A 102,780-nucleotide genomic window follows, 5' to 3' on the forward strand; every position below is an offset into this window, starting at 1 on the left:
GCTTAGGTTGGAAGAAGTCTTCACAGCGATGTACTAGCTGCATTGGCTCTAACATACGACCCATACCGACATCACCACACGCTTGCTCGCCAGCCGCAGGCCCCCAGATTTCACAACCACGACGTTTTAGTGTCGCGATGTTCTCTTGAGTCGCAGGATGGCTGTACATTTGCTGGTTCATGGCCGGAGAGACCGCAACTGGTGCATCGGTTGCTAAAACCAAAGTGGTCAGCAAGTCGTTACCCATGCCAGCTGTCATGCGCGCAATAAGGTCGGCGGTTGCTGGTGCTAGTAATACCAAGTCAGCCCACTTTGCGAGCTCGATGTGCCCCATGGAAGCTTCCGCCGCAGGATCAAGCAAACTATCAGACACTGGCCTTCCAGAGACGGCTTGCATGGTGAGGGGAGTAATGAACTCCTTGGCCGCATTTGTCATCACGACTTGTACCTGTGCTCCACGTTCAATTAAGCGACGAGTCAGTTCGGCACATTTATAAGCAGCGATACCACCACTAATACCAAGTAGGATTTTTTTACCTGCTAGGCCTTGTTGGTCTGCGTTACTCAGTTGATTAACCAATGTTTGCATGATTCTGTTCCTTAATTTTTCTGCGACTTACGATATCAGAACAAAGGATGAGTGCCTAGAAGCAGAGTTCGAACAGAGTTGACGCGCATCAAGTTGGTGTTATCAAACTTATCAATTACATGGTTTTACAAGCGACTCGACCCCCTTCTACTGCATTGAAGGATCTCATTGAGCAAGGCCGTTAATCTGATGGACTGTATTTATGACCAACGAAATAGCCTTTATATGCCTATCAGTAATATTCCTGCCGAATCGATGCCGAGAGAAAAACTACTAAATAGAGGGCCGGATTCTTTGAGTGATGCCGAATTGCTCGCGATATTTCTTCGTACAGGTACACAGGGAATGAACGTACTAGAGTTAGCCGATAAGTTGATCAAAGACTTTGGCTCGCTACGGCAACTGTTTTCTGCAACGGAAACGGAATTCTGTGCCCATAAAGGGCTGGGGCAAGCGAAATATGTTCAATTGCAGGCTGTGTTAGAGATGACGCAACGTTATTTAGCAGAGACGTTATCTCGTGGAGATGCACTCACTAGCCCTAGTCATACTAAGCTTTATCTTTCGAGCATGCTGCGCGATCGCCAGCGAGAAGCCTTCTATATATTGTTCCTCGATAACCAAAATAGGGTAATAAAGGACGAGGTGATGTTTGAAGGAACCATCGATGCTGCATCGGTTTACCCTCGGGAAGTGGTTAAACGGTCTCTTCACCATAATGCAGCGGCATTAATCCTAGCGCACAACCATCCTTCTGGTGTCGCGGAGCCAAGCCAAGCAGATAGGCGAATTACACGCAGATTAACCGACGCATTGGCGCTGGTGGACATCCGAGTTCTCGACCATTTTGTCGTTGGAGATGGCGAAGTTGTCTCTTTTGCAGAGCGTGGATGGATTTGAATCACATTTTAGGTTGTTAGTTGCGTTAAATCTGCTATTATTCCGCCCACATTTTTAGACCTAAAATCAGCTCTGATTACTCAAGCAAGCTGCGCTGCACAAAAAAAGATCACGAAATCCGTAAAAAGGATCTGTTCGGGTCTTGAGCAATGCGTGTCAAGTTAGTATAATGCGCGACCTTTGATAGCCTTGTATGGATTTTCCATAACGGTTTTTACCTTCTATTTTAATTGATAGAGAGGTTCGGCCACCAAGGTTGATATCGAGCTGAAACGATTGGAGAAGACATTCATGTCCCGAGTATGCCAAGTAACTGGTAAGCGTCCAGTAACGGGTAACAACCGTTCACACGCACGCAATGCTACTAAGCGCCGTTTTCTGCCGAACCTACAAACTCATCGTTTCTGGGTAGAGAGCGAAAAACGTTTTGTTAAACTACGTCTAACTGCTAAAGGCATGCGTATTATTGATAAGAAAGGCATCGATGCTGTTCTTGTTGATATCCGTGCACGTGGCGAAAACGTTTAAGAGGAATTAAGCAATGGCTAAAGGCATTCGTGAGAAAATTCGTCTAGTATCTTCTGCAGGTACTGGTCACTTCTACACAACTGATAAGAACAAACGTAACATGCCAGGCAAATTTGAGATCAAAAAGTTTGATCCAGTAGTTCGCCAACACGTTATGTACAAAGAAGCGAAAATCAAGTAATTGATGCTTTTTTTGCTCTTCTCCAGTAGAAGAAAAAGTTAAAAAACCCAGCTTAATCGCTGGGTTTTTTTATATCTGAAATTAGGCATTATCAATTCTCCCCCTTTAATCGATAAGCAAACAACGCACAGAAAGTCGTGTGCATAGAAAGTGTTGCTCGTTTCACGATATACTGATTGCTCAATAGATTAGATGAGCAGAATCAGATGAGATATCGTGGACGCCGGTGGAACAACATACTCATGTTAAGCGTGATCGCTTTTATTGGGGTGTTAAACCTTCCAACACTGATCAAAGCGTACCTTATCGAGCCTGAGCCTCAGGTTGAGAGCCCTTACCCTTATCTCCTAAATCCAGCAGCAGAGCTTCAAGCGTTACACTTTGCTAAGTGGTCTGTCGTTCAACAAGACAATCAATGGGTTTACCAGTTCAAAGATGCAGACTTCCCTCAAACTATCAATGCACAAGAGTTGTCACAGCGTTGGAAAGAGCTTGTGGGTACGGAAGTCGACTCACAGACTTATACAGACCTTACGCCTCGGTTAAATACACCACATACCATCGAAGTATGGTATCAAGACCAAGAAGAGCCCCAGCGTATTACCTATTATCAATTGCCAGAGTTCTGGTTGTTAAAAAACTGGAATGATCAGTGGCTGGCGGTGTCTATTGAAGAGAGCTACCTGTTTCCAAGCCTTAGCTCAGAACATTCATTGAAATCAGACAAGCTATCTATATCAGACAAACCACCTAAATCGGACGACTAAATTATGCCTGAATTACCCGAAGTTGAAGTGAGCCGTATGGGGATCTCGCCTCATTTAGTTGGTGAGACAATAAAAACGATGACTTTTCGGACACCTAAATTACGTTGGGATATCCCACTTGATTTAAAACAGTTGGAAGGTGAAAAAATACTCGCCATCTCTCGTCGAGCTAAGTATCTGATCATTGAAACTAAGGTTGGTAGTGCCATTGTTCATTTGGGGATGTCTGGCTCACTGCGCGTATTAGATGCCGATTTCCCGGCAGCCAAACACGATCACGTGGATCTTAAGCTCACTAACGGCAAGGTACTGCGTTATAACGACCCACGCCGCTTTGGTGCTTGGCTATGGTCGGCGCCTGATGAAGTCCATCCTGTGTTACTGGGGTCTGGCCCCGAGCCGTTAACAGACGACTTCAATGCCGAATACATAGCTGAGAAGGCTGAGAAACGTAAAGTCGCCGTGAAGCAATTCATCATGGACAATAAAGTGGTGGTGGGGGTCGGTAATATTTACGCCAACGAAGCACTATTTTCTTCACGAATTCACCCTTTGCGACCGGCGAATAAAGTGACAAAAGAAGAGTGGGTATTGCTAACGAAAGAGATCAAACAAGTGCTCGCCACCGCTATCAAACAAGGCGGGACCACTTTAAAGGATTTTGCACAAGCTGATGGCAAGCCTGGATACTTTGCTCAAGAGCTACAGGTTTATGGTAAAGCGAAAGAGGAATGCCCTAATTGTGAGGCTCTGATTCAAGAGTTAAAAATAGGGCAGAGAAACACGTTCTTCTGTGAACAGTGCCAAGTATAAAAAAACTGAACTTATGTTCACTTTTTTACGCTAGTAGATAGGCAGGCTAGTAGCTACAATTACACTAATGATATGAATTGAGAATAGTAGAATGAAATATTTAGTAACTGGCGTTGCCGGTTTTATCGGCTCTGCAGTGTCAGAGCGACTATGCGCAGCAGGCCATGAAGTTGTCGGTATTGATAACTTGAATGACTACTACGAAGTCTCACTGAAGCATGACCGTCTGAAACGTATCGAGCATGAAAACCTGACCTTTATCGAGCTGGATCTTGCTGATAGAGAGGGCATGGCGAAGCTGTTTGCTGAGCAAAAATTTGACCGTGTGATTCATTTAGCAGCGCAAGCGGGTGTTCGTTACTCAATTGATAACCCAATGGCGTATGCCGATAGCAACCTTGTCGGTCACTTAGCTATTCTTGAAGGCTGTCGCCATAATAAGGTTGAACACCTCGTTTATGCTTCATCGAGCTCCGTTTATGGCTTGAATCAAAAAATGCCATTCCATACAGCAGACAGTGTTGATCACCCGATCTCACTATACGCCGCGACCAAGAAATCGAATGAGTTGATGGCACATACCTATTCTCATTTATACGACGTACCGACGACCGGTCTACGTTTCTTCACTGTTTACGGCCCTTGGAGTCGCCCTGATATGGCGATGTTCAAGTTTGCGAACTTAATTGTAGCGGGCAAAGAGATCGACATTTACAACAATGGCGACATGATGCGTGATTTCACTTATATCGATGATATTGTTGAAGGTATTATTCGTGTGCAAGACCGTATTCCAGCCAAGCAACCAGATTGGACGGTTGAGCAAGGCTCACCAGCAACCAGTTCTGCTCCGTATCGTGTATTTAATATCGGTCATGGCAGCCCGGTTAAATTAATGGACTACATCGAAGCATTAGAAAGCGCTCTAGGTATTGAAGCGAAAAAGAACTTCATGCCAATGCAGCCTGGTGATGTGTATGCGACTTATGCAGATACTGAAGATTTGTTTGAAGCGGTTAGTTACAAACCTCAAGTTAAGATCCAAGAAGGCGCAAAAGCGTTCGCGGATTGGTATAAAGCCTATTACTCATTGTAATAATCGATGGTTTCGAACTAAAAATAGCGCTCAATGAGCGCTATTTTCGGTTTTGAACACAGGGTTATTTCACTGTTTTTCGTTTGATTTCGTCTGCGACTTTTTGTGGTACAAACTGGCTAATATCACCGCCATGAATCGCGACTTCACGGACAATCGTTGAAGAGAGGAAGGCATATTCTTCAGAAGGGGTAAGGAACACGCTTTCAAGCCCTGGCAGTAACTTGCGGTACATACTGGTGAGACCAAATTCGTATTCAAAATCCATGGTTGTTCTGAGGCCACGTACCAACACGTTCGCTTGCTGTTGTTTAGCAAAATCGACCAGTAACCCCGAAAACCCTTCAACAGAGACATTCGGGATATGAGCCACGGCATCACGCAGTAGCTCTACTCGTTCATCTAACTCAAACATGGTCTTTTTACTTGGGCTCTCAGCTACCCCAACGGTGATATGGTCAAACATGCTAGCGGCACGAACGATAATATCAAGGTGACCATTGGTGACGGGATCAAACGTTCCAGGGTAGATGACGTGTGTGCTCATATTAGCGTTCCTTGCTTAATGTTCTGTTTGGAATTCAGAACGTTGTCTGAATATCGTGTCGGGCGAGAAGTGAGTGCTTTATCGAGTCGCTGCTTGACCATATCGACGGAGATGTCTTTCATCAGGTCATCGCCCTTGGCACGAGTTCCCCATGGAAGTTCTTGCACGGGTTTGCCTTGTTGTTCTTCTACATGCTGTTGATACACACTTGCCACGATATCGAGATCGTTGTAAGGGCCAGTTCTACGAGGATCACTGTGTGCGTACAAGCCAATTACCGGTGTTGACTGTGTGGTTGCCAAGTGGGCAGGCCCAGTATCAGGTGCCAACACAACCGTTGCATGTTTCAGTACAGCAGTCAGTTGCTTTAAGTTCGTCTTGCCAATCAAGTTAGTGACAGGCGACGGGCATAATTTTTCGATGTCTTTACCTAGGTTAACTTCTCTTGGCGCCGGAGAACCACATAACACCACTTGCATGCCTTGTTCGACAGCATAATCAGCAATAGCAGCGTATCGCTCTGTTAGCCAGTTGCGCGAGTCTTTGCTGGCAGCAGGCGAGATAACCAGTGTAGGTTGGTTGGCTATGGTGCTGATTGCTAGCTCTTCATCTTTTGGCGTTAATGGAATAGTCCATTGAGGTTTATCGAAAGGCACACCAATGTAGCGCGCAAATTCGGCAAAGTTATCTAACACATGAAATTTTTCTGAGATAGGAAGTTGGCGATTGGTGAACAGTGATTGACCTTCACGAGTACGGTTTTTACCAAAGCCCACTTTATACCTTGCTTTGATCCCCCAAGATAGCACGCTGGCTCTCAGTGCCGCTTGCATGTGCAGCAGTGCGTCAAATTTACGATCAGAGAGCTGTCGCCATAATTCACGCATTCCTTTGAAGCCTTGTTTTTTATCGAAAACAATCACCTCAATACCCGGAAGATCGCCGATTAGCATGGCTTCGATTTTCCCCGTGATCCAGGTGATTTTAGTTTCAGGCCACTGCTTCTGAATGGCTTGAACCACAGAAATAGCATGACAAACATCGCCAATAGCGGAAAGACGAAGTATGCAAAGAGATTGAGGTGCAGTTGAGAACAGTGACATAAAGTGCCCGAAAAAGTGAATAACATCAGAATTATGCAGATACTCGCATTAGTTGTAAAATAGCAATGACGAAAAGCGACCCAAAGGCCTCATAGATGGAAACAATTAGCACCAACAACCAAACAATTTGGTATGACCCTGAACTTTTGGCTCAGGTACCAGAGGGCGATATCGATCAGATCTTTGAGGCTGAATATTGGCAGCAACAAGACGCCATTTCAGGCAGTGCTCAAGGACGAGGTACCACATGGTTCATTCAGCTTGATGGTATACAGGCCGCATTGCGCCATTATCGCCGTGGCGGATTGTTTGGGAAGCTAGTCGAAGATCAATATCGTTTCTCTGATTGGGAAAGCACGCGCTGTGCAATGGAGCTCAACGTTCTCAATGTCTTGGCCAATGCAGGTGTTAATGTACCGAAGCCCATTGCTGCTAGAGCCATTAAAAGCGGGCTGCTTTATCGAGCGGACTTAATGTCTGAACGAATTCCCAATGCCAAAGATCTGGTTGATATCTTGGTTGCTCATCCGATAGATGCGAATATTTACCGTAAAATTGGCCAAGAGATAAGAAAAATGCACGATACAGGGGTCAATCATACCGATCTCAACATTCATAATATCCTGCTTGATGATTCGCAAACGGTGTGGATTATTGATTTTGATAAGTGTCGCCAGCAAGCAGGTGATGACTGGAAAGAAAGTAACCTGAATCGCTTGAAGCGCTCGTTCCTAAAAGAAGTGAACAAGCGCCAGATTCAATGGCAAGAGTCCGATTGGATGCATTTGCTTAAGGGTTATCGAAGCGAATAATAAAAAGCGAATTGACCAAATGTAATTAGCTTAAGATGTGCTTCAAGGTTTTTTCCAACGCCCCTCGGTTTTGCTCTATCACTTGATAAGCCGCTAAACCTTTGTCTTTACGTAACTCAGGTTGCGTGAACAGCTCTCTGAGCTGGCCTGCAATTTCATTGCTATTTTGACAAATAGTGACCGCTTGAGCTTCGAGTAGCTTGTCGGTGATCTCACTGAAATTAAAATAACTAGGGCCATTGAGTAAGGGTAACTGAAGAGCTGCGGGCTCTAGCAGGTTATGACCCCCAACTTTATCGCCAATCAGGCTTCCCCCCATAAAGCACACATCAGCACCACCGAGTAGTACCAACATTTCTCCCATCGTATCGGCTATGTACACTTCCACATCAGAGGCGATGGGATGTTGGCTCGTTCGAGTGATGGTATTGAACTGGTAATGTTTGGCCAATTCAGTAACTTGATTAAATCGCTCAGGATGACGAGGCACAATCATCAGTAAGGTATTCGGATTGTCTTTAAGGAGCTGTTTATGAGCGTCTAAGACAATGTCATCTTCGCCTTGATGAGTGCTGGCTGCTATCCATACACAGCGCTCAGAGCCAATTGTTTCACGTAGCGCTTTGCCTTTTTCAACCTGCTCAGAAGAGACCTCAATATCAAACTTGATGGAGCCAGTCACATGCACACATTTACCGTCTAACCCTAATCGTACAAAGCGTTCAGCATCGCTTGGGTATTGGCAAAGTACTTGAGAGAGGTTTTCGGCTAACAGATCGAAAACTGATTGGAATTTAGCATAACGCTGGCACGAGCGTTCAGATAGGCGAGCGTTGAGTACCGAAATCGGTATTCCGGCTTTCGCAACGCAATGCAGTGTGTTTGGCCACAACTCTGTTTCCATTATCAACATTTGCTTTGGTTGGACGACTTTAAGAAAGGCTCGAATACACCAAGAAAAATCAATCGGCATGTAACGATGCTCAACCAAATCACCAAGTTTGGCTATTTGCTCTGCACCTGTACTCGTTGTCGTGGTGACAATGATGGCTTGATCTGGTGCTTGTTGTTTCAATTGCTTGATGATTGGCGTTGCGGCAATCGACTCGCCTACGGATACGGCATGAATCCAAATAGGATTTTTACCATTGATTTGCGGTGTGATGCCGAAATGTTCTTTCCAACGTTGGCCGAAACTCGGTTTTCCAGGTTTGTTCTTATAGAGCCCATACAGCAGTAGCGGAGAGGCTAGTGACAATATCAGAGTATAGAGAAGTCGTATAAGCATAAGAACAGTGACACCAGAGGGTAAAATCAGTATTCAGAAGAGTATTTTCTTCAATCTCGAAAGTAAAGAGCGTTATAATTAAATGCTTAGTTGCACTTTCAAACGGACATGGTGAATTTTATCTCCTCGCTTATGCAAACCGATCAAACCTATCGTTTCTTGCTCTACGTCGAGCAAAATTATTCATTTGCTATCCTTCGCCCATTCTATGACTATGCGAAGCGACTTGGTCATGATGTAAAATGGCTGCTGGTGGGTGACGATGCGTCCGAGCACTTGTTATCAGAGCAAGAGCAAAGAGTCTCTTTAGCCGAAGCGGTGACCTTTAATCCCCATGCCGTCTTAGTTCCCGGCGATCGTGTCCCTGCATTTATTTCAGGGATGAAGGTACAAGTATTCCATGGCTTGAACGAGAGCAAACGTGGGAACTTATACCCTGAGCGTGGTCTATTTGATTTGTATTGCACAGAAGGCCATGAAAGAACCAATTCACTTGAGCCATTAGCCAAACAGCGTGGCTATTTTCAAGTAAAAGAAACCGGGTGGCTGAAGCTGGATAGCTTGTTTAATTATCAAGCAAGTGAACACAATTACGAGAGACCCCAAATTCTATTTGCTTCGACGTTTTCGCCAAGCTTATCGTGTGCTGAGTTGGTTTATGAAGAACTTAAGCGCCTCAGCCAGCTGAGTCAGTGGCAATGGTTAGTGACTCTTCATCCGAAAATGAACCAAGAGACCCGAGCAAAGTATCAGGCGTTGGAAGGCGATAATCTTCTGTTTTTCGATAATGACCGAGTGATTGAAATGCAACATCGTGCTGATGTGATGGTGTGTGATAACTCATCGATATTTCAGGAATTCTTGTTGCTCAATAAGCCGGTAGTCACGGTAAATAATCGAGACCCTCAAGCAAGCTTTATTAATATTACTCAAGCCGAGCTGTTAGAGTCAGCAATTAAGCAAGCGATGCTACCTGATGAAACAAGAGACAAAGCTATCGCCAGTTATGGTCCATCAATCACCCCTTACTTAGATGGGCAATCCTCAGCGAGAGTTCTGAGTGCTATTACTGATGTGCTAGAAAGCGGCTGGCAAGATAACAAGCCAAAAAATTGGATTCGTAACTTTAAAATCCGTAAATCATTAAACTATTGGAAATTCTAGGGCTGAATAATGAAAATATTAGTTTGTGCATCGTATTTACATGCTTGGAATAGTATTCGCCCAGAAGCGGAAATATTTATAGAGCTTGCAAATCAAGGTCATACAGTCACAGTTATGACTCAAGGTGAGTCTGAGTATGTAGATAGGCTTCGAAAAAATGGCATCAAAGTTATTGACTGCTATCCGAAAAGAAAAATTTGCTTTGATACGATTAAGAGAATTAGAAGTGAACTAAAGAGTGGTGCATATGAAATATGTTACGCCTTTAATTCAAAGACTATACCTAATGCCGCATTTGCATGCGTTGGTCTCAAGGTAAAGCTGATTGCGTATCGAGGAACAACCGGTGGTTTGTATCGACATGATCCAAGTGCTTATTTGACTCAACTGCATCCGCGTGTAGATGGCGTAGTTTGTGTGTCTGAGGCAGTTCGACAGGATGTCCTCAAGCGAGTTTGGAAAAACAAAGATAATGTTGTGACTATTTATAAAGGACATCAATTGGAGTGGTATCAAGTCGAACCAACGCCTAGAGAGTCGCTTGGATTGAGTCAGACAGATGTTGTTGCCTTTTGTGCTGCGCACGTTCGCCCTAGTAAGGGTATTTCTACTCTCCTCGAGGCGACGAACTATATTACAGCTCCCAATTTTCACCTGGTGCTTGCAGGCAGTGGCTATGAGCCTCACTTTGATGAGATGAAAAATAGCCCGATCTCAGATAGAATTCATTATATTGGCCATCGTAAAGACATCCCATCATTGATGGCAATGTCAGATATTCAAGTACAACCATCAGTGAGTGGTGAAGGCTTACCGCGTACTATAATTGAAGCGATGGCAAATGGCACAGCGTCAGTCGTGACTACAACTGGAGGAGCTCCAGAACTTGTAGAAAATGGTCAGACAGGTTTTGTTGTACCTACCGCTGACGCTCAGGCATTAGGCGAAGCTATTAACAATATCGCACAAGATAAGCAGCAATGCATTGAAATGGGTATTGCCGCTAAAGAGAGGTTAGCGCTTCATTTTAGTTCTAAAGTGACAGTTGCTGAACACTTAAAGTATTTTGAACATCTACTAGGACATTCAAACTAGCTCAATGAAAAAGGTATATTGATTCAATGAGAACATTATCAGCGTTAATTATCTGCAAGAACGAAGAAGACCGTATTAGACCTTGTTTCGAATCGCTAAAAGGTTTTGCTGATGAAATAATTGTTTATGATTCTGGTAGTACGGACAAAACAGTTGAAATAGCACGAGAATACACGGATAAAATCTGGGTTACAGAAGATTGGCCGGGAGATGGTTACCAAAAAGCTAGGGCTTTTGAGCAGGCCACATGTGATTGGGCCTTAATCATCGATGCTGATGAGTACTTAGATGAAGATATGAAATCTGAAATAACTCGTCAGTTAAGTGATCCGAATTTAGAAGAAGTAGCCTTTAAGTTGCCTTGGGGCAATCTTATCTTAGGTAAGCAGATGCGCTTTGGACGCTCATCTAGAGCTCCTAAACGTCTTTTTAAATGTGATGGGGCTTCGATCACTAAAGTGGTTGTGCATGCCAATGTAGAAACTAAAGGAAAAGTTTCTACTTTAAAGAAAGGTTTTTTGATGCATAACTCATTACGCGGCTTTGATCATTTAATGGAGAAGAGTCGAGCTTATGGTTGGGAGACAACCAAGAAGTACTACAGTAAAGGTAAGCCAAGCTTGGGGATTCCTTTTGCCATCCTTCGTTCAGTTTGGACATTTTTCTTAATTTATATTATCCGTTTGGGGTTTCTAGACGGCAGTCGTGGTCTATTGATGGCGATGAACTTTGCTCAATCCTCATTTAATAAATATGCAGGCCTGTGGTATTTGGAACAAGAAGCTAAGCTGAAAAGTAATAAGCATTAAAACAAAAAAATTAATAGAGATTTTAATATGTTAAATAACAAAACAGTATTAATTACCGGTGGTACAGGCTCATTTGGCAAACAGTTCATCAAAACGATTTTAGAGCGTTACCAGGACGTAAAGAAAATTATTATTTTCTCTCGTGATGAATTGAAGCAGTTTGAGATCAAGCAGCAATATCCACATAAGGATTTTCCACAATTACGTTTCTTCATCGGTGATGTTCGTGACCGTAATCGTATGATTCAAGCGTGTGAAGACGTTGATGTCATTATCCACGCCGCTGCGATCAAACAAGTAGACACAGCTGAGTACAACCCGACTGAATGTATTCGTACCAATATTGATGGCGCAGAGAATGTGATTAGTGCAGCTCTTGCGTGTGGTGTGAAAGATGTCGTTGCTCTCTCGACCGATAAGGCATGTGCACCAATTAACTTATATGGTGCTACGAAACTTGCATCGGATAAGTTATTTGCAGCTGCAAACAATATTAAAGGCTCAAAAGACATTCGTTTTAGTGTTGTTCGTTATGGCAACGTAATGGGCTCGCGCGGTTCGGTTATTCCATTCTTTATGCAGAAAAAAGAAGAAGGTGTACTGCCAATTACACATGAAGAGATGACGCGTTTTAATATTTCTCTTCAAGATGGCGTGAATATGGTGATGTATGCACTTGAAAACCATTTGGGTGGTGAGATCTTTATTCCTAAGATCCCTTCATACAAAATCCTAGATATCGCTGAAGCTGTTGCGCCGGGCATGGCAACGAAGGTTGTTGGCATTCGCCCAGGAGAAAAACTTCATGAAGAAATGATCACTGATACTGATTCTCTCAATACAATTGATTTAGGTCGTTATTACGCGATCCTTCCTTCTGTCTCTTTTACATACACAGAAGATGAGTACATGAATCACCATAAGGCTGAGAAAGTGCCTTTTGGTTTTAAATACAACTCAGGCACCAATACTGAGTGGGAAACGATTGAAGGTCTACGTGACCTAATCAAAGAACATGTTGATCCTAAATTTACAGTGTGAGTAGAACAGTGATTCCATACGGCAAGCAAGATATCAGTCAGCAAGACATTGATAGTGTAGTTGATGTCCTTAAATCTGATTTTCTAACTCAGGGACCACAAGTGCCTGCGTTTGAAAAAGCGTTAACAGAACATACTGGTGCTCAGTATGCGTTAGCAGTGAATAGTGCAACCTCCGCCCTACATATTGCTTGTCTCGCTTTAGATTTGGGTGAAGGTGACTGGTTGTGGACAACACCGGTTACTTTTGTTGCGTCTGCAAACTGTGGTCTTTATTGCGGAGCTAAAGTGGACTTTGTTGATATTGATTCAGCAACTTATAACATGTGCCCTAAAAAGCTAGAGCAAAAGCTAATTACTGCTAAAGCCACCGGAACTTTACCTAAAGTCGTGGTTCCTGTTCACTTATGTGGTCAGCCTTGTGATATGGAATCCATTGCTAAGCTAGCCAAAGAATATGGCTTTAAAGTCATTGAAGATGCTTCTCATGCTATTGGTGGTCAATATCATGAACAACCAATCGGTAATTGTAAGTATTCTGATATTACCGTATTCAGTTTTCACCCTGTAAAAATTGTCACAACGGCTGAAGGTGGTGCTGCATTAACGAACCAGAAAGAGCTAGCGGATAAAATGGCTCTCTTGCGCAGTCATGGTATTACACGAGATCCTGAAATGATGACGGAAGCTTCTCATGGAGGCTGGTATTACCAACAGGTTGATTTAGGTTTCAACTACCGCATGACAGAACTTCAAGCAGCGTTGGGTGTCACGCAAATGCAGCGTCTTGATGAATTTGTTGCGGCGCGCCATGTGTTGTCTAAGCGCTATAATCAAATGTTATCTGAATTACCTTTAGTACTTCCTTATCAACTGGAAAACACGTACTCAGGTCTGCATTTATTCGTAATTCGTTTGAAGTTAGATGAGATATCACTAACTCATAAACAAGTGTTTGATGCCCTGCGTGAAAATGGTATTGGCGTTAATTTACATTACATACCGGTTCATACTCAGCCATATTACCAGGTTATGGGCTTTACTGAAGGGGATTTCCCTGAATCAGAACGTTACTATCAAGAAGCGATCTCACTGCCAATGTTCCACGGTATGACGGAAGCACAGCAAAATACCGTTGTTCGTGTAGTAACCGAAATTTTGACAGGTAAATAATGAACGTTGCTATTATTCCTGCACGTGGTGGCAGTAAGCGTATTCCTCGTAAAAATATTAAGCACTTCCATGGCAAGCCTATGATCGCTTACTCAATCGAAGCTGCACTTGCTTCGGATTGTTTTGATAAGGTGATTGTCTCTACTGATGATGCTGAGATAGCCGAGGTAGCGAAAAAATATGGTGCTGAAGTGCCATTTTTACGGCCTTCAAATATCTCCGATGATTATGCTACCACCATGGATGTGATGCACCATGCAATAACTTGGTGCGCTAACAATGGCTGGGATATTGGTGATGTTTGTTGTTTGTACGCCACCGCTCCGTTTGTTTTACCTGAAGATCTTCAGAAAGGCTATGAGCTACTTAGGGGAACGAGTGTGCAATTTACATTTAGTGCCACATCGTTTCCGTTTCCGATTCAGCGTGCAATTAAGCTTGATGAGCAAGGTTCTGTTTCGATGTTTTCGCCTGAAAACGAACAGGTAAGATCACAAGACTTGGAAGAAGCGTATCACGATGCTGGCCAGTTTTATTGGGGTCGCAAAGATGCTTTCTTGAATAAATTATCGGTGTTTTCCAGCCACTCTAAGGCCGTGCTCTTACCGAGAAAACGCGTTCAAGATATTGATAACCAAGAAGACTGGGAACTGGCTGAATCTCTTTTCTCAGCATTAAGGTTAGGATAAACCATGAAGGTTACCTTCCGAGTGGATGCGTCACTATTTATCGGTAGTGGCCACGTCATGCGCTGTTTGGTGCTTGCAGATATATTAAAGAGTAGAGGTTTCTCCGTATACTTTGCTTGTCTGCCTCAACCTGGGGACATGATCGCATATATCCGTGATAGAGGCTTTGACGTATTAGAGTTGACTCCCTCTTGCCTACCTATGACTCCCTCTCATAGCGCTGATTATAAAGCTTGGCTTCAACGTAGCGTTGAAGAAGATGCAAATGACTTTTTATCCAAAGTTGATTATTCCGAATGGGTGATTGTGGATCACTATGCGCTGGACCGTGAATGGGAAAGTATTATTATTGGTAAGCTGTCATGCGCTACTTTATCGATAGATGACCTTAACCGTGAACACTGTAGTGATATTATTCTTGACCAAAACCTATGGCCGAACCTTGAAGAAAGATATTCAAATTGTTCTGCTATCAAGCTCCTTGGTCCTGAATATGCTCTTTTAAGAGAGAGTTTTTCAATATTGCGAGGTTCCCCCCGAGATTCAATATCCAATCAACTTTTAGTCTTTTTTGGTGGAACAGATCCTACAAATGAGTGCGAGAAGTTTATTCTTGCAGCAAATGAGTTTAAGAGGCTCCCGTTTAATACTATTTTGATCACGGGGAGAATTAACCCTCGTTTTGATACTTTGTCAAAGCTTAATCAAAATCGAAGTGTAGCAATATATAAGAACTTAGAGAGCTTCGACTTATCTTTAAGCAACAGTAAATATGCGATTGGTGCTTCGGGAGTCAGTAATTGGGAGCGGTTCTGCCTGAAAGTTCCTGCTTCAATAGTTTCCGTCGCGGAGAATCAAGTAGTACTTTCTAATTACTTGTCTGATTTAGGATTTGTTGAATATTTAGGTGAAGGCACAACGACTACTACCAATACTTATAGGGATGAGTTAACACGTCTATACGAAAGGTGGGAGCACATCAAACCTTTTAGTGATTTTGAAGTTGATGGCTTCGGTGCGAATAAGGTCGTTCAAACAATGGAGAGCTTTTGTCGTGAAAAAAAGAGTGATTAAATTTAGGCTACTTGAAGAAAGCGATTTAGAAGAAATTCTCGCTTGGAGAAACTCTCCAGATGTTAGAAAAAACATGTACACCTCTCATGAAATCACTATGGATGAGCATAAGTCATGGTTTTCTAGCATGTGCAAGGATAGTTCAAAAGAGTATTTTTTAGCTGAGTTAAATGGAGAGCCAGCTGGGGTTGTTGGATTTACAGATATAAATCGAATTCCTGGAATCGCTTCTTGGGCATTTTATGCGTCGCCCAATGCGGTAAGAGGTACCGGATCTTTGATGGAATATCGGGCCCTAGAGCACGCATTTACTGAATTAGATTTGCACAAATTACGCTGTGAGGTTTTAGGCTTTAATCAACCGGTGGTGAAATTACACTCCAAATTTGGTTTTAAAGTTGAAGGTACTCATCGAGATGCTTTCTTCAATGGGACTGAATATCACGATGTAGTACATTTGGGTATCTTTTCACATGAGTGGAAAGATATTAGAAACCTTATGAAAGATAAATTGAGAGTATACGAAGAAAATGAATAAAAACATATACATCGATAATCGAGAAATTGGTCCTAATTGCCCTCCCTATATTATTGCTGAGCTTTCTGCTAACCATAATGGCGATATAAACCGAGCTTTTCAGATTATGGAAGAAGCAAAAAAAGCAGGTGCTGATGCGATTAAACTTCAAACCTATACCCATGAAACTATCACTATGGATAGTGACTCGGAAGAGTTTCAAATTCATGGCGGTTTATGGGATGGCCAAACTCTGTATGAGTTGTATAAAGAAGCGCATATGCCTTGGGAATGGCACAAGCCTTTGTTTGAAAAAGCAAAAGAGTTAGGTATTACGATATTTAGTTCACCATTTGATTTTACCGCTGTAGATTTATTAGAGGAGCTAGACGCTCCCGCATACAAAATAGCATCTTTCGAAGTGGTTGATTTACCTCTGATTAAGCGTGTTGCTCAAACGGGTAAGCCGATGATTATCTCAACGGGAATGGCCAATGAGGAAGAGATTGCAGAAGCAGTAAAAACTGCGAGAGATAACGGGTGTAAGGAATTGGTTGTATTACATTGTGTTAGTGGCTATCCAGCCCCTGCAGAACAATATAACTTAAAGACGATTGCCGATATCGCAGAGCGGTTTGACGTTTTATCTGGCCTTTCTGATCACACTATCGACAATGCTACCGCCGTTGCTTCGGTTACTCTAGGTGCATGTTTGATAGAAAAGCATGTCACGATGGATCGAAATGGTGGCGGTGCCGATGATAGCTTTTCTCTTGAGCCTCATGAATTAGCAGCATTATGTAAAGACACGAAAACGGCTTGGCAAGCGATGGGGCAAGTGAACTACGAAAGAACAGAAGCTGAAAAGGGGAATGTTAAGTTCCGTCGTTCTTTATATGTAGTAAAGGATATTGCTAAGGGTGAATTTTTGACGCCTGAAAATGTTCGTAGCATCCGACCTGGGTTTGGTTTAGCCCCAAGATACTACGAAGAGATTATAGGAAAAAAGGCTTCATCTAATATAGAGGCAGGGACTCCTTTATCGTTGGGTTTATTTGAATAAAAAATCATGTCATTTTAGATAGCTGGATAGAGATTCTCTTTTGAAGGCTATCTTCGTTTTTTTCTAGTTCACTTATAATATCGACAAAGTTAGAAACTTCATCATCTGGAATTATTTTATATATATCACAGTATTCTTCCATTCCGATACCTGCTGAAGAGTTAATGGATATGATATTAACTGTATCTATACTCGATAGTAAATATATCTCCAAAGGCAGCTTACTCGACAAGAAAGTCACACCTTTTTCTTTGAATGATGAATAATCTGATTCATTTTCCTTTGGATGCAGCTTTAAAACCGGGTCAAAACCTTCCCTTTTACTTTCCGATATTATCAAGTCATAAATTTTATAAAAGAAGTCATCATTAACAAGTTTGCCCTTCAGTTTTTTGAAGGTCGGCTGTGTGGCGATGATTAATGTTTTTCTATTTAGATCATGAGAACCATCAAACCTGAAGCAGCGTTGAATATTTGAAATATTCGTTTTGTTTTTGGATAAAACTAGTTTTTCCCCTTTATGTCGTACTGATTCCGGTAGTTTTTCTGGGTGTATTACATGGATATTATTACATTGTTTTCGTTCGCCAAATACATGGTGCTTGGGTGTTTTATTTGACAGGAAACGAAAGAGTTGTTTTAATTTTGAATCTATTTTGTGTTCAACATAATTCCCCATACCATCTTCAATCATTGAGTATGATGGAGATAGCAGTCGAAACAGTCTGGACATTTTGTTGTTATCATTGTAAAGATATAACATTGTAATTATAGAATTAAAGTTCAATTTATCATCGTACTTCTGTAATAACTTTACTAGAATTAACTTTAAGTGTTTAGAAATTGGCCAGCCACGAAGAGAACATAATAAAATGTATCTTCCAACATATCCACTTTCCTTTATATGCTTAACTAGTAATTTCCTGCTTACTAGTATTAATTCTATATTTTCCGGTAGTGTTTTAGTGTTTATATCATCTGGTTCAACCTCTTGATAATCATAAAAGAAAATTATTTTCGATAATGTATCACTGTCTGAATTCTGTGACCTATACAGGCTAAATAACAGGTGTCGAACTGTTGAACAAATATATAAATCCATTATTTCTCCTTCTCCTTTTCATTTTTTATTTTATTTATCAGTATTATCGATGTGAATAGATAAAGGAAGTATGTTCCTGGATGAGATAGAGGTATATAACTTAATCCTGCTGAGAATATAAAAATTGGCATTATTATAAGAAGTGCAGAGTAACTTGATTTAAAATTCCTTATGCCATATACAAATGGTAAAAGTAAGACTAAAAAATATAACAAGGCTCCAATGAAGCCATATTTTACAGTCCGATCTATTATGCTATTGTGAAAGTTTTTATTATCAAACCAGTTTAAAGAACGATGAACTTTTTTCTTTTTTAACAAGTCATCAATTATCTTGAGGTGTGCCGTTTGACCTAACCCTAACCAAGATTTATTATCTTCTATTATATTATACCCAATTATCCATAATTGAAGCCGTATACCCCATGATGAGTGTAAATTACCTTCTTGAAGTTGCTTTACTTCTGTTATAGAGCGGTCAATTCTATTTTCTACTACTGGGTAGCTTAATATAGACATTGTCGTAAATAAAGAAAGACTAATTAAAGTGATTTTCCAACTTTTTTTCTTTATGAATATAAGAGCAGTAATGGCTATATAAGCTATAATTAAAGCGAGCCACGTGCCTCGAGTATCAACAAGAACGACATTTATACTTAACAATATGAAGTTAATAACTGATAGGGCAGAGAGTATTCTACTCTTACTAATGTAACAGAAATAAAGTGCAATTAAAGAAAGTAAACCTAAAAAATTCGAGTATGGTATTGCATTTAGAGGCAGTTCAAATCGGCTTAGATTTTTAACTTCAATAATATCTATGGTTTGATAGGATATATATATAGAGCTTATTGTAGTTATTAATATTAATGTTTTATAACGAATTTTCTTAGGGAAAGATATTGAAGAGTATAAAAGTGTGCTAATGAGAACTCTTATTTCTGATGAACTATAGCCATTTTGATAATATTTAAATGTAGCATAAGCTGTACATACTAGAATCAATATTATAATGTTGTTGTGTTCTATTTTTATATGATCAAGTTTTACTATGCTACATAATATCTTTGTTACCAAAGATATTATGATCAGAGCGACTAGAATCTTATCCCCATTATGGACGATAAACAGACCACTAACAGCCCAATAAATGGGTAGCAAGTGTATAAATTGCATTATATTTCGAAACATATTATTTGTATGGATTGAGATTACTTTCAGGACGAGTCTTAAGCAGCCTTAAGATCCACATATATTGCTCTGGTTTTTTACTCACATAATCTTCAATACATTGATTCATCATACGTGCATCTTGTTCTTCACTTCCTGTTGGAAATGGAAGCGCAGGGTAAAAGTCCAGGGTGTATTGGCCCGTATTACTATCGTATTGAGCAAACAAGGGAACAATTTTAGCTTTGCTCAGTTTAGATAGACGGCCAAGGCCTGAGATGGTTGCTTTTTGTGTCGCGAAAAAGTCAACGAAGACACTGTGATCCCGGCCAAGATCTTCATCGGGTAGGTAGTAGCCAAGGTAGCCGTCACGTACTGACTTGATGAAAGGTTTGATACCGCCGCTACGATCGTAAACTCGTCCACCATATTGAACACGTTGCCTGTGCATTAACCAGTCACTGAGCTTATTTTTCTGTGCTTTTGCCATGGCTGATACCGGAAGGTTACGCGATGCCAGCAATACCGCTGGGATATCGATAGCCCATGTGTGCGGAACCAACAAGATAACGTTCTCTCCGCTGTCCGTCATATCGGTTAGGTTACTCAGGCCGTTTATCGAGGTGTTGTTTTCTAGCCAGCCTTTACTCTTTAAGGTCAGTGAGGCAAACCCCATCAAAAATGAGATGGAAGTAACGTATGAGTGATAGAGAGTTTCTTCGCGCTGTTCTACCGATTGCTCGGGAAAGCACATCTCAAGGTTTACGCGAGCTCGGCGGTTAGCCTTATTCTTGATTTTTACAGCTTGCTTAGCCATAAACTTAGCTAATATCAAGCGAATGCTATTAGGCAAGAAGCAGACTAAAGACGATAACAAAACAGCAATCCAAGTTCCCCAGTACTTAGGCGCTAGAAAACCCCATTCAAACTCAGGGTTGTAAGCTTTTGGATCAAAATCATTGCGTTGTGTGGTCATTCATTCACTACATTATTTAAATCAGAGAGTTAACTTTATATTGGTCACTCTGGGAATGATTATATTCGTTAGGCATTACCAATAATACACACTAAAAATAGGATGTATTATTGGTCTTAATCTTAAATATACCGTTAAGCGTTTACGATCTTCATGTACTCAGCAATGCCATCGGCTACTGCTTTAAACTTGATATCGCAACCTGTATTGCGAAGCTTAGTTAAGTCGGCTTGAGTGAATTCTTGGTAAGCACCTTTTAAATGCTCAGGGAAAGGAATCGTTTCGATTTCGCCTTTACCATGGTGCTTGATGACTGCCTTGGCGACTTCTTCAAACGATTCAGCATTGCCTGTACCTAGATTAAAGAGGCCAGATACACCATTTTCTAAGAACCACAAGTTGACCGCCGCGACATCACCGACATACACAAAATCACGTTTGAAAGTTTCGCTACCTGCAAACAACTTCGGGTTTTCACCGGCGTTCATTTGATTGTTGAGGTGGAATGCGACTGAAGCCATGCTGCCTTTGTGTTGTTCACGAGGACCGTATACATTGAAATATCGGAAACCAACGATTTGTGGAAGCGTTTCGTTGTGTGCTGCTGCATCCGCGGTTAAGCGACGAACATAGTTATCAAACTGCTGTTTTGAATAGCCGTAGACATTCAATGCACCTTCGTACTCTCGCTCCTCGATGAAAGTATCGGTTTCACCGTAAGTCGCAGCTGAAGAGGCGTACAAGAAAGGGATTTCACGCTCAACACAGTAATGAAGTAGCTCTTTTGAGTATTCATAGTTGTTGAGCATCATGTATTTGCCATCCCACTCGGTAGTGGCAGAGCATGCACCTTCATGGAAAATCGCTTCAATGTGACCGAAATCATCACCAGCCATGACTTGAGTTAGGAAATCATCACGATCCATGTAATCTGTGATATCTAGGTCAACAAGGTTCTTAAACTTCTTGCCATCTTTTAAGTTGTCGACAACTAGAATATCGTTGTGGCCTGCTTCATTGAGCGCCTTAACAATATTGCTGCCAATCATGCCAGCACCACCCGTTACGATAATCATAACTTTCTAACTCTTTTGAATACAAAACTGCCACCAGTATAGCAAGAATTGGATAAAGCGGGCTAGTGGAATAATTCCCCAACCGGAGTATGATACGGCAAGCTAAGTTATAATTTTTATTGAGTTAATAGCTCAAAACATAGGTATTATCATGAAGATTGCAGTAGCCGGTACCGGATATGTAGGTCTATCAAATGCAATGTTGTTAGCGCAGCATCATGAAGTAATCGCGGTAGATATCATTGAAGACAAAGTGACAATGCTAAACAACAAGCAGTCGCCGATTGTTGATAATGAGATTGAGCACTTTCTGTCAAATAAGACTTTGAATTTCAGGGCAACAACAGACAAAGCAGCATACAAAGATGCCGAGTTCGTTATCATTGCCACACCAACTGATTATGATCCGAAAAATAATTATTTCGATACCAGTTCTGTGGAGTCGGTTATTAAAGACGTCATGGATATCAATCCAAATGCCGTAATGGTGATCAAATCAACGGTCCCTGTTGGCTATACTGAGCGCGTTAAGCAAGAGCTGAACTGTGAAAACATTATGTTCTCACCTGAGTTTTTACGTGAAGGCAAAGCCCTGTACGATAACCTACACCCATCACGAATTATCGTGGGTGAGTGCTCTGAACGCGCTAAAGTATTTGCTAATCTTCTGGTGGAAGGTGCTGAAAAAGAGAACATCGATGTGCTCTTTACCAATTCAACAGAAGCTGAAGCGGTAAAACTATTCTCTAATACTTATCTCGCGATGCGAGTTTCTTACTTCAATGAGCTTGATTCTTACGCGGAAGCGCATGGCTTGGATTCTCGTCAGATCATCGAAGGTGTTGGCTTAGATCCTCGTATTGGTAATCACTACAATAACCCTTCATTTGGTTACGGTGGTTACTGCTTACCGAAAGATACCAAACAGTTGTTAGCGAATTACCAAGATGTACCAAACAACATTGTTGGTGCCATCGTTGATGCTAACCGAACCAGAAAAGATTTTATTGCGGATTCCATTATCAAGCGATCTCCTAAGATTGTTGGCATCTATCGATTGATAATGAAAGCCGGTTCGGACAACTTCCGTGCTTCTTCGATTCAAGGCATCATGAAGCGTTTGAAAGCTAAAGGTATTGAAGTGGTCGTATTCGAACCTGTGTTAGAGGAAGAGCATTTCTTTAACTCGAAGGTTTATTCTGACCTAGAAGCGTTCAAAGCTGTATCGGATGTGATTGTATCTAACAGAATGGTTGATGAACTCTCCGATGTTGCAGACAAGGTATACACACGAGACCTTTTTGGCAGTGATTGATTACAGCAGCTATTGATTATTGATTATTGATTACAGCAGCGATTCATTGCAGTGAATTTTAGCGATTGCTAATTCGACCAGATGTTAACAGCTCGATCTATCCGTTTAGTGGCGATATACTGAACCATTGAACGGATAGGGATACTAATGACTAATGAAAACACGTGACAAGATTGTTTACGCGGCGCTAGAACTTTTTAATGAGCACGGCGAGCGTAGTATTACGACCAATCATATTGCTGAGTATATCGAGATCAGCCCTGGTAACCTTTACTACCACTTTCGCAACAAACAAGAAATTGTCCGTGATATCTTTACTCTCTATTCGACAGAGCTGCTTGAAAGGTTCACCCCTATTCAAGGGCAACAAGAAAGCCTGACGCTACTAAAGCGCTACTTAGATTCTATCTTCACGCTGATGTGGAAGTACCGATTCTTCTATGCCAATCTACCGGAAATATTGTCGCGTGATGAAAAGCTCCATCTTGATTACATGGCCGTACAAGAAAAGCTGCAAACCAATCTTGTGGGTATCATGAGAGCCTTCGTTGAGTTGAACTTGCTCAAAGCAACAGATGCAGAAATGAAGTCGATGGTGACGTCTCTTCACTTGATTGCATCGGGTTGGTTGGCGTATCAGTCTGTCATGTCGCCAAAAGCTCAAATTACCGAGCAAGTGGTCCATCAAGGAATGCTGCAGATGATCGCGACGGTTAAACCCATTGCAACAGCCCAAGGCTTTGAGCAACTAACGCTATTAGAAGATGGTGTCAGGGCGTTGAACTCAAAGTAGAAAGAGACGAGTAAGCGAGATACGGGTAACGAAGAGCTTTACTCGCATCCCGTATCTGCTCTTACCTAACCAACCAACTCTTCGGGTTTTGAGCTTTACTATTTCTACGGATTTCAAAGTAAAGCGATGGACGGGTTTGGCCGCCAGTGTTACCGACAAGTGCAATAGCTTCACCTGCTTTCACCTTATCACCTTCTTTTTTCAATAGCGCTTGGTTAAAGCCGTAGAGCGTCATATCGCCTTTACCGTGGTCGAGCAATACAACCAGTCCATAACCCCTTAAATATTCGGCAAAAACGACCGTTCCGGAGTAAACCGACTTTACTTGCTGACCGTAATTCGCGTTGATCACCATGCCTTTCCAGTTTACTTGGCCAGTTTGACGAGAGCCGTAGTTATGTAGGACATTCCCTTTTATTGGCCAAGGCAGCTTTCCTTTGCGCTTGGCTAAACCATCCATAGGGACAGAGTTCTGTCTCTCGCGAGCGGCTTTCTCTGCTTTGGCAATCTCGGCTTTGAGGCGAGTTTCATTGCGCTGGAGTTCCGCTAAATAACTCTTGTCACCGGAGATATTATTTCTAATATTACCAACCGTTTTCTTACGTTGAACTTGTGTCTGTGACAGCTTATCGCGCTTTGTCGTTTGTTGTTTTAAAAGCGTTGTTATTTGTTCTTGCTCAAGTTGGCGTTGTTTCTGGCTTTCTGCTAATTCCCGTTGAGTGTGTTCAATCGTATTTATCGTTGCAGAGCGAGCTTTAGCAAGATGTTGGTAGTAGTGGCTAATGCGGTCTTCTTCAACACCGGTATTGAGGATATGAGAAGAGGCTTTCGCTCGACTTGTCATATAGTAAGTTTGAATCAGTTGTTCTAACTTGTCTGTCTGCACTTTTTTTTGAGCGGTGAGTTCTGTGATCTTTGTGTTCAAGTTGGCAATGTTAGCATTGGCCGTCTTGAGTTGCTTTTTGCTATCTAAAATCGCTTTTTCAAGTGAAGCAATGGCAAGCTCTTGCTTCTTTAGATTGGCTTGCAACGTATCCAGTTTTTTTTGCTGTGAAGATAGGGCTTTTTGTTGACGAGATATTTCGCTCGACACACCTTTTAGCTCACCTTGCGATGCGGCAAATGACGATGAAGATAAAACAGCAACACAAAGGCTGGTCGATATCAAAAGAGTCGTATTAATGGCGAGAATTTTTTTCTTCATTATTGTCATTCAGTGTCTTTTTTAGTTATCAGGTCGCACGCGTTTTTTGAGTCTTTCCCAGAGCAAGCCTTTTTCATCCCGACACTCGCATCTCGTTACTGCGCTTAAATCCCATCACCATAGATAAAATGCTGTGAGCGACCGTTAAACCCTTGGTCCATATCCAAAGACGGTTTATCCGTTTGTGGTTTGCCGACAATCTTGGCTGGAACACCAGCAACGGTAGTATGGGGAGGCACGGCTTGAAGTACCACAGAGCAAGAACCTATCTTAGCTCCTTCGCCCACTTCAATGTTGCCCAAAATCTTCGCACCGGCCCCAATCATGACACCTTCGCGAATCTTAGGGTGACGATCACCACCTTCTTTACCGGTACCACCCAATGTAACGTCTTGAAGAATCGACACATCATTTGCAACTACAGCCGTTTCACCAATCACAATACCTGTAGCGTGGTCGAGCATGATTGCTTTACCAATACGAGCCGCTGGGTGAATGTCCACTTGGCAGGCGACTGAAATTTGGTTTTGTAAGTAAGTAGCAAGCGCGATGCGCCCTTGTTTCCATAACCAATTCGCCACGCGGTAGCCTTGTAGAGCATGATACCCTTTTAAATAAAGCAGAGGCATTGAATACATTTCAACGGCGGGGTCGCGGGTGACCGTCGCGCAAATATCACAAGCGGCGGCGTCAATGATGTCTGCATCTTCCGCGAAGGCTTGTTCAACCACTTCGCGCACAGCCATTGCTGGCATTGAAGCGGTTTTGAGTTTATTGGCAAGAATATAACTAAGCGAAGCACTCAAACTGTCGTGATTGATAATTGTGGCGTGGTAAAAACTCGCTAGCATAGGCTCTTGTTCTGATTGCTCGCGAGCTTCCTTCACGATGCATTGCCAAACTTTTTGCTGTTCACAGTGTTTCATTCTTCCATCCATCTTATCTATTTTATTCCACGACTGAATACGCGATGTTATCGCTCTGACTTTTTGTCTCGAGCAAGTAGGTCTTGCGCCGCTAAGTGAGCATCTTTCCCTTGATACAGCACTTGATAAATTTGTTCAACAATTGGCATCTCAACGCCCATACGCTCTGATAGTAACCAAACTTCTTTGGTGTTGCGATAACCTTCGACCACTTGGCCGATTTCTTCTTGCGCCGTGTCGACGTCTTTACCTGAACCTAAAGCTAAACCAAAACGACGGTTACGAGATTGGTTATCGGTACATGTCAGCACTAAGTCGCCCAGTCCAGCCATGCCCATAAAGGTTTCTGGTTGCGCACCAAGTGCGGCGCCTAGTCGGCTCATTTCAGCCAAACCACGGGTTATCAAAGCCGTACGTGCATTGGCACCAAAGCCAATACCATCTGACATGCCTGCGCCGATAGCGATGACATTTTTAACTGCGCCGCCAAGTTGCATGCCGATGAAATCTGAGTTTGCGTATACGCGGAATGTTTTGCCGCAGTGGATCTTCTCTTGCAGCTCTTCTAGGAACTTTTCATCTGGCGAAGCCACTGAAATGGCGGTGGGCATACCCATCGCCAGTTCTTTAGCAAAAGTAGGGCCAGACAAAACAGCCAGCGAGTAGCCATCACCCAGAACATCATGTGCGACATCTTTCAGTAGGCGCCCTGTCTCTGGCTCCAAACCTTTGGTGGCCCAGCAGATGCGAGAGTTCGTCGTTAAGTACGGCTTCAGGTTGTTGAGCACGATACCAAACACATGGCTAGGAACGACAATGAGAAGGTCACGGCTTGCAGTGACTGCTTTTTCTAAATCCGACTCAATGATTAAACTTTCCGGAAAATCGATATTGGGTAGAAACGCATTGTTAGCTCGCTCTAATTCGAGACGTGCCATATGCACAGGATCATGTCCCCAGAGAACAACATTGGCACCGTTACGAGCTAGAGATATCGCTAAAGATGTCCCGTAAGAACCTGCGCCAATCACTGTCATAGCAATCTCTTTGCCATAAGCATTGGTCGTATTAGTCGGGTGAGTTGTTTCTGTCATGCTTCCACCTAAAAATAATGAGGGAAATCGAAAAGTTCTGTGAGTGCTCTTTATCTAATAAAGGTGCTCCCCCTAAAAGGAAGCGCTCTCTACCAAGAGAATATACAAAAAATGCACATCGCAGAAGCTGCGATGTGCATTTAAAAGCTCATTCTCTAATAAAAGCCAAGCTTCTAATCAAAACTAAGCTCCCAATAAAAAACCAAGCTTCAAATAAAAGTGGCTATATAAGCGTTAAGTTCTGGTTTGAGACTTAAGCTTGTTCGCCTTCAGCTTGTTGAGCTTGGTTTTGTAGGTAGTTCATGAACAATGCATCGAAGTTGACTGGTGCTAGGTTCAGTTGTGGGAATGTACCTTTAACCACTAGGCTAGAAATCGTTTCACGAGCGTATGGGAACAAGATGTTCGGGCAGAAAGCGCCTAGGCAATGTGCAAGCTGGCCAGCTTCCATTTCGCTTGCAGAGAAGATACCACCTTGCTGAACTTCACAAAGGAATGCTGTGTCTTCTGCGTTCTTAACGGTAACTGTTAGACGTAGGATGACTTCGTAAACGCCTTCGCCAAGTTCACGGCTTTGAGTGTCTAGGTCCAGTTTTACATCTGGGTTCCACTCTTTTTGAAACATGTCTGGAGAGTTTGGCGCTTCGAAAGAGACGTCTTTTAGGAAAATACGTTGGATTGCAAAGTTCTGTTGTGCGTCTTGTTGTGCTGCTTCAGCCATTTTCTTGTCCTTAAAAATTTATAATTAGGTTTTGCTCGTCATATCAGCCGAACAAAACCTTAAAGTCATATTCGTGTAATTAGGTCAGCTTACTTCTTGTAGTTAACGGTTTTTGCCTTGAACTACTTCTTACCTTTAACTAAAGGCAAGTTAGCTTCGCTCCAAGCCACTAAGCCACTTTTCAGTACGCTAACATTTTCAAAGCCAGCTTTAACCAGTAAGTTAGCGCTTTCTTGAGCAGTTTGACCTGTCTTGCATACTACGATGATTGGGTCAGCTTTATGACTTTCAAGGTTACCAAAGCTATTTGCTTTAATATCTGACGGCAAAATGTGAAGTGCGTCAGTAATATGTCCCTTTTTGAATTCATCCTTTGTACGAATATCAACCACAACGCCGTTTTCACGGTTAATTAGCTGTGTGGTTTGCGCTGCAGTAACCTCTTTGTAGGCCGCGTTTGATGTTTTGATAACGCTCGCAATGATGGCAACAACCAAGCCGATCCATACGATGGCTAAAATCATATTCTCTTGAAAAAATGGAACTAACTCTTGCATATCTTGAACTCTTATTCGTTATTGGGCGAAAAACTATAGGTCAGGAGTATAGCGAGAAAGGGTAGGAGAATACAGAGGAAGGGTGTTGTGGTGATAAGTCCGAGGTTGTGGGCTTGAGAAACCTAGTAATGATAAGCTTAATAGGATCGCACAATTTTAACTTGTCTTTTGTATCATAACGCCCAGGCCATACTGGTGTGTTCTAAAGTAATAATAAATTTAAATGATTCAGAATCTTACTGTTATGGCAAACATATTCGGAATGCCATACCTTTTTCTAACTCTTTAGCTTAGTGGTATTGATTTTAGCGTACGGCGTAAAGATATGAGCTTGGACTGATTTTTTATAGTACAGATAATGATATCTACTGAGTAAGAGTTGGATTAGATGTACGCCATTTGCTACAATTCCGATATTTTGAAGTGGACTTCACCTCTCGTTTTGTGAGCACTACATTCTACGTTAATATTTGCCTTTAGGAGCCAAACCTAAGTGCGGTAGCTATCTTTAAATGATGGCTGATTCCTAATTGTGGGAATCTTTTCTTCACTGATTCGCAAAGGGGAAAGACAATTTAGGTTAAATAGTTTTTAACTAATTATTACGTATTTGGTGAACGATTAGAACCGGTCTGGTTTTATAATCTAAAGCAAGCTCTTGAGTGTGATAGGCATAATGTTGCTTCAAAGATGTGTCTACGTTTCTTAGCTAGGATGGGTAGTACGCGGCGAAAATTAACGTATTGAAAGTTGGACATACAATATTATGGCTAAGAATAGGATTCTTACGGTTTTTGGAACTCGTCCAGAAGCCATCAAAATGGCCCCTTTGGTTCATGCTTTAGCAGCTGATGAGCGCTTTGAGGCAAAATGCTGTGTGACTGCACAACATCGTGAAATGCTAGATCAAGTGTTAGAGTTATTTCAAATTACGCCTGACTATGACTTGAATTTAATGAAGTCTGGTCAAACGTTGAACGATGTGACGGCACGTATTTTGTTGGAACTTAAGCCAGTATTACAGGAGTTTAAACCTGATGTGGTTTTAGTTCATGGTGATACAGCAACAACTTTTGCTGCAAGTCTAGCCGCTTATTACGAACAAATCGCTGTGGGTCATGTTGAAGCGGGTCTTCGAACGGGTAATATTTACTCTCCTTGGCCGGAAGAAGGTAACCGGCGTCTTACTGGTGCCTTAACTAAGTATCATTTCGCTCCAACACAAAACTCAAAAGAAAACCTTTTAAAAGAAAATTTCAATCCAGACTGCATTGAGGTTACGGGAAATACCGTAATTGATGCTTTGTTGTTGGTTAAAGACAAAATAGACGCAAATCAAAACTTAAGCATAGAGTTGTCAGCACAATTCCCATTCCTTCGTGAAGATAAAAAATTAGTACTAGTTACCGGTCATCGCCGTGAAAGTTTCGGTGGCGGCTTTGAGCGTATTTGTGAAGCCTTAGCTTTTACGGCACAAAAGCACCCAGAAGTTCAAATTGTTTATCCTATGCATTTAAATCCTAATGTCCGTGAGCCTGTTAACCGTATTCTTGCGAGCATTGACAATATCCACCTCATTGAACCTCAACAGTATTTGCCATTCATTTATTTAATGAATCGCTCTCACATTATTTTAACTGACTCAGGTGGAATTCAAGAAGAAGCTCCCTCGTTGGGTAAACCCGTATTAGTGATGCGTGATACTACAGAAAGGCCAGAAGCTGTTGAAGCAGGAACTGTTAAGTTGGTGGGTACTGATGTACATGAAATAACAAGTAATCTGAGTGAGTTGTTATTAGATGAAAAAGCTTATCAAGCGATGAGCTTTGCCCATAACCCTTATGGTGATGGTAAAGCGTGCCAACGAATTCTAGATGTTCTAGCAAAATAATTTAATGAGAAGTATATGTCTTTCGAAACAGTATCCGTTGTAGGTTTGGGCTACATTGGTCTGCCAACGGCAGCAATGTTTGCATCACGTAAAAAACAAGTCGTTGGTGTTGATGTAAATCAACATGCTGTCGACACTATCAATCAAGGAAAAATTCATATCGTTGAGCCTGAGCTTGATATGATCGTAAACGCGGCGGTAACCGAGGGCTACTTAAAAGCGGTAATTACCCCTGAACCGGCCGATGCCTTCCTAATTGCTGTTCCAACTCCTTTCTTACCTTGTAAAGAAGGTGAAGTTCCTGCTCCTGATCTTTCTTATATTGAAGCTGCGAGTAAAGCTATTGCTCCTGTCTTAAAGAAAGGTGACCTAGTTATATTGGAGTCGACGTCGCCAGTTGGCGCAACGGAACAAATGGCTGATTGGTTAGCTCAAGCTCGCTCTGATCTTACTTTCCCGCAGACTCACGGTGAAGACGCAGATATTAATGTTGCACATTGCCCTGAGCGTGTATTACCGGGTCATGTGGTTCGTGAGTTGGTTGAAAACGATCGTGTTATTGGCGGTCTTACACCTAAATGCTCACGACGCTCCGTAGAGTTATATCAAACATTTGTCCAAGGTGAATGTGTCATCACTAATGCTCGAACGGCAGAAATGGCGAAACTTACGGAGAACAGCTCTCGTGATGTTCAAATTGCGTTTGCAAACGAGCTTTCAGTTATCTGTGATAAATTAGATATAAATGTTTGGGAATTGATTGCATTGGCAAATCGTCACCCTCGTGTGAATATTCTCCAGCCAGGTCCTGGTGTTGGTGGTCACTGTATTGCCGTTGATCCTTGGTTTATCGTTTCAAAGACGCCAGTTGAAGCTCAGATGATTCATACGGCACGCAAAGTTAATGACAGCAAACCTGGTTGGGTTGTCGGTAAAACTAAAATGGCAATTGCAGATTGTCTACAAGAAAACTCTGAAAAGACAGCAAAAGATATTACGATTGCGTGCTATGGCTTAGCTTTTAAACCTGATATCGATGATTTACGTGAGAGCCCTGCGATGCAAATAGTGAAAGAAATATCTTCTTTGCATACCGGTCGTGTTATTGCTGTTGAACCGAACATTCATGAATTACCTAGCACACTAGAGCAAGTTGAGCTTCAGGGGTTTGAAGAGGCAAAGATAAATGCGGATATTCACGTAATGCTAGTAGACCACAAAGAATTTAAAGTTGAGTCATTGAATTCACCGTATTTAGTTGACACCAAGGGGATTTGGTAATGAACTCAATTTTACCCTTAATCGGTCGTACCGATGCATTATTTACACAAGACATCGAAAATCAAGAAGTCGAATTATCGCGTATTGTTTCGGAATCGCGATTCTTAGTTTTAGGCGGTGCTGGCTCGATTGGTCAAGCCGTAACCAAAGAAATCTTTAAACGTAACCCTAAGAAGTTGCATGTTGTGGATATCAGTGAAAACAACATGGTTGAATTAGTTAGAGATATTCGCAGTTCATTTGGGTACATCGATGGGGATTTTCAAACATTTGCTTTAGACATAGGCTCTTTGGAGTACGATGCGTTCATTAAGGCTGACGGCAAATTCGATTATGTGTTGAACTTATCCGCACTTAAGCATGTTAGAAGTGAGAAAGATCCTTATACATTGATGCGAATGATCGATGTAAACGTCTTTAATACCGATAAAACCATTCAACAATCTATAGATGCTGGCGCTAAGAAATACTTCTGTGTATCGACAGATAAAGCGGCAAACCCGGTCAATATGATGGGCGCTTCTAAACGTATTATGGAAATGTTCCTAATGCGAAAAAGTGAACAAATGGCTATATCTACAGCCCGCTTTGCGAATGTTGCATTTTCTGATGGTTCATTGTTACACGGGTTCAACCAACGCATTCAAAAACGCCAACCTATTGTGGCTCCAAACGATATCAAGCGTTACTTCGTGACACCTCAAGAGTCAGGTGAGCTTTGTCTAATGTCATGTATTTTTGGTGAGAATCGTGACATTTTTTTTCCTAAGTTAAGCGAAGCTCTTCACCTTATTTCGTTTGCTGATATTGCCGTGAAGTACTTAGAGCAACTTGGCTATGAGCCTCATCTGTGTGACACAGAAGAAGAAGCTCGCCAATTGGTTCATACACTGCCTGAACAAGGAAAATGGCCATGCTTGTTCACTGCGAGTGATACTACGGGTGAGAAAGACTTTGAAGAGTTCTTCACGGACAAAGAAGAGTTGGACATGTCTCGATTTGCAAATCTTGGCATCATTAAAAATGCTCCTCTTTATGAGCAAAAGCTACTGACTTTGTTTGAAAATAGCATTTCAGAAATGAAAGGCGAGCAAGCTTGGACTAAAGATCAAATTGTAAAACTGTTTTTTACAATGATTCCTGATTTTGGGCATAAAGAAACAGGTAAATACCTCGATAGTAAGATGTAAGCGGAGTAAGTTATGAAAGCGACATCTATTGTTGAATTTGTTAGAGATACCTACAAAACGGACGAATTCATTCCGCTGCACGCACCAACGTTTAATGGCAACGAAAAAGCCTACGTAACGGAAACGATTGACAGTACCTTTGTTTCTAGCGTTGGCAAGTTTGTTGATGATTTTGAGCGCAAGATCGAAGCGTATACAGGCACCGCTAAAGCAGTAGCGACAGTGAATGGTACTGCGGCATTGCATGCGGCTTTGTATATGGCTGATGTTCAACGAGGGGATCTTGTGATTACACAAGCTCTGACTTTCGTTGCAACTTGTAACGCCCTTTATCATATGGGAGCTGAGCCGGTTTTTGTGGATGTTTCTCCTGTGAGTTTAGGCCTATGTCCTAAAGCCGTGGATGCATTCTTAAATGAGCACGCTGAAGTGACTGAGGCGGGGTGTATTCACAAGAATACAGGTAAACGAATTAAAGCCGTTGTCCCTATGCATACGTTTGGTCATCCTGTAGAGCTCGATGAACTAGTTACAGTTTGCCTCAAATGGAACCTTGTTTTAGTTGAAGATGCTGCAGAAAGCCTAGGTTCTTTTTATAAGGGTAAGCACACTGGTACGATAGGTGACGTGAGTGCGGTTAGCTTCAACGGCAATAAAATCATCACCACTGGTGGTGGTGGTATGGTCTTATGTAAAACCGAAAAGCTAGGAGCACGAACCAAGCATGTTACTACGACAGCGAAAGTGCCTCACCCTTACGAGTTTTTCCATGATGAACCTGGCTTTAACTATCGTATGCCTAATCTAAACGCGGCATTGGGTTGCGCACAGATGGAAGTTATTGAGCAATACCTTATTCAAAAACGCAGTCTTGCTAATCAATATATAAGTCTGTTTGAAGGGACTGACATTAAGTTTGTTGTCGAACCCAAGTACGCTAAATCCAACTATTGGTTGAATGCCATTATTTGTCCTGATGTTGAACTTCGTGAACATATACTGCAGGAGACGAATGCTGCTGGTGTCATGACTCGCCCAATCTGGAAGTTAATGCATCGTTTACCAATGTTTGAAAATGCCATGTGTGGCGATCTAACTCAATCTGAGTTTATTGAAGCGCATTTGGTTAATTTACCTAGTACTCCAATTCTTAGAGCTGAATAATGACGAATATTACCATTACAGATTTGCAGTCAGACATATACTACCAGCGAGAATACTCTGCGCTATATGAAGGCGATGGTGAACATTTTGAATTTCAGTATGATGAGGGTAGCTCTTATGTTCGGTTTAGTGCTTTAAAACGTCCAATCCGAAGTGTTGCTGGGCGAGATATCGCTGAAGAGTTGTATGACTTAGAAACACCTTACGGTTACGGAGGTCCAATTTCTAACTCTTCAGATATGTTATTTTTGCAGCGTGCATTTAGTGCCTACAGAGAGCATTGTAAAGCTCAGAACATTGTGTGCGAGTTCATCCGTTTTCACCCTTTTAATACTATCGGTGAAATGCCGTCGTTATTTGACATGCATTTCCCTGAGCGCCAAGTCGTTATTGTTGACCTAGAAAAGAATACAGAAGAGCGCCGAAAATCATATTCAAAAACAACAAGAAACATCGTTAAGAGAGCTGAGAAAAACTTATCTGTCGATGCAACATCAGTACAACTCTCTGATTTTATGGAGATGTACTACGAAACAATGAAGAAAAACTCAGCCAGTGACTTTTTTTACTTCCAAGAAAATTACTTCAATGATTTGAATGCTTTAGATGGTGTGTCTTTACTCGCCACAAAGAAAGAAAGTACATACGCTTCAGTTGGCTTTTTCATGTGTGGTAAAGAACTCGCGCACTACCACTTATCTGCTAATAATCAGGATATCGCTAAGGAAAATGGCAATTATTTGCTACTTGATGCCGCTTTTGAGCATGCTAAAAGCCAAGGTTGTCGTTACATGATGTTAGGAGGAGGTCGAACATCTTCTCCTGACGACAGTTTGTTCAAATTTAAGTCGAAATTCTCTCCTTTAACGATACCATTTTATATTGCAGGGCTGGATTTTTTGCCCGAAAAGCGCCAAATGTTGAATCAAATATGGATTGACCAAAGTAAAGATTCTACTACTCCGAAACTATTCCAGTTATACCGAGCTTAGAGGTAACTATGACAAACAAAACTTTTATTATCGCAGAAGCAGGTGTCAACCATAATGGCGACATTGGTCTAGCTAAGAAATTGATTGATGCGGCGGTAGAGGCTGGGGTTGATGCTGTAAAATTCCAAACTTGGAAAACGGAGTTACTCGTCACTGAAGATGCTCAAATGGCTGAGTATCAGGTGGAGAACACTCAGCGAGAAGAAACTCAGTTTGAAATGCTGAAACGTCTTGAATTGACCTACGATGATTTTGCTGACTTAAAAGCATACTGTGACGCGAAAGCGATCACTTTTATGTCGACACCTGATGAAGAACAGAGTGCAACGTTCCTTGACGAACTACAAGGCGTCTTCAAAATTGGCTCTGGGGAGTTAACTAATACGCCGTTCCTACGTCATATTGCTGGTTTTAAAAAGCCCGTTATTATCTCTACAGGGATGGGTTACTTATTCGAAGTTGAACATGCCATAACTACGCTTGTTGATGCGGGCTTGTCACTTGAAGAAATTACTGTTCTGCACGCCACTACAGACTACCCGACATCACCAGAAGACGTAAACCTAACAGCAATGTTAACGATTCAAAAAGCATTCCCTGGCGTTACCGTTGGGTACTCAGATCATACGTTAGGTATTGAAATCCCAATTGCTGCAGTGGCCATTGGGGCAAAAGTTATCGAGAAGCATTTTACTCTAGATAACAAAATGGAAGGTCCAGACCACAAAGCAAGTTTAGAACCTCATGAGCTGTCGGATATGGTAACCGCTATTCGCAACATAGAAAAAGCGATGGGATCAGGTTGGAAAGTGCCAACCAAAACGGAAAAAGCGAACCGCGATATTGTAAGAAAGAGCATTATTGCAAGCAAGGCGATTTCAGCTGGACAAGTAATCTCTGCAGAAATGCTTGAAATCAAGCGCCCAGGTAACGGTATTTCTCCAACTCGATGGGATGAAATCGTTGATTCAATAGCGAAGAAAGATTACGAAGTTGGAGATCTGATCTAATGCGCAAGATATGTGTGGTCACGGCGACAAGAGCTGAATACGGCTTGTTAAAGTGCTTACTGGAAGATATTCAAAATGATTCAGCACTTGAGCTTCAAGTTATATCTACAGGCAGTCATTTATCTCCAGAGTTTGGTTTAACGAATCAGCAAATTCTCGATGATGGATTTGTCGTAAATAAGAGAGTAGAAATTCTTCTTTCCTCAGATACTCCGGTTGGAGTAAGTAAGAGTATGGGCCTTGCGCAAATCAGCTTTTCAGAGGCATTTGATGAGTTAAAGCCTGATATTGTTGTCGTATTAGGGGACCGTTATGAACTGCTCCCTATCGTTTCCGCAGCAAATATTGCTCGTATTCCAGTAGCGCACTTGAGTGGTGGAGAGCTTACAGAAGGTGCAATCGATGAATTAATTCGTCATGCCATTACTAAGTTATCCCAACTACACTTTACTGCTATGGATGAGTATTCCAAGCGAGTGATTCAGATGGGTGAGCTGCCAGAACGTGTATTCACAGTTGGGGAAGTCGGCCTTGATAACTTACTTCGCATGCAGTTGATGTCGAAAGATGAGTTTGAAAACTCCATATCTTGTAAATTAAAAGAGCGGAATGTACTTTTTACTTATCACCCTGAAACTACACAAGATATCGCAGAAGTCGAAAGAGACTTTCGAGAGATCCTTAGTGCATTAGACACTTTGGAACATACGCTAGTCATCTTCACTAAGGCGAATGCTGACGTAGGTGGTCGATTGATAAATAAGATGATAGATGAATATGTCGCAGAAAATACTGAGAAAGCGATTGCATTTACCTCTCTAGGACAACTTCGTTATTTGTCAGCGTTGCAGTATATGGATGCTGTAGTAGGAAACTCTTCGAGTGGTATTGTGGAAGCGCCGTCGTTCAAACTTGCGACTATTAATATTGGTAACCGTCAAAAAGGGCGTGTGAGGGCGAATAGCACGATCGATGTGAGTGTAAACAAGGCTGATCTCACTTCGGCATTAGCTGAGGTTTATACTCCTGAATTTATGGCATCTTTAAAGCATATCGTGAATCCTTACGGGCGTGGTAACAGCTCTGAGAAAGTTGTGCAAACTCTTAAAACCGTTGAACTAAGCAGTTTAAAAACAAAGCAATTCTATGATGTTAAGTACTGAAACTAAAATGGTCGGCGGAGAGCAAGAACTTGAGAATGAAGGTCTTTTCTATGGTGTAACTAATAGTGGACGCTCATCATTAAGGTGGGTTATTCGCTCTATGTCTCTTCAGTGCAAGAAGGTTCTTGTTCCGGACTTCGTGTGTCAGATAGTTATTGATGTCTTACTTGAGTTTGATATTGAGGTACAGTTTTATCAGGTTCGAGAAGACTTTGAATTTGAACTCCCCAACGAACTAGGAAGCATCAGTGCTATATATCTCGTGAAATATTTTGGCCACGAGAGTCACTCCTTCGACAAGCTAATTAAAAACACGGATACACCGCTCATTATTGATGACGTGTTTGGTATTGAAGCGCCTAAAATTCCTGCTGAAGTGCCATGGTGCTACTTCAATAGTTTAAGAAAAATTACAGCGGTAGCGGACTTTAGCCAGTTAGTGTCAAGTATACCGTTAACTGAGCCACGCAAAGAGCGACTACCTAATTTTTCCACTCTTAAGTACAAAGCGAAATCTGCTAAATATCAATACCTTAATGCTTCGGTGGGGAAAGAGAGTGATTACCTATCACTCTTTTCCCATGCAGAGAGCTTGCTTGATGAATGCTCTGGAGTGTATGAGCCAGAAGACAGAAGTGTATTCTTAGCTTGTCAGTTTTCGCTAAATTACCGAAATGAGCAGAAAGTCCGAGTTGAGAACTTGAAAGTTGCTAAAGCAACGCTCGATTCAGAGCAGTTCATAGATATTAATTCAAACTTTCCGTCTTTCTTACCTTTATCATTAGTGAATCGCGATAGAGTTCGAAAGGCATTAATGGGGCATTCTATCTTTTTGGCTGTTCATTGGCCTAAAATCAGGCAAGCATCGAGTTCTCTGTGTGACACTATTCTGTCATTACCGTTAGATAATCGTTATACGACGGAAGACATCAAGCGGATATGTGATTTGATAAAGGAGTTAGATAAGTGAAGAAATCAAGTTTAAAGTTGAAACTTGCCGACTACGATCATTTCGATGACTTTTTACAATTGAAAAGTGAACCTGGAAACATCTATTGGTCTGGTTTTGTTCAAGCACCGAAACGAGAAAATTTAGAGAAACACTTTCATGCTGCAATTGAAAGTCCTACGAGAAAGTTCTACCTGTTACTTGAGGGTGATATTGCAGTCGGTTATTTGTACATCGACCATAAAGAATCTTCTAACGAAGTTGAAATATCATATGGCATATCCGAAAAAAAGAGCGGTCATGGGCTAGCCAAGATTATGATCCAAAAATGGTTGTCAAAAATGGAAGGTGAGAGCATTAAAGTATTCGCTTGGATTGCTATTTCTAACGTTCCTTCAATCAAATCAGTTGAGGCTTTGGGGTTTGTGAAAACGCAATCTGAAGAAACTCGAGTATTTGCACAAGAAACAAAACCAGTGAAATTCTGTAGATATGATAAGTATAATGGTGATTGTCTATGAGCCATGAGTGGAAAAATGTCTTATTAGAGCCTTCTTCAACAATTTTAGAAGCTTTAGATATTATAAATAAAGAGGCTTTACGAGTTGCGTTAGTCGTAGACAAAAGCAAGCATTTAGTTGGACTAGTTACTGATGGTGATATCCGGAGAGGGCTATTAAATAAGCTATCTCTAACTGACCCTATTGCAATGGTTATGAATACAAATCCAACGGTTGCAAATGTAGGAGCAAGAAGAGACGAACTAATTGATTTAATGGAATCAAAGGGAATTCTCTCTATCCCATTGATAAAAGAAGGTCAAGTTGTAGGGCTCGAGACATTACAAGGAGTTCTCAGCAAACCCAAATATCAAAACCCAGTATTTATTATGGCTGGAGGTTTTGGCACTCGTTTGAAGCCTCTTACAGACAATTGCCCTAAGCCGATGTTAAAAATCGGTGATAAGCCTATTCTAGAAACGGTGATACGAAGCTTTACTAAGTCGGGCTTCGTTAACTTTTATATCTCTACGCATTATATGCCCGAGAAAATTGAAAATCACTTTGGCGATGGGAGCGATTTAGGAATTAACATCACCTACGTCCATGAAAATGAACCGCTAGGAACAGGTGGCGCATTAGGTTTATTACCTGATGATCTCCCTAAAGATTTACCTCTCATTATGATTAATGGCGATGTTTTAACTAAGGTAGACTTTCAACGTTTGTTAGAGTTTCATATAGACAATAATGCTGACGCGACGATGTGTGTCCGTGAATACGACTATCAAATCCCTTACGGGGTGATTAATGGAGAAGGGAACAAAATAACGAGTATGGTCGAAAAGCCAATACAACGTTTTTTCGTGAATGCTGGAATTTATGTAGTATCTCCTAGAGTTATAAATTCCGTTCCCAAAAATCACAATATTGATATGCCGACTTTGTTGGAGCAGCACATGAAAGAGAGAGGAAAAATTCTAATGTTCCCTATTCATGAGTACTGGCTAGATATAGGCCGTATGGATGACTTTAATCGTGCGCAGATGGATATACTGTCTTTAGGGTTAGAATAATGATTAACGGAAAGAAAGTTCTCGCGATAATTCCCGCAAGAGGTGGAAGCAAAAGGCTTCCAAGAAAAAACATACTTCCTTTAGGGTCAAAGCCGCTTATTGGGTGGACTATAGAAGCGGCGCAAAATAGTTGTTATATTGATGATATTTTCATCAGCACTGATGATCAAGAAATAGCAGATGTTGCTGGGCAGTGGGGTGTGACTGTACCTGAACTAAGACCGGAGGAATTATCGACGGATATAGCTACGACTAAAAGTGTGTTGCTTTATACGCTTGAGAAGTATGGTAAAGGTTCAGACATTGTTATTTTACTTCAACCTACATCCCCATTTCGCACTGCTCTTCATATCGATGAGGCGATAGAATTACTAAACGAAAGATCTGCATTTTCAATTATCTCAGTGACACCTTGTGAACATCCACCCCAATGGATGAACAAATTGCCTGAAAATAATTCAATGAAGAACTTTATCCGCTCAACAGAAGGAAGTCGCTCTCAAGATCTTGGTGAATCCTTTCGTTTGAATGGTGCTATTTACGTTTTTGACGCTCATGCTGTGTTAGCCTCCGGTGATATTGGATATCGAGAAGACACATATGCTTATAAGATGCCTAATGAATATTCGATCGATATTGATAATCAAATCGACTTTGATATGGCAGAGTTTTTTTTCTATAAATATTGGCGTAAGTGATAAGCTATTCAACGATAGTAAAATTTTTTTCACTTTAGTATTTATAATAACCTAAGTAAAAATAAATTATAGAGAAATTATGAGTTTTGCAAAGAATGCATATGTTTACTTGTTTTCAAATGTTTTAAATGCCGCAATTCCATTTATTCTTCTTCCTATTTTGACTAGGCACCTTTCTCCTGATGAATATGGTCAAATTGCAATGTTTCAGACTATGCTGACAGGTGTAGGTGCTTTCATTGGTTTAAATGCAGTAGGTGCTGCGAGTCGAAAATTTTATGATGATGGTTTAAGCTTAGTAGGTATTAGTGACTTTAATGGTTCTTGTTTTCAGATACTAATATTTACTTTTTTTATAGCAATGATTGTTATTTTATTTAGCGGCGTATATTTATCGGACTTTTTAGCCATTCCACAGGAATGGCTATATGTAGCAATTTTGGTTAGTGCCTGTACATTCTTAATTAATTTTAGATTGGGTCAATGGCAAGTAAGAAAGCTTGCTAAAAAGTATGGGGTGTTTCAGGTTTCCAATGGCTTTTTAAACATGCTTATTACTTTGGTGCTTATTGTTTTTTACAGTAATGGTCCTCAAGGTCGTATAGATGCAATTTTATATACTAGTCTAGTATTCGCTATTTTTGCTATATATTTATTATATCGAGATAAATTAGTTAGCTTGAAACATTACAATAAAGCTAATATTAAAGAAGCGTTGAATTTTGGGGTACCATTAGTTCCTCATGTTCTTGGAGCATTTCTACTGACGACTGCTGACCGTTTTGTCATAAATGATCAATTAGGTTTAGCAGACGCTGGTATTTATATGGTAGGCGTACAAGTTAGTATGGCTCTAACTATAGTCTTTGATTCTATTAATAAAGCTTACGTCCCATGGTTATTTGAAAAGCTAAAGAGTAATGATGAAAAAAATAAAGTATTGATAGTTAAAAGTACATATATCTACTTCTTATGTGTTATTTTTTTAGCTGGGTTATCATTTTTAGTAGGGCCTGTTATTATAAGCTTAGTTGTTGGGGATGAATATCGAGAGGCGGGGAATGTTATTGGTTGGCTTTGTTTAGGGCAAGTTTTTGGTGGAATGTATTTAATGGTTACCAATTATGTGTTTTATTCAAAGAAAACCGGAATGTTATCTTTAATTACAATAAGCTCTGGATTATTAAACCTTTTAACTATGATTATCCTAGTTAATTATTTGGGTATAGAAGGGGCAGGTATCGCATTTGCGTCGTCTAAATTGGTTATGTTTTTGTTGACATGGAGGTTGGCAAGTCGTGTTGTGCCAATGCCTTGGCGGATTTTTAGGTGCTAAGTAACTGTTTAATTATTCCATAGAGTTATCACTAAGAGGTAGCGTTTAATATGCTTTTTTCTTCTCGAGGTTATCTAAACTTATTGATAATGACCTTGGTTTTGTTTTTTATATCTAGGCAAACAGTGCTGGACTTAGGTTTTTTGTCTTCGTTTAACCATTTATATATAGCTATATGTACATTCGCATTTATTCTGGTTGTGTTACTTAAGCCAGTTAATACAAAATTTGTTGTTATATATATTATTCTATTGATATATTCGTTTTTCTTGATATTTAAGAATAATATCCCGTATGTAAATTTGCTGCAAACATTTATAACTCTCAAGTATGTTTTTGTTTTTTTTATAATGGCATATTCATTTGAATATGATAGGAGAGAGTTGCTAAAAGACTATACAAACTTCTTAACGGTTGTTTTATTAGTGTCAGTATTTTTTACCTTAACAGATTACATGTTGCCTAATTTTATTTTTCCGTTGGCTAAAGATGGTAGAGGTATCCTTGGGATTACACCTGGTTCAATCTTCGCTTCTCGAGTTTTATATTCGGGTTTCCTTCTTCTTTACAGCACTCTTCTTTTGTCGTTTAAATTTAATGAAGTCAGTGGTAAGTATTTTATCTATCACCCTAGAGTTTATTGGGCACTGTTGTTTTTGTCTTTAATCTTGATTTTTGCCACATTCTCAAGGAAAGAGTTACTGTTGTTGTTTGTTGTCTATGGGATTACAACGCTTTATAAAAACAAAGGTGTAATACGGCTTTTGTTGACAGTGTTCCTTATTGCAATCACTCCGGCTATTTTGGCGGGTTTATGGTTGGTTATTGGTGATTCTGTCCTAGAAAACTTCAATGAAAACTATGTTCGTTATAAAATATTTTATTATGCAATGGAGATTTTTGATTACAACTTTCCATTTGGCTCTGGTCCCGGTACGTATGGAACTGTAATGTCAAAAATGTACACTGACGTCTATACTTTTTTTGATGTTGACAAGGCTATTATTGGTTACGGTAACCAGATAGAAGGACCTATTTTTGATTTGTTCTTTGTCTCATTGATCGCTGAATATGGCTTAGGCATAATATTTGTTATGTGGTTTATATTTCAGCCATTTTTTTCTGAAAAAGATAGTTTTGTCGATGAAGTTGTCCATGTAAGATTATTGCGAGTTAATGCATTCTTAATGCTTGTAGGGATAGGCTCAATGGTTCCCATAATGGGAAATATGGTAGGATTGATGCTTTTCTTTTTACTAGGAATAGTGACATCGAATAACTCATTTTTTGTTCAGAACCGGAAGCCAATAAATGCATAAAGTTGTAGAAACGTACATTCTCAAAAATAACCTCAGTAATGAGGCTGAATTTTGGCCGTTACTTAAATGCCAGATGAATCGTCATGTCAATATTTCGAGTGGAATGGAAGACATGGAGTTTAAATCTAAGTCATACGTCTCTTTGTTTTTCTTTCTTATACTTAGCTTGGTCAATTTATTAAGAGCTCGATTTAACAAGAAAGATACGGCTTATTTTGGCGCATTTTCTCGAGTATCTGTTAATGAAGGTGTCGTTCACGATGAGTTTGTCTCTGAAGAACAACAGACCGGCATGATCCCACTCTATCATTGTTCAAATTTTGAAGGGGTGAAAGTACTAACGTGCCTCAAACATGGCGTGATTTTTGAAAGTTTGATCGTAAAGCTGTTATGCCTATTTATAAAACGTTTAAGTAGTGATGCTAGAGTACCAGTGCTATCTGATGGTTTCATTGAATTACTAAACCAAGAGTACGGTGTATCAAAGCAAAAAATACAAGCAATCTTAGTTGATCACGAATGTAAGAAAGTAGCCTATAAACTCTTACTTAAATGGCTAGATGTACAGAATGTTGAAATCATCTCTGCGTACACCAAGCCTGCGATTGTGAGTGCTGCTAATGATCTTGGTATTACGACATTAGAGTATCAGCACGGCTTGCTAGCTCCTTACCACTCCTCATACTGTTATTCGGGAGTGAAATTGTGGCGTAGTAGTTTACTACCTAAACGTTTAAAGCTTTATTCCAACTTTTGGCAAATGAAGATGCGTAAAGCTAACTTTGTAGACAAAGAGGCGATAGAAGTTGAAGGTGCTTTGCCGGAAACGTGTGATGAAATAAAGAAACAAGCTTTTTCTTTAGTTGGTAACGACAAATACTTTATTTTTACAGGTCAAGGTATCTGCTACTCAGAGGTCGCTATTTTCATTCAGGAGCTAATTAGTAAATACCCAGATTACACGGTCGTTTATCGACCACATCCTCGGGAACACCAAAACCATACCAGACTCTCTGAGAAAGTGGCCAATTCAAGGTTCAAAGTTATTGATCGCGATAGTTGGCAAGATACATTGAGTTTAGTGGGTGCATCAAAAGCTCACTTTTCAATATTCTCTTCTTGTCACTTTGAGGCTCTTGAGCTTCTAGGCAAAACCTATGTACTTGATGTGGTTGAAAACAATGTGATGAAACAAGATGAGGAAGATGGGAACATTATCTTTATTACTAAAGCATCTCAAATTATGGATATATAACTCGGTAATTAATTATGAAAAAGATCAAACTAGTTATTTACTACCTATTCTTCTACAACTTACCGAATTCAAGATATTTACCGCTGTTTAGTAAGCTTCGGTGTTGGTACTTGAGCCGAGTACTTAAAGTCGTTAGTGGGCACCCTAAAAACCGATTAGAAAATCGAATCTATATTTCTGATGCATCTACATTAAAGATTGGTAAAAACGTTCGAATAAATGAGAATGTTTTTATTCAGAGCGCAACAATCGGGAGTAACGTTATGATAGCACCCAACGTTTCTATTCTTTCGAGTACACATAGTTATGATCGATTAGATATCCCAATGGTTGATCAGGAAGACACTTTCGGGTTACCGCCAGTGATTAAAGATGATGTTTGGATAGGACGGAATGTTGTTATAAAACATGGTGTTACTATCGGGAAGGGTGCTATTGTTGGAGCTTGCTCATTGGTGACAAAAGACGTCCCTGAGTTCGCGATTGTGGGTGGAGTTCCAGCCAAAATAATTAAATACAGAAATGCCCAAGAAACAGATAAGAAGTATGACAATGATCAAAACATGTAAAATTGGCGGGCTGGATATCTCTGCATACGACAGCATGGAACATGCCGTCAACTCTATTCTACATCAAGGAGATGTTGTTAGTGGGTTTGCTGTTGCGGTTAACGCTGAGAAGATCGTCTCTAGTTACGAGCTCGTAGAGGTAAAGAATATTTTAGAGTCAGCGACAATTCGTTATCCTGATGGTGCCGGTGTCTCTTTAGTTATGTCTAAACGAAATTGCCCTAGTGCAAGGATACCTGGCTGTGATTTGTGGTTGGAGCTAATGAAAGGTTCTGCACTATTGAACATACCTGTTTTTATCATCGGTGCTAAGCCAGAAGTAAACCAACAAACGGTCGAAAAGTTACAGAATGAATTGAACGTGAGTGTAGTTGATTCTTGCGATGGTTACTTCAAGGATGATATGGAACTCATCGAAACAATCAAACAGAGCCAAGCAAAAATTGTGACTGTAGCTTTAGGGTCACCTAGGCAGGAAAATTTTATTAATAAGTGCCGTGAAGTTTACCCTGACGCTTTTTACATGGGAGTTGGCGGTACTTATGATGTGTTTACTGATAGAGTAAAGCGAGCACCAGAATGGGCTCAAAAATATAACTTAGAATGGTTTTATCGACTAGTTTGTCAACCAACAAGGATCAAACGTCAGATAAAGCTTGTTAAGTATTTATCTTTAGTCATAACAAATAAAATCTAATTTGTTGTACTTACTATGTGGGCTTAAGCCTATCTCTCTGTTAAGTGGCAGGCTAACTCTTAGAGGTCAGCCTGCAATTTAAAACGGTCTTAAATTCTTGCTCAGCCTTTGGGCCAGTATGGTTGGTTATTAAGTGAAAGTTAACCCCAAAGTAGTGGTGGGTGACTTCGGACTGTCAATTGGTTTCAATGCGCTTCTATCGCCTAAATCCTGTAAGGACTTCTTGCGCTGCAAAACTATGTCTTATGCAATGTATATGTGGTGAACCGTTTAGATATCAGAATAGGCCTAATTTTTTTTCACTTTATCTTTTAAAAAAGACGTAATTTTCCACACATAGCTCAAAAGCATAAGGTAAATGCAAAAGCATACTAAGAAGCTATAAAGCATAATGTACTCTGGAACGCCTACCATTTCCGCATAAATTCCAACACCAGCATATAAACTGGCTATTGTACAAATGGTGACTAGTGTTTGTGTAGAGCTAAGTCCAAGGCGTTGAAAAATATGATGTAAGTGTTCGCGGTCAGGTTTAAATGGTGAATCACCTCGTCGAATACGGCGTATCATGATCGAAGCCATATCCATTAAGGGTACAGCAATAAGCCATAATGCAGTCACAGGGCGTAGAGGTGGTTTTGTGCCATTTTGACTGGAAAGTAACAGCAACCAAATAACGGTAAACCCTATCAACATGCTGCCAGCGTCCCCCATAAACACCTTTCGTTTACGCCCAAAGGCCCCTAAGTTGAGTAGAATGTAAGGGATAATAACGACTACGAGCATCAGGCAGATATATGCTAAATTATACTGCCCGTCATAATTTAGCATAATGCCTAACCCACCAAATGTAACTACAGATAGTCCCCCTAAAAGTCCATCAATACCATCAACCATATTAAAAGCATTTATAGCTCCCACAACCGCAAGTACTGTGATTAAATAGCCAAACCAACCTAGAGTGACAACTTCTCCAGAACCGAATATATCCCCGATGGTATTAAGCTCAATACCGCCGATGACCATCATAGCAACAGAGAGTGCGGCTTGAATGACAAAGCGTAACTTGAAACTTAAGTCAAATTTGTCATCTAATGCCCCTACGCCAACAAGAAGTAAGATGCATACAGCATAAAGTTCCGTGTTTTGTAAAACGTTTGGGTTGTTGAGTAAGAAGTAAAGTATAGAGATACAAATTGAAATACCACCAATTAGTGGTATAGAACCATGGTGGTGCTTACGAGCATTAGGTTTATCAACTAGACCAATCTTCTTCGCAAATTTACGCATAATAAAAAGAGTCGCGAGAGAAAAGAAAAATAAGAAAGAGAGATCAAGGAACGGTATGAGCACGATAGAGCCTAATAATTTATATTTACATTAATTTTAATGTATTTGCATTCGATATAAAAGGCCAAGACAACATCTCCGTGATCTGCCGATTAAAATCTTCCCTTGTAACTCTGTTTCGTTGATATTCATTAATATAAGCCGTTTTTTTGCTGATAAAATCAAGCTATGTGACTAAACCACTAAACCTACTAACAATTCTCAGTATCGCAGAGGTACGTCGTAGCTGTGCTGAGGCTTTTGGGTTTATGCTTGTTGAGCGTTTATTGGCCATTTGAAAGAGTTTTTGGGACTAGATATAGCTAGTGGTCAACTCTCGAAAGATCACTTTCATAAAGTTTATAAATCGTACATTACTAACACCAGACGGTGTGATAGCATTCTGATACTATCAACTTTGATGTTTTGAGAGATTTACAGTGAAACAGCAGATCCAATCACGACCTTATTCCCCACAAAATCCACCGACGTATATACCAAACAATGAGTTTTATCTTAAAGATCTGCTTAAGTTATTGTGGGAAGGTAAGCTAATAGTAATAGTAGTTACTGCTTTATTTACAGCAAGCAGTATTGGCTTTGCGTTGTTGGCTCAAGAGTGGTGGTCTTCTACTGCAAAAGTCGCAGAAGCTCAACCTCAAGACATGGCGGCTTACCAACAAGAAGTTCGTCAGTTTCAGCCAGTTTTTAATGTTTATCAAGATGATGGTACCGTTTTAGTCAGTAAAGAGTTAAATGAACTTGTTGATTCAGAGGTTTTATTCAAACGTTTTATAAACACATTTAACTCCAGTAACAACAAGCGCTTTTTTTTAGATAACAACCCGGAATTTCAAGCGTTTAAAAGCACTTTGCTTGTCAATGGTTCTGAGATGGAGAAAGATGCTGAAGGTGCGTTATATGCAAAGTGGTTTAAAAGAATCACAGTATCAATTGAAGACTTCAAAGATCGTAACTCACCTTACTTTATTAGCTTTCAAACCACGACAAAAGAAAGTAGCTTTGATTTACTTACTGCCTATGTCCTGTTCACCGAATCTAAAGTTCATCAAGATGCCTTTAACAACTTACAAGCAATGGTTAGCAGTAAACGAAACGAGCTGATCCAACAAAAGAGGATTCTGGAAACTCAAGCTGCAAACCAGTTATTAGTTGAAACTGAACGAGCCAAATATGCAATGGGTATAGCAATAGCGGCAGGTGTTGATAAGCCAATTCAATCGGGCAATGATAATGAACTATTTGCTATAGAGTTAGGCTCAAAAGGTTTAGAGGCTAAAGTTAAAGCATTAGAGTCAGTAAAGAACTTAAGTGTTATAGAGCCTCGTTTACAACAAATAGCAGCAAAGTTGGACATGCTCAATAATCTAGAAATTAACCGTGATGCGGACTTTCAAACCTTCCGCTTCTTAGAGAATATTGAACAACCTATTACTCGTGACAAACCTAAACGCGTCTTGATAGTGTTAATTGGTGCGTTCTTAGGTGTAGTGCTTGGTGTCGTCATGGTGCTCGTCAGGTTTGCTTTTAGAAAAGAAAGTTAATGGTATTAATGGCTAGTCGTTATTCACTAGCCATTTTTTTTACCTATGTAGGGATCTTCACTTATAGCGGGTTACTCTATGCTTGTTAGCTCAAGCTAAAGAAAATAACCTATCCCTACAGCTGCGGGCAAAGGCTCTGGCGATCGGGTGTTGCCTTATATATCGTTCTAGAGTTGAATATAAATCGATAGAGTTGAACGAGGCCCTTATTCGGCTCATAACGTTAGCTTTATGAAGTTTTTGAACCGTTGTGGTGCGTTTATTAATTATACATTTACTTGATAGTTGTTATTATCTATCATGTGTTCAATCAGTTGTTTAAGCTGAGTTATTCCTTTTTGCAAAACCTATCAGCAAGTCAGTCGGTAGGTAAGGAAGGCCTAAGCAGGTGGTTTGGCTATCGCAGTCAAAGAGGCTTTCTTCTTACGTCTGTGATCTAAGAGTTCCACTCTCGGAGTTGAGAGCAAAAAGGAGTACTTGTGATTGGCTTATGGTGTACTAAGCAAGTGACTCTTAAGTTCTTTAAGCTCAATTAAACATAGACAAACCTAGCGCTAATGAAGAGTGCAACATTGAGTGGTGATATCACCGATGTTGCTTAAATACGTCAGTTGTTTGGGGTCGGAAAGTACGTATGACTGCCTGATTTTTTGGGTCGTGGTACAAGAACTGATTAGACTACCACGCAGATTTGCTAGGAAAATCGGCATCAATTCAGTTTGAAATATGGAAGATATAATTATATGAAAATGCAGTGGTTAGTTAAAGTTTCACCTTTGTTGTTGCTATCAGCAACAGCAATGGGAGCTGAGAATTTATACGTAGGCGCCAAAGTTGGTAGTGTCTCTGCCGATAAGTTTGCCCCTTTAGTAGAAAGCAGAACGGCTATTGATGATTCAGACACCTCTTACGGTTTGTTTGTCGGTTATCAGATTGTCGATTCATTAGCCATAGAAGGTGGTTACAGCTACCTTGGTGAATATGATCTTAAAGACATTGTCGGTGGCAGCTATGACGCGAGCAGTTTTGATGTCGTACTAAAAGCCTCAGGCAATGTAAACGATAGTTTGGCTGTGTATGCCAAAGGCGGCTTTGCTGTTTATGATTGGAATGCAAATGGTAAGGGTGTTGAGTCTGATGATTCAGGCGTTGCTCCAACTATTGCTTTTGGTACTGAATACTCCATGACATCAGCAATGAAAATTGGCCTAGAATACCAAGTATACCAGGATGTTGGTGGTGTAAATATCGATTCATTTAATGTTGCTTTGTCTCATTACTTTTAATTATTTGTAGGGATCAATTGTGAAATATAAAATTTTAGCGTTATCAGTCGTTGGTGCAATTTTAGGGGGCTGTGGTAGCGATAATGACAATAGCACTCCTCCTGTTGAACCATATCGTAATATTATGGCATTCGACCCTGCAGTTATGGGTATGAAAGGAACATTCAGTTGTGACGATGGCACAACGGGCATTTTAGAAGCAACTAACTTTTATGGTGTTTCTGAAGTTACTGAGCTTACCGTTTTTAATAAGCCTGAAACTTGTTCGTTTTCCTATAACGCAACGCCAGGTGCCAAAGATGTATCTAACGGCAAAGACATGAGTAAGGTGAGCTACAAGTTCCCTAAAGGCTTAGCTAATCTCGATGACCTTGTGACATCTTCTCCAATCTCAACACTGATTGAGAAAGAGCTAGATGGCCAACCTTACAATGACACTGTAGGTGAACAGATTCTTAACGATCTTGGCTTGGGCTACTTAATAAACAATGGCCGTGCTAAGAATGTTGCTGACTTCCTGCGTCGTACTGAAGAAATTATTAATGGTCTTCCAACTGCTGAAAAGAGCCAAGTTTTAGCGACTAACGCGGTATTGTCAGATGTGCTAGTGGTTAGCCCGAATGCATCAGCAACTGATTTGTCAGCGGCAGCAGAGGCTATTGCGACAAAAGTTTTTAATGACTACCCAGACTACCCTAAAGCACCGAGTGGTAAGACAATTTTCTTGGATCTAACTGAAAACCCAACGTTAGTTGAAAAAGTAGTTGCTGATCCAACTGAAACTGTAGTTCTTCCACCGGAAAAAGAAGCTGAGCCTGTTCCAAATCCAGATGAAGGTACTAACCCACCTACTGGCGGTACTGGTGGTACTGGCGGCACTGGCGGTACTGGCGGTGGCGGTAACGGCGGTGGTACTGGCGGCTAATTTAAGCACCAATGATAAAAGGCACCACTCGGTGCCTTTTTTACACGCTGTCATTATTAAACATAGTTACTATCCAATATAGTCACTGTCAAATACGGTTATAACCTATTGCATCCTAATGAAAATACTCAGTCATTCTAAAAACGTATCTCTCGTGGCATCTATTAGCGCATTAGCCATCTCTTCTAATGTTTATGCTGTCGATAACCTGATGTCGTCTCAAAGTTATACCGGTGCGATTATCGTTCCCAATGCTCAGGTAATGGACACTGGAGATATCTCTTACCTCTATGGCCAAGGTGTACCATACCGAGGAAAAACCAGCGACTTAGACAACATATTGTTTAGCGTTGGCTTATTCGATGGGTTGGAGGCAGCGGGTAGAATTGTCACCAAAACTTATGATTGTCACCTTTACCCGAATGTACCGAACTACGATCCTAACTGTGGTAACGGCATTCGTGATTTATCGGCTTCCTTTAAATACCAACTCCCTTTTATTAAAGATTGGACGGGGTTCGATGTTGCCTTCGGTGCTCAAGATTTAGGTGGGGCGGCAAATAATTTTAAAACTTATTATGCGGTCGCTGACTATGTGCCTGACTTTGTGCCGGCTCGGTTTAGTGCGGGTTTCGGTAAATCGGATATTAGCCATGGCGTGTTGAATGGGCCTTTCGCCAGTTTAGAGTACCAGCCATTGGATTTTGTGCAGTTGATTGCTGAGCACGATTCTGCTCAATTTAACGCTGGTTTAAAGGTGTTTACACCAGAAAACTACTTGCCGCTCGATACGCAACTCTCTTTTCAATACCAGTTTTACACCAGTGGCACTGCCGATATCGATATTTGGTCTGTGGCGGCATCTGCTCCCTTAATGGGCTTCTCTGAATCTCGCAGAGTCAATGAGTTAACTCTGGAAGACAAGATCTCAATAGAACAAGCGCACCATGAGTTTTCTGGTGTTGTGCAACTTAAGAAAGCCCTAGTTGATGAAGGCTTTCTTAATGTGAGAATTTCTGCGGATGATCTTGGTTTAAATGTCGCTCTGGAAAACAGACGTTACAATCGTAACCAAGTTGATGGCGTTGGTGTCGCTTTGGGGATCATCTCTTCCTACGTGGGAGAAGGCATGCTTCAAGACCTTGGGGTTAAAAATTATCAGCAGCAGAATATTCGCCTGTTTAATTTGGTTAATGACATTCCAATGATGGAAGTGATCACCAGTGCCCCATGTTATCGAGAATTTGTGAAAACGGGTGAGCCTTGCAGAAACCTGATTGTTCGTACTTCCGATGTGAAAAAGAGATATGCCAAGGCGAAGTTTGATAAAGAGGCTGCTCGTTCCGGTTTTGGACGTACACAAGTTATCGTTTCTCCTGCTTTGTATCACAATACTGCGACAGAATACGGTGTATTTGATTACTCATTAGCACTGTCCACCAACCTTTATACTTCTCTGTGGAAGGGCGCCGCGTTGGATGTTAGACACTTAATGCCATTGGCGGATAGTGATGACTTTGAAGAAGGTAGAATCTGGGCAGATGATGCCTTTGAAAATGAAGTTGATAGGGTTCTTTTCCATCAAGCATTTCAATTGCCTTATAACCTCACCACTCAATTCTCATTCGGCCAAGTGTACGGCAACTTCTTGGGCTTCTTGAACGAAACTCAGTATGCCAGCAATAGCGGGCGACATATTCTTGGTTCTGAATACGCCAACTTCTCTGCTCAAGATAAATTTGATGCGAAAGGAGACGCTATCGTAGATGCGACACCAATCATTGGCCACTACACCTACGCAAGGCCCGATTGGAATTGGCAAGGTAAAGTGCAAGCTGGCCAATTTTGGAAAGGTGACGAAGGGGTTCGAGTGACCAGCAGTCATTGGTTGGGAGATGTAAGGGTTGACGCTTCATACCAGACCACAAAAGCGGTAGGGAATAGTGAAGCCGAAGACTTTGTCACTCTTTCTATCGCGATCCCTTTAACACCATGGCGTGATATGAGCCCTAACTACGTTCAGTTGCGTGGTATCGACCAGTTTGTTTATGCGCTTCAAACTCGAGTGGGTGAGAGTAGTAACAACTTAGGTGAAGGCTTAGGTGTCGATACTGGGTTACAGCACAATATTGAAAGACAGTATTTCAACCGTAACCGAATCGGTGCAAGCTATTACCAAGAAAACCGACAACGCTTGCGTAATGCTTATCTAAAATATTTAGAAGCCGTTAAATAAGTTTGAGTAAGAGAAGAAGCGAAGGGCGGGCACAAAAAGTGTTCGCTCTTTGGCTTTTTTTCACTTACTCGTCTCTCGTTTACTGGTATTTATCATCTGCTCTTCCTAGTGCTAAACCATTCAACTAGGTTGATATTAAGCACAGATTGTGGATAATGCTTACGAATTAAACTGAGCGTTTGTACCTGCTCTTTTTTTTATGTTTAAATTGGCAATTCCATACCATTTTAAATGCCTTGGTGGGCAGGTTTGAATGCTTTGGTAACAAATTGAAATCCCTTGGTGGCAAATTGAAATACCTTGGGAAAATACATGACGCAGTGTGATGTCGCGAAATATCAAAGGGCGGTAGCGTTCTCATTTTCTGACTATAAATGGGAGGAAGATCGTGTTAATTCTTCGCATCTCTCCGATTCACCGCTGTGTAACTGATAAAATCATTTGCCTTCTATTCTTTGGATGTCCTTAGGGGCGTCAAAACACATTCCGTTTCTATGACTTGGTTAACATGAAGATTAATAAAAATCGTCTCCTTTTAGCGCTCCTTCCTGCATTATTGGCAGGGTGTACGACTCCAGGAACTCACCTTTCTACTGGCAACAAGAATGTGATTCAGCCTTCAGAGGAACAGCAAGAATCTGATATCTCTGATGTGGTTAACCTTTACCCATTGACGGCTCAGTCAGTATCGAGTTACCGAAATGAACCGTTATCGGTTTCCCAGGCTAACCCGACATTAGATGTTGATATTGCAAAGTATGAATATCAAGTAGGGGTCGGTGATATCTTAAACATCACTATTTGGGATCACCCTGAACTGACCATTCCTGCTGGTTCTTACCGTAGCAGTACGGAAGCGGGCAACTGGGTTCATGCTGATGGCACCATCTTCTACCCGTACATTGGGACGGTTGACGTTGTCGGCAAAACCGTGCGCGAAGTTCGTGCTGACATTGCGGCTCGTTTAGCAAAGTATATCGAGAGCCCTCAAGTCGATGTCAACGTGGCGGCGTTTCGCTCTAAAAAAGCATATGTCACAGGCGAGATAGAAAAGCCTGGCCAACAAGCCATCACCAATATCCCTTTGACCTTACTAGATGCAGTGAACCGTTCTGGCGGTTTATCTGAAAATGCCGACTGGCGTAATGTGTCATTAACGCGTAATGGCGTAGAAGAAAGCCTCTCACTTTATGGCTTAATGCAACGTGGTGATTTAACACAAAACCGTTTACTGCAAGCGGGTGATATTGTTCACGTGCCGCGTAATGACAATCAGAAAGTATTCGTGATGGGCGAAGTGAATGATCCTCAACTGTTGAAGATTGACCGTGTCGGCATGAGCCTAACGGAAGCCCTTAGCACCGTCGGTGGGATCAACCAACTGACCGCCGATGCCACTGGTGTATTTGTGATTCGAACCTCGGATGACAAATCAGAACGCATGGCGGATATCTACCAACTTAATATGGAAGATGCATCGGCACTGGTCATAGGCACCGAGTTTGACTTAAAACCTTACGATATTGTTTATGTTACCGCTGCGCCAATCAGCCGTTGGAACCGTGTGATTGGTCAGCTTGTACCAACCATTTCGGGCTTCAACGACCTAACCGAAGGTATGTTGCGCGTTCGTAATTGGTAGTATGCCCTGGTTGATAAAAAGCCCTGTTTAATCATCAGGTTACATTTGGTGTGTAACCTGATTTTTTATGTTTAAACGTCAATGATGCTGAAAAGTACAAGTGCCTTTGGTTTGTAAATGCCTTTAGTTTGTAAGCGCATTCGGTTTGTAAACACATTCGGTTTGCAAGAGTATTCAGTTTAATAAGCACATTATAGTTAGAAGTCAGTTATGTTTGATAAAATTTTAGTGGTGTGCGTAGGCAATATTTGTCGTTCACCAACTGGAGAACGCGTTCTTCAACAATTGCTTCCCAACAAAAACATCGCCTCTGCTGGTATAGCAGCCGAAAAAAGTCGTTTAATCGGTAAGCCAGCAGACGACACCGCAATTTTAATTGCCGCTGAACATGGTATCGATGTTGAAAATCATCAGTCTCAACAAGTCACGCCGCAGCTTTGTGCTCAGTATGATTTGATCTTGGTGATGGAGAAGGGCCATTTGGAGGCGCTTACCCAAATTTCACCAGAGGCAAGAGGCAAAACCATGCTGTTTGGTCAGTGGATTGGTCAGCAAGACATTCCCGATCCGTACCGTCAAAGCCGTGAAGCATTTGAACATGCTTATAAGCTTATTGACGAAGCGGCACACGCTTGGGCGAAAAAGCTGTAATTAAAGCTAAAAGAAATCGAGTTAGCTTACACATCGCCATTAATAGAATCACATAAGAGAAAAGGGTACGTAAATCGTATTTACATTCTCTTAAAGTACTAGTTTAGGAAGTAGCAATCTGATGACAACACAACCATCTCAGCAAGCACATACTAATAATTCTGATGAGATAGATTTAGGGAAACTGCTTGGCATTCTGTTGGATGCTAAATGGTTAATCATGGTTACCACATTTGCTTTTGCTGTGTTTGGTATCGCATTTGCCCTACTTTCAACCCCGATCTACAAAGCGGATGCTCTTATTCAAATTGAAGAGAAGAGCTCTGGCGGTATCTCATCGATGGTCGGTGACATGGGCGAATTGTTCTCTCAGGAATCCTCTGCCACGACGGAAGTTGAGATCATTAAATCGCGTATGATCTTGGGCGAAACGGTCGATAAATTTAATTTAACCACCGTGACTTCACCTATTTATGCCCCCATTGTCGGCAAAGGCTTCGCACGTTTAACTGGCGACATTAACCACATTGCGGTGAGCCGTTTTACCTTGCCAAGTTATGCAAGTGCTTATGCTCACACGATTCAGGTTGTTGATGCCGAACAAGGCACTTATCAACTGGTGCGTGATGATGAGCGCGTTATCTTAACCGGTAAAATCGGTGAGCCAGCAACGGCTGACGGCTACAGCTTGTTTGTGGCAGATTTTGAATCAAGTAACGGCTTTGAGTTTGCTATTGGTAAACGTAGCCGATTAGAAGCTATCGAATGGTTGAAATCTTCGCTGTCTCTATCTGAGCAAGGTAAGCAAACCGGTATTTTGAAGCTGAGCTTTGAAGGTGAAGACAAGCAGAAGATCTCTGAAATACTCAACCATATTAGCCAGATCTATTTCTTACAAAACGTAAAGCGTAATTCCGCAGAAGCAGAGAAAAGCCTCGCTTTCTTAGAAAGCCACCTTCCGGGTATTAAATCTGAATTGACCGGCTATGAAGACGTACTAAACAATTACCGCCAAGCCAATGACTCGATTGATTTGGGCTTAGAAGCACAGTCAACCTTGAAAGTAATGGTCGAGCTTGAAGCGCAATTGAATGAGTTGACGTTTAAAGAGAGTGAAATCAGCCAACGCTTCACTAAAGATCACCCGGCTTATAAATCTCTGCTTGATAAGCGTAAAACGTTATTGAGTGAAAAAGAACGCCTAAACAAGCAAGTACAAAAACTACCCAAAACACAACGTGAAGTACTGCGTATGACACGTGATGTTGAAGTGAACCAACAGATCTACATCCAGCTACTTAATAAAGTTCAAGAGCTGAGCATTATTAAAGCCGGCACTGTGGGTAACGTTCGTATCTTAGATGATGCCCAAGCGTATTCTCGTGCTGTAAAACCAAAGAAACCACTGATTGTGGTACTAGCGACACTCCTTGGTGGCATGTTAAGTGTGGCGTTTGTGTTAGTAAAAGCGGCCTTTCACCGTGGTGTTGAAAGCCCAGACCAAATTGAAGAAATTGGTTTACCTGTGTACGCGGCCGTACCTAAATCTGATTTACAAGTTGAGCTAACCAACCGTTTTAAATCGAAGAAACAGCAAACGAAAGGGACACAAGCGCTGCTTGCTGAATCGAACCCTGCGGATCTTTCCGTTGAAGCACTGCGTGGCCTAAGAACCAGTTTGCACTTTGCGATGCTTGAGGCGAAAAATAATATTCTGATGATTTCTGGCCCAGCGCCAGGCATTGGTAAGTCGTTTATCTCAACCAACTTTGCCGCAGTTGCTGCGAAAACGGGTCAAAAGGTGCTGCTGATTGATGCCGATATGCGTAAAGGTTACTTACAACAAAGCTTTGGTGTGAAGTGGGATAATGGTCTTTCGGATGTATTAAGCAGCAAGCAAGACTTTGCTCAATCAATCAAAGCGACACCGGTAGAGAATCTCGATATTCTTACGCGCGGCCAAGTGCCACCCAACCCATCTGAACTGTTAATGCACCCACGCTTTGCAGAGTTGATTGAATGGGCATCCAAGGAGTATGACTTGGTGATTGTGGATACTCCACCTGTACTCGCGGTTACCGACCCAAGTATTGTTGGTGCCTTTGCTGGTACCACATTAATGGTGGCGCGTTATGCTCAAAACACCGTTAAAGAGATTGAGGTCGCTCGTAACCGCTTCGAACAATCGGGTATTGAAGTGAAAGGCGTTATCTTTAACGCCATCGAGAAGAAAGCATCAAGCTCATACGGCTACGGTTACTATAACTACGCTTATTCGAGCGATAAAAAATAACATCAAAGACGGGGTGTGTCACCACACCCCGTCATTCCGCTATTCCGCTATTCCGCTATTCCGCTATTCCGCTATTCCGCTATTCCGCTATTCTGCCATTCTGTTATTGAGAAGTGAGAAACGAAGTCTCTGGAATGAGCGCTTTACCTCTGCTTTTCCCACTCTTCGTATCTCGTTCTCACTCTTAGTTTTTCGTTCTTACTCTTTTTCTGCTTGCTTGATTTCTTGCTGTTTGCTGTTTGCTTTCTTAACGGCTTAACGGCTTAACGATTAAGAAAATTGACCGCTTTGTCTGGAAAATCGGTAAACAATCCATCGACTTTAACTTGATTGTAAAAAACATCCAGCATGCCATCAAAGTTGTCCGCATAAGCCGGAATTCTTCCCGGATCGGCGCGGAAAGTATAAGGGTGCACGTCTAATCCGGCGTCTTTAGCCGACTTCATCAACGGCTTAATCATAATGTTGCTTTTGGTGGATGCATCATCAACCAGCATTGGTTTCCAAGGACCAATCCCGTCTGCGTAGCTTGCAACCTTCTCCATACCTTCGTCTTCGAACATCCAGTCATAATTGTACGGCGTCGCTTTGTCGCCTTGATAAGTCATGGTTTCATTCCAGTCTGTGTAGGCCATCAACTGTACGAGTTTCAGATCCATCTGCATGGCTGGCATGAGTTCATTGTTAATGCGTTGCAGTTCATTGGTATCAAAACTCTGTAGATACACCTTGTCGTCTTTTGATAGGTAACCATATTGCTTCAAAGTCACCAGTACCGCTTGTGAAATATCTTTCCCTTCATGGCGGTGGAACCAAGGTGCTTTAATCTCAGGGTAGATCCCCACGTCATAACCTAATGTTTTATTTAGGCCTTGGATTAGCTCAATCTCTTCGGCAAAAGTCGCGACGCGAAAATCAGACTGCCACATTGGGAAACGTTCAGGAAAACCGGCGACTTTATTCCCTTGCTTATCAATATTGAAGCCTTCGGTCACGGTGAGTGATTTGATCTCGGCCAGCGTAAAATCAATCGCATAGTAGCGGCCATCAGCACGTGCTCGTGTTGGAAAACGCTCTGCGACATTGGTGACTCTATCTAAGTAGTGATCATGCAATACCACCAATTGGTCGTCTTTGGTCATCACGACATCTTGTTCGATATAGTCGGGTTTCATGGCATAGGCGAGCGATTTAGCGGGCAGTGTGTGCTCGGGCAAATAACCGGATGCACCGCGATGCGCAATCACTAAAGGATCGGCGAATGCATTAGCCGATAAGCTGAGTGCTAAAAAAGTCAGAGACAGTGACGTTGTTTTCATTATGTTTTCCCTTGATAGCACAAAGGCAGGGTTCGCCTGCCTCTGTGGTGTATTGATTTTTATTCCGTTAACGTTCGCTTAAGCCAACGCTTCTTTCTCTCGTTCGAGATCTTTTTGTTTGTGGTGTGCGCGCTCGCCTAAGAAGGCGTAAAGCAGACAAATGATTGAAGCAACACAAGCGCCGACCAAAATAATGAAACCACCATCCCAGCCGTAGTGATCCACCATAAAGCCAAGTACCGCATTGGCAGCAACCGCACCGCCTAAGTAACCAAATAGCCCGGTGAGGCCTGCTGCCGTCCCCGCGGCTTTTTTCGGTGCCAGTTCGAGCGCATACAAACCGATTAGCATCACTGGGCCGTAAATAAGGAAGCCAATCGCAATCAGTGCCAGCATATCAACCGTTGGGTTACCGGCTGGGTTTAGCCAGTACACCAATACGGCGACGGTGACCAAAACCATAAAGAGAATCCCTGCCGGAGCACGGCGGCCCTTAAACAACTTATCTGAAATCCAACCACATAATAAGGTGCCAGGAATACCGGCCCACTCATACAAGAAGTAAGCCCAAGACGATTTATCCACAGAGAAGTCTTTTGCTTCTTTTAAGTAAACCGGCGCCCAATCGAGTACACCATAACGAATAAGGTAAACAAACGCATTTGCGATCGCGATAGACCACAACAACTTATTAGAGAAGACATACTTAAAGAAGATTTCCTTCGCCGTCATCTCTGTCTCATGAGATTTATTGTAATCGTCTGGGTAATCGTTCTTGTGTTCTTCAATCGGTGGCAGGCCACAAGATTGAGGGGTATCTCTTACCGTAAACCAAACAAAAATAGCGACGAGAGTGGCAAAAAATGCAGGAACATAAAAAGCGGTGCGCCAGTCATCGTTGAAAGCCCAAAGCCCCAATAAAAACATTGGACCAATCAATCCGCCGCCAACATTATGCGCGACATTCCATACCGACACTATCTCGCCACGTTCTTTGCGTGACCACCAGTGAACCATCGTTCGTCCACAAGCTGGCCAGCCCATACCTTGAAACCAACCATTCAAAAACAGCAGGATAAACATCGCGGTAATGCTGCCGGTTGCCCATGGCATAAAGCCAAAGCAGAACATCACCAGAGCCGACATTAACAAGCCGCCACTGAGGAAATAACGAGGGTTGGAGCGATCAGACACGCTGCCCATTAAAAATTTTGATAGACCGTAAGCGATAGAGACGGCCGCTAACGCTACCCCTAGCTCTCCTCGGCTGAACCCTTGCTCAATAAGATAGGGCATCGCCAAACTAAAGTTTTTGCGGACTAAATAGTAACCCGCGTAACCAACGAAGATGCCGAGAAAAAGCTGCCAGCGTAATCGCGCGTAGGTGCCATCAACCTTATCTGCTGATAAGCGATCGATATGCGCCATAGGTTTGAATATTCCAAACATAGAAACCTCATAAAAATTGGGCTTAAAACGTACAATAAATGCTCGAACGAACAAGGTTGATCATCATTCGAAAGTGCACGCATTGTATGTGCTTCAAAATTAATTTCTGTGATAGAGATTGTTATTAACAAAAAAGATCATTTAATACAGCATATTAGTTTCATTTAATTAGAACGGACTTCATGTTTTCGCTTGCGTGTTTTTAACCAATATGAGCATGAATGTGAGAAGTGATGAGTAAACGAGCGACAAAAAATAAAGAGCAGTAACGAGATGCGAGATGCGAGTGGCGAGATACGAAAAGCACCGCTCTTCGTATCCCGTTTACCCGTTACTCGTATCTGCTCTTCTATTTTTTCACCACGCCCCCTGTTAAATACAAACCAATCGCCGCTAATACCGGATAGCCAAAGGCTTCATTGGTCATTTCCCCTAACGGTTTCCAATCGTAGCCGTGCATACAACCCAAAATCACCATCACATGCAGTGCTACATAAGGAATGGTGAACAACAACACGATGTAGCGCTGCACTAACTTAAAAGGCTCATAGGCTTTAAGCAGTGCCAGTTTGTGCTTCGCTTTTTCTTCATCAGTAAAAAACATCGCATCTCCTGTGTTGGTGAGTGCATCTAACCCTTTGTTAATGGAAGACTGGCTCCCAAATATTCGCCCGAACAATGTCATGCTGCTCCTTGGTTCGTTGATGGTTATATACCGCCTTTCTAGTTCTTCCGTCATTACGCCATTTTGTTACTCAATCATTTCGTCATTTAGTCATTCCAGAACTGAGGGACGAGGTATCTGGAATCGGCTCTTACTCTCTTAGCCTCACCACCGGACACGCCTTATTCACCCCCCAATCTTTATGCCCCTTAACATTCTCATCAGAAATCAAAAACTGCTCTTGTAAGGCGGTCACTAAACCAAACAGTGCCTTACGCTGTGCAAGCGTGAAGTTATCTTCTGGTTGCTGTTCGGAATTACAACCACCTACCATGCAAACGCCAATATTGCCCTTGTTGTGTCCTTTCACATGCGCGCCGGTTTGCGACAGCGGCCTACCCAGTTCGACATCCCCATTGCGACGAATCACAAAGTGATACCCCACATCGCGCCAGCCTCTCTTTTTATGCCATCGGCGAATATCGGCGACGTGAACATCTTGCTCCGACGGTGTGGCGCTGCAATGCACAGTAATAAAAGAGTAGGGCGGGCAATGAGGTAAGCGGAGTAACACCGAAACCAGGCTGAAAGAATAGGAGGCTGAAGGCAAACAAGGCTCTAACGAAGGGATGAACTCCACCTCGCCCGCTTGTTTTTCGGAATGAGCCTGCTTTTGCGAATCATCTCGCTCTTGCAAAACAGACGCGGCTAACGGCTGGTGTGGAACTCGATCAGTTGCTGGTGGAGTGTTTGACAAAATAAATCCTCTTGTTGTTGTAACCAGGTGACTAAAAACGTTGATAACGAACCTTTTAAATCAGGGTGTAATGCGATGTGTTGTCGCAAACTCGCGGCTACGGTTTTTGCATAACCGGCGTGGTGACGGACATAACGTAGATACATCACGCAATAACCCAGAGGCTGGCTTCGCCGCGCTCGGCTGATCATCCAACACATGTCCTCATAGCTGGGATCTTCAAAACGCTCCTCTTCAAAACAAACCGATTCATCACTTATCGAACCATCAGACATTAATCCATTGCTATCACGGCACCCGTCGCTACGGCCAAGAAATAGCGGCAGGTAAGACCGATTAAGAGAATAAGGACGGCACTCGATGCTCGCCATGCCCGGCTGGTACGCTGAAATAAAAAGAGAAACTATCGCCTTCATTAAGCACCTTATTGCTGTATGGGAAGGGCAATGTACTTCAAGGCTTTTGATTGGGGTTGACGGCAATAACGCGAAAAAGAAAGAACGCAGAAAAGTGAGAGGTGCTTCGAAGGTGATCATCTTAAGTAATGTTCTTGTTGCATATCAATGAGAGCACAAAGGAAAAACACGTTTTGTTACTTTTTATCTCGCCCCACCTTAGCCCCCAAAGCACCAAAAAGTGTTGTTAATGCACCTTTTATCAATGGTTATGCATATCTATCCGCTTTTATAGCGAGAACGATTTAAGTAGATAGACCCATTAACAAGGAGCGTTATTCATGTGTGTTTCCCTCATTCTCTCTTTCATCCCATTAAAAACCGGATCACCGATAAGCAAGTTGGTGTTATTAAAGTTGGCCGACAATGCCGACGCGCGTGGTGTGTGTTTTCCATCCTTAAATTACTTAGCACAATATTGTGAAGTATCGGTAAGAACCGTGAAACGACACCTCAACGAGCTAGAAAAACAAGGGTTTGTGAAGCGGATAAAACGGTTTGATAAAAAAGGCCGTCAGCGCAGCAATTTGTATCAATTACGCTTACCTAACGGCTGTCATCTTGAACAGAGTGATTTAGACCGATCGGACGTCGATAAAGCCGAGAACGAGCAACCGGAACTCAACCCAAGCCTTTCACAAAGTGACCATTCAGACACCCACCAGGGGGACTCAAGATCCAACACGGAGAGTGATCGCCCGGCACACATAATCTTTCATAAAGAACATAAAACAGATATCAGCTTGAAAAGCGGCATAGTAGACAACGCCGATATTCTTGATACCCCCAACGGCTCTGAAGAACATGAGACTTCCATACCTACAACCCAAAAAGAAGCCGTGATTGACCTGCTCACCAAAGAGGGTTGCGCACCGATTTATCATGAGTTCTACGAAATATTAAAACGCACCTACCCGAAGTTAGATGTGCTGCAAGAACTGCATGCCATGCAAGCTTGGTTGTACATCAACCCCGACAAGCGCAAACCCTTTGAACACATCGGCCACTTTGTGAATGGTTGGCTAAGAAGAAGTGCCCAAGCGAAGACTAAACGAGGTTTAACGCCTGTGCTTCAGCAAACAAAAGGCGCCAAGCAAACCCAAACGGTTAAACAAAAAAGAGTGGCTAAACCAACAGACACCAATAAACCGACAGCTGATCTCCACCACGCGCATTCGCTCCAAAGCGACCAAGTTGAAAATAAGCAGCAACAACCAACACCGGTCTCTCAGGCCCTAGCGGACTACAAAGCCAAAAGCACCACCAACCCGTTTGAAGCGCGTATCAAGGCCCTCATTCAATCCAAATTGGCGAGTACCGACCCCGAGCAGTGAGAACCTGTATTTCACATTACTTAAAGGCTTAAATTAGCCAAAGCGAACACAGACATAAAAACGTCAAGAGACAAAGGTAAAATTAGGAGAAGGCACATGGACGATACCAGCCTAAAAAAGCTGACAACGGAAGAGAAAGTAAAGGTGTTAGAGCGCGAGATAGAACGAGTGGAAGGGCGCATCGGCGAGTTCTTAACCTTGCTGGTTAACCACTACCCACAAGGGCTAACACGCACAGAAATTAAGGCATTGTTGGTGGTGAACAATAATGAAAGTTTTGTCTCACTTTATAGAAACGGTAAAATTTTCATTGATATAGAGAAGCGCTACTGCGACGCAGCACAAGAAAACCGGTACCACATAGGGACTAAGTTTCTGCAAGACGTACAATGTTTTCGCTGGGTGAATGCTTGGTAAGATGTTCGACCACTTCGCTTATAAATCAAGCTGGTTAATATGCACTTACTTTGCTAGAATCCCCTGCGCAAAACAGCCACGGATAGCTGGGGGGATGCATTCACCCCGTAAATACCTTGCCTTTAGGAGCCAAACCTAAGGGCGGTAGCGTGCCTGAATCTTAATGACTAGCCGAGTCTAGAACGCTAACTATCTCTTCTTAAACTAAATTAAATATGTCTGAGTACCTAAAAGTGTACTGAGGCATTTTTTGATGTTTACCCATCACTAAGTTCATCGGAACCAAGTGAAAGGGTGGTCTCAATAAAATAATTATTAACAATCAGGTTTTATTACTTATGAATTTGTCAGTAGAAAATGCAAAAATTGCAATAATTGGCTTAGGTTACGTTGGTTTACCTTTGGCTGTAGAGTTTGGTAAAAAGTCACCAACGATTGGCTTTGATATTAACCAAGTACGTATTGATGAACTGGCGCTTGGTCGTGATAGTACGCTAGAGTGCAGTGACAATGAACTTGCTGAAGCCTCTCACCTTTCTTACACCACCTCTCTTCAAGACTTAAAAGAGTGCAATGTCTACATTGTTACCGTTCCAACCCCCATTGATGAGCATAAACAACCCGATCTAACACCACTGATCAAAGCGTCAGAAGCGTTAGGCACAGTGATATCAGAAGGCGATATCATTGTTTATGAATCAACAGTATACCCAGGCGCGACGGAAGAAGACTGTATCCCAGTTGTAGAGCGTGTTTCTGGCCTTAAGTTTAACCAAGACTTTTTTGCCGGTTACTCGCCTGAGCGTATTAATCCAGGTGATAAAGAACACCGCGTGACTAATATCTTAAAAGTAACCAGTGGTTCGACACCAGAAGTGGCTGAATACGTAGATCAACTTTACAAGCGCATTATCACAGCTGGTACACACAAAGCATCTTCTATCAAAGTGGCAGAAGCGGCAAAAGTGATTGAAAACACGCAACGTGATGTAAACATTGCCTTGATTAACGAACTTTCAATCATTTTTAATAAGCTTGGTATTGATACGTTAGAAGTACTTGAAGCTGCGGGCACAAAATGGAACTTCCTTCCATTCCGCCCGGGGTTGGTGGGTGGCCACTGTATTGGTGTGGATCCTTATTACCTAACGCACAAAGCGCAAACAGTGGGTTACCATCCAGAGATGATCTTAGCGGGGCGCCGACTAAATGATGGTATGGGGCAGTATGTTGTTTCTCAATTAGTTAAAAAAATGCTGACAAAACGCATTCACGTAGAGGGTGCAAACGTACTGTTGATGGGGCTAACTTTTAAAGAGAACTGTCCAGACCTACGCAATACTAAAGTGGTTGATATTGTCTCTGAATTGAAAGAGTACAACATTAATGTAGACATTATGGACCCATGGTGTTCAAGCGAAGAAGCGCAACACGAATACGGCCTAACTTTGTGTGAGAAAGAACAACAAAATCATTACGATGCAATCATCATGGCTGTATCTCACAACGAATTCAAAGAGATGGGCGTAGAAAAAATCCGCTCGTTTGGTAAATCAGAGCATGTTCTGTATGACTTGAAGTACGTTCTAGACAAAGAAAGTGTGGATATGCGTCTTTAATTTATAGCCAAAACTAAAACTCAGGAGAAAACGCTTTAGCTCCTGAGTTTTATTATAAGGAAGGAACGAGAACCTCAACACTGTAAGCTGAACTTATTCATACTGAGTTTCGAGAAACGAATGTGGTTCAGAGTTTATAAACACAGCTTATCCTGTCGCAAAAAATAATATTTACCTCTCCACGGAAAACACAATGACCAAATACGAACAAATCCAACAAGAGCTCGCTGAGTTACCAAAAACATGGTTAGTAACGGGTGTTGCAGGCTTTATTGGCTCAAACCTACTTGAAAAATTACTAAAGCTTGATCAAACCGTGGTGGGGTTAGATAACTTCGCAACGGGGCATCAGCACAACTTAGATGAAGTTAAAGGCTTAGTAAGCGACGCTCAGTGGGAGCGTTTTAACTTTATTAAAGGCGACATCCGAGAGCCTCAAACATGCCAACAAGCCGTAAAAGGTGTTGATTACGTACTGCACCAAGCAGCACTAGGCTCTGTACCTCGTTCTATCGCTGATCCACTTACCACGAATGCTGCGAACATCACCGGTTTTCTAAACATGCTAGATGCTGCAAAAGAAGAAGGGGTAAGCAGCTTTACTTATGCAGCGAGCAGTTCGACATACGGCGACCACCCAGCGTTACCAAAAGTGGAAGAAAATATTGGCAATCCACTGTCCCCTTACGCAGTAACTAAATACGTAAATGAGCTTTATGCAGGGGTATATGCTCGCACTTATGGATTCAAGACCATTGGTCTACGCTACTTTAACGTGTTCGGTCGCAGACAAGATCCAAACGGCGCTTACGCTGCTGTCATTCCAAAATGGACTGCGGCGATGATCAATGGCGAAGATGTTTATATCAACGGTGACGGCGAAACGAGCCGAGATTTTTGCTACATCGATAACGTTGTACAAATGAACTTATTGGCTGCAACAGCACAAGATGAAGCAAAAGACGAAGTCTATAATGTAGCGGTAGGTGATAGAACTACATTAAATGATCTGTATTACTCAATTAAAAATGCACTAAACGAAAATGGCGTCGAAGCTGATACTGATCCTATTTACCGAGAATTTCGTGCTGGCGATGTAAGACATTCACAAGCGAATGTGTCTAAAGCGAAAAGCTATTTGTCTTATGTTCCAGAATATCGAATTATAGAAGGTATTTCTAATGCGATGCGTTGGTATAAGTCGTTTTTAAATTAATAATATTATTATAAATGCCATGTTTAATTAATTATGCATGGCATATGAATTTTAGAGCCTTTAATGTCCATAAAAAATAACTTAAAAAAAGTGATGACAGGCACTGCAATATCACAAATTATAGCATTGCTATCTATACCTGTTATTACGAGAATATATAGTCCAGAAGAGTTAGGCTTCTATGCTGTAGGACTATCTTTAGTTAGTATTATAGGTATGGTCTCTTCACTAAGGCTTGAAAGGCCTCTATTTCAATTATATGGAACAAATCAGTATGATCAAAGAATAGGAAGCATTGTTTTAGTATCATTTTTCGTTTCATTGATTATGACAGGAGTTATACACACCTTCATACGACTAGGAGTGATAAAGTTCAATGTTGACTATATTCCTCTTATATTTGCCTGGGGTTTTTTTTGTTCTTTAATTCAAGTTTTTACAGTGGCTTGTTCATCAAGTGGATTTTTTTCTGAAGTGTCAAAATCTGCAATAATTAGAAGTGTGCTATTTTTTGGTTGCCAGGTTAGTTTTGTTTATTTTTTTGAGAATAATCTTTCTCTAATATTATCTGCATTGCTCTCTTCTGTTTTTTGTTTTGTTACCTTAAAATGTAATGTGCAGTTCGATATATCAATGGCAAGATTTTTTATTTTTATAAAAAATAAAAGGAATAGGCTAGATGCTGTTAATGGGTTATTTCAGTCACTATTTTCATCAGTAAATAATAATATCAGTTTATTGGTGATATCTCAGTTGTGGGGAATACAAGTAGCTGGACTTTTTATGCTGAGTGAAAAGCTTATTCGTGTGCCAATTAACCTAATTTCTAATAACCTAAGACCTGTAAGTGCTAAACATTTTCAAGAAGAAGAAAATAGAAACTTAAAGAGTGTTATTAACATATCAATATATACGTTATCTGTGTCTATTATTATCGTTATATTAGTGTTTCTTCTCTCTGATTATATTATAGCTAATTTTCTTAGCTCGGAATGGCGCGACACTAGTAATATGATTAAAATTATGAGCTTTTGGATTATTGCCAATTTTATAGCACTTCCATTTCAATCGTTCAACCTTCATTATTTGAATATGAAGTATACGACTTGGAGTGAGCTCTTAGCTCTGTTTTTTAAAATCTTTCTATTATATCTAGGCTTTGTTTTCGATGTTGGGTATGAGGCTATATGCGTAATAGTTGTATTAAGTTCATTTTTCTATGCTCTAACTTCAATCACGATTACCACTCTTCATTTCAGGAGGGGTTTTTTTAGTGATTAACTTATTTATAAGATTCAATTCATGTCTATTTTTTATTTTTATGTGATATTGTCAGCTATAACTTCGATGGTTGTCTTTAGACCAAGGAGACGTATAGACTTCATAAGTGTTGGATTCTTGTCTCAGCAGTTGTATTTTATACCTCTAACTCTTCAGGCGTTTGGTGTAGAGATGTTATGGGGAGATTATCATTATTATACTGCAATTGTTGGATGTTATTTTTTATTATGCTTGATGTTTTTTGCTTTGCTCAAGATTCATGACAACAAAGGGGAGGTGAAAATAAAACCATTTATAGACTTGAATATATTTTCAAAATTTATGTGTATAATGGTTTTATTGGGTTTTTCTTTATCCTTTATTGCTTCTGGTGGTGGTATCTTCTTTTTGACCAAGCAAGAGATGATGAAAAGTTTAGGATATGGTTATATTTTATGGTCCATTTCAACAATAATACTCTTGCCTTTTTCAATTCATTTGAAGAATAAGTTTCTAATGGCCGTTAGTGCTATTTCTATACTGATTATTGTTTTCATAGGTTTTCGTAGTCCAGCTGCTATTGCGATTATAGCAGCGATAGTCTCACTTTGTTATACGAATAAAATTTCAATTCATAAATTAGGAATGAAGAATATTTGTATAATTTTAATTGTTGGCTTGCTTTTCTTTTTTTATAAGGGTGTTTATTCGGGTATAAAACTAGGTAATTATGAATTGGTGCTACTTCGGTTAACCGATGCTAATTACTATCTAAATTCTTTAGTTAATTCTGAGCCGAGTATGACAACCATGATTCTTTCAAAAACACTAGAGCATGATCTTAGAATAGACTTTTATCACTTTCAGAATATTATTGTATCTATGGGGTTCTTTGGCCCTTTTCAGCCCGATATTCAGAGCTTTAATAGCATCATGCAACCTGAATTTTTCCCAGGCTTATCTTGGGGGGTTGGCAGTAATGTTTGGGCTAATGTTTATGCAATTCTTGGATGGGGAGGGTTATTATTATTTATAACTTTTTACTGCTTATCATTATATTTAATTTCTTTTGTTCTTTCTAGAATAACAGGGTTTTACTTCTTGGCTTTATGTCCATTGGCCTCTTATTGGGCATTCTATATTCACAGAAATGATCTTGCTTATCAGATATCCTTAGAAAAGAGAGTTGGGATAATAATATTATTGGTAGCAATTTTAACATTCCTAGTTCAGAAGTGGTGCGTAAATGAAAAGTAATAATAAGGTACTAATAATTTTACCGACAGATGTTATTGGTGGTGCAGAAAGAGTTGCTCAAAATTTAGCGTACTATCATGCAAGTTTAGAAAGTGAGGTAAATGTTAATATTTATTTTCTTACAAGTAGTAAATCAGATAGTTGGATGAATAGCCGAGCTTATACTAACATAACTCTTTTTTATGGAGAATCCAAGAAGGAACGAGGTTCTTTACTAGGATTGTATAAATTCTTCAGGGTGCATAACGACTTTGACCTAGTATATACAACACATTCACATACAAATGCTTTGGTTAGCCTTTTAAGAAAGCTAACTATATTGAGAACTAAAAATTTGGTAACAAGAGAGTCAACTGTCTTTGCTGATCGTTTTTTTGGTGTAAAAGGTTTCCTGATTAGATCTTTATATAAGCTTTATGGAAATCAAAACTTGATTATTTGTCAAACAAGCTATATGAAGCAAAGGTTATTAGAAAGTGTTTTGTTGCCTAATGGTTTGAATGTTCAGGTAGTCCAAAATCCTATTAATATACATGCTATTTCAAGATTAACTATGGATGAAGTCGAGCTACCTAATAGCTTTAATATTGTTATTGTAGGCCGCTTGATTGATATAAAAAATCATAAGTTGCTAATTTCCTCTATTTTAAAAGTTAAAAATGAAGGTCTGTTGGACTTTCATCTACATATACTTGGAGATGGGCCTGATCATGACTGCTTAAATTATATAGTTAATAGTGAAGGGCTGCAAGATAATGTGACTTTTTGGGGAAGGGTAGATAATCCATATAAATTCATGCATAAAGCTGATTTAGGTGTACTCACGTCATTAAAGGAAGGGTTTCCCAATGTAATTATTGAAATGATGGCGGCAGGGACTAAAAATATTATTTCGACAAATTGTGCTGGAGATTTAGATAAACTACCTAATGTTACTTTGATGGATGGTTTTTCCAGTGATGAATTGGCTTCCTTATTAAAAATGTCTATTAAGAATAGATATGATTACAGAAAATTGTATTGTCAATACGCTAAATCAAGGGATGTGCAATCGTATTGGAATACTATAGAGCAATTCTTGAGTGAGTAGAGAAAATATGAATATTGTAACCTTAGGTGCATTACCATCATCACTTTATAACTTTCGAGGTGAATTAATTAAATCTTTATCCAATAACTGTCAAGTTGTTGCAATGGCGAGTGTGGCGGACGAGAAAGAAATAGAGCTTATTGAAGGGCTAGGTTGCCGGTATGTAGATTATCCAATATCTAGGAATGGATTAAATCCAGTTAAAGATGTGAGGACATTCTTTTTTCTGTCATCTTTCTTTAGAAATGAATCGAATGATTTAATTTTAGCTTACACTATCAAACCAATTATTTGGGGCGGTCTAGCAGCTAGATTTGCTAACGTTCCTTCATTTTATGCAATGGTAACTGGTCTTGGTTATGCCTTTCAAAAAGGTGGTTTTGCGAAGAATTCACTCAATTCTCTTGTTAAGTTTTTATATCGAGCAGCCTTAAAAAAATCAAAAGGTGTTATCTTTCAAAATAGAGACAATATGCAAGTATTTATTGATGAAGGAATTGTCCCAAAAGATAAATGTTTTCTAGTCAATGGCTCTGGCGTCGATCTCAGCCATTACAAAGTTTCCCCTTTACCTCCAAAGCCTCACTTTTTACTTATTGCTCGTCTACTCGGCGACAAAGGTATTCGTGAATACGCAAAGGCAGCTGAGATAGTTAAACAACAGTATCCTGAAACTGTCTTTGAGCTAGTTGGGCCGAAAGACCCTTCTCCTGATGGAATTAAACTAGATGAAGTCAACAAATGGGTTTCTTCTGGTGCTATCGAATATAGCGGCGCAACAACAGATGTGCGCCCATTTATTGAAAATTGCTCGATCTACGTTTTGCCTTCTTATCACGAAGGAATGCCGCGTACCGTGCTTGAAGCAATGGCGATGGGTAGGCCAATTTTAACTACCGATGTCCCTGGTTGTCGTGAAACTGTCGTTGATGGTGAAAATGGTTGGTTAGTACCAAAAGCTGATGCGAAAGCTTTGGCTGATAAGATGATCTGGTTTATAGAAAACCAAGAACAATGGTCAGTGATGGGCGAGAAAAGTCACACTATGGCAAATGAGAAGTTCGATGTTCATAAAGTGAATGCTGAAATCCTAAAAATTATGGGGCTTTCTGATGAAAAGACTGTTTGATTTTCTAACGTCTCTTATTGCACTTATCTTGCTATCTCCCATTATTGCGTTGGTAGCATGGAAGATCCGAAAAAATCTTGGCTCTCCAGTCTTGTTTCGTCAAACTCGCCCTGGGTTGAATGGAAAGCCATTTGAAATGGTCAAGTTTCGTAGCATGAAAGATGCGGTTGATGCCAAGGGGAACCAATTACCTGACGATGAACGTATGACGCCGTTTGGTGATAAGTTACGTTCAAGCAGCCTAGATGAGTTACCAGGCCTTTGGAACGTTTTGAAGGGTGACATGAGTTTAGTCGGCCCTCGTCCTTTATTGGTGCAATATCTCCCTCTTTATAACAAAGAACAAGCTCGTCGCCATGATGTTCGCCCTGGTATAACGGGGTGGGCTCAAATTAACGGGCGCAATGCAATCAGCTGGGAAGATAAGTTCGAATTAGACGTTTGGTATGTCGATAACAGAACGTTTTGGCTAGATATTAAAATTCTTTTCTTAACGGTAAAGAAAGTATTCGTTAAAGAAGGGATATCAGCAGATGGGCACGTTACCATAGAACCTTTTGCTGGTTCACAGAATCAAGGTAACAACTGATCATGAAAAGCTGTGCCATTTTAGGTGCGAGTGGGCATGGAAAAGTGATTGCCGAGATTGCTGAGCTTAATGGTTATCAGAATATCGTGTTTTTTGATGATCGTTGGCCAAGCTTAAACTCCGTCGAACATTGGGCGGTGTCGGGTGATACAAGCGCGCTGCTCTCTAACGTGAAAGAGTATGACCTTGTTGTTGTCGCGATTGGTCATAATACCACTCGTTGTGTTAAACAACGTGAATTGAGTTCTGCGGGAGCAAACTTTGATGTGCTTGCTCACCCAAGTGCAGTTTTAAGTAAGCATGCCAGTATTGGTGTCGGCTCGGTTATTATGGCAAATGCTGTCGTGAACCCTTTTAGTCATCTTGGCATAAGCTGCATTATTAATACGGGGTCTACTGTCGATCATGACTGCAAGCTCGCTGAAGGTGTCCACATTAGCCCTGGTGTTAACTTAGCTGGCGGCGTTGAAGTTGGTAAAAACACTTGGATAGGAATCGGCAGCCAAGTTAAACAACTTGTTGTTATTGGATGTGATGCTGTCATTGGCGCAGGTTCAACGGTTATCCATAATATTCCAAACTCTCAAACCGTCGTGGGTTCTCCAGCCCGTAAATTTATCAAATCATAAAAATTAAAACTGATTAGGTGACATCGTGCTTAATACATCATTTTCTCCATGGCCTTCGTTTACTCAAGAAGAAGCGGACGCCGTAAGTCAGGTTGTACTTTCAAATAAAGTAAACTATTGGACAGGCCAAGAAGGGCGTGAATTCGAAAAAGAGTTTGCGGCCTGGGTTGGCTGTGAATATGCAGTGGCGCTAGGTAACGGAACGCTAGCGTTAGATATTGCACTTAAAGCTCTAGGGGTAAGTCAAGGTGATGAAGTGATTACTACATCGCGGACTTTTTTGGCGTCAGCTTCCTCGATAGTGACGGCGGGAGCAATCCCTGTTTTCGCTGATGTGGATTTGAATAGTCAAAACATTACCGCTGAATCAATACAAGCGGTACTTACACCAAAAACAAAAGCGGTGATCGTGGTCCACCTTGCTGGTATGCCTGCCGAGATGGATGCAATTATGGCGCTTTCTGAAAAGCATGGCTTTAAGGTTATTGAAGATTGTGCTCAGGCGCATGGTGCTAAATACAAAGGTCGCAGCGTCGGTACGATTGGTGATATTGGTGCTTGGTCTTTCTGCCAAGACAAGATCATGACGACAGGTGGCGAAGGTGGCATGGTAACCACTAACGACAAAGAGCTATGGTCGTTTATGTGGTCTTATAAGGATCATGGTAAAAGCTTTGATGCTATTTACAACCGCGAGCACCCACCGGGCTTCCGTTGGCTTCATGAACGCTTTGGTACCAACTGGCGTATGACAGAAATGCAAGCGGTTATTGGTCGTATCCAAATCCAACGCATGGCTGAATGGACCCAACAGCGTCAGTCTAATGCTGCTATTATTGAAGCGGCGATTGCTGAACTTTCAATTGTTCGAAGTGTGGAAGTTCCAGATTACATCGAACATGCAGAATATAAACATTACGTGTTTATTCGCCCTGAACATCTAAAACCAGGTTGGACTCGTGATAAAATTGTTGAAGCGATTGTTGAACGCGGTGTACCTGCCTATCAAGGCAGTTGTTCTGAGGTTTACCGAGAAAAAGCATTTGATGGCACAAGTTACAGGCCAGAAGCGCCGTTAAAGAACGCCGTTGAGTTAGGTGAAACCAGCTTAATGTTTTTAGTGCACCCAACTTTATTACAAGGTGAGATTGAGAAAGCGGCTGAAGTTATTCGTGCTGTTCTCATTGAAGCACAAGCTTAATCAACCCTATAAGTAAAAAGGACTTTTCTTTCAGTATCTTTGGTCTCAGCATTATTGGCTTATTTGCTTGAGTTTCCAATATATGAGATGCCAGTTAGTTTAAGATCCTTTCTTTGATAGGTCATAAATTCCCCAATAGGTGAAAGTTGTCGAATTGTCGGGGTGTTTATATCCATCAAAATTGAAGCTTGAATTAAATATTCAGGCTGTCGTTTACACGTTCTTCTTGTGAACTTCAAACATGTTCAATACATCCCACTCATGCAGTCTTTGTGGTTTATTAAATACTAATAAATAAGAATACTTCTATGCAACGTCTACATTTCATATGGCACCTTTCTCGTTTTAAAAAGCGAGTTATCAGTGTTTCTATTGATACTTTACTTATTATCTTTGCTCTGCATATTGCGTTGTGGACAAGGTTAGGTGAATTTCATTTCTTGAATAATGGTGACAACTTATTACTGACAGGCTTAACAGTAATAACGACGGTCATTGCTTTTACTAAAATAGGACTTTATCGCGCCGTTCTTCGCTACCTTACCTTTCAAGCGCTGTTTGTAGTGATGGCTGGTGCAATATTTTCGGCAGTATCTTTGGCGATATTTGCTTATTACTTGCAAGAGCCGATCCCTCGCACAGTACCTATTATTTATGGTGCTTATTTAGCTTTGTTATGTGGTGGTTCTCGTTTAGTGGTTCGTAACCTTATTGCGACGACTTCACCGTCTAAAGATTCACCCGAAGAAGTATTAATTTACGGTGCGGGATCTGGTGGCCGACAATTGGCCTTAGCGTTAAGGGCGTCTGGGAGCTATCGAGTACGCGCGTTTATTGATGAAGATAGAACATTAACTCATACCGTTATTTTAGGTTTACCGGTTATCGATTTAGATAAAACGGAACGTTTGATCGAGAAGTACGACATTTCTAAGATATTGCTAGCAATACCCAGTGCCTCTCGTGCACGCCGTAAGCAAGTGTTGAATTTGTTAGCGCCACTGCCTGTTGAGATTCAAACCGTTCCAGAAATGGCTGATATTGTGTCAGGTAAAGCGAAAATTGATGAGCTTACTGATGTTCCCATTGAAGATTTGTTAGGTCGTGATGCGGTTGAGCCTCAGCAGGCTTTAATGGAAGCCAATATCAAGAATAAAGTGGTGATGGTGACCGGTGCCGGTGGCTCAATCGGTTCTGAACTTTGTCGTCAAATCCTAAAGCAACAACCTAAAACGCTAGTTTTATTTGAAGTCTCTGAGTTTGGCTTGTATCAAATCGACCGTGAGCTTTGTTTAGCAAAAGAAACCCAAGGTTATGATGTTGAAATTGTGCCGTTATTGGGCTCAGTTCAGCGTTCACACCGCCTGTTAACTTCCATGCAGTCTTTTGGCGTTCAAACGGTTTATCATGCAGCTGCTTATAAACATGTCCCTCTTGTCGAGTATAATGTAGTAGAAGGTGTGCGTAACAATGTTTATGGCACTTACTACACAGCTAAAGCGGCTATCGAAGCCGGCGTTGAATCTTTTGTGCTTATCTCGACAGATAAAGCGGTGCGCCCAACCAATGTGATGGGCACAACCAAGCGTATGGCTGAACTAGGTTTGCAGGCGTTGGCCGAGCAAGAGAACCAAAAAGAGAATGGCACACGTTTTTGTATGGTTCGCTTTGGTAATGTACTTGGGTCTTCTGGCTCGGTAATTCCTTTGTTTAAAAAGCAGATTAAGGCCGGTGGTCCACTCACCGTTACCCACCGTGATATTACCCGTTTCTTTATGACCATTCCTGAAGCAGCGCAGCTAGTTATCCAAGCTGGCGCAATGGGCAAAGGTGGCGATGTATTCGTTCTTGATATGGGCGAATCGGTCAAAATCACAGATCTTGCAGAAAACTTGATCAACCTTTCAGGGCTTTCTGTGAAGAATGAAGAGAACCCTCATGGCGATATTGAGATTCAATTTTCTGGTCTTCGACCTGGCGAGAAACTTTATGAAGAATTGTTGATTGGAGACAACGTAGAGCCAACGGCTCATGCTCGGATCATGACCGCTCAAGAAGTCTTCTTGCCGATAGAAGAATACGACACTTTACTAGAATCTTTAGATTTTGCTTGTCATAACCTACAGCATGAAACGATACGTCAACTTCTCGTCGACGCGCCGGCTGGGTTTAAACCGACTGATGGGGTTGGTGATTTGGTTTGGAATGCCACTCAAGTACGAAAAGAGGTTGTAGGAGTCTAGAGCGCGCTGATCTTACTCTCGGTTAGGTGTATGTATCGGTCAAAATATGGCATTCTCATTGTTACTGTTTAAAAAGGACACATGGATAGTAGGATATGGATACCAACTCGCATCAACTCTCTTTACGCACCATTGAACCATCGGATTACACCGAGCTCGCGGCATTAATGGATCTCGTCTTTCCTGATGTTGGAGGGGCGTGGCCACGTTTGACCATCCTGGATCTGATTCATCAGTTTCCTGATGGGCAAATTTGTATTGAAGATAACGGTAAGATCATCGGCGCCGCTTTGACGATTAAGGTGAATTACAATCGCTTTTCTCTCCCTCACCTTTATACGGACATCATCACGGAAAACAACGTGATTCAGAACCAAGTGACAGGCGATGCCATGTATGGTTTGGATGTCTTTGTGCACCCCGATTACCGAGGGCTCCGTTTGGGCCGCCGTTTGTATAATGCTCGTAAAGAACTGTGCCGGAGCAAAAACTTTAAAGCCATATTAGCGGGCGGTCGCATTCCTCATTACCACGAACATGCGAATGAACTGAGCGTGGCGGAATACATCGATAAAGTAAAACGTCGTGAACTTCATGATCCCATTTTGTCGTTTCAGTTAGCGAATGATTTCGATGTGAAACGAATTATGCGCGGCTATCTACCCGAAGACGACGCATCCAAAGGGTATGCCACGCTGCTGGAGTGGGATAACTTTTTCTATGAAGAAGACATTCAATCGGTTCACGATGTAGAGAAAAACCTGATCCGCATTGGCGTGGTGCAATGGCAAATGCGCGCCATGAACGATTTAGAAGATTTGCTCGATCAAGCGGAGTTCTTCATTTCTTCTCTGGCCAATTACCAAGCTGACTTCGCGCTGTTCCCTGAATTTTTTAACGCGCCACTGATGGGGCTGAAAAAGGAACAAAATTCGGTCGAGGCCATCCGTTTTCTCGCTGGCTTCACAGAAGAGATCAAATCGCGCTTTTCCCAATTAGCGGTGACCTACAACATCAATATCATCGCCGGTAGTATGCCGATTATTGAAGAAGACGGTAAGTTGTATAACGTCGCTTACCTACTGCAGCGTGACGGCAGCATTAATGCTCAGTACAAAATCCACATTACGCCTCATGAACAAAGAGATTGGGTGATTGATGGTGGCGACAAGGTACAGGTGTTTGATACGGATGCAGGTAAAGTGGGCATACTCATTTGTTACGACAGCGAGTTCCCGGAGCTGGGTCGAATGATGGCGGAGCAGGGCGCACAAATTGTGTTTGTGCCGTTTTGGACGGATACCAAAAATGGTTACCAGCGCGTTCGTATTTGTTCACAAGCGCGAGCGATCGAGAATGAATGTTATGTGGCGATTGGTGGCAGTGTTGGCAACCTACCTCGTGTTGATAATGTCGATATTCAATACGCACAGTCAGCCGTGTTCTCACCCTCAGACATTTATTTCCCGCACGATGCAACATTGACAGAAGCCAGTGCCAATACCGAAATGATCATTTTTGCAGATGTCGATTTAACGAAGCTTAAGCAGCTTAATATGGAAGGATCGGTCACTAACTTACGCCACCGTCGACTTGATTTATACGGGGGCTTTACCAAAGCAAACATGAGATCATCAAATACAAAATGATGCTTTTTTTCATGTTCAGTTGCCCGACCTGCGCCCTTTCTTGATCTTCCGCTACAGTTTTGACTGTAAACTGTAGTAAAATTACGCTAATTTGTTTCTATACCGATTTATTTTGAATTGAACGAGGTCAGTCCTATGTCAGCTAAGAAGCCAATGGCTCTAGTGATCCTTGACGGTTACGGTTACCGTGAAGACAACCAAGACAACGCGATCGCGAACGCGAATACACCAGTAATCGACGGTCTTATCGCTAACCAACCTAACACGCTAATCTCGGCTTCTGGCTTAGATGTAGGCCTACCTGATGGCCAAATGGGTAACTCTGAAGTGGGTCACACCAACATTGGTGCGGGCCGCGTGGTATACCAAGATTTAACGCGTATTACGAAATCAATCGCAGACGGCGAATTTGGTCAAACTGAAACGCTAGTGAACGCTATCGATAAAGCGGTAAAAGCTGAGAAAGCCGTGCACATCATGGGCCTTATGTCGCCAGGTGGCGTTCACTCTCATGAAGACCACATCTACGCAGCGGTTGAAATGGCCGCTGAACGTGGCGCAGAGAAAATCTACCTACACGCATTCCTAGACGGCCGTGATACGCCGCCACGTAGCGCAGAAAACACATTAGCGCGCTTCCAAGCGTTATTCGCGAAACTAGGCAAAGGCCGCGTGGCTTCGCTTATTGGTCGTTACTACGCAATGGACCGTGATAACAACTGGGATCGCGTTCAAGAATCTTACGACCTGCTGACTCAAGCAAAAGCGGAATTCACATTCGACACGGCCGTAGCTGGCCTAGAAGCGGCTTACGCTCGTGAAGAAAACGATGAGTTTGTTAAAGCAACGGAAATCAAAGCGGAAGGCGAAGAGTCTGCGGCTATCGTTGATGGCGATGCGGTTATCTTCATGAACTACCGTGCCGACCGTGCGCGTGAAATCACACGTGCATTCGTGCCTAATTTCGACGGCTTTGAGCGTAGCGTATTCCCAGCAATCGACTTTGTGATGCTGACTCAATACGCAGCAGACATCCCACTGCTTTGTGCATTCCCACCGGCTTCTCTAGAGAACACGTACGGTGAGTGGCTATCGAAAGCAGGCAAAACGCAGCTACGTATCTCTGAAACCGAGAAATACGCGCACGTGACGTTCTTCTTCAACGGCGGTAAAGAAGACGAGTTTGAAGGCGAAGAGCGTCAGCTTGTGGCTTCTCCAAAAGTCGCAACTTACGACCTGCAGCCAGAAATGAGCGCGCCAGAGCTAACTGACAAGTTGGTTGCCGCAATCAAAGGCGGCAAATACGACGCTATCGTGTGTAACTTCCCTAATTGTGACATGGTTGGCCACACAGGCGTTTACGATGCAGCGGTTAAAGCGGTAGAGTCGCTAGACGAATGTCTTGGCAAAGTGGTTGAAGCCATCAAAGAAGCCGATGGCCAACTGCTTATCACAGCGGACCATGGTAACGCGGAAATGATGGTAAACCCAGAAACGGGCGGCATCCACACAGCGCACACTAACCTACCAGTGCCACTTATCTACGTGGGCAGCAAAGACGTTGAGTTCAAAGAAGGCGGTAAGCTGTCTGACTTAGCACCAACGATGCTTTCTCTGTCTGGTATTGATATCCCAGCTGAAATGTCAGGTGACGTGCTCGTTAAGTAGTCAGTAGTTAAGTAATGGTTTGGCTCAGCGGTTCACGTTGAGCTTTAACGATTTTGAAAGCCCGCACTTCAAAGTGCGGGCTTTTTTATAGATGCGAGATACGAGTAAACGGGATGCGAAGAACTTACCCGCATCTCGAATCTTTCTCTACTCGAAGCGCAAAGCAGTATCCGGTAATACCGCCGACAATATTCCCCAAGGCTAAGCCAATAAACAACCCTTCGACGCCATCGATTTGGCTGCCTATCCACGCAAAGGGTAGGGTAAACACAAACAGGCGCATGAAGCTCCATTGGAAGGCTTTTAGTGGTTGATGCATCGCGTTCATGCCGCTGATCAGCATCATCACAATGCCTTGGAACCCATAGCTAAAGGGTACAACTAGCAGGTAATGCCATAATATGCCTCGCACCGACTCTTCTTGAGAGAACAGAGCGGCCAAAGGAATGCTCAGCGGTACCATCATTAAGAAAACCAAACCTTGAAACAATACGGCAAAACGCATGCTCAAAAAGAGCCCGTCAAAGCTGCGTTTAGGGTTGTTTGCGCCAAAGTTCTGCGCCATGAAAGGGGTCAGGGCCGAGGTGAGAGACATTAATACGATGATAAGAATCGATTCAATACGTTGCGCTGCGCCATAAGCGGCCACGGCTTCAGTGCCTTGTTTGGCTAACATCATCATGATGATAGCGCCAGCAAGTGGGTTTAGGGCATTAGAGAGTGCGGCTGGGGTGCCTATTTTTAAGGTCTGTCGCCAGTCATTGATGATATTGGCCAGTTTAGGGGGAGCCAACAGTTTCTCTCGTATGGTTAACACATACAGTGAGCCACACAAGGCTCCAAACCAACTAAAACCGCTGGCAATGGCTGCGCCTTGAATCCCCAGCTCAGGAAAAGGCCCATAACCAAAGATGAGTAGCGGATCTAAGACGCCATTGATCAGCCCTGCGATCATCATAATTTTGGCTGGCGTTTTGGTGTCGCCGCTGGCTCGTATGGCGCTGTTGCCTGCCATTGGGATAACCAGTAATGGGATGGCCAGATACCACACCCACATGTATTCCGATATCAGCGGCAATAACGCTTGCTTTGCCCCTAACTGAATAAACATAGGCTCTAAGAAAATAATACCCATCGTTGAAGCGCAGCCGACAAGCAGTAAGGCAAGCAGTAAGCCATGACAGGTAAAACGTGCCGCATTTTGTGCGCTGCCTTGGCCAAGTAATCGGCCAATACACGTCGATAAACCAATACCAATGCCCATGGTGATGCAGTTGATGGCAAAGGTAACCGGAAAAGTAAAACTGACCGCCGCTAAGGCTTGGGTGCCAAGCAACGAGATAAAGAAGGTGTCGACTAGGTTAAACATCAAGATCGCCACCATACCGAAGATGGTCGGTATGGTCATAGTGCGCAGAGTGTTTGCTATCGGGGCGGTTAAAAGCCCGTGCTTATCTTGCATGTAAAACGCCGATTGAAACGAAAAACGTAGGATAAATCAGAATGAATCAAATGTAGAGAGCGGATAAACAGATGCGGGATAGGGAGGCTTCTTTTTTCTTTTTTCGCTACTCGTTCATTTGCATCTCGAATCTGCTCTTTCGATCACAATTTTTATCTTTTCCCCCCTTGGGATCTTCCACATTGCCCCCAACATATTGAGTAACCTCATGCCAATCGTGGCAACTATCATATTAAATGGAAATTATCAGGAGATACGACCGATGAATATCCGTCCTCTACACGACCGAGTTATCGTTGAGCGCCAAGAAGTTGAATCTAAGTCTGCTGGTGGCATCGTTCTAACTGGTTCTGCCGCTGAAAAATCAACGCGCGGTATTATTCTAGCTGTTGGCAAAGGCCGCATTCTAGAAAACGGTTCAGTACAACCGTTGGACGTTAAAGTTGGCGACACCGTTATCTTTGCAGAAGGCTACGGCACTAAAACTGAAAAGATCGATGGCAAAGAAGTTCTGATCATGTCTGAAAACGACATCATGGCGATCGTTGAGTAATCCGACCCATAAAACTGAACTTACTGAATAAAGAATTGAAAGGAAATTAAGATGGCTGCAAAAGACGTTAAATTTGGTAACGACGCACGTATTAAAATGCTAGAAGGTGTAAACGTTCTGGCTGACGCAGTAAAAGTAACGTTGGGCCCTAAAGGCCGTAACGTTGTTCTAGACAAATCATTTGGCGCACCGACTATCACTAAAGATGGTGTGTCAGTGGCTCGTGAAATTGAACTTGAAGACAAGTTCCAAAACATGGGTGCACAAATGGTGAAAGAAGTGGCTTCGCAAGCGAATGACGCGGCGGGCGACGGCACAACAACAGCAACCGTATTGGCTCAGTCTATTATCGCTGAAGGCCTAAAAGCGGTTGCTGCTGGCATGAACCCAATGGATCTTAAGCGTGGTATCGACAAAGCGGTTATCGCAGCGGTTGAAGAGCTGAAGAACCTTTCTGTGCCATGTTCAGACACTAAAGCGATTGCTCAAGTCGGTACTATCTCTGCGAACTCTGACGCAACAGTCGGTAACATCATTGCTGAAGCGATGGAAAAAGTAGGTCGTGATGGCGTAATCACGGTTGAAGAAGGTCAGGCTCTGCAAGATGAGCTAGACGTAGTAGAAGGTATGCAGTTCGACCGCGGTTATCTGTCACCTTACTTCATCAACAACCAAGAAGCGGGTTCTGTTGATCTAGAAAGCCCATTCATTCTTCTTATTGATAAGAAAGTGTCGAACATCCGTGAACTGCTTCCGACTCTAGAAGCAGTAGCAAAAGCATCTCGTCCACTTCTAATCATCGCTGAAGATGTAGAAGGCGAAGCGCTAGCAACGCTTGTTGTGAACAACATGCGTGGCATCGTGAAAGTGGCAGCGGTTAAAGCACCTGGTTTCGGTGATCGTCGTAAGTCTATGCTGCAAGATATCGCTATCCTAACAGGTGGTACGGTTATCTCTGAAGAGATCGGCCTAGACCTTGAGAAAGTAACGCTAGAAGACCTAGGTCAAGCTAAGCGCATTACTATCACTAAAGAGAACTCAACCATCATTGATGGCGCGGGCGAAGAAACAATGATTCAAGGTCGTGTTGCTCAAATCCGTCAACAAATCGAAGATGCAACGTCAGACTACGACAAAGAGAAGCTTCAAGAACGTGTCGCTAAGCTAGCTGGCGGTGTTGCAGTGATCAAAGTAGGCGCAGCAACTGAAGTTGAGATGAAAGAGAAGAAAGACCGCGTTGAAGATGCCCTTCACGCAACTCGTGCTGCCGTTGAAGAAGGTGTGGTTGCTGGTGGTGGTGTTGCACTTATCCGTGCTGCATCTAAAGTTGCTGGCCTTGAAGGTGACAACGAAGAGCAAAACGTCGGTATCCGTGTTGCACTGCGTGCAATGGAATCGCCGATTCGTCAAATCACTAAGAACGCTGGCGATGAAGAATCAGTGGTTGCTAACAACGTTCGTGCTGGCGAAGGTAACTACGGTTACAACGCGGCGACTGGCGAATACGGCGACATGATTGCAATGGGTATCCTAGATCCAACTAAGGTAACTCGCTCTGCACTTCAGTTCGCAGCATCGGTTGCGGGTCTGATGATCACAACAGAAGCGATGATCACAGATAAGCCTCAAGACGCAGCGCCTGCAATGCCTGATATGGGTGGCATGGGCGGTATGGGTGGCATGGGCGGTATGATGTAATCATCCCCCTGACTTAATCCTATAAAGTCTGAAAAGCCCCGTAAATGTCGCGTTTACGGGGCTTTTGTTTGTTTTGAGTTTCTACAATCAAAAATGCTAACGCCGTTATTGAGCTCATCAAATACAATTTCTGAATTAAAGGGCTAACCAACGGCGGCTCTGTACATAGAGCAATATAGATCTTCTACTTTGATTGGTTTGGGAAGGGCGTCTTCAAACCCTTTACTGAGGTAGTCTTTGATTTCACTCTCTTTTACGTTCGCGGTGACCGCTATAATCGGTATCTCTGGTCGTATTTGCTTAATCTTTTGGCAAGCGGTCACTCCATCCATTATCGGCATCTGAATATCCATTAAGATAAGCTGAATATCATCAGACAACATATCCAGAGCCTCTTGCCCATCACTAGCGGTAATGGGGGAAATGCCAATATTATTAAGAAATTTAGTGATGATAATTTTATTAACTCTATTATCCTCCGCCACAAGAACACCTAAACCTTTTAGGGCGGAATAATCCTCAGGGTCTTTTGTTACATCAACCTTTTGTTCTCCGTCATTCGAGAATGGAAAATTGAGGTGTAGAATAACGGTTGTCCCAGAGCCTAGCTCACTGGATACTTCTATTGTTCCGCCCATTAAGTCCATGAGTGATTTGACAATAGACATTCCTAACCCAGTCCCGCCATAAGTACGTGAGATAGAACTATCACCCTGTTCAAATTCATCGAATAGTTTAGCTAGGGACGAAGGACTCATCCCAATTCCAGTGTCAGTAATTTCGACCCGAATATCTCCTGATGCACCTAGCTCTTGGACGGTTAAAGTTACAGACCCGTTTTCGGTAAACTTTGTCGCGTTATTGAGTACATTAAACATGACTTGTTTAAAGCGTAAGCCATCGCAAAGCCGAATTGGAAAGTGGAGATTATTAGAAAAATGAAACGTTATACCTTTATTTTCACATACTGTTGCGTAAATCGTCTCAATCGAAGTTAACAAATCAGCTACATTATACTCTTCTATATTGAGGCTGTATCTGTTTGAGTTAAGGCTGGTGAAATCGAGAATATCATCAACTAACGTCACTAACATGTCGCTACATAAAATCGCATTTTTCACCGATACCCGAGTGTCTTTGTCTACTTCTTGAGAATCAATGAGTTGTAAACTGCCATGAATACCATTAATCGGTGTTTTAAGCTCGTGAGATATTTTCGCTAGTAAGTTAGATTTGGCATGGTTTGCATCTTCTAACTCTGATGTTAATGCTTCGAGGTCTTGCACTTTGCTTTCCAGCTCTTCAACGTTAGAACTGATAATACTCTCTGCCTTTTTGTTATAACGATAGAAGTAGATTAACAATGAAAAAAACAAAAAAGATAATAGAAAGACTGAACTGAGGAGCCAGTTTTTTGTTTCGGTCATTTCTTGTCGTAACACGACTTCGCCATGATGTACCGATGTTCGCAATGCTTGAAGTACATGTTTTTCGTACTCTTCTTTTAGGGAAAAGTATTTATCATTTAACAGTAAAGATTGGGCGTCAGAGTAGTGCTGCCTTTTGGCTAGCTCAATTGCCCTCATTTCTATTGCTATGAGCTGATCATTCGTGTGGGAAGTCGTTTCAATGGCCTCTTTTACTCTAGGCTCTAAATACTCAGCCATCTTTAACGCGTTATCTAACTTATCTGCTGTCTCTAAGTAACGTTCTTCCCAATGAGGATTTTGAGTAAAAGCATACATTCGTGCCGACATGGTTAATACTTCATCAAAATATATAATGTCTTGAGTCGCTTGTTTAATCGCTGATAGGTGTTTGTCTATGGTGTTTCTTTCTTGAAGATTACTGAACAAAAAAGGAGTGAGCGATAATACACCTACCCCAAATACACAAACCAAGATGATGATATTGACTTTGAGAGTCTTCACTTTGTTTAGATCTTGTGGCATAACTCACTCTATAATATATTCATTTAATTGCACTTATTATAGGTCATCTAGATAAGCACTGCCCCTCGTTTAAAGGTACAAGATTTTTACGCCATTTTTGCCATCTTTTTTGATGTGATACATCGCCAGATCGGACTGGTGGTACACCTCATCGAAGTGATACTCCCCTTGATTAAACAGACACACACCAATACTCATTCCGATGGTGACACCCGTCAACATCTGGTTGCTTTCAGGCACAACGGTTTTTAACAGTTCGTCACAAAAAAACATCACCTCTTTTTGTTCTGTATTGGGGTATAAAACGACAAATTCATCCCCGCCAATCCGTCCAATTTGTGCTTGTTCTGAGGCGAATGAAACAAAGCGCTCTGCGATAAAACTCAGTATTCGATCACCGGTCTGATGCCCTAAAGTGTCATTCACTGCTTTAAAGTTATCGATATCAATAAAGATCATCGCGGCTTTTTGTAACGTATTCGAACGCTTCATTTCATTAAAATGCTTCTCGATAGATTGTCTATTGAGTAACCCCGTCAGCTTATCGGTTGAGGCCAATATTGCGAGCTGTTGCTCAAAGCGTTTTTCTTTCGTGATATCGATGTGCGTGCCCATTACCCGAATCGGGGTTCCATTCGTATCAAACTCTACAGTCCGGCCTCTATCGTACACATAACTATCGCTCCCATCTTTATGAGTCATGCGATAAACAACCTCATACAAATCAGTATTCCCCGTGAAGTGATCCTCAAAAGCTTTGAGGGCTTGGTGATAATCATCGGGGTGTAAGTTATTTTTCCAAGTTTCAAACGTCGCGTTCAGCTCATGAGGTTGGTAGCCAAGCATTTTCCCCCAATCCATATTAAAGATGGTGAGCTTTCCTGAAGGAATATGGTGCTCCCATAGACATAGTCCATTACTGTCGAGTGCGGCATTCAATTTTTCTTGTAGACGAGTATTGTGTCGTTTGAGCTCTGCATTTTCTTTTTTGAGTTGCGCAATTATGTCTAAAGAGGCTTGCATTATTTTTTATCTACACTGTGGGGGTAGTATCAAAAATATAAATAAAAATAATGAACTTTTCTACTGTTGTCATAGCAAACTTATCTTCGCCCCCTTCGGTCTGGAACTGAGTTTTAGAGAGGGCTGCACGTTACCAACGTAATTTCAGAGACAGGTTATAGCGCCTAAGCGGTCGCTGTTTTTAGATGCAGGATGGGTCTTGCTTCGAAGTGGGGTCGTGAGCGACAGGAAGTACTGGTGTTCTTAAAATGCTCAAGTGGATTCATTTGAGCATTTTCTTTCGCTACAGGCGGTATTCGCCAGCCCTTTCTGGTTGGTATGTAATATCTAGGATCGTGACATCAACTTGAGACCCATCTGGCTTCGTCCATTGAATGGAATGGCCGGTGGATAGGCCAATCAAAGCACTCCCTATCGGCGCTAAAATTGAGATTTTTGTGCCGCTACTGTCCACGTCTTTTGGGTAAACCAAAGTCAAAGAAAACTCTTTCTTTGTCGCATCGATTGAAAATGTCACTGTTGAATTCATCGTGACTATGTTGTCAGGCAGTTGATCGGGCTCAAGAATGGTCCCACGCTCCAATTCTTGTTCGAGTTGCTCTGTAGACGGGCTGTTGCGTGGTAAAGACTCAATCAGGTCATAGATTCTATCGACATCTAAGGATGAGAGTGTGATATCCGGTTTCGTATTCATATTTTCCTCATAAATAATAGCGCTGACGTGTTAGACAGCGCTAAGCATTAAACTAAGTATTTGATCTAACGTCTTATTACTCAGTCAACATTAAAGTAAATAGGAGGTTAGACAGATAAAACCACAACTTGGATGACCGTGTTTTGGATGACAGTGTTGTTTGATAACAGTGTTGTTGCTCTAATCCATCCGTGTTGTTGTCTAGTAAGTGAGTGTTAATCCAATGTTTGAGTAACGATAGATTGAGTCGGTGTGTTGTGAAATAAACACCTTCGCAAGGTAGCCTAAAGTTGGTCGTGTTTTTAGACACAACTCTCTATCTGAAACGTATTTGGGTGGTGAGCTTATCGGTGTTTGTATGGTTTTGTATTAAGTGAGAATTATCACTGACCATTCGGCTCGAAGTAGAAGTGCCGTCACGATAAGCTTTTTGGTCAACACTTTCCCCATGGAGATGACTCTACTCTAGATACCCCTGAAATCAAGCTCGAAGTGCGATACTTCATGGGTCAGATAATCAATTGTTGAGAATAAGAGATATCAATCAAAAACATGGTGTTTGGTTCTCATCGGATTCTCAATTTATAGGGTATTAAGCGTCCACAGTGGCAAAGAATGATGACCTGTTTAACCAGAACCTTCCGGTTGTATGGTTGTCCGGGGATAGGGGGCTTCATTGCGCTTTATGAGTTTAAAGCTATATTCAACAGTATAGTCATGACATTGTTTTAACATGGGTGACTGTATAATAAAGGACAATAGACGCTTGATTTAGAATGTATAAATCAGGTTAATAATAAATCAAAGCAACAATAAATCTAGGCAATAATAAGTCAGTGGAGACTCCCCAATGAAAAAACTACTTTCGATACTTGCTGTTTCTGCAGCAGTGATGGCACCAGCAGCATTTGCTTCTTCGCCTGTTATGTTCTCAACGATCAACGGTTTTAACGCACCAGACGCCGATGCGGTTGGCGGTGTACGTGTTGCGCTGCTGCATGGTCAAGTGAGCGATCTAAAAGGCCTTGATCTTGCCGTTGTTGGCATGTCTGAAACGCAAACCACAACCGGTGTCAACCTAGGTATTTTCGGCGCATCAAAAGTGAACCAAGAGATGACAGGTGCTTCACTTGGCTTCTTCAACTGGAATACGGGTAACACAACCGGTGTAAACCTAGGTGCCGTGAACATTACTAACGATGTTAAAGGTGCCAACGTAAGTTTCGTCAACTACTCTGAAGGTAACACTTTGGTTGATGTAGGTGCCGCGAACTTATCTGAAGTATCAACCGTTCAGGTGGGTATTTTCAATAAAACAAACAAGATTGAAGGCGTACAAGTTGGTTTGATCAACTGTGCTGACAACGGTTTCTTCCCATGTTTCCCAATTATTAACTTCGCTAAATAATTGAGTTTTCGTTTGTTATTGAAAAATCGAACTAATGACTAACGCCTAAACCTATGGTTTAGGCGTTGTTTTAATAACGGTTTATAGCTCATGTCACCAAGGTTTAGTTTTCGCTACCTTCTGGTTCATTGAGTCGAAAGGCTCGAATAGGGGCGGTGACTCTGAGTCGATACGATCTGAATAGGTACGAAGACTCTATTCAATGTGTAGGTCGAGTGGGGTTTTACTGCTGCGACCGCCGATCTCGCGAGTTAACTTGGGCACTAGGTAACCAGAAACTTCAGAGATTAAGCCTTTAAAGTGATGCTTTGCTTCTTCATCCGAGATATGGAAATGCGCCGCGCCCTGTACTTTATCAAGCACATGCATGTAGTAAGGCAATACACCGGCATCGAATAGCTTTTCGCTTAATGCTTTCAATGAGTCAGCACTGTTGTTGACCCCTTTCAACATCACACCTTGATTAAGTAGAGTCGCACCCGTTTGTTTTAGTTTGTGAAAGGCTTGCTTGAGCTCTGCATTGATCTCATTGGCATGGTTAATATGGCTAACCATGACGATATTGAGCGGCGTTTGTTTGAGTAGCAGACACAACTCATCCGTCACACGTGCTGGAATCACCACAGGTAAGCGACTGTGGATACGCAACGTTTTGATATGTGGAATGGTCTCAATGGCTTGCACTAGCCATTCGAGTTCGCTGTCTTTTGCCATCAGTGGGTCTCCACCCGATAAGATGACTTCGTTGATCTCTGGGTGCTCTGCGACATAGTCGAGGCTGGTTTGCCACGCTGACTTTGATCCCTTGTTATCTTGGTAAGGGAAATGACGACGGAAGCAGTAGCGACAGTTGATCGCGCAACCGCCTTTTACAATCATCAATGCACGGTTTTTGTATTTATGCAGTAGCCCGGGAATGGCGTTGTCTTGCTCTTCTAATGGATCGGCGGAGTAGCCGGGATGAACCTCAAACTCTTCGCTGAGCGGTAAAACCTGTCGCAGTAAAGGATCATGTGGGTTGCCTTTTTCCATTCGCTCAACAAAGCTTATGGGCACTCGAAGCGAAAACAGCTCACGCGCCGCGAATCCTTTTTGCCACGGTGCAGGGTCTATTTCTAATACTTCGAGCAGTTTTGTCGGGTCAGAGATCGCATTCGATAGCTGTTTGAGCCAGTTTTGCTCAACAGATTCGACTTTTCGGGTTATGATATGCGGCATTGAAATCAACTCAAAGATGTGTAAGAGGAAATCATGGCGTCAGTAAGCACCAATGAATTCAAAGGCGGTTTAAAATTCATGATGGATAACGAGCCTTGCTCAATTATCGAAAATGAATACGTTAAGCCGGGTAAAGGCCAAGCGTTTAACCGTGTAAAACTTCGTAAACTGCTGTCAGGCAAAGTGTTAGAGAAAACATTTAAGTCAGGCGATACCGTAGAACTAGCCGACGTTATCGACGTTGAACTAGGCTACCTATACAGCGACGGCGAATTCTACCACTTCATGAACAACGAAACATTCGAGCAAATCGCGGCTGATGTAAAAGCAGTGGGCGAGACAGCAAAATGGTTAGTTGAAAATGACGTTTGTACTCTAACGTTGTGGAATGATAACCCTATCACAGTAACTCCACCAAACTTTGTTGAGATCGCAGTAACTGAAACCGATCCTGGCCTGAAAGGCGACACACAAGGTACTGGCGGTAAGCCTGCAACTCTAGCAACTGGCGCGGTAGTTCGCGTACCTCTATTCATCGCAATCGGTGAAGTTGTTAAAGTTGATACTCGTACTGGCGAATACGTTGGTCGTGTGAAGTAATTGACTTCAAGTATCTGAAAAAGGTCGCTTAGGCGGCCTTTTTTGTATCTGGAGATCGGGGAGAACCGAGCCAGAGAGATATGAGATGTAACCAATAGCAAAAAAGCAGAACAAGACAATCTTGTTCTGCTTTTAGTTTTAGAGCTTCGAGGCTCGTTTACTCGAATCCCGAATCTGCTTTTAAATCATAAAAATGAAAATAACAGACAATGCGCTAATTAGGCCTGCGAAGAAGTAGCAACCCACTTTACCCGCAACGCCGACGTGGAACTTAAGGTCGTGCATACCGTGATGAAGACGGTGCATGGCGTGCCACATTGGCAGTGCTAACGTGCCGATGATGAATAGCGCACCGATAATGCTGGTGGCAAATTCAGAGACACGTTCGTAGCTCATCGCGTTAGCGTCAATAATGCCCATTGGCACTAAGATACCAAGCACTAAGATCGTGATGGGTGTGATCATCGCGAACCACGTACCGCCAGCGCCGAATAAGCCCCACCAGATTGGCTCGTCAGAACGTTTAGGAGCACGATTTACTTTGTAGTTTGTGTTCATAACGAAAGCTCCTTACACCACAACAAGAACGATTAAAGAAATAAAAGCCACCGCTGCCCACTGAGTCAGTACGATGATTCTTTTGTCCACCAATTTACCTTTCAGGCGGATCGGCATTACTTGAGGCATCATGCTGAAGAAGGTTTGAGCGTGCATCAAGCTACCTAGCAGTGCCACGATATTAATACCGACAACGATAGGGTTCGCCATAAAGCTCAACCAACCAGCCCACGCTTCAGGGCCTTTCACTAGTGCACCCAAACCGAAGGTTAGGAACAGAGTGAACAGAATCAAAGGCAGTACAGTTGCTTCACGTAGCATGTAGAAGCGGTAGAACGGATGGTTGCTCCACCACGTTCTCTTCATCTCACGAACATAAGGCTTACGATTGCTCATCTTATGCCTCCTCTGTTGTTTTTACTTGGTTCTTGCTAACTGAAGTGCCGTCTGGTTTGAACATCGAGATAACGAAGTCCATTGAAGACTCAACTTTGCCTTGGTTTACCGCCGCTGCTGGGTCTACTTTCTTCGGACACACTTCAGAGCAGTAGCCGACGAACGTACAGCCCCAAGCGCCGTTTTCACCGTTGATAAGCTGCATACGTTCAGCTTTACCGTTGTCACGGCTATCGAGGTTGTAACGGTGAGCAAGAGTCAGTGCCGCAGGGCCGATGAACTCAGGGTTTAGACCAAACTGAGGACACGCTGCGTAACAAAGACCACAGTTGATACAACCAGCGAACTGTTTGTATTTCGCCATTTGCTCTGGCGTTTGAATGTTAGTGCCGTCTTCAGGCTTACGATCGTTACCAATGATGTAAGGTTTGATCGCTTCAAGGCGCTCGATAAACGGCGTCATGTCGACAATCAAATCTTTCTCGATTGGGAAGTTAGCCAATGGCTCGATAGTTAGGCCGTTCGGGTAGTCACGTAAGAAGCTTTTACACGCGAGTTTTGGCACACCATCAACCATGATGCCGCAAGAGCCACAAATCGCCATACGACAAGACCAGCGGTAAGAGAGGTCTTTATCTTGGTAGTCTTTGATGTAACCAATCGCATCAAGTACTGACATAGTGTCATCAAAAGGCACTTCGAATGTCTGCATATGAGGTTCTGCATCTTTCTCTGGATCGTAGCGCAGGATGTTTACTTTTTGGATACGGTTCGCTGACATTATGCTTGCTCCTCTTCACGCTTGTCGTTTGCCTCAGCGGCTTTTTCTGCTGCTGCGGCTTTCTCTGCGGCTTCACCGTACAAACGCGCTTTCGGTTGAGACTTAGTAATCTTCACATCGCTGTAGTCGATGGTTGGTGCTGAGTCTTCTTGGTAGAAAGAAAGCGTGTGTTTGAGGAAGTTCACGTCGTCACGCTCAGTGCAGTTGTCATCTAAACGCTGGTGTGCACCACGAGACTCTTTACGAAGAATCGCTGAGTGAACCATCGCTTCTGCCACTTCAAGGCCGTAACCCACTTCGATAGCGTAAAGTAGGTCCGTGTTGAACACTTTGCCTTTGTCTTTAATGCTGATCTTCTTGTAGCGCGCTTTCAGTTCAGTGATTTTGTCGATGGTTTCTTGCATCAAGTCTTCTTGACGGTAGATACCACAACCCGCTTCCATGGTGTGACCCATTTCAGTACGGATATCAGCCCAGTTCTCATCGCCTTCTTGATTTAAGATACCAGCGATGCGATCTTCAACCGCTTTCACCTGCTTAGCGATAGATTCTTCATTCCAACCTTTGAATTCCGCAGCGCGTTTCACGGCGTGTTCACCGGCAACGCGGCCAAATACCACGAACTCAGCCAGAGAGTTAGAACCTAGGCGGTTTGCACCGTGTAGGCCAACTGACGCACATTCACCCACGGCGAATAGGCCTTTGATGCGAGTTTCACAAGTGCCGTTGGTTTCAATACCACCCATGGTGTAGTGAACCGTCGGGCGAATAGGGATTGGCTCTTTTGCAGGATCAACGTTGACGTACGCTTTTGCTAGCTCACAGATAAACGGTAGGCGTTCTTGTAGGTACTCTTCACCAAGGTGGCGAAGGTCAAGGTGTACCACATCACCAAGTGGGTGCTTGATGGTGTTGCCTTTCTGCTGCTCGTGCCAGAATGCTTGAGAAACTTTGTCACGAGGACCCAGTTCCATGTATTTGTTTTTCGGCTCGCCCACTGGAGTTTCAGGGCCCATGCCGTAATCTTGCAGGTAACGGTAGCCGTTCTTGTTGACGATGATACCGCCTTCACCACGGCAACCTTCGGTCATCAAGATGCCAGTGCCAGGTAGGCCTGTTGGGTGGTATTGAACGAACTCCATATCACGCAGTGGCACACCGTGGCGATAAGCCATTGCCATACCGTCGCCCGTTACGATGCCGCCGTTGGTATTGCAGTGGTAAACACGACCTGCGCCACCGGTTGCAAGAACAACGGATTTCGCTTTGATGGTAACAAGCTCACCTTCAGACATATGAATTGCAATAAGGCCTTGTACTTCACCTTCTTCAGCGTCGCTCTTGTTTTCTACCAGAAGATCTACCACAAAGTACTCATCAAAGCGTTTGATGTTGTCGTACTTCATCGAAGTCTGGAACAGAGTATGAAGCATATGGAAGCCGGTTTTATCCGCCGCGAACCACGTTCTCTCTACCTTCATACCGCCGAATCGGCGCACGTTTACTTCACCGTTTTCTTTACGACTCCATGGGCAGCCCCACTGCTCCATTTGGATCATTTCGCGAGTCGAGTTTTCAACAAAGTATTCAACAACATCCTGTTCACATAGCCAGTCGCCACCGCCAACCGTATCGTTGAAGTGGTTATCTAGGCTATCTTCGTCTTTAATTACTGCTGCTGAACCGCCTTCTGCTGCCACCGTGTGCGAACGCATTGGGTAAACTTTAGAAATCAGTGCTACTTCCAATTCAGGATTAGCTTCAGCCGCAGCAATCGCTGTACGAAGACCAGCGCCGCCTGCGCCGATGACTGCGATATCTGTGGTAATTGTCTTCACAGTTATTCTCCAGTGTGATGCGGAGTATTCCGCTTGTTATTATAAAAAGCTTATTGATCGTACTGACTAATTGGTAGCTCTTACTAATCGATAGCACGTAAACGGCATCAACCGTTTATCACCCCTAAGCCTTAAGTGGTAGGTTCAGTGTAAGAGAGGATGGTCTTTGAAAAGTTGATGTATTTGGGTTTTTAGGTCGGTAATGCATATGGAAGCATAGAATTTATAGGTTATGTGACTGCAATCACGGCAATGAACTATTGATAGCGTTCCTCCTACAAGGCGTGTGTTAACAGCTTGTTGAGTATGGTTTTCGTTATCAATATTCTCATCGTGCCAACATCGATAAATGTGTTGTAGTACGTGATTTTCTTGCTTCATCAAAACAAGGTGCTGGTTTGATAAGGCAAAGATAGAAGCTTACAAAAGAGGCGAAAAGTGGTAATTTTCGTTGCCTATCATTCAGTAATATGGAACTCGATAATGCACTCCACATGGCAACCAGCCGCCACCATTAAGCAGTTAAAGCAACGTGCTGATATCCTTAATCAAATCCGCCAATTTTTTGCAGAGCGGGATGTGATGGAGGTGGATACGCCTGCGATGAGCCACGCCACGGTGACGGATGTGCATTTACATACTTTTAAAACAGAGTTCGTAGGGCCAGGTTATGCGCAGGGTCAGCCACTGTTCTTTATGACAAGCCCAGAGTTTCATATGAAACGACTGTTAGCGGCGGGCAGTGGCTGTATTTACCAAATTTGTAAGTCTTTTCGTAATGAAGAGAACGGCCGTTACCACAACCCTGAATTTACGATGCTGGAGTGGTATCGAGTGGGGTTTGATCACCACGATTTGATGGACGAAATGGACCTGCTATTGCAGCAAATCCTCAAGTCGGGCACAGCCGATCGAATGACCTACCAGCAAGCCTTTATTGATGTGCTCGGTGTGTGTCCGCTGGAAGACTCGATGGCGACTTTAAAGCAAGCCGCAGCGAAACTGGGTCTTAGTGATATTGCGGACCCTGAAGGAGATCGCGATACCTTACTGCAATTGCTGTTCAGCGTGGGTGTTGAAGAAGAGATTGGTCAAACAGTGCCTGCGTTTGTTTATGATTTCCCGGCATCGCAAGCAGCGTTAGCTAAGATCAACCCTGATGATTCACGAGTGGCGGATCGCTTTGAGGTGTATTTCAAAGGCATCGAGTTAGCCAATGGCTTCCATGAGTTAGACAAACCACAAGAACAACTGCAACGTTTTGAAGATGACAATGCCAAGCGTATCGAGATGGGTTTAGCGCCTCAACCGATTGATCATCACTTGATTGAGGCATTAACAGCGGGCTTACCCGATTGTGCGGGTGTGGCGTTAGGTATCGACAGGCTCATCATGCTGGCTTTGGGTTATGACCATATCGATGATGTGACCGCTTTCCCTTTCCCGCGTTCTTAGCTTTCGGTTTTTACTGAGAGTTAATCGTCATTCGCTATTAACTCTCAGCTTCGAATTCGCTTCACTAGCTGACTAGGGTTCCTGAGCCACTAGCTAACCAGGATACCAGTACCAAGTACGGCAACAATGGCACCGATCCAAGCGTAAGCATTCGGCCTCCGTTTGCTGTAAAGCCACAGTATCGGTAACAACATGATGGGGGTGGTTGATGACAGTAGAGCGACCATGCCAACATTACCTTCCTGCAGTGCATACAAGATCAGTGTCATTCCCAGCGCCATCGCTAAAAAACCGTTAACCGCGGTGATGGCGAATATTTGTCCATTTATCGGATTCAGTGCTCGCGAATGCTTGGCTCCGGTTAAGCGAAATAGTGAGTGAGCAATAAAGGCGGTGATCATTCGAATCGCTGAAGCGGCAACTGGGTCAATCTCAGTTTGCATGATGGGTTTTGCAATGATGCCACCCAGCGCTTGGCAAATCGCGGCGGTAATACCTAGAGCGACGCCAACCCACACAGTGCCCTTAATGGTTTCAAGTTGGTTTTGGGATTGACCTCGTCGACCAAAGAAGATGGCAGTTAATACACCACTAAACACCAACGCCGAGCCAATCAGCTCCATCGAAGTCATGCTTTCACTAAACAGGAAGTAACCAAGAATGGCGGAGAATACGGCGTGGCACGAGAACAGCAAGCCAGCTTGGCGTGGCCCCATTCGGTTCAGGCAGGCAAATAGGGCGGTATCGCCAATGAAGATACCAATCAGGCCAGAAAGCATCATAGGTGTCACTAGGTCGGCCTCGACACTTGCCCAGCCACCGGTAAACCAAGCCATGCTCGATAAGATGACCGCAGTGCAACCCATGCGCCAGCGGCTATAGGCGAAAGAACCTAAATGTTGAGCCGGTTTTACTGACATTAAGCTCGCAATCGCCCAGAGAAAAGCGGCCGCTAGAGCTAACCATTCAAATCCCATGTCATTAACATCCTTGTGTCTGGGATAAATTAGCTCATCAATATGCATCAAACCGAACGGAGAACAAAGTGATTCTTAATAAAAGAACCATGAACGTTTACAGTTCGGCCTAGCTTGGTTCGGCTTAGCTTGATGTGATCAATTACGCTTTACACTTTAAAGCGCTCCACATCTTGGCGCATCGACTGTGCAGCTTGGCTCATTTCGTTTGAGCTATTGCGACTGCTTTCTGCTTGCTGTGCAAGATCGTCAGAGGCATCTTTGATCCCTTGTGTATTGCGGCTTATGTCTTCGCTTACGGCGCGCTGTTCTTCTGCGGCACTGGCAATTTGTAGCGCCATGTCGTTGATTTCAGTGATCGCTTGGGTGATTTTAGTGAGGCTGCCATGGGCTTGCTCTGCGAATCCAACACTATTTTCCGCCAACTGAGTGCTGGTGGTCATGCTGTCAACGGCATGTTCGGTATTCTTCTGCAGCGTATCAATCATCTCGCGGATCTCTTCCGTTGAGCCATGCGTTCTTTGACTTAGCACGCGAACTTCATCGGCCACAACGGCAAACCCACGGCCTTGTTCACCCGCACGGGCGGCTTCAATGGCGGCATTCAATGCCAGCAGGTTGGTTTGCTCGGCAATGCCTTGAATGGTCGATAGGATCTGGTTGATGCTCTGAGCGTTGCTCTCCAATTCACGAATAACATTGGCGGCGTCTTCAACTTGCGTTGCCAAGCCAGTAATGGCATCACGGTTTTGCTGAATAACCTCTTGGCCTTCATTACAAGCGGTAGCTGACGCTTGAGAAGCGGATGCGGTTAGTTCAGCATGGCTGGCCACTTCTGCGGCGGTGGCCGACATTTCATGAATCGCGGTCGCAATCTGGGTGATGTCATTTTGTTGATTTTCAACGCGAATTGAAGATTGGGTCGCCAGTTGATTGGCTTTTTCTGAATGATTGTTTAAATCGTGGCTGTGCTCAATGACCCCCTTAAGCATGCTTTGCATTTGGCTTAAGAACTGGTTGACGAGCTCGGCAAGTTTGCCAATTTCGTCCATGCGTTTGATGTCAATTCGCTGAGTGAGATCGCCTCTGCCTTGAGCGAGTTGGGTCAGTGCTTCAGACAATGTTTGCAATGGGTAGAGTAAGCGGTTGATGACTATGGTGCTCGCAATTGAAATGACGATGTACAAAATGAAAGAAGTCAGCGTGATAAATTGAATGGCATCGGATACCGCAGAAAATGCCATGGCTTTATCGATAACAATGCCGAGTGACCAGTTGGTATTTGGAACGTTAGCAATGTAGACCATTTTATCCCCTTGGCCTGGCCAAGTAAGCGTGGTGATCATTTGGTTTTTAATCAGTTGCGAAACTCGGTTTGCTGTTAACTCTGGGTTCAAACTGGTCAAGGGTTTTTGGCTGAGCGCTTCATCACTGTACGCAACGATATTGTTGTTGCCATCGACTAAAAACGCAAAGCCATCGTTCTCGAGTTTTACATTAAGCACCGTATCAATGATGCTAGTGACGGTTAAATCTGCCGCAAGGACACCCTGTTTTTCACCGTTGAACGCTTTAGCAAAACTGATGACGATGCTGCCATCGAAATCTTGATAGGGTTCGGTAATGATGAGATCGGACGTTGCGTTGGCATCTTGATACCAAGGGCGAGTGCGAGGATCGTAGCCTGCTGGCCAATCTTCCCCTTTGTCGCCATAAGCAATAGTGCCGTCGCTGAATCCTGCATAAACAGACAGGAACTGTCCGGCTTGTTTGGTGATTAACAACTCGCGGTCAGAGTTATTACTGTTGGAAACAGTAGCTTCATTGGCCAGCATCATATCACTGCGAATGGAGAGCCAATCGGCAATGTAATTCGTGGTGCCGACACTCACATTTTTCATTTCTTGGTTGATCGCAATTTCAGTCTCTTGATTAAGCTGATTCACTGATATCCAAGCTTGAGCGCCACTTACGACGGCGATAATAACCGCGATTGCGATCTGAATTTTAAATTTAATAGTATGTCTCAAGGTCTATTCCTCCCTTTTTAGACAAAACGCGAATTAAAGTGACGTACTTGATATTGCAATGATGTGTTACTGGTACGTGTATAGTGTCGTTATATGAAGTGTTATAAATGTGTTTAAAATCAAAAATTTAAAAATAATTGTGATTTTTTTAATAAACAGTGAAGTGAAATCACAATTATCTATCGATTAGAACTTGATAAGCCCTCCAGATACGAAATAACGATGGCTATCTGGAGGGCGGTGATAAGAAGTTAACGCGCTAGGTGATAATAAATAGCGCGAGGTAGACGAGCAGCAAGCCGATGACCCCTAAGATGACCCCCATCTTCGCCATGTCTTTACTTTCGATAAGCCCAGTGGAGTAGGCCAATGAGTTTGGTGGTGTCGATACTGGAAGAATCATCCCCAGTGATGCTGAGAAAGCGACCACAACCAGCAAGCCTTGCAAACCACCAATCGCAACTAAGCTTTCCATTGAGGCGCCTATGGCTGCGGCGATCGGCATCAGCAAGTTAGCTGTGGCCGTGTTTGACATGAAGTTGGCCATTAACCAACACACAATCGATAGAGTGAGCACCACTGCGGTAGGCGATAAGGATTCATAATCAATCGCGTGCGCTAATGCTGCTGCTAAGCCTGTTTTATCTAAGCCGATACCAATCGCAATACCACCAGCTACCAACCACAACACATCCCAGTTAATCAGCTTGAGTTCATCTTTGCCCATGATGCCAGTGAGTGTAAATACGGCCAATGGAATAATAGACACGACGTAGGTGTTCATGCCATGTAGCTTGGTGGTCATCCACAGCACAATTGTCGCAGCAAAGGTGATGTAAACTACGATGGCTCGCCAACTCTTTTGAAACTGCCCATTGAGCTTGAGTACCATGTTCTTCTGCTTGGAAGGAAAGAGTTTCTGAAGAAGGAACCAAGCGATAGTGAGTTGAATGATTACGAAGGGCAAACCCATCATCATCCAACTGAGGAAGTCGATACTGTTTTCGCCAGTTAAATACTGCAATGCTATTGCGTTGGGCGGTGTACCGATTGGAGTGGCGATACCACCGGTGTTGGCGGCGATTGGGATACACAACACGAGCGCTTTAATCCCCATGTCGCCTTTAGGCGCAGAAGCCACAATTGGGCCTAATAGAGCAAGCATCATTACGGTGGTTGCCGTATTCGACATAAACATCGAGAACACAGCAGTAATCAGCATCAAGCCGAGCATAATGAAGCGCGGTTCTGTACCGAAGGGCTTGAGTAAAACCCGAGCTAGGTTGTTATCTAATTCGTATTTTGAGGCAGAGATTGCAAGCGCAAAACCACCCATAAAGAGAATAATGATAGGCGATGAAAATGCACCGAATATGTCGGTATATTTGATTAAATCACCGAGATCGTGCCCTGATGGTGGGTTTCTAAATAAGTGTAGGCCTTTGTCGGATATCATCACTAATTCTAGTGCAATGATCAAAATCGAAGTGGCAAATACTGGCACCGGTTCCAGAACCCAAAGCAGTGCCGCTAACAGGAATATTGCCAGCAAGCGATGCTGAATGAGAGTGAGGTCATCGATTGGGATTGAATCGATCGGCATGAGTAACACACCTAAGGGAATCGCAAAACAAATCAACAGCTTGACCAGGACGCCAACATTGAGTTTAGGCATGACACAAAGACCCTATTAATAAAATATCTTCAAATAGAATAAGTTATCTGTTTTTTTTGTACTTGGAGGTGGGTTGTAAAAACGAAAAGTTGTTCAAGATTTCAACGACTGTTTTGTTTTTGGTCAAACTTTTACGGGGGAGTTCTAGGTTTGTTACGATCAGGTTCGACAGCAATGAAAAAGGCGCGTTATTGACTAGAAATAACGCGCCTTTAAAAGATTGAGCAGTTAACTTGTATTTAATTTACATGTCAATGCAGAAGGTTAGGCTTGGTCTGTGTTCTCAGTTGAATCAGCCGTTTCAGCCTCTACTTCCTGACCCGCAATGTGCGCGAAAGGTGTGCCCAGAACGGTTTTCACGCCATTCTGCATCGTTTCGTCAAACTTGATGGCGTCTTTAGCAAATAGGTTGATGACCGTTGAACCAAGCTTAAAGCGACCCATCTCTTCGCCTTTCTTCAAGATGACTGACGTGTCACCTTGTGCTGGGTAATCCCATTTGTAGACAGAGTTACCGCGAGGTGGTGTGATGGTGCCTGCCCATACTTGCTCGATGCTGCCGACAATGGTCGCACCAACAAGCACTTGTGCCATTGGGCCAAACTCGGTATCAAAGATACAAACCACACGCTCGTTACGTGCGAATAGATTTGGAACGTTCTCTGCTGTTAGCGGATTTACTGAGAAAAGATCACCTGGAACGTAGATCATCTGGCGCAATGTACCGTCGCATGGCATGTGCACGCGGTGGTAATCACTTGGTGATAGGTAAAGCGTTGCGAATTCACCGTCTTTAAATTCATCCGCCAGCGCTGCATCGCCACCCAATAGCTCGCGCGCTGAGTAGTTGTGGCCTTTAGCTTGAATCAGTTGACCGTCAGTAATGGGGCCAAATTGGCTGACGCAAGCGTCGGCAGGGTGAACAATAACAGACTCGCCTTCAGCGATAGGGCGCATGTCTTCTTTTAATTCACGTACGAAGAATTCATTGAATGTTTTAAAGTGTTTTGGATCGCTATGCAGCGCTTCATCCATGTTCACTTTGTATTGTTTGATGAACCAGTTGATAACCGCTGTCGTTAAGCCGCCCGCTTTAGCCGACGCTAATTTACCGACTAGTCGAGTCAGTCCATGTTGTGGAATCCAGTACTGCAATCCAACTTTAATCTTATCCATTGTATTCATTTTCCAATGCTGTTTATTTTTAATGCTAATCGCTTTTAGTGCAAACGAGGTTATGACGGTTTAGGGCGCGAGATGTTACTTAAAATTGCGGCCATTGTCAGTAATCACTGTCATCGTCAGTAAAAGCACATGCTTGTTCACCAGAGTGCGGTTAGAGATCCGCTTTCTTACTTCGCGAGTACTGACGGTTATCTTTGTTGTCAGCCATTGTTTCAATAATGCGATGGTAACTAGCGAAACGTAAGCGACTAATTCTGCCATCTTCAACGGCTTCACGCAGAATACATCCAGGGTCGTCATTGTGTTTGCAGTCACGGAACTTACAACCGCCTAAGTATGGCTTGAATTCAATGAAAGCGTCAGTGATCTCATCCGGTTCTAAGTGCCATAGGCCGAATTCACGTACGCCTGGAGAGTCGATTAGGTCGCCGCCAGAAGGGAAGTGGTATAAACGAGCTGCCGTGGTGGTATGCTGACCAAGACCTGAGTTCTCAGAGACTTCGCCTTCTTCAATGTCGAGCGTTGGCATCAATGCATTTACTAGGCTTGATTTACCCACACCCGATTGGCCAACAAAGATGTTGATGCGATCTTTGAGTTCAGCTTCCAGCTCTTTGATGCCGTAGCCAGACTCTTTACTTACAAACATCACTTTATAGCCAATTTTCTCATATATTGTCAGTGTTTCACGGTATTCCGTAATTTGCTGTTCAGTGAGTAAGTCGACCTTATTGAGAACCACAAGCGGGGCAATGTTTACCGTTTCTGAAGCAATCAAATAGCGGTCAATGATATTAAGTGAAAGCTCCGGTAGCACGGCTGAAACAATAACCATTTGGTCAACGTTGGCAGCAACCGGCTTTAGGCCATCATAGTAATCAGGGCGAGTCAGCATTGAAGTTCTCGGTTCAACTGCTTCCACAACGCCAGAAATTCCGGCCATTGATTCTAAGCCTGCGCGCCAGATAACTCGGTCACCAGAAACTAAAGTCTCAATACTACGGCGTAAGTTACAACGATGAACTTCGTTAGTTTCAAGATCTTCGATATCAGCATGCTGACCAAAGCGTGTAATAACTAATCCACTCTTTGTACCGCCAAGCATGTTTTCATCCCACTGGATAGAATCTTCTTTCTTGAGTCGCTTGTTCTGGTTGCTACGTACACGACGTACTTGACCTTTGGTTAATTTCTTTTTTTTAGCCACAATTTTTCACTTAACACATCTAACTTGATGATTGGGGACTCAAACAAGGTGTTGCTGGTGCCATATGATTTCGATGGCCCTAAAGCTAGTTTGAGTATAGTTATTTGGGTATAGTACCTCTTTTACACATAAACAAATAGGCGACGCCTTATGTCCTTTAGCGATCAGAACCTTATTTGGGTTGATCTAGAGATGACAGGACTTGATCCTGAAACTCATAAAATCATTGAAATTGCGACTATCGTTACTGATAGTGAGCTTAACATCCTGGCTGAAGGACCTGTTTTGGCTATTCACCAACCTCAGAGTGAATTGGACAAGATGGACGAGTGGTGCACAACGACTCATACCGGCAGCGGCCTAGTGAAGCGAATTCAAGAAAGTACGGTTTCAGAACAAGATGCAATCCAACAAACGATTGAATTTCTTGAGAAGTGGGTACCAAAAGGTAAGTCACCGATTTGTGGCAACAGCATTGGCCAAGATCGCCGTTTCCTATACAAGCACATGCCTGAATTGGAAGAGTACTTCCACTACCGCTATGTTGATGTCAGTACCTTGAAAGAACTTGCTCGTCGTTGGAAGCCTGAAGTGTTAGATGGGTTTTCTAAGTCGGGGAGTCACCTGGCATTAGATGATATTCGTGAGTCGATCGCTGAGTTGCAGTACTATCGAAAAACGATTATTAATATCTAATCAGATCAAACGATCACGTTTATCTAACTTTTCAGGGACCTAAGAGCTGATTTTTTTGAAAATCTGTGTGCTTTTACAGCAGTTGAGTAAAAACTTGCGTAATTTTGCATTAAGGACTTGCATCACAAAAAAATGCTCTTATAATTCGCAGCCCTGAACGACGAAAGACGTTTCAGATTGCGATACTAGCTCAGTTGGTAGAGCGCAACCTTGCCAAGGTTGAGGTCATCG

General features: G+C 42.4%; 94 protein-coding genes (1 of these 94 running past the window's edge). 61 read left to right on the plus strand and 33 right to left on the minus strand.

The features are described 5' to 3' along the window. Positions 1-589, minus strand: partial view of a bifunctional phosphopantothenoylcysteine decarboxylase/phosphopantothenate--cysteine ligase CoaBC gene (coaBC, locus tag ACED48_RS07100; protein WP_017055640.1) — the 5' portion only. The gene continues 653 nt to the left of window position 1, outside the view; only the first 589 of its 1,242 coding nucleotides appear in the window; the start codon lies at positions 587-589; its stop codon lies beyond the left edge, outside the window. 225 nt (positions 590-814) lie between these two features. Here coaBC and radC point away from each other — a divergent pair, with 225 nt between their 5' ends. The 6 genes from radC (at position 815) to ACED48_RS07130 (ending at position 4,874) form a co-directional block, all read left to right on the plus strand. Further along, a complete protein-coding gene (gene radC, locus ACED48_RS07105; RefSeq protein ID WP_029626885.1) occupies positions 815-1,489 on the plus strand; it encodes a DNA repair protein RadC in 675 nt (224 codons plus the stop codon). Between the two features lie 291 nt (positions 1,490-1,780). After that, positions 1,781-2,017 carry a 50S ribosomal protein L28 gene (rpmB, locus tag ACED48_RS07110; protein WP_004728407.1) on the plus strand — a complete coding sequence of 79 codons (237 nt, stop codon included), beginning with the start codon at positions 1,781-1,783 and terminating at the stop codon, positions 2,015-2,017. A 13-nt stretch (positions 2,018-2,030) separates the two neighbouring features. Further along, positions 2,031-2,198, plus strand: coding sequence for a 50S ribosomal protein L33 (rpmG, locus tag ACED48_RS07115; protein WP_002535344.1), 168 nt, complete (start codon positions 2,031-2,033; stop codon positions 2,196-2,198). 206 nt (positions 2,199-2,404) lie between these two features. Further along, positions 2,405-2,965, plus strand: a complete 561-nt coding sequence (locus ACED48_RS07120; protein WP_084026674.1) for a hypothetical protein — start codon at positions 2,405-2,407, stop codon at positions 2,963-2,965. Positions 2,966-2,968: 3 nt separating this feature from the next. After that, on the plus strand, positions 2,969-3,778 hold the full coding sequence (gene mutM / locus ACED48_RS07125) for a bifunctional DNA-formamidopyrimidine glycosylase/DNA-(apurinic or apyrimidinic site) lyase (RefSeq protein ID WP_017055643.1): 810 nt from the start codon (positions 2,969-2,971) through the stop codon (positions 3,776-3,778). Positions 3,779-3,869: 91 nt separating this feature from the next. Continuing rightward, positions 3,870-4,874, plus strand: coding sequence for an NAD-dependent epimerase (locus ACED48_RS07130; RefSeq protein WP_017055644.1), 1,005 nt, complete (start codon positions 3,870-3,872; stop codon positions 4,872-4,874). 64 nt (positions 4,875-4,938) lie between these two features. Here ACED48_RS07130 and coaD read toward each other — a convergent pair whose 3' ends face one another. Together coaD and ACED48_RS07140 are read right to left on the minus strand one after the other, a co-directional pair. Then, positions 4,939-5,421, minus strand: coding sequence for a pantetheine-phosphate adenylyltransferase (gene coaD, locus ACED48_RS07135; protein ID WP_017055645.1), 483 nt, complete (start codon positions 5,419-5,421; stop codon positions 4,939-4,941). Further along, positions 5,418-6,524 carry a glycosyltransferase family 9 protein gene (locus ACED48_RS07140; RefSeq protein ID WP_017055646.1) on the minus strand — a complete coding sequence of 369 codons (1,107 nt, stop codon included), beginning with the start codon at positions 6,522-6,524 and terminating at the stop codon, positions 5,418-5,420. Before ACED48_RS07140 ends, coaD begins: the two co-directional genes overlap by 4 nt. A gap of 95 nt (positions 6,525-6,619) precedes the next feature. Here ACED48_RS07140 and ACED48_RS07145 point away from each other — a divergent pair, with 95 nt between their 5' ends. Next, a complete protein-coding gene (locus tag ACED48_RS07145; protein WP_017055647.1) occupies positions 6,620-7,336 on the plus strand; it encodes a 3-deoxy-D-manno-octulosonic acid kinase in 717 nt (238 codons plus the stop codon). Positions 7,337-7,361: 25 nt separating this feature from the next. Here the strand turns inward: ACED48_RS07145 and waaA are convergent, their stop codons facing one another. Then, positions 7,362-8,624 (minus strand): lipid IV(A) 3-deoxy-D-manno-octulosonic acid transferase, encoded by a 1,263-nt coding sequence (gene waaA / locus ACED48_RS07150; protein ID WP_017055648.1) that lies wholly within the window; start codon positions 8,622-8,624, stop codon positions 7,362-7,364. Between the two features lie 132 nt (positions 8,625-8,756). Here waaA and ACED48_RS07155 point away from each other — a divergent pair, with 132 nt between their 5' ends. Genes ACED48_RS07155 through pseI form a run of 9 tightly spaced genes read left to right on the plus strand, consistent with a single transcriptional unit; the run spans position 8,757 to position 17,248 of the window. Further along, positions 8,757-9,788 carry a CDP-glycerol--glycerophosphate glycerophosphotransferase gene (locus tag ACED48_RS07155; protein ID WP_017055649.1) on the plus strand — a complete coding sequence of 344 codons (1,032 nt, stop codon included), beginning with the start codon at positions 8,757-8,759 and terminating at the stop codon, positions 9,786-9,788. A gap of 9 nt (positions 9,789-9,797) precedes the next feature. After that, positions 9,798-10,883 (plus strand): glycosyltransferase family 4 protein, encoded by a 1,086-nt coding sequence (locus ACED48_RS07160; protein ID WP_017055650.1) that lies wholly within the window; start codon positions 9,798-9,800, stop codon positions 10,881-10,883. A gap of 26 nt (positions 10,884-10,909) precedes the next feature. Beyond that, positions 10,910-11,692, plus strand: a complete 783-nt coding sequence (locus ACED48_RS07165; RefSeq protein WP_017055651.1) for a glycosyltransferase family 2 protein — start codon at positions 10,910-10,912, stop codon at positions 11,690-11,692. Between the two features lie 27 nt (positions 11,693-11,719). Further along, a complete protein-coding gene (gene pseB, locus ACED48_RS07170; RefSeq protein WP_017055652.1) occupies positions 11,720-12,733 on the plus strand; it encodes a UDP-N-acetylglucosamine 4,6-dehydratase (inverting) in 1,014 nt (337 codons plus the stop codon). Beyond that, the gene (gene pseC, locus ACED48_RS07175; protein WP_017055653.1) at positions 12,730-13,905 is read left to right on the plus strand and encodes a UDP-4-amino-4,6-dideoxy-N-acetyl-beta-L-altrosamine transaminase; all 1,176 of its coding nucleotides are present in this window, start codon (positions 12,730-12,732) and stop codon (positions 13,903-13,905) included. Before pseB ends, pseC begins: the two co-directional genes overlap by 4 nt. Further along, the gene (pseF, locus tag ACED48_RS07180) at positions 13,905-14,594 is read left to right on the plus strand and encodes a pseudaminic acid cytidylyltransferase (RefSeq protein ID WP_017055654.1); all 690 of its coding nucleotides are present in this window, start codon (positions 13,905-13,907) and stop codon (positions 14,592-14,594) included. The genes pseC and pseF overlap by 1 nt, the downstream gene beginning before the upstream one ends. A gap of 3 nt (positions 14,595-14,597) precedes the next feature. Continuing rightward, positions 14,598-15,668 (plus strand): UDP-2,4-diacetamido-2,4,6-trideoxy-beta-L-altropyranose hydrolase, encoded by a 1,071-nt coding sequence (gene pseG / locus ACED48_RS07185; protein WP_017055655.1) that lies wholly within the window; start codon positions 14,598-14,600, stop codon positions 15,666-15,668. Beyond that, complete coding sequence (gene pseH, locus ACED48_RS07190) at positions 15,649-16,206, plus strand: UDP-4-amino-4,6-dideoxy-N-acetyl-beta-L-altrosamine N-acetyltransferase (RefSeq protein WP_017055656.1); 558 nt, start codon at positions 15,649-15,651, stop codon at positions 16,204-16,206. Before pseG ends, pseH begins: the two co-directional genes overlap by 20 nt. Then, positions 16,199-17,248 carry a pseudaminic acid synthase gene (pseI, locus tag ACED48_RS07195; protein ID WP_017055657.1) on the plus strand — a complete coding sequence of 350 codons (1,050 nt, stop codon included), beginning with the start codon at positions 16,199-16,201 and terminating at the stop codon, positions 17,246-17,248. Before pseH ends, pseI begins: the two co-directional genes overlap by 8 nt. A 4-nt stretch (positions 17,249-17,252) precedes the next feature. Here pseI and ACED48_RS07200 read toward each other — a convergent pair whose 3' ends face one another. From ACED48_RS07200 to rfaD, 4 genes are all read right to left on the minus strand, one after another. Then, positions 17,253-18,350 (minus strand): polysialyltransferase family glycosyltransferase, encoded by a 1,098-nt coding sequence (locus ACED48_RS07200; protein WP_017055658.1) that lies wholly within the window; start codon positions 18,348-18,350, stop codon positions 17,253-17,255. After that, positions 18,350-19,525, minus strand: a complete 1,176-nt coding sequence (locus tag ACED48_RS07205) for an O-antigen ligase (RefSeq protein WP_017055659.1) — start codon at positions 19,523-19,525, stop codon at positions 18,350-18,352. Before ACED48_RS07205 ends, ACED48_RS07200 begins: the two co-directional genes overlap by 1 nt. 16 nt (positions 19,526-19,541) lie before the next feature. Next, a complete protein-coding gene (gene lpxM / locus ACED48_RS07210; protein WP_017055660.1) occupies positions 19,542-20,495 on the minus strand; it encodes a lauroyl-Kdo(2)-lipid IV(A) myristoyltransferase in 954 nt (317 codons plus the stop codon). Positions 20,496-20,629: 134 nt separating this feature from the next. Then, positions 20,630-21,571, minus strand: a complete 942-nt coding sequence (rfaD, locus tag ACED48_RS07215) for an ADP-glyceromanno-heptose 6-epimerase (protein WP_017055661.1) — start codon at positions 21,569-21,571, stop codon at positions 20,630-20,632. Between the two features lie 151 nt (positions 21,572-21,722). Between rfaD and ACED48_RS07220 the strand changes: the two genes are divergently transcribed. Together ACED48_RS07220 and ACED48_RS07225 are read left to right on the plus strand one after the other, a co-directional pair. Continuing rightward, entirely contained in the window at positions 21,723-22,886 is a 1,164-nt protein-coding gene (locus ACED48_RS07220; protein WP_017055662.1) for a nucleotide sugar dehydrogenase, read from the plus strand. A gap of 154 nt (positions 22,887-23,040) precedes the next feature. After that, positions 23,041-23,679: a TetR/AcrR family transcriptional regulator gene (locus ACED48_RS07225; protein ID WP_017055663.1), complete on the plus strand. Its 639-nt coding sequence runs from the start codon at positions 23,041-23,043 to the stop codon at positions 23,677-23,679. A gap of 61 nt (positions 23,680-23,740) precedes the next feature. On the opposite strand, the gene ACED48_RS07230 is transcribed toward ACED48_RS07225, so the two are convergent. From ACED48_RS07230 to ACED48_RS07250, 5 genes are all read right to left on the minus strand, one after another. Beyond that, positions 23,741-24,892, minus strand: coding sequence for a murein hydrolase activator EnvC (locus ACED48_RS07230; RefSeq protein ID WP_029626886.1), 1,152 nt, complete (start codon positions 24,890-24,892; stop codon positions 23,741-23,743). A gap of 95 nt (positions 24,893-24,987) precedes the next feature. Continuing rightward, on the minus strand, positions 24,988-25,809 hold the full coding sequence (cysE, locus tag ACED48_RS07235) for a serine O-acetyltransferase (RefSeq protein ID WP_017055665.1): 822 nt from the start codon (positions 25,807-25,809) through the stop codon (positions 24,988-24,990). A gap of 47 nt (positions 25,810-25,856) precedes the next feature. Continuing rightward, a complete protein-coding gene (gene gpsA / locus ACED48_RS07240; RefSeq protein ID WP_017055666.1) occupies positions 25,857-26,903 on the minus strand; it encodes an NAD(P)H-dependent glycerol-3-phosphate dehydrogenase in 1,047 nt (348 codons plus the stop codon). A 253-nt stretch (positions 26,904-27,156) separates the two neighbouring features. Beyond that, positions 27,157-27,624, minus strand: a complete 468-nt coding sequence (gene secB / locus ACED48_RS07245; RefSeq protein ID WP_009847959.1) for a protein-export chaperone SecB — start codon at positions 27,622-27,624, stop codon at positions 27,157-27,159. A gap of 122 nt (positions 27,625-27,746) precedes the next feature. Then, entirely contained in the window at positions 27,747-28,181 is a 435-nt protein-coding gene (locus ACED48_RS07250; protein ID WP_017055667.1) for a rhodanese-like domain-containing protein, read from the minus strand. A 766-nt stretch (positions 28,182-28,947) separates the two neighbouring features. On the opposite strand from ACED48_RS07250, the gene wecB reads away from it, so the two are divergent. The 16 genes from wecB to ACED48_RS07330 all read left to right on the plus strand — a co-directional run bounded on the left by wecB (position 28,948) and on the right by ACED48_RS07330 (position 45,271). Beyond that, positions 28,948-30,072 carry a non-hydrolyzing UDP-N-acetylglucosamine 2-epimerase gene (gene wecB, locus ACED48_RS07255; RefSeq protein WP_017055668.1) on the plus strand — a complete coding sequence of 375 codons (1,125 nt, stop codon included), beginning with the start codon at positions 28,948-28,950 and terminating at the stop codon, positions 30,070-30,072. A 15-nt stretch (positions 30,073-30,087) separates the two neighbouring features. Further along, complete coding sequence (wecC, locus tag ACED48_RS07260; RefSeq protein WP_017055669.1) at positions 30,088-31,353, plus strand: UDP-N-acetyl-D-mannosamine dehydrogenase; 1,266 nt, start codon at positions 30,088-30,090, stop codon at positions 31,351-31,353. Then, positions 31,353-32,543 carry a UDP-N-acetylglucosamine 4,6-dehydratase gene (locus ACED48_RS07265; protein ID WP_017055670.1) on the plus strand — a complete coding sequence of 397 codons (1,191 nt, stop codon included), beginning with the start codon at positions 31,353-31,355 and terminating at the stop codon, positions 32,541-32,543. Before wecC ends, ACED48_RS07265 begins: the two co-directional genes overlap by 1 nt. 12 nt (positions 32,544-32,555) lie before the next feature. Then, the gene (locus ACED48_RS07270; RefSeq protein ID WP_017055671.1) at positions 32,556-33,707 is read left to right on the plus strand and encodes a LegC family aminotransferase; all 1,152 of its coding nucleotides are present in this window, start codon (positions 32,556-32,558) and stop codon (positions 33,705-33,707) included. Beyond that, entirely contained in the window at positions 33,707-34,699 is a 993-nt protein-coding gene (locus tag ACED48_RS07275) for a GNAT family N-acetyltransferase (protein ID WP_017055672.1), read from the plus strand. Before ACED48_RS07270 ends, ACED48_RS07275 begins: the two co-directional genes overlap by 1 nt. An 8-nt stretch (positions 34,700-34,707) precedes the next feature. Beyond that, positions 34,708-35,709, plus strand: a complete 1,002-nt coding sequence (gene neuB, locus ACED48_RS07280) for an N-acetylneuraminate synthase (protein WP_017055673.1) — start codon at positions 34,708-34,710, stop codon at positions 35,707-35,709. Beyond that, positions 35,709-36,872 carry a UDP-N-acetylglucosamine 2-epimerase gene (gene neuC / locus ACED48_RS07285; RefSeq protein ID WP_017055674.1) on the plus strand — a complete coding sequence of 388 codons (1,164 nt, stop codon included), beginning with the start codon at positions 35,709-35,711 and terminating at the stop codon, positions 36,870-36,872. Before neuB ends, neuC begins: the two co-directional genes overlap by 1 nt. Then, positions 36,856-37,842: a pyridoxal phosphate-dependent transferase gene (locus ACED48_RS07290; RefSeq protein WP_017055675.1), complete on the plus strand. Its 987-nt coding sequence runs from the start codon at positions 36,856-36,858 to the stop codon at positions 37,840-37,842. Before neuC ends, ACED48_RS07290 begins: the two co-directional genes overlap by 17 nt. Next, entirely contained in the window at positions 37,839-38,342 is a 504-nt protein-coding gene (locus ACED48_RS07295) for a GNAT family N-acetyltransferase (protein ID WP_017055676.1), read from the plus strand. The genes ACED48_RS07290 and ACED48_RS07295 overlap by 4 nt, the downstream gene beginning before the upstream one ends. Then, positions 38,339-39,397 (plus strand): nucleotidyltransferase family protein, encoded by a 1,059-nt coding sequence (locus ACED48_RS07300; protein WP_017055677.1) that lies wholly within the window; start codon positions 38,339-38,341, stop codon positions 39,395-39,397. Before ACED48_RS07295 ends, ACED48_RS07300 begins: the two co-directional genes overlap by 4 nt. After that, positions 39,397-40,095, plus strand: coding sequence for a cytidylyltransferase domain-containing protein (locus ACED48_RS07305; protein ID WP_017055678.1), 699 nt, complete (start codon positions 39,397-39,399; stop codon positions 40,093-40,095). Before ACED48_RS07300 ends, ACED48_RS07305 begins: the two co-directional genes overlap by 1 nt. A gap of 79 nt (positions 40,096-40,174) precedes the next feature. Beyond that, on the plus strand, positions 40,175-41,431 hold the full coding sequence (locus ACED48_RS07310) for a lipopolysaccharide biosynthesis protein (RefSeq protein WP_017055679.1): 1,257 nt from the start codon (positions 40,175-40,177) through the stop codon (positions 41,429-41,431). 383 nt (positions 41,432-41,814) lie between these two features. Then, complete coding sequence (locus tag ACED48_RS07315) at positions 41,815-42,750, plus strand: hypothetical protein (protein ID WP_241811138.1); 936 nt, start codon at positions 41,815-41,817, stop codon at positions 42,748-42,750. Beyond that, complete coding sequence (locus tag ACED48_RS07320) at positions 42,743-44,005, plus strand: hypothetical protein (RefSeq protein WP_017055681.1); 1,263 nt, start codon at positions 42,743-42,745, stop codon at positions 44,003-44,005. Before ACED48_RS07315 ends, ACED48_RS07320 begins: the two co-directional genes overlap by 8 nt. A gap of 14 nt (positions 44,006-44,019) precedes the next feature. Beyond that, positions 44,020-44,574, plus strand: a complete 555-nt coding sequence (locus tag ACED48_RS07325) for a DapH/DapD/GlmU-related protein (protein WP_017055682.1) — start codon at positions 44,020-44,022, stop codon at positions 44,572-44,574. After that, positions 44,552-45,271 (plus strand): WecB/TagA/CpsF family glycosyltransferase, encoded by a 720-nt coding sequence (locus tag ACED48_RS07330; protein ID WP_241811139.1) that lies wholly within the window; start codon positions 44,552-44,554, stop codon positions 45,269-45,271. The genes ACED48_RS07325 and ACED48_RS07330 overlap by 23 nt, the downstream gene beginning before the upstream one ends. Before the next feature lie 288 nt (positions 45,272-45,559). Here the strand turns inward: ACED48_RS07330 and wecA are convergent, their stop codons facing one another. After that, a complete protein-coding gene (wecA, locus tag ACED48_RS07335; RefSeq protein WP_017055684.1) occupies positions 45,560-46,624 on the minus strand; it encodes a UDP-N-acetylglucosamine--undecaprenyl-phosphate N-acetylglucosaminephosphotransferase in 1,065 nt (354 codons plus the stop codon). 416 nt (positions 46,625-47,040) lie between these two features. Here wecA and ACED48_RS07340 point away from each other — a divergent pair, with 416 nt between their 5' ends. From ACED48_RS07340 to ACED48_RS07370, 7 genes are all read left to right on the plus strand, one after another. Continuing rightward, positions 47,041-48,165 carry an LPS O-antigen chain length determinant protein WzzB gene (locus ACED48_RS07340; RefSeq protein WP_017055685.1) on the plus strand — a complete coding sequence of 375 codons (1,125 nt, stop codon included), beginning with the start codon at positions 47,041-47,043 and terminating at the stop codon, positions 48,163-48,165. 743 nt (positions 48,166-48,908) lie between these two features. After that, positions 48,909-49,451, plus strand: coding sequence for an outer membrane beta-barrel protein (locus ACED48_RS07345; protein ID WP_017055686.1), 543 nt, complete (start codon positions 48,909-48,911; stop codon positions 49,449-49,451). Between the two features lie 19 nt (positions 49,452-49,470). Beyond that, positions 49,471-50,376 carry a hypothetical protein gene (locus tag ACED48_RS07350; protein WP_017055687.1) on the plus strand — a complete coding sequence of 302 codons (906 nt, stop codon included), beginning with the start codon at positions 49,471-49,473 and terminating at the stop codon, positions 50,374-50,376. Positions 50,377-50,530: 154 nt separating this feature from the next. Further along, the gene (locus ACED48_RS07355) at positions 50,531-52,612 is read left to right on the plus strand and encodes a YjbH domain-containing protein (protein ID WP_017055688.1); all 2,082 of its coding nucleotides are present in this window, start codon (positions 50,531-50,533) and stop codon (positions 52,610-52,612) included. 508 nt (positions 52,613-53,120) lie between these two features. Beyond that, positions 53,121-54,254, plus strand: coding sequence for a polysaccharide export protein (locus tag ACED48_RS07360; RefSeq protein ID WP_017055689.1), 1,134 nt, complete (start codon positions 53,121-53,123; stop codon positions 54,252-54,254). A gap of 210 nt (positions 54,255-54,464) precedes the next feature. Then, positions 54,465-54,905, plus strand: a complete 441-nt coding sequence (locus ACED48_RS07365; RefSeq protein ID WP_017055690.1) for a low molecular weight protein-tyrosine-phosphatase — start codon at positions 54,465-54,467, stop codon at positions 54,903-54,905. 121 nt (positions 54,906-55,026) lie between these two features. Beyond that, a complete protein-coding gene (locus ACED48_RS07370) occupies positions 55,027-57,198 on the plus strand; it encodes a polysaccharide biosynthesis tyrosine autokinase (protein WP_017055691.1) in 2,172 nt (723 codons plus the stop codon). 263 nt (positions 57,199-57,461) lie between these two features. Here ACED48_RS07370 and glpQ read toward each other — a convergent pair whose 3' ends face one another. From glpQ to ACED48_RS07395, 5 genes are all read right to left on the minus strand, one after another. Next, the gene (glpQ, locus tag ACED48_RS07375) at positions 57,462-58,517 is read right to left on the minus strand and encodes a glycerophosphodiester phosphodiesterase (RefSeq protein WP_017055407.1); all 1,056 of its coding nucleotides are present in this window, start codon (positions 58,515-58,517) and stop codon (positions 57,462-57,464) included. A 78-nt stretch (positions 58,518-58,595) separates the two neighbouring features. Continuing rightward, on the minus strand, positions 58,596-59,966 hold the full coding sequence (gene glpT, locus ACED48_RS07380) for a glycerol-3-phosphate transporter (protein ID WP_017055406.1): 1,371 nt from the start codon (positions 59,964-59,966) through the stop codon (positions 58,596-58,598). Between the two features lie 349 nt (positions 59,967-60,315). Then, positions 60,316-60,651, minus strand: coding sequence for a hypothetical protein (locus ACED48_RS07385; RefSeq protein WP_016784030.1), 336 nt, complete (start codon positions 60,649-60,651; stop codon positions 60,316-60,318). A gap of 130 nt (positions 60,652-60,781) precedes the next feature. Beyond that, a complete protein-coding gene (locus tag ACED48_RS07390) occupies positions 60,782-61,327 on the minus strand; it encodes an N-acetylmuramoyl-L-alanine amidase (RefSeq protein ID WP_029626838.1) in 546 nt (181 codons plus the stop codon). 11 nt (positions 61,328-61,338) lie between these two features. Further along, positions 61,339-61,803 (minus strand): hypothetical protein, encoded by a 465-nt coding sequence (locus ACED48_RS07395; RefSeq protein ID WP_029626836.1) that lies wholly within the window; start codon positions 61,801-61,803, stop codon positions 61,339-61,341. Positions 61,804-62,123: 320 nt separating this feature from the next. On the opposite strand from ACED48_RS07395, the gene ACED48_RS07400 reads away from it, so the two are divergent. From ACED48_RS07400 to gpmM, 14 genes are all read left to right on the plus strand, one after another. Further along, positions 62,124-63,176, plus strand: coding sequence for a helix-turn-helix domain-containing protein (locus tag ACED48_RS07400; protein ID WP_017055403.1), 1,053 nt, complete (start codon positions 62,124-62,126; stop codon positions 63,174-63,176). A gap of 96 nt (positions 63,177-63,272) precedes the next feature. After that, a complete protein-coding gene (locus ACED48_RS07405) occupies positions 63,273-63,593 on the plus strand; it encodes a hypothetical protein (RefSeq protein WP_017055402.1) in 321 nt (106 codons plus the stop codon). Between the two features lie 338 nt (positions 63,594-63,931). Beyond that, positions 63,932-65,212: a Vi polysaccharide biosynthesis UDP-N-acetylglucosamine C-6 dehydrogenase TviB gene (gene tviB, locus ACED48_RS07410; protein WP_017055401.1), complete on the plus strand. Its 1,281-nt coding sequence runs from the start codon at positions 63,932-63,934 to the stop codon at positions 65,210-65,212. A 193-nt stretch (positions 65,213-65,405) separates the two neighbouring features. After that, entirely contained in the window at positions 65,406-66,428 is a 1,023-nt protein-coding gene (locus tag ACED48_RS07415; protein ID WP_017055400.1) for an NAD-dependent epimerase/dehydratase family protein, read from the plus strand. 63 nt (positions 66,429-66,491) lie between these two features. Then, positions 66,492-67,709, plus strand: a complete 1,218-nt coding sequence (locus tag ACED48_RS07420) for a lipopolysaccharide biosynthesis protein (RefSeq protein WP_017055399.1) — start codon at positions 66,492-66,494, stop codon at positions 67,707-67,709. A gap of 21 nt (positions 67,710-67,730) precedes the next feature. After that, a complete protein-coding gene (locus ACED48_RS07425) occupies positions 67,731-68,945 on the plus strand; it encodes a hypothetical protein (RefSeq protein ID WP_017055398.1) in 1,215 nt (404 codons plus the stop codon). After that, positions 68,935-70,035 (plus strand): glycosyltransferase, encoded by a 1,101-nt coding sequence (locus ACED48_RS07430; RefSeq protein WP_017055397.1) that lies wholly within the window; start codon positions 68,935-68,937, stop codon positions 70,033-70,035. Before ACED48_RS07425 ends, ACED48_RS07430 begins: the two co-directional genes overlap by 11 nt. Positions 70,036-70,042: 7 nt before the next feature. Beyond that, positions 70,043-71,164 (plus strand): glycosyltransferase family 4 protein, encoded by a 1,122-nt coding sequence (locus tag ACED48_RS07435; RefSeq protein WP_017055396.1) that lies wholly within the window; start codon positions 70,043-70,045, stop codon positions 71,162-71,164. Continuing rightward, positions 71,148-71,753 (plus strand): sugar transferase, encoded by a 606-nt coding sequence (locus ACED48_RS07440; protein WP_017055395.1) that lies wholly within the window; start codon positions 71,148-71,150, stop codon positions 71,751-71,753. Before ACED48_RS07435 ends, ACED48_RS07440 begins: the two co-directional genes overlap by 17 nt. Positions 71,754-71,755: 2 nt before the next feature. Further along, positions 71,756-72,382 carry an acetyltransferase gene (locus tag ACED48_RS07445; RefSeq protein ID WP_017055394.1) on the plus strand — a complete coding sequence of 209 codons (627 nt, stop codon included), beginning with the start codon at positions 71,756-71,758 and terminating at the stop codon, positions 72,380-72,382. A gap of 25 nt (positions 72,383-72,407) precedes the next feature. Next, positions 72,408-73,583 carry a DegT/DnrJ/EryC1/StrS aminotransferase family protein gene (locus tag ACED48_RS07450; RefSeq protein WP_017055393.1) on the plus strand — a complete coding sequence of 392 codons (1,176 nt, stop codon included), beginning with the start codon at positions 72,408-72,410 and terminating at the stop codon, positions 73,581-73,583. 308 nt (positions 73,584-73,891) lie between these two features. Beyond that, positions 73,892-75,826, plus strand: a complete 1,935-nt coding sequence (locus ACED48_RS07455; protein WP_017055392.1) for a nucleoside-diphosphate sugar epimerase/dehydratase — start codon at positions 73,892-73,894, stop codon at positions 75,824-75,826. 95 nt (positions 75,827-75,921) lie between these two features. Next, on the plus strand, positions 75,922-77,475 hold the full coding sequence (locus tag ACED48_RS07460) for a bifunctional GNAT family N-acetyltransferase/carbon-nitrogen hydrolase family protein (RefSeq protein WP_017055391.1): 1,554 nt from the start codon (positions 75,922-75,924) through the stop codon (positions 77,473-77,475). A gap of 135 nt (positions 77,476-77,610) precedes the next feature. Next, entirely contained in the window at positions 77,611-79,143 is a 1,533-nt protein-coding gene (gene gpmM / locus ACED48_RS07465) for a 2,3-bisphosphoglycerate-independent phosphoglycerate mutase (RefSeq protein ID WP_017055390.1), read from the plus strand. A 124-nt stretch (positions 79,144-79,267) separates the two neighbouring features. Here the strand turns inward: gpmM and ACED48_RS07470 are convergent, their stop codons facing one another. After that, positions 79,268-80,605 carry an MATE family efflux transporter gene (locus ACED48_RS07470; RefSeq protein ID WP_017055389.1) on the minus strand — a complete coding sequence of 446 codons (1,338 nt, stop codon included), beginning with the start codon at positions 80,603-80,605 and terminating at the stop codon, positions 79,268-79,270. A gap of 262 nt (positions 80,606-80,867) precedes the next feature. Between ACED48_RS07470 and ACED48_RS07475 the strand changes: the two genes are divergently transcribed. Beyond that, entirely contained in the window at positions 80,868-81,158 is a 291-nt protein-coding gene (locus tag ACED48_RS07475) for a co-chaperone GroES (protein WP_010433998.1), read from the plus strand. A gap of 51 nt (positions 81,159-81,209) precedes the next feature. Next, the gene (groL, locus tag ACED48_RS07480; protein ID WP_017055388.1) at positions 81,210-82,856 is read left to right on the plus strand and encodes a chaperonin GroEL; all 1,647 of its coding nucleotides are present in this window, start codon (positions 81,210-81,212) and stop codon (positions 82,854-82,856) included. A 143-nt stretch (positions 82,857-82,999) separates the two neighbouring features. On the opposite strand, the gene ACED48_RS07485 is transcribed toward groL, so the two are convergent. From ACED48_RS07485 to rnk, 3 genes are all read right to left on the minus strand, one after another. Further along, entirely contained in the window at positions 83,000-84,808 is a 1,809-nt protein-coding gene (locus ACED48_RS07485) for a hybrid sensor histidine kinase/response regulator (RefSeq protein ID WP_017055387.1), read from the minus strand. Positions 84,809-84,877: 69 nt separating this feature from the next. Then, entirely contained in the window at positions 84,878-85,831 is a 954-nt protein-coding gene (locus ACED48_RS07490; protein WP_017055386.1) for a diguanylate cyclase domain-containing protein, read from the minus strand. 283 nt (positions 85,832-86,114) lie between these two features. Then, positions 86,115-86,525: a nucleoside diphosphate kinase regulator gene (rnk, locus tag ACED48_RS07495; RefSeq protein ID WP_017055385.1), complete on the minus strand. Its 411-nt coding sequence runs from the start codon at positions 86,523-86,525 to the stop codon at positions 86,115-86,117. A gap of 850 nt (positions 86,526-87,375) precedes the next feature. Here rnk and ACED48_RS07500 point away from each other — a divergent pair. Beyond that, positions 87,376-87,933: a VC2662 family protein gene (locus ACED48_RS07500; RefSeq protein ID WP_017055384.1), complete on the plus strand. Its 558-nt coding sequence runs from the start codon at positions 87,376-87,378 to the stop codon at positions 87,931-87,933. Between the two features lie 195 nt (positions 87,934-88,128). On the opposite strand, the gene epmB is transcribed toward ACED48_RS07500, so the two are convergent. Continuing rightward, positions 88,129-89,151: an EF-P beta-lysylation protein EpmB gene (gene epmB, locus ACED48_RS07505; RefSeq protein WP_017055383.1), complete on the minus strand. Its 1,023-nt coding sequence runs from the start codon at positions 89,149-89,151 to the stop codon at positions 88,129-88,131. A 33-nt stretch (positions 89,152-89,184) separates the two neighbouring features. On the opposite strand from epmB, the gene efp reads away from it, so the two are divergent. Then, positions 89,185-89,751, plus strand: a complete 567-nt coding sequence (efp, locus tag ACED48_RS07510; RefSeq protein WP_017055382.1) for an elongation factor P — start codon at positions 89,185-89,187, stop codon at positions 89,749-89,751. A 180-nt stretch (positions 89,752-89,931) separates the two neighbouring features. Here efp and frdD read toward each other — a convergent pair whose 3' ends face one another. The 4 genes from frdD to frdA are packed head-to-tail and all read right to left on the minus strand — an operon-like array spanning position 89,932 to position 93,324. Continuing rightward, a complete protein-coding gene (frdD, locus tag ACED48_RS07515) occupies positions 89,932-90,309 on the minus strand; it encodes a fumarate reductase subunit FrdD (RefSeq protein ID WP_017055381.1) in 378 nt (125 codons plus the stop codon). Positions 90,310-90,321: 12 nt separating this feature from the next. Further along, on the minus strand, positions 90,322-90,705 hold the full coding sequence (gene frdC, locus ACED48_RS07520) for a fumarate reductase subunit FrdC (RefSeq protein ID WP_017055380.1): 384 nt from the start codon (positions 90,703-90,705) through the stop codon (positions 90,322-90,324). A 1-nt stretch (position 90,706) separates the two neighbouring features. Then, on the minus strand, positions 90,707-91,486 hold the full coding sequence (locus tag ACED48_RS07525) for a succinate dehydrogenase/fumarate reductase iron-sulfur subunit (RefSeq protein ID WP_017055379.1): 780 nt from the start codon (positions 91,484-91,486) through the stop codon (positions 90,707-90,709). Then, complete coding sequence (frdA, locus tag ACED48_RS07530; RefSeq protein ID WP_017055378.1) at positions 91,486-93,324, minus strand: fumarate reductase (quinol) flavoprotein subunit; 1,839 nt, start codon at positions 93,322-93,324, stop codon at positions 91,486-91,488. The genes ACED48_RS07525 and frdA overlap by 1 nt, the downstream gene beginning before the upstream one ends. 483 nt (positions 93,325-93,807) lie before the next feature. Here frdA and epmA point away from each other — a divergent pair, with 483 nt between their 5' ends. Next, complete coding sequence (epmA, locus tag ACED48_RS07535) at positions 93,808-94,779, plus strand: elongation factor P--(R)-beta-lysine ligase (protein WP_017055377.1); 972 nt, start codon at positions 93,808-93,810, stop codon at positions 94,777-94,779. Between the two features lie 89 nt (positions 94,780-94,868). On the opposite strand, the gene ACED48_RS07540 is transcribed toward epmA, so the two are convergent. The 5 genes from ACED48_RS07540 to rsgA form a co-directional block, all read right to left on the minus strand. After that, the gene (locus tag ACED48_RS07540; protein ID WP_017055376.1) at positions 94,869-95,756 is read right to left on the minus strand and encodes a DMT family transporter; all 888 of its coding nucleotides are present in this window, start codon (positions 95,754-95,756) and stop codon (positions 94,869-94,871) included. A gap of 149 nt (positions 95,757-95,905) precedes the next feature. Further along, complete coding sequence (locus ACED48_RS07545; protein WP_017055375.1) at positions 95,906-97,786, minus strand: methyl-accepting chemotaxis protein; 1,881 nt, start codon at positions 97,784-97,786, stop codon at positions 95,906-95,908. Between the two features lie 259 nt (positions 97,787-98,045). Next, a complete protein-coding gene (locus ACED48_RS07550; RefSeq protein WP_017055374.1) occupies positions 98,046-99,461 on the minus strand; it encodes a DASS family sodium-coupled anion symporter in 1,416 nt (471 codons plus the stop codon). 264 nt (positions 99,462-99,725) lie between these two features. Further along, a complete protein-coding gene (gene asd / locus ACED48_RS07555) occupies positions 99,726-100,637 on the minus strand; it encodes an archaetidylserine decarboxylase (protein ID WP_017055373.1) in 912 nt (303 codons plus the stop codon). Positions 100,638-100,797: 160 nt separating this feature from the next. Next, complete coding sequence (gene rsgA / locus ACED48_RS07560; protein ID WP_017055372.1) at positions 100,798-101,853, minus strand: small ribosomal subunit biogenesis GTPase RsgA; 1,056 nt, start codon at positions 101,851-101,853, stop codon at positions 100,798-100,800. A 150-nt stretch (positions 101,854-102,003) separates the two neighbouring features. Here rsgA and orn point away from each other — a divergent pair, with 150 nt between their 5' ends. Further along, positions 102,004-102,549 (plus strand): oligoribonuclease, encoded by a 546-nt coding sequence (gene orn, locus ACED48_RS07565; RefSeq protein ID WP_017055371.1) that lies wholly within the window; start codon positions 102,004-102,006, stop codon positions 102,547-102,549. Positions 102,550-102,780: the final 231 nt, after the last annotated feature.

The organism is Vibrio sp. 5S239, from assembly GCF_041439575.1.
GTDB classification, from domain to species: domain Bacteria; phylum Pseudomonadota; class Gammaproteobacteria; order Enterobacterales; family Vibrionaceae; genus Vibrio; species Vibrio kanaloae.

Excerpts from the sequence above, each read along its gene's own strand:
- ACED48_RS07405 (WP_017055402.1), top strand. The coding sequence starts at position 63,273 with ATGGACGATACCAGCCTAAAAAAGCTGACAACGGAAGAGAAAGTAAAG.
- ACED48_RS07360 (WP_017055689.1), top strand. The coding sequence starts at position 53,121 with ATGAAGATTAATAAAAATCGTCTCCTTTTAGCGCTCCTTCCTGCATTA.
- pseF (WP_017055654.1), top strand. The coding sequence starts at position 13,905 with ATGAACGTTGCTATTATTCCTGCACGTGGTGGCAGTAAGCGTATTCCT.
- ACED48_RS07490 (WP_017055386.1), bottom strand. The coding sequence starts at position 85,831 with ATGCAAGCCTCTTTAGACATAATTGCGCAACTCAAAAAAGAAAATGCA.
- ACED48_RS07395 (WP_029626836.1), bottom strand. The coding sequence starts at position 61,803 with ATGAAGGCGATAGTTTCTCTTTTTATTTCAGCGTACCAGCCGGGCATG.
- ACED48_RS07440 (WP_017055395.1), top strand. The coding sequence starts at position 71,148 with ATGAAAAGACTGTTTGATTTTCTAACGTCTCTTATTGCACTTATCTTG.
- rfaD (WP_017055661.1), bottom strand. The coding sequence starts at position 21,571 with ATGATTATCGTAACGGGTGGTGCTGGCATGATTGGCAGCAATATTGTT.
- ACED48_RS07420 (WP_017055399.1), top strand. The coding sequence starts at position 66,492 with ATGTCCATAAAAAATAACTTAAAAAAAGTGATGACAGGCACTGCAATA.
- gpmM (WP_017055390.1), top strand. The coding sequence starts at position 77,611 with ATGTCAGCTAAGAAGCCAATGGCTCTAGTGATCCTTGACGGTTACGGT.
- frdC (WP_017055380.1), bottom strand. The coding sequence starts at position 90,705 with ATGAGCAATCGTAAGCCTTATGTTCGTGAGATGAAGAGAACGTGGTGG.
- ACED48_RS07325 (WP_017055682.1), top strand. The coding sequence starts at position 44,020 with ATGAAAAAGATCAAACTAGTTATTTACTACCTATTCTTCTACAACTTA.
- ACED48_RS07250 (WP_017055667.1), bottom strand. The coding sequence starts at position 28,181 with ATGCAAGAGTTAGTTCCATTTTTTCAAGAGAATATGATTTTAGCCATC.
- ACED48_RS07435 (WP_017055396.1), top strand. The coding sequence starts at position 70,043 with ATGAATATTGTAACCTTAGGTGCATTACCATCATCACTTTATAACTTT.
- ACED48_RS07475 (WP_010433998.1), top strand. The coding sequence starts at position 80,868 with ATGAATATCCGTCCTCTACACGACCGAGTTATCGTTGAGCGCCAAGAA.
- neuB (WP_017055673.1), top strand. The coding sequence starts at position 34,708 with ATGACAAACAAAACTTTTATTATCGCAGAAGCAGGTGTCAACCATAAT.
- epmB (WP_017055383.1), bottom strand. The coding sequence starts at position 89,151 with ATGCCGCATATCATAACCCGAAAAGTCGAATCTGTTGAGCAAAACTGG.
- ACED48_RS07225 (WP_017055663.1), top strand. The coding sequence starts at position 23,041 with ATGAAAACACGTGACAAGATTGTTTACGCGGCGCTAGAACTTTTTAAT.
- ACED48_RS07415 (WP_017055400.1), top strand. The coding sequence starts at position 65,406 with ATGACCAAATACGAACAAATCCAACAAGAGCTCGCTGAGTTACCAAAA.
- ACED48_RS07540 (WP_017055376.1), bottom strand. The coding sequence starts at position 95,756 with ATGGGATTTGAATGGTTAGCTCTAGCGGCCGCTTTTCTCTGGGCGATT.
- epmA (WP_017055377.1), top strand. The coding sequence starts at position 93,808 with ATGCACTCCACATGGCAACCAGCCGCCACCATTAAGCAGTTAAAGCAA.
- secB (WP_009847959.1), bottom strand. The coding sequence starts at position 27,624 with ATGGCTGAAGCAGCACAACAAGACGCACAACAGAACTTTGCAATCCAA.
- pseG (WP_017055655.1), top strand. The coding sequence starts at position 14,598 with ATGAAGGTTACCTTCCGAGTGGATGCGTCACTATTTATCGGTAGTGGC.
- efp (WP_017055382.1), top strand. The coding sequence starts at position 89,185 with ATGGCGTCAGTAAGCACCAATGAATTCAAAGGCGGTTTAAAATTCATG.
- ACED48_RS07330 (WP_241811139.1), top strand. The coding sequence starts at position 44,552 with ATGACAATGATCAAAACATGTAAAATTGGCGGGCTGGATATCTCTGCA.
- ACED48_RS07230 (WP_029626886.1), bottom strand. The coding sequence starts at position 24,892 with ATGACAATAATGAAGAAAAAAATTCTCGCCATTAATACGACTCTTTTG.
- neuC (WP_017055674.1), top strand. The coding sequence starts at position 35,709 with ATGCGCAAGATATGTGTGGTCACGGCGACAAGAGCTGAATACGGCTTG.
- ACED48_RS07155 (WP_017055649.1), top strand. The coding sequence starts at position 8,757 with ATGCAAACCGATCAAACCTATCGTTTCTTGCTCTACGTCGAGCAAAAT.
- glpQ (WP_017055407.1), bottom strand. The coding sequence starts at position 58,517 with ATGAAAACAACGTCACTGTCTCTGACTTTTTTAGCACTCAGCTTATCG.
- wecB (WP_017055668.1), top strand. The coding sequence starts at position 28,948 with ATGGCTAAGAATAGGATTCTTACGGTTTTTGGAACTCGTCCAGAAGCC.
- ACED48_RS07165 (WP_017055651.1), top strand. The coding sequence starts at position 10,910 with ATGAGAACATTATCAGCGTTAATTATCTGCAAGAACGAAGAAGACCGT.
- ACED48_RS07220 (WP_017055662.1), top strand. The coding sequence starts at position 21,723 with ATGAAGATTGCAGTAGCCGGTACCGGATATGTAGGTCTATCAAATGCA.
- groL (WP_017055388.1), top strand. The coding sequence starts at position 81,210 with ATGGCTGCAAAAGACGTTAAATTTGGTAACGACGCACGTATTAAAATG.
- wecC (WP_017055669.1), top strand. The coding sequence starts at position 30,088 with ATGTCTTTCGAAACAGTATCCGTTGTAGGTTTGGGCTACATTGGTCTG.
- ACED48_RS07320 (WP_017055681.1), top strand. The coding sequence starts at position 42,743 with ATGCATAAAGTTGTAGAAACGTACATTCTCAAAAATAACCTCAGTAAT.
- ACED48_RS07525 (WP_017055379.1), bottom strand. The coding sequence starts at position 91,486 with ATGTCAGCGAACCGTATCCAAAAAGTAAACATCCTGCGCTACGATCCA.
- ACED48_RS07500 (WP_017055384.1), top strand. The coding sequence starts at position 87,376 with ATGAAAAAACTACTTTCGATACTTGCTGTTTCTGCAGCAGTGATGGCA.
- ACED48_RS07445 (WP_017055394.1), top strand. The coding sequence starts at position 71,756 with ATGAAAAGCTGTGCCATTTTAGGTGCGAGTGGGCATGGAAAAGTGATT.
- waaA (WP_017055648.1), bottom strand. The coding sequence starts at position 8,624 with ATGCTTATACGACTTCTCTATACTCTGATATTGTCACTAGCCTCTCCG.
- ACED48_RS07275 (WP_017055672.1), top strand. The coding sequence starts at position 33,707 with ATGACGAATATTACCATTACAGATTTGCAGTCAGACATATACTACCAG.
- asd (WP_017055373.1), bottom strand. The coding sequence starts at position 100,637 with ATGGATAAGATTAAAGTTGGATTGCAGTACTGGATTCCACAACATGGA.
- pseI (WP_017055657.1), top strand. The coding sequence starts at position 16,199 with ATGAATAAAAACATATACATCGATAATCGAGAAATTGGTCCTAATTGC.
- coaD (WP_017055645.1), bottom strand. The coding sequence starts at position 5,421 with ATGAGCACACACGTCATCTACCCTGGAACGTTTGATCCCGTCACCAAT.
- ACED48_RS07400 (WP_017055403.1), top strand. The coding sequence starts at position 62,124 with ATGTGTGTTTCCCTCATTCTCTCTTTCATCCCATTAAAAACCGGATCA.
- ACED48_RS07460 (WP_017055391.1), top strand. The coding sequence starts at position 75,922 with ATGGATACCAACTCGCATCAACTCTCTTTACGCACCATTGAACCATCG.
- orn (WP_017055371.1), top strand. The coding sequence starts at position 102,004 with ATGTCCTTTAGCGATCAGAACCTTATTTGGGTTGATCTAGAGATGACA.
- glpT (WP_017055406.1), bottom strand. The coding sequence starts at position 59,966 with ATGTTTGGAATATTCAAACCTATGGCGCATATCGATCGCTTATCAGCA.
- frdD (WP_017055381.1), bottom strand. The coding sequence starts at position 90,309 with ATGAACACAAACTACAAAGTAAATCGTGCTCCTAAACGTTCTGACGAG.
- ACED48_RS07290 (WP_017055675.1), top strand. The coding sequence starts at position 36,856 with ATGATGTTAAGTACTGAAACTAAAATGGTCGGCGGAGAGCAAGAACTT.
- rpmG (WP_002535344.1), top strand. The coding sequence starts at position 2,031 with ATGGCTAAAGGCATTCGTGAGAAAATTCGTCTAGTATCTTCTGCAGGT.
- ACED48_RS07145 (WP_017055647.1), top strand. The coding sequence starts at position 6,620 with ATGGAAACAATTAGCACCAACAACCAAACAATTTGGTATGACCCTGAA.
- ACED48_RS07310 (WP_017055679.1), top strand. The coding sequence starts at position 40,175 with ATGAGTTTTGCAAAGAATGCATATGTTTACTTGTTTTCAAATGTTTTA.
- ACED48_RS07270 (WP_017055671.1), top strand. The coding sequence starts at position 32,556 with ATGAAAGCGACATCTATTGTTGAATTTGTTAGAGATACCTACAAAACG.
- ACED48_RS07470 (WP_017055389.1), bottom strand. The coding sequence starts at position 80,605 with ATGCAAGATAAGCACGGGCTTTTAACCGCCCCGATAGCAAACACTCTG.
- ACED48_RS07485 (WP_017055387.1), bottom strand. The coding sequence starts at position 84,808 with ATGCCACAAGATCTAAACAAAGTGAAGACTCTCAAAGTCAATATCATC.
- ACED48_RS07130 (WP_017055644.1), top strand. The coding sequence starts at position 3,870 with ATGAAATATTTAGTAACTGGCGTTGCCGGTTTTATCGGCTCTGCAGTG.
- ACED48_RS07160 (WP_017055650.1), top strand. The coding sequence starts at position 9,798 with ATGAAAATATTAGTTTGTGCATCGTATTTACATGCTTGGAATAGTATT.
- ACED48_RS07305 (WP_017055678.1), top strand. The coding sequence starts at position 39,397 with ATGATTAACGGAAAGAAAGTTCTCGCGATAATTCCCGCAAGAGGTGGA.
- cysE (WP_017055665.1), bottom strand. The coding sequence starts at position 25,809 with ATGAAACACTGTGAACAGCAAAAAGTTTGGCAATGCATCGTGAAGGAA.
- ACED48_RS07365 (WP_017055690.1), top strand. The coding sequence starts at position 54,465 with ATGTTTGATAAAATTTTAGTGGTGTGCGTAGGCAATATTTGTCGTTCA.
- rpmB (WP_004728407.1), top strand. The coding sequence starts at position 1,781 with ATGTCCCGAGTATGCCAAGTAACTGGTAAGCGTCCAGTAACGGGTAAC.
- pseB (WP_017055652.1), top strand. The coding sequence starts at position 11,720 with ATGTTAAATAACAAAACAGTATTAATTACCGGTGGTACAGGCTCATTT.
- mutM (WP_017055643.1), top strand. The coding sequence starts at position 2,969 with ATGCCTGAATTACCCGAAGTTGAAGTGAGCCGTATGGGGATCTCGCCT.
- ACED48_RS07385 (WP_016784030.1), bottom strand. The coding sequence starts at position 60,651 with ATGACATTGTTCGGGCGAATATTTGGGAGCCAGTCTTCCATTAACAAA.
- ACED48_RS07300 (WP_017055677.1), top strand. The coding sequence starts at position 38,339 with ATGAGCCATGAGTGGAAAAATGTCTTATTAGAGCCTTCTTCAACAATT.
- ACED48_RS07205 (WP_017055659.1), bottom strand. The coding sequence starts at position 19,525 with ATGCAATTTATACACTTGCTACCCATTTATTGGGCTGTTAGTGGTCTG.
- ACED48_RS07200 (WP_017055658.1), bottom strand. The coding sequence starts at position 18,350 with ATGGATTTATATATTTGTTCAACAGTTCGACACCTGTTATTTAGCCTG.
- ACED48_RS07120 (WP_084026674.1), top strand. The coding sequence starts at position 2,405 with ATGAGATATCGTGGACGCCGGTGGAACAACATACTCATGTTAAGCGTG.
- ACED48_RS07430 (WP_017055397.1), top strand. The coding sequence starts at position 68,935 with ATGAAAAGTAATAATAAGGTACTAATAATTTTACCGACAGATGTTATT.
- radC (WP_029626885.1), top strand. The coding sequence starts at position 815 with ATGCCTATCAGTAATATTCCTGCCGAATCGATGCCGAGAGAAAAACTA.
- rnk (WP_017055385.1), bottom strand. The coding sequence starts at position 86,525 with ATGAATACGAAACCGGATATCACACTCTCATCCTTAGATGTCGATAGA.
- ACED48_RS07265 (WP_017055670.1), top strand. The coding sequence starts at position 31,353 with ATGAACTCAATTTTACCCTTAATCGGTCGTACCGATGCATTATTTACA.
- ACED48_RS07345 (WP_017055686.1), top strand. The coding sequence starts at position 48,909 with ATGAAAATGCAGTGGTTAGTTAAAGTTTCACCTTTGTTGTTGCTATCA.
- ACED48_RS07370 (WP_017055691.1), top strand. The coding sequence starts at position 55,027 with ATGACAACACAACCATCTCAGCAAGCACATACTAATAATTCTGATGAG.
- lpxM (WP_017055660.1), bottom strand. The coding sequence starts at position 20,495 with ATGACCACACAACGCAATGATTTTGATCCAAAAGCTTACAACCCTGAG.
- gpsA (WP_017055666.1), bottom strand. The coding sequence starts at position 26,903 with ATGACAGAAACAACTCACCCGACTAATACGACCAATGCTTATGGCAAA.
- ACED48_RS07550 (WP_017055374.1), bottom strand. The coding sequence starts at position 99,461 with ATGCCTAAACTCAATGTTGGCGTCCTGGTCAAGCTGTTGATTTGTTTT.
- tviB (WP_017055401.1), top strand. The coding sequence starts at position 63,932 with ATGAATTTGTCAGTAGAAAATGCAAAAATTGCAATAATTGGCTTAGGT.
- ACED48_RS07425 (WP_017055398.1), top strand. The coding sequence starts at position 67,731 with ATGTCTATTTTTTATTTTTATGTGATATTGTCAGCTATAACTTCGATG.
- ACED48_RS07455 (WP_017055392.1), top strand. The coding sequence starts at position 73,892 with ATGCAACGTCTACATTTCATATGGCACCTTTCTCGTTTTAAAAAGCGA.
- ACED48_RS07140 (WP_017055646.1), bottom strand. The coding sequence starts at position 6,524 with ATGTCACTGTTCTCAACTGCACCTCAATCTCTTTGCATACTTCGTCTT.